Raw genomic sequence first — 115,343 nt, 5'->3', positions numbered from 1 at the left:
TGCAAACTAAACGAATACTTCTTAGTAATGGCAAGAGGGAAATGGTCGCTGATATGCCCTCTAAACCCCTATATATTAACGCTTATTAACGTTGCATAATCATACATAATTCGTACTACTTCACCCGCACGCAATCTGGGCACCATGTAGTAAAGAACTTAACAACTACTGGCTCCTCGCTTGCGATGATGTCTTTAAATTCCTGTTCAGATTTGATTTCTTTCATGTTAGTTTCTCCTTTTTCACTATCAATATTTTTGGTTATTTAGTTGGTGTATTTGCTGTGAAAGGAAAACTTATAACGAGAACCTTTCTTTTCGGAAAATTCGTTAGCAAATTGATCCACCGCAGTTTCTTGAAGTCCTGGTACATATGAGTAGATATCCAGTGTGATTCTACTTCTTATGTCCTAGTCTTATATGCATCTTAAATCTAGAAATGAATATTAGGAACCTCACTTTTCTTTATAAGCTTTTTCGTGAGCTGTGTCAAACTTCTGAAATTGTAAGGCTACTATTTATTAATAAGGTAAATTGTATTCATGATAGCCATTGCTATAAAGTTCTTTTCCACATATATTTTTATGAGGTGTTGTGAGAGAAGAGATTAAGTGGCGTTAGCGGAGTTCCAGCAACAATTACACCTAAATAAAGTAATGCAGGTAAAAGAAGCAAGGCTAACAAGAAGGGAAATTGCGGCACTGTATAGAGTGAAAGAAAAACATGATATGGAGCGAGAAAGGAATCGTAAGAACATGTTAGGAAGTATTTAGCGGTAGAAGTCAGGGGGAATGTAGATGTGATAGAAAGACAGTATTACATTATTTTTTCAAAGGGGGTAACTAGGATGTTGAAATGGGTAAAGAAATTAATTTTTTAAAATGCCCACCCTGCATTGTTTGTGAGAAACAAGAAGGTGAGCTTCCATTAAACGAAATGAATGTAGTTTGTGAAAAATGTTCCTAAATTACGCATGAACAAGACATATAAAGAGATTCCTACACCCTTTATATCTTATTCCATAAATAACAAAGCTGGTGAGCTTCTGATTCAAGAGCTATTACATGATCATTATTAATAGAGTTATTCGTATACATTTTGTTCTTTTGAATATTAAGGACCGTATAATTCACATTGTTATGTTCATTCGAAAATGTTGATTCGTTTAATAATGTTAATGTTGAGTTGATGTTATATTTATCAATTCGCTCTTTTTTTCCTTTGAAAAACAGTTTAATAAGATGTGGCTCATCATTAATGAGCAAACCAAGTTCAGGTGATGAGCGGACGATTAAATTATGTGATAACCAATGTGATTTACCTGGATCAAACCAAGAGACGTCTTTGTTTTTAATAAATTTTTTATACTGCTTTATAACATCAATGTAGTTTTGCTTTTTCTTCTGGTCAACAGTTTGTACTAATGTTTCAAAACAGTCAAAAGCTAGTTTGTTTTTATGAAATTTAATAACAGTTTCTCGTAATTGTTTCCAGTAATCAAAAACTGGGTGATATTCAGGTTGAGATTTAAAATTCTTTACAAAATTTGTTTTAGCTGCACTACTTTTCAGTGTAAAGTCTAAAAATTGTGTAAGTCCTACCTTAATTTCCGCCATGTTACACCCCCTTTCCGAACATTACTAATTCGATAGTGGAAAGGGAAATCCTGCATTTTGAAGGCGGTGAACGAGATGCTAGATGATGAAGAGTTGACGGAACAAGAACGGCTCTTTTGTTTGTATTATGTGAAATACTTTAAAGGGAAACAAGCTGTACGGAAAGTTAGGTATGTAAAGAGAAGCACGCATAGTACGAGTAGTCGATTACTTAGAAGAGAACGTATAGCATTTCAGGTCAGAGAGCTTAAAGCAAAAATGGTTGAAACTATATTTTGGGAAGTAATGAGTGGGTTAAATGAGTAAATCAAGATTGCTTTTACTAATACGAAAAAAGGTCCTGTTGTTTCCAACAGGACCTTTCCTAAAATGGCAAAGAGTAACTCTTACCTTACTCTTCTCGTATATAATACATGAAAAAGATAGATGTGTATACAACAAGAAATTCCAATATAATTATTCGGATATAGTGTTTAAAAATAAAAGGGGGGAATTTCAAATAAGGAATTAAATTACAAACGCTGATTTATCAGGTGATACAAATGAATTTCTATCAAATTGTAGTTAATAAAGTGATATTGAGATAATAAGATATGTAATTTTGCATACCGGATTGTAAAAGCGAACAAGGGTATAAATGATCTAAATAATACGGAAGTTGAGGGAGAGTAATACTAAAATTTTATTTGTGTTTTTACTGTAATAAATTCATTTGAATAGAAGTGAAAAATAGAGGTTTGCCTTAGTCATTTATGAAAGTCAAGAATATTTATAACCATAGGAGTAAATACACAGGTCCGATTTTTGTAATGATGGAGGGAATTGTTGTGGACATAACTCAAAGTATGGCACGAATAGTGGTTAATGGGAAAGATCTTCCGTTTCGTTCAGTTAGTACTTCTGTATGGAATCAAGGGCCTGTAAATGATTTAATTGTTTCAACAAACGAAAGAGTCGAGGATTTTTATCAATTTATGTGGTCGCAAGTACCAGTAATGCTTGCGATGTATTTTCTTCAAGGGGCAGACTTAATGAGGTTTGCTAGAATTACTGGGATTAATCAAAATGTAACGGGAGAATATATTTATCATTTCTCTTGGGGATAAAATGAATGTAAAGTAGCGTAACAGCTACTTTTTTAATTTGTAAAGGAATTTAATGAGGTTAAGAAAATAAGATTAGAGCGTGATATAGATAATTTGTGACTGTTTTTAAACTCATAAATATAATTAGTTGCTTCTTTTAACACAAGGGAGCGATTGATAGACTAGCTTAAAAAATAAGATTGTAACTATCTTTTAAAATAATAAATGTTAATTTTTACTTTTTTGGATGAACTATTTTTATATAAAAATCATATAATATGTTGCGGGACAAGCAAACAGCTTATAAACTATTGAATACTCAATGAGATTACCTTTTGTATATCTTCGTATTTACTGATCCAGATGTTCTTTTTTATCGAACAAAACGCCCATTATGATAGGAGGTTAATAATGGGGATGACATTAGAGGAATTAGAAAAGTGTTATATTAAAGCCTTAATTGAGGGAGCAGAGTACGTAGCTGTTCAGATTGAAATAGATGGATTTCATAGTGAGGAAGTAATTATTAACGACAAATATAATATAGATTCTGAATTAAAGTATTATAAGAAAACATACAATGAAAATTTAGAACATAGATGGACCCCAGGGATTCGTATTATAGGTTTTGCATATGGCTATTCGTTCTCAGAAATTCTACATGAATTAGGGTTGCTAGTGAAGTAATGATAAAACAAATCACAATTATTGTACGTGATGCCGTGATTTTAATGGCGTCTTTTTTTGTTGTGAAGGAAAGGTAAAAATAAAAAAGAGGGCTTAAGCCCTCTTTTTATAAATGCCTAACTTTTATGCACAGATTGGAATTCCTAATGCTATTAAAGTCAATGCTACTTGAAGAGAAAGTTCTAATCTAGCAATTTCGATTCCAGCAACTGATACCACTAAAAGAGGTTGTCCATTAACGAACAAAACACAACTTTCCATATTTACACCTCCCTTCTAGTAATCTACTACAATATATGAATTAAATTTAAATAACGTTATAGTTAAATTAATGAATTTTATAAAATTGATAAATTAATCTATCATATAAAATGAATTTTTATTGGTCTAACAACTGCTTCTTTATCACCTTATATAAAGGGTATGAATATATTAGTAGTATATAAAAGCATAGGAGTGATAGATATGTTTTTTGCAAAGCTACGTGGTAGAAATGAAGTTCCACCAGTAGAAACAGACGCTCGAGGGGAGGCTTTCTTTAAATTAAGCCAGGACGAGCTTAGCCTAAAATTTAAGTTGGATTTATTTGATATAGAGGATGTAGTAGTTGCCCATCTGCATATTGGAGCAAAAGGAACTAATGGTCCTGTTGTAGCTTTTTTATTTGGACCTATAACAAATCCGGTTTCAATAGAGTGTGCAACGCTTACGGGAATAATTACTCAAGAAGATTTGGTTGGGCCGTTAGCGGGTCAAACATTAGCTACTCTTGTAAATGAAATCATATCTGGAAACATTTATATTAATGTTCATACAGTACAACATCCTAATGGTGAAATTCGTGGACAATTGAATTATTGCTAAGAAATTATAGTAGTGAAAAATAAAGCATCCGTTTAGGGTGCTTTTATTTTGTGGAGGATGTATAGATAGATAATTTACCTTTAATAATCTTAAAAATTCATTTGTATAGTTTTGAAGGTAATCGAATGGAATTAGAAATAGTGAATTTTTTACCTTTTTAGTTTGTAAAATAATTATCGAAAACTTGTAAATGAAATGCCCCTCCGAAAATTAAATTAGTATTAGGAGATAAACTTTGTAAATGAAATATGAAAGGGTAAGAGAGAATAGAAATTTTTAAACCTAATCAAAGCTAATAGACTAACTTTCAGCACCCACTGAAATAAAGAATCATAACATAATTTGTAATAACTTATATGAAAGTGAGCTGAAAAAAATGTTTTATTCGTATTTTTATTCTCAAGCGGGTATGCGACCAGCATATGGTACATCAATAACGTTTAGCGGAGCACAAAGTACAGTTCAAGCTGTTCAACAAGCGTTACAAATGCAACAACAAATGCAAATGCAACAACAAGGTATCCAGCCGTATTATTCATCCATGGAGTATTTTTATCCAGTGCATCAAATCACACCGTATGGAAGTTCTTTTCTTACGATTCCATATGGAACTGTCTTCAATCTATAAGCTGAAAATTTTATGAATAGGAGCAGGAATCCCAAACCGATTATTAACCTAACCATTACCAATTGGATATATACGGGAAACCCAGCTCCCACCTACCTTTATCACAGATGCCGAATTTTGAGGTATCCGCAAATAGCGGAAATAATTGAGGGGGGTGAGTGTATATGTAAGCGTCAAATAGTTCCATCTACAATTTGTAAATAGCTGATGAGATAATCTTTGTACATACTCTACAAGTTGTTTTTGGGTAAGAAAATATCGTCGATCGAAGAAAGAATGAGAATTATCTTATCATGAAAAATGATGGATAGCGGCACTATATGAAAAGATACATGAACATTTACTAACGCGAACCAGGACGAGAGGTAGCAACGAAATCCTATCTGTGGTTATATCGTACAGGAAGATTGTCCTATGACTATCAATTTACAAGAGCAGGAGAACATCCGGACCGTTTTTCCCCATTTTGAAGTATATTTATAGCCATAACATCTTATGTTTTGTTTATAATTGTAAATAGTTATTGAAATGTATGAATATTTTTTATGAATAAAAAGGAAAAATAATGCAACTTTTTAATTTGTTTATTCGTGTTATATATGAAAGGAGGAGGGGGATGGAGATTGAAGAAATATATAAAGTTTATATAAACGATGTGTACCGGTATTTATTTTCCCTTTCTCGTAGCCATCATGTAGCGGAGGACTTGATGCAGGAGACTTTTTATCGGGCGTTTCTTTATCTAGAAGACTATGAAAACCAAAAGGTGAAATCATGGCTTTTTAAAGTGGCATATCATACCTTTATTGATTTTGTTAGGAAAGAGAAAAAAGTAGCTTTTGTAGGAACGGAGGAATTAGAAACAATTCAAGCAGGTGAATCTACAGAAGAGTATGTAGTCGCAAAAAATAGTTATGAAAAATTAATTCAGATTATTCATACTTTACCAGTGGTAGAGGCGCAAGCTATTTTATTATGTGACGTACATCAATTAACGTACGAAGAGGGTGCTTCTGTATTAGATTTAAAGTTAAACACGTATAAAAGTCACATGTTTCGCGGGAGAAAGAGATTAAAAGAATTGTTAAAGGAGGAAAAGAGTCAAAATGACAAATGATAAACCTCATTCTGAACAAGATGATTATAAAGAATTGTTACAAGAAGCTCTTCATCAAAGGCCGGATGCACTTTCTAATGGAAAACAGGAGCAAGTGATGAAAATAGGGAAAAAAAGAGCGCGTATTACGAATGTTTTAATTGTATTTACTTTTTTATTACTTATTCAACCTATATTATATATATCTACTCTCGCATACTATGTATTTGCACCTACAAACGCAATGGAGATACGGAATGTAGTAAATCAAACATTAAGTGTAACAGAACCAAATGTATTTTTGAAAGATAGGGACATGGAGCAAACATTGTTACCGCTTAGTTTACAATTGCATTTTGAGTTGTATAAAAGGGTAGGGAAGAAAGATATTCGAATAGGGGAAGAGAAAACAGATTATATATTTAGTAGAGCAACGAAAGTTAGCCGTGAATATACAACAGATGAAAAAATTCCGGAAGTCCCATATATAGATAACGAGGTATTGTCTCATCCTAATAATTATAATTCATCCTATAATAGTAGTGAAGAAGCGCAAGTATTAAAGGGTCTTCCGCAAGAATCTGTTGTAGAAGCATTTATATCTTTTAGAGAATTGTTGAGTGTACAAGAGGTAACGAATATGTTTCCCACTATTGATATCGTCTGGTATGCCGTTAATACAGGGTTAGAGGAGAAGCAAACGAATGACGAGGGTATGTATGTTGCTCCGATTGGCTTTCCAGCAGATATGATTTCAAGACCAAGTGGTGCTTTTGTGAGTGATTCACCTCATGAGGAACAATTTATTGATGTGTTAAAGTCATTACAAAAGCATGAAAATTTAGCAGTGAAGCTATCTAGAGCGAAAGTATTAGAGTTGTCAAAGCGTATTTCTTTCCTTGAAAAAAATGGGGTAAAAACATATGGGGCAGTTGTAACAGGACCTAAAGCAGAAGTTGAAAAATTAATGAGCCACGAAAAAGTTAGAAAATTGAAAGTAGGTGAAGTGAGGTTATGGAATTGGCATTCTTAAAAAAAAGAAAGAATCATATTTATATACAGGAAACGTGGATGGGGACTATTTCATTAATTATTGCCTTTCTGGCGTTATTATATTTGAACATTATATTGCTTATACAAGAAACATTTATAGGTAAAGGTTTTCTGCAAATAGTTGGTATTGGATTGGTATGCTCAGTCATAGGAATGATCACAAAAAGAAAAAGTCGGAAATATGCATTGTGGGCATGTAGTTTATATCTTTTTATGCTATTGTTTTCTATATTTGGATTTATGTTAGGTTGGATGATAAGCTTTGGACCATAAAAATGTGTGAAAGGACGAATGTAAGTTCGTTCTTTTTTATGCATAAAAAGTAAAATAGAAAGGAAAGGGATTTATCAAATTTGAATAGAGATCACTATACTACTAGGTTGTTTTGTTATTGAAATGTCTTCCGCTTACGTGTATATAAATAGGCGACAAGTATAGGGGGAAAACAATAGTTCGTCCAAACATTGTGAATCTCTTTTACATAATATGGAGTAATAAGCATGAAAGGGGAACGAGTATGTCTTGCTATTACTACTGTAAGTATTGTAAAGAATATAAAAAGAAACAGCATAACTGTTGTAAGAACAATAGTAAGTGTAATGACAACAGGGATAGTCTTGTTAGGGCATCAGCATTTAGAGCTAGAAATACTGTGGATCAAAATGTTCCTGCTAATACTTTTGTGAAAGTGTTATTCCAAAATGAACAATTTGATTTAGCGAATGAGTATAATCCAGAAACATCTATTTTTATACCGAAGACTAAAGGAGTATATTCTTTTATTGGAACGATTGGTTTCTTTCCTAACGATCCAAGTTTAAATTATAGAGCACGGGTAGAAATTCGTGTGAATGGCAATGCAGCAATTGCTATAGATAATGACTTTTTTGGTCCAATAGGTTTTGGAAATGTAGTAAGTGTTTCGACGATTATTCAATTGCATGAAGGAGATCGAGTTGAGGTTTATGCACAAAGTAGCATAGACGGAGTTTTAAGTACTTCGGAAGACGGCTCACATTTTGAAGCAGCAAGATTCCCTTCTCCAATTAAATAACGAAGAGAATAAAATACTTTTCAGTAGGTCTAGTTAATCCCCTGTACCGAATGGTGGGGGATTATTATTGTTTATTTAAAATATACAAGTGAATCGATTAAATATAGTTTGTTTCATGAAAATTTCACATGCTAAAGATGTAATGATGAAAGGTGAATTTTAAAAATTATTTTTTACAGTTTTGATGTTGAAAGGGCTATCTTATTTTAAGTATTAAATCTTCTGCAGGTAATAAAAAGAGTAAGTAACAAGGTTTTAAAAGTTCTTTGGCGTTACATTTGCTAGTTGCCTAACGGTATAAAAAGACATCTTAATTTATGTCTGTATAATTAAAGGCTTTTTCATTACTATATAGAAATTACATATTTAACATCGGTTTGTGCAGGTATTACTATTGTATGGAAAGGAATAACATGAAGGCAAGTACACTATATAAAAATAAAATAAATCTTAAGATGAGTAGTATGGGATGCAACTTGAACATATTTGACCTCCTTGAGTATATAAAGAATTTTAATACATCTTTGGTGAATTTAGAAGGAAAATATATTAGATGAATGGTGCTTGAATGGATATACGAATTTAATAGAGTAGTGAATGTCTAATAAATAAAGAAGTATTATGGGGGACACCTTGACTAGATTATTTATAAAGGGCAGGTCGATTTACCCGACGTGAAATATAAAAGTGATTAGATTTATATGTACAGAATAAGGGATAAATAAAAAAAGAGCATACATAAAAAGTACGCTCTAAAGAAAGATAGGTTTTATGAGTGGATAATCTCCATACGATAATATATGTTCGGTCGATGTAAATGTGTGAAAAATCAATAAATTGTCAATGAAATATCATGAAATGAGTAATTTTAGTCTATTAATAAGGTTTTGTAGTTAACCAAATTGTAAGGATTTTGTATAGAATGGATTAACAACTCGATAATAATCGTACTTCAGTTTCATATTTCGTATAGTTTGGATATTGTGTAATAGTTTGACATTTAGGTGTGGAAAGTTGATTAATTATAGAAATATTTGTAATTACTTCGTTACAAGGACCGAAAAATGTAACTTTTAATTTTGAATTTGGTGGGACTTTGAAAACAATAGGTTTTTTCTCCATGAAATCAGCTCCTATGATGCAGTATTATCGTATACTGCGTTTTTTGTTTAGATTATAAAGGCATATTAGTATAATATGAATCTTTAGTTGATAATGATATAAAGTTCACTACTATGCAGAGCCTGAATGTATAAATTATTAAGGGAATATTAATGAATCAAAATTTTTACATGTGTGGGCAGAGCGAAAAATGCGGTACATATTGGATAAAATAATTGGATACTAGAAGAGCATGTAACTATAGGTAGTTACATGTGTTATGAATACGTAAAGAGTCCCTTTACTGATACATAGTTTATTCAAATGAAATGAATTACATCTAGAAAACACATTGTATACACAACAACACTGTATAGTTATTCTTATATAATAATAAAAGTGAGGTATTTTGAATTGAAAAAGAAAAAGCTATTTTTAGGAACAATTATTTCATGCGTAGTACTGGCATTATCCGCATGTGGCTCCTCAGACAACGTAGTAACATCAAAAGTAGGAAATGTTACAGAGAAAGAGTTAAGTAAAGAATTAAGACAAAAATATGGGGAAAGTACTTTATACCAAATGGTGTTAAGTAAGGCGTTGCTCGATAAATATAAAGTTTCAGATAAGGAAGCAAAAAAGAAAGTAGAAGAAGCAAAAGATAAAATGGGTGAGAACTTTAAAGCGACTTTAGAACAACTTGGATTGAAAAATGAAGATGAATTAAAAGAAAAAATGAAGCCAGAAATTGCATTTGAGAAAGCGATTAAAGCGACTGTTACAGAAAAAGATGTAAAAGATAACTATAAACCAGAAATGAAGGTAAGTCACATTTTAGTAAAAGATGAAAAGACTGCTAAAGAAGTGAAAGAGAAAGTAAATAACGGAGAAGATTTTGCGGCTTTAGCGAAGCAATACTCAGAGGATACTGGTTCAAAAGAACAGGGCGGGGAAATAACTGGTTTTGCTCCAGGGCAAACAGTAAAAGAATTTGAGGAAGCTGCATATAAATTAGATGCAGGACAAGTAAGTGAACCAGTAAAAACAACTTACGGTTACCATATTATTAAAGTGACAGATAAAAAAGAATTAAAGCCATTTGATGAAGTAAAAGATTCAATTCGTAAAGATATAGAACAGCAAAGACTACAAGACACGACAGGTAAATGGAAACAACAAGTAGTCAATGAATTATTGAAAGATGCTGATATTAAGGTGAATGATAAAGAGTTTAAAAATACATTTGAATTTCTAGAAAAGAAATAATGACTGTAATTAGAAAAGGGAACCTTTAAAGGTTCCCTTTTCTAGTTAGTGTGTGAGTTATAAATAGATAGTAAGACAATACAATATTACATATAAATATTAAGAATTACAATGGAAATTTATGTAATTATTTTGAAGTAGGTTAATCATCACTTCATAGAATGTTGATATTATAATGTTTTGTTTCATCTCATTAAATATAAAACGAATTAATTAATTTTAGCCCATTATTTGTAGGCAGTAAGATTTGCGTAAGCTAATTATTAGTCAGGAATGAACAAAGCTTGAGTGGATTAAAGTTTCACTTTATAGAAGTGGATAAACATAATTTGCAGAATGAAACATACAATAAGATTGAAATATATTGACGTTAAATGAAGTGAAAAGCAGAGCATTCTATTAAGATGGATGTTCTTTTTCGTATGAAATTTTAAGGTGAAGAATGAATTATTGGATAGATAAATAAATGATGTAGGGGGAGAAAATGTGAAAGTAATTTTTCAAAGAGAAGACGGAGGGGAAATTTTTGAATCGTATGATGAAGATATAAATAACTTATTAGCAATTTTAAAAGAAACGAAAGGGATTAAGATCGGGATGGTTGACTATGAAGTATTAAAATACGAATTAGAGTATTTTCGGAACCCCAAAAAAGCAGTAACAGAGAGGGAATTACATATAATAGTACAACCAAAATATATTTAGTAATTAGAGTGAATTATTAATGAATAGTTTTATGTAGTATGTACGAAAAGAGAGTGTTTAAATTGCTCTCTTTTCATAGAAATTCATAAGGAACGAGTTTTGATTCTTTATAAATCTCATAGATTTTTTGAATTTAGGCAGGGATTTTATATTTGGGTAGATAAATGTTCATATAAGTTATTTTTATGTGAATATTGGAGGAGTAAAGATGAGTTTAGCAAGTTATATAGGGTGTAATGTAGAAATTCCATTAACGGATCCAGATTCTAATGATGTAATTGTTTTTGCGCCATGTTTTTCAGATGAAAGTATGCTTGAAATTGTACAAGAGTTTCAATTTCAAACAAGTTATACATATGAAGTTTCAACGAGTTGGGGCATTGAACTTGTTGAGTGGCAAACTGAAAGGGAGAAGAAAAAAGCTAATAGCTTTATGCACGATTATGGAAGGTTATTTAAATGATGGGGACTATTTTGAATTATTCAGTTGTTGGGTTGGTAATGAAGATAAGGAACGATTGGGAGAATTAAAATTAAAAATAAATCATTTTAATATAGATGAGATTCGTATTCCAGAAAGAACACTTGTCAGGATAGAAAAATAAATATAGAAATATAGGTGATTAGAAAAAACGACTTCTCTTTAAGTGAAGTCGTTTTTTAGTTGATACGTGAACTTCCTATTAAATGGGAAAAAGGATCATTTGATGAAGAAAAAATAAATTCCTTCTCGAAAGAACGTAGGTTCGTGTATAATTAGAACGAATGTTCTTGTATGTGTAGATAGTATACGATTTAGAAATAAAGTGAAAATGTAATTAGTGGGTGTTCATCATCCACTAATTACATTTTCACCAATCGGCTGTTTACGGGAAGTTGATCTTCGACTTACTTTCCTTGTATGTCTTGAGTTTTGAGGTGGGAGATTTCTTACCTGTTCATGCGGGGGAAATATGAGCCGAGCAATTATTAAAGAATAATCGAAGCGCAATATGTTTGAAATAGAATGGATAAATAATCGAGGAGATAGAGAAATGAATGATGTAAAGATGCAAAGAGCAAAAAGAGAATGGGTTCCATTTACAGTAATGTCGGAACAGTTATTAAGTATGCGAAAGGTTATTGGGGAGAAATTTAAAGTACAAAAACCATTTTTAACAAAAGAAGCAAAAGAGGGAATTTCTGATAAATTATTAATGTCATTATTGTCTGAGAAAGAAATATTGGTGACATATTTTGAAGATGGATACATACTTACAAGCTACATGACAGTTGTACATATAAATCCGCTAAAGCGCATTGTAATGTGTACTGACGCGTTTTATAAAACTTACGTATTTAATACCACGGATATTATTGAAATAGCGTAAAGTAAGCTATGTTAGATGTGAAACAGAAAAAATGAAACGGAAAAGCAGCTAGCTTCATACTAGCTGCTAAGCCCCAGGGAAAGGGAGAAAAAGATAGGGTACTCCAAAAATCAACAATAGCTGTATAACAGCCTGATTATAGTATGGACAAATTAAAAATTCTTAAACAGAACGATGAAAAAATAGGGTTAAGCTGTACCGACTTGGTTTTGATCCGCAAGGTCAGAATCAAACGTATTAGTCGCACTCACACCATTAAAAGTATTAACAACAAAACCAACGTTGGAAGCACCAGATCCATTATAAGCCTTCGTGTTTTCTTTTGGAGAAACGTTATAGAAATCACCTAAATTAAATGAACCGTTACTATTTTGTACAACTAAATTCCCTACAACTGAGGGCATAGTTCTCACCCACTTTACAATCATTTGTTAACACTACTATATGGTCTTATAGTCCAAAGGGTTCATCTAACGAAAATTGCGGAATAATAAAAGGTTTGAAGTGTAGCTTAATCCTATAATAAAAGTGTGTTACACTGAATGTAAGGTTACGTAATTAAAAATGGAAATTGTATAATTATCATATATGAAAACAAAGGAGGCAAAATGTAATGAATAATGTTATAAAAAAAGTAGATTTAACAGATGCAAAGTCAAGTAATCTTGTTGCACTTATTTATAGCAATGAAGTTATATTGGTGGAAGAAGCATTTTGTCCAAAGGAAATAAAATTAAAGTTTAATGAAATTGCAATTTTATCGGCTATTAAAACAGCGCATATAATGAAAGTATCCATTAGAAAAGAGCTTGACGCGTTTTTTCATGACACGGGTGTTTTATTGGTGAAGCATAGTGCTGAGTATGGAAACAGTCAATCTATCACTATGCATTTTGAACAATTTAAAAAGTTACAACATGAGATTGAGTATTTAAGTAAAAGTATGTAATAAGGCAAGAGGAAGATTCTTTCATAGAGGTGAACAGTTCTATGTTGAAAAAATGGTTTGAAAAATTTTTAGACGAATCTCACTGTAAACATAAATATAGTTTTATTAAGATGTAGGATATGGTAGAACAGTTATTAGTGGGTAATAAAAATATCGGAAATGTAAAAGTTACTGGTTTTTATAGTGTATGGAGAGAGAAAAATACAAAACAAGGAGTTTTCAAGAGATGATGTATTTGTTGGCAATTCTTCTTCCACCTGTAGCCGTATTATTTTGCGGAAAACCATTTCAAGCAGTAATTAATTTCATATTAACATTAATATTTTGGGTTCCAGGTGTTATTCATGCGATATTAGTTGTACATGATAAAAAAGCAGATCGGCGTTTAAAAAAACAAATTCAAGCATATGATGAAATAAATAAAAAGAACAGAAGATAGCTGAGTTGTGAAATGATTTAAAAAAGAAAGGGGGACTACCTCCTTTCTTTTTTCATTCTAGTTAAGTTTAAATTTTAGTGTAGCGGTAAGAATTTTTAATATAAGTATTGTGATAATTCGTTTTAGAGTGTGCGTTTAATAAACCGGTGTAAATGTTTTCAGGAACGTTAAAGAAATCATACATTCCATTCTTTAATTGAATGCGTAAAATCATAGAAAAAGGATTATATCCAACAGCAACTATAGTTTTGGAAATCACGGGAGATAACTCCATCATTACGCAACTCCTCACTTTTCATTTTTAATAATATCTTATAGATGTTGAGGTTGTGATGTTGAAATCTTTATAATTAAAGAGGTATTATACTTATATGCAATATATTAAATGTTCGTTATACGTAATTATAAGGAAGTTCACACGAAGTACATATCGTTGTGCTATTTTTATTTCACCTTTGATTTATAAATAAGAAAATATTGACCATTTGAAAAAAAGGTATATTATTTATACGAGGTATTAAAAATTCACTTTTTACATTCTATGCTTAAAGGGGCAGCATTATTAGAAAAATAGAAGTGAAAATACTTTGTGTAACAAGCATTCTAAAATTTATAATCTGTGAATTAGGAAAATATTGAATGCTCCAGGTCGATATACTTTCTTAATTTAATTCATTTTAGAAAGTGACCTCAATATTTTTAAGTAAATCAACGGGAGAATTGAAAGGCAGGAGAAAGTAACATGTCAGAAAATTATCGTTCTCGAGAGGAGCGACGACAAGTTAAAAAGAAAAAACAGCCAGCTTCTAAAACACAAAAACCAAAAGGTAAAACATCGTTCTTTCGCAAGTTTTTAATTACTTGTTTATTACTTGGTATTGTTGGTTTAGTGGGGGGAGTTGCTACCTTTTTTGTAATGATTAAGGATGCACCAAAACTTGAGAAAGCAAAACTTGTTAATCCGTTATCCTCAAAAATTTATGATAAAAATGGCGATTTGGTATATGAATACGGGAAAGAAAAGCGGACGAATGTTACGTATGATCAAATTCCTAAATTAGTAGAAAATGCATTTTTAGCAACAGAGGATGCACGTTTTTACGAGCATAGCGGAGTAGACTTTAAAGGTACTGCCCGTGCTGTTTTGGTGAGTCTTAAAGGAGATTACGGTTCACAAGGTGGAAGTACAATAACGCAACAGGTTATTAAAAATTACTTCTTATCGATGGAAAAAACATCAAAACGTAAAGTTCAGGAAATATATTTAGCGTATAAACTAGAACAACAATATTCAAAACATGAAATTTTAGAAATGTATTTAAATAAAATTAACTTAGGTAATCGTTCATATGGTATCGCAACAGCAGCACAAAACTATTATGGTAAAGAATTGAAGGAGTTAACATTACCAGAAGTTGCGATGCTTGCAGGTTTACCGAAAGCACCGAATAACTATGATCCAACGAAAAAAGAAAATGTTCAAAGGGCAACAGAAAGAAGAAATGTTGTACTAAAATTAATGAATCGACATGGATATATAACAAAACAGGAAATGGAAGAAGCATCAAAAGTTGACGTAGAAAAGGGACTCAAGCCTGCAACTCAACTTCAAGCAATGCCATACCCTGCATTTATGGATGCAGTTGTGAAAGAAGTAGAAAAAGAATTGCCCGATGCTAATATTGGCTCTGATGGTTTAGAAATTCATACAACTTTGGATCCAAAAGCACAGAAATTAGCTGACAATATTTTAAATACAAATATTATTAATTATCCAAATGATAAATTCCAAGGTGCTTTCACATTTATGGATACGAAAACAGGAGAAGTTCGTGCTATAGGTAGTGGGCGCGGTGAAAATAAAGCCGTATTTAAAGGGCATAATATGGCCATTGAATTAGATCGTGCAGCTGGTTCGACGATGAAGCCAATCTTTGATTACGGTCCTGCAATTGAATACTTAAAATGGGCTACGTATCATCAAATTGATGATTCTCCATTTAAATATTCAACTGGACAAGAACTTCGAAATGCAGACAGAAGTCATTTAGGTCCAATTACTATGCGTGAGGCGTTAAAAATGTCACGTAACGTTCCAGCAGTTAAAACTGCAAAAGAAGTAGGACTTAATAAATCAAAGGAATTCTCTGAGAAATTAGGTATTACATTTAAAAAAGCGCCAACAGAATCTACAGCTATTGGTACAAACGAAGTATCACCAACTGAAATAGCGGGTGCTTATGCGACATTTGGTAATGGTGGTAAGTATGCAAAACCGCATTTTGTTACGAAAGTAGTTTATCCAGACGGAAAGTCACAAAGTTTTGGACAAAAACCAAAACAAGTTATAGCTGACTCTACAGCATATATGATTACTGATATGCTGCGCTCAGTAGTGATATCAGGTACTGGTACAGCGGCAAATATTAGTTCTTTAGATGTTGCTGGTAAAACGGGTACAACAAACTATGATTCAAAACAATTAGCGAAATTTAACATTCCAGAAAGTGCAACTCGTGATAGTTGGTTTGCAGGTTATACACCGCAGTATACGATGGCAGTATGGACTGGATATATGAAAGATGGTAAAGACGAGTATATTAGTAGTAAAAATACGAAAATTGCACAACTGATCTTTAAAGAAATGATGAGTGAAATGGCTACGGATAAATCACGCTTTAAAATGCCAAGTAGTGTAATTCAAGAAGGCAGTGAGTTACGTATAAAAGGTGAAAAACGTGATTCTTCTCCAAATACGAGCGTACCGGATACAACGGAAAAACCAAAACAAGATCAACAGCAAAAAACTGAAGAAGAGAAAAAGCAAGAAGAATTAAAAAAACAAGAAGAACTTAAAAAACAAGAAGAAGAAAAGAAACAAGAGGAACTGAAGAAGCAGGAAGAACAAAAGAAACTAGAAGAGCAAAAGAAACAAGAAGAAGAAAAGAAACAAAATGAACAAAATAATGGGAATGGTCAAGGAACGACCCCTCCAGCAAATAACGGGGGAGGCCAAGGAAATACAACCCCTCCAGCAAATAACGGAGGAGGTCAAGGAAATACAACCCCTCCAGCAAATAACGGAGGAGGTCAAGGAAATACAACCCCTCCAGCAAATAATGGAGGAGGCCAAGGAAATACAACTCCACCAGCGACCACACAACCAGAAACTGGCGGTAATGCAGGAGAGGCCCCTGCTAATAATGGACAATAAGAAAATTTTATGAAAATTATTAAAAAGCACTTAAGATTTGTAGACATTACAATCTTAAGTGCTTTTTTCTTTTAAATGCAGTAGCTATGAGACAATGTATTTTAAATATTAAAAGTACCATAGAAATTTTGAAAATAAATTGAAGGAAAATGATAAAAAACTTGAGATTGAGGTAACGGAGGATAACTGTGGTTTTGAAAGGTGGTACTACTTGGATGTGCGCCATGATGCCAAAATGAGGGGGTAATTTGACCGGGAATTTGATAGTGTTGCCAAGTTGCGGGAAGTTCAATACCGACATCGGAACTAGCTGTATGAACGGCGGGAACGTGTATCCCAGGAGTCGAAGGAACTACGGCAGTTACTCTTGATGATACCCACATAAAAATATTCACTCCTAAGTTGCAATAATAAAGTAGTATATTCTTTTCACACATATAAAGGTACAGTTAGATAGGACTTTAGGCTAAAACATACGTATAAAGTTGTAAGACCAATTTAAAATGATGATGGACCATTTATTATAAAAAGATACGTCTATTTACGGAAGGCAAAGGCACGAAGAAAATGTAAAATGGAGGTGTTAATTGCAATAACATACGTGTTTATGGAGGAATTTTAATGGAACGATTATGGACGAAATCATTTATTCAAATGACTTTCGCAATGTTATTTTTATTTACAGCATTTTATTTACTTGTTCCAACACTCCCGCTCTTTATTAAAGAGATAGGTGGCAATGAATCACAAGTTGGACTCATGATGGGAATGTTTACAATAGCGGCAGTTGTAATACGACCGATTATTGGAGGGATGTTGGATCAATATGGTAGAAGATCCTTCATTATTTTCGGACTCATCTTTTTTGGGTTAACGATGTACTCTTATCATTTAGCGACGACTATTGTCCTTTTGGCTGTTTTACGTGTTATTCACGGAGTAACATGGGCTGTTTCTACAACAGCTGTTGGAACAGCGATAACTGATATTATTCCAGATTCTCGACGTGGTGAAGGTATGGGGTGGTATGGAATGGCTATGACGATTGCAATGGCAATCGGTCCAATGATTGGATTATCGGTTGTACAAAATTATTCATTTCACGGCCTATTCTTGTTAGCAACTCTTTTATCCTTTATGGCAGTCCTATTATCGTTAATGGCGAAAATGCCATTCACACCACAAAAAGAAAAAGGGAAAATGCAACTGTTTGAAAAATCTGTTCTATCCATTACGATAGTTGTATTCTTTTTATCATTTGCATATGGAGGGATTACGACGTTTTTACCGCTATTTGCATCGTCAATTGATGTGAATCCTGGGACATTCTTTCTTGTATATGCAATTGCTTTAACGATTGTAAGGCCAATTTCAGGAAAACTATTAGATAAGTATGGAGAAGTATTTATCATACTTCCGGCACTATGCATTACTATTATTGCAATAGTTGTATTAACGATTTCAAATGATTTAATAGGTGTAGTTATCGCAGCTACATTATATGGTGTTGGATTCGGTTCAGCACAGCCAGCATTGCAAGCGGCAATGCTTACAATTGTCGATCCGAGTAAAAGAGGAGTTGCGAACGCTTCATTTTTTACAGCGTTTGATTTAGGAATCGGGTTAGGTGCTATTTTACTTGGAGTTGTTTCACAAATGTTTGGTTATCGTATTTTATTTTCAGGGAGTGCAATTTCAGCATTAATAGCCTTAATTATTTTCGTCTTCTTTGTAAAACAACGATTAGGAAAAAAGAGTTTGCATAAACTGGGGGGGAATAAAGATGAGAATTTCAATTGATCGTAAAGCTCTACAATGGTTCGAGGAAGAATTACGTATAAAGCACGGTGAATCTGTACGTTTTACTGTAAGGTACGGAGGGAATAGTTCAATTCAGCCTGGTTATTCTTTAGGGATTGTTGCAGAGAAACCAGATGGGAAAATCGTGTCAGTTGAGAAAGAAGGCATTTTATTTTTTGTAGATGTTGATGATCTTTGGTACTTTCAAAATTATGATTTAGTTGTAAGTTATCATGAGGAAATAGAAGAAATTCAATTTAATTACGTAAAATAATAACTTTATTAAAAATAAATAAATTTTATATGGAAATTATATTTAGAGAATAGTGAAATAAATATAATGCAAAAAACGGGCTGTATATGAATACAGCTCGTTTTTTTATTTAGTAAAAGAAATTGTAAAGTAGGTATATATTTAACTGGATTATATGAATTAACTTTATATTTTGTTTTAAAGATAAATAAGGAGAAGTCTGTCCTTTCTTTATAAAATATGAAAATTATTTTTAAAAAATTGTATTGTTACATCGGTAAAAGTGTAGGAAACTTATCATTATAAAATAAATTGAAATCTTCTAAAAACTCTGATACATTGAAATAGAAATGTAGTTTCGCAATATTGTAAAGGCTTACAGTTATGTGCACGAAGATCTATTAGGATTGGAGGAAATAATGATGAAAGCTGAAGAAAAATTTTCCCCGGGATTAGATGGTGTAGTGGCAGCGGAGACGAAGATTTCGTTTCTTGACACAGTGAAAGGTGAAATTGTAATTCAAGGGTATGATTTAATCGAACTCTCAAAAACAAAAGAGTACTTAGACATTGTGCACCTTTTATTGGAAGAACATCTACCGAATGCAGATGAAAAAGCAACACTTGAAAAGAAATTAAAAGAAGAATACGCGGTACCAGAAGGTGTATTCAACGTACTGAAGGCATTACCGAAAGAAACGCACCCTATGGATGGATTGCGTACAGGTGTGTCCGCATTAGCTGGTTACGATAATGATATTGAAAACCGCTCGTTAGAAGTAAACAAAAGCCGCGGATACAAATTATTGAGTAAAGTACCAAACATAGTAGCGAATAGCTATCATATTTTAAATAATGAAGAGCCAATTGAGCCACTTAAGGAATTATCATATAGCGCGAATTTCTTCTATATGTTAACAGGTAAAAAACCAACTGAACTTGAGGAGAAGATCTTTGATCGTTCCCTTGTTTTATATAGTGAACATGAAATGCCAAACTCTACATTTACAGCGCGCGTTATTGCATCTACGCAATCCGACTTATATGGTGCTTTAACAGGTGCGGTTGCATCTTTAAAAGGTAGCTTACATGGCGGTGCGAACGAAGCGGTTATGTACATGCTTTTAGAAGCTGGTAATGTTGAAAAGTTTGAAGAGTTATTACAGAAGAAACTATATAACAAAGAAAAAATTATGGGCTTTGGACACCGTGTATATATGAAGAAGATGGACCCAAGAGCACTGATGATGAAGGAAGCTTTAAAACAGTTATGTGATGTAAAAAGTGATTATACACTATATGAAATGTGTGAAGCTGGAGAGAAGATTATGGAGAAGGAAAAAGGAATTTATCCAAACCTTGATTATTATGCAGCTCCAGTATATTGGATGCTTGGTATTCCAATTCAACTATACACGCCAATCTTCTTTAGCTCTAGAACAGTAGGACTATGTGCGCACGTTATTGAGCAACATGCGAACAATCGTTTGTTCCGTCCACGTGTAAATTATATTGGCGAGCGACATGTGCTTAGTAAATAAGAACAACTGGGGAGTTGTTAGCACCGCCCGCCAGATGGGTGTTTGACCGACACCCATCATTAATAATAACGAATTTTCGACAGAAAGGGAAGGATAGCATGATTAAAACAAATGAAATTAAACAAAAAGATGCATTATTAGAAGAGATTACGGATTATGTATTAAATAAAGAGGTAACAAGTGCAGAAGCATTCAGTACTGCTCGTTACGTATTACTTGATACACTTGGATGCGGAATTTTAGCATTACAATATCCAGAATGTACGAAATTATTAGGACCAGTTGTACCAGGAACAATCGTGCCAAATGGTACACGTGTACCAGGTACGTCATATGTACTTGATCCAGTGAAAGGTGCATTTAATATCGGCTGTATGATCCGTTGGTTAGACTATAACGATACTTGGCTTGCAGCAGAGTGGGGACATCCATCTGATAACTTAGGCGGAATTTTAGCTGTGGCAGATTATATTAGCCGTGTTCGTATTTCAGAAGGAAAAGAACCGTTAAAAGTACGTGAAGTATTAGAAATGATGATTAAAGCACATGAAATTCAAGGTGTACTTGCTTTAGAAAACAGCTTAAACCGCGTTGGCCTTGACCACGTATTATATGTAAAAGTAGCAACAACTGCTGTAGTTGCGAAAATGCTTGGCGGAACACGTGAAGAAATCTTTAATGCATTATCACATGCATGGATTGATAATTCTAGTCTTCGTACATATCGTCATGCTCCAAATACGGGATCACGTAAATCATGGGCAGCAGGTGATGCAACGAGCCGCGGTGTTCATCTTGCAATGACTGCTCTAAAAGGTGAAATGGGTTACCCTACAGCATTATCTGCACCAGGATGGGGATTCCAAGATGTATTATTCAATAAACAAGAATTAAAATTAGCAAGACCATTAGATTCTTATGTAATGGAAAATGTATTATTTAAAGTTTCATATCCAGCAGAATTCCATGCACAAACAGCTGCAGAATGTGCTGTGAAATTACATCCAGAAATTAAAGGGAAATTAGATGAGATTGACCGTATTACAATTACAACGCACGAATCAGCAATTCGTATTATTGATAAAGAAGGTCCATTAAATAACCCAGCGGATCGTGATCATTGCTTACAATACATTACGGCAATTGGTTTATTAAAAGGGGATATCGTTGCGGATGATTATGAGGATGCAGTAGCAAATGATCCACGTGTAGATGAATTACGTAATAAGATGGTTGTTGTTGAAAATAAACAGTACAGTTTAGATTACCTTGACCCGAACAAGCGCTCAATCGCCAACGCTGTTCAAGTTCATTTCAAAGATGGAACTGTAACAGAAAATGTGGAATGTGAATATCCACTTGGTCACCGTTTCCGTAGAGACGAAGCAATTCCAAAAGTTGTTCAAAAATTCACTGCAAATATGGCAGGTCATTATTCTAGTAAGCAACAAGAACAAATTCATGAAGCTTGTTTAAATGAAGAGAAACTAGAAAATATGAATGTAAATGAATTTGTAGATCTATTCTTAATTTAATAATAGGGGGAATCTAGAATGGCTTGGGTTGTGGATAAACAGTCAACACAAGAAGAGCTTGCGAATCGCTTCCGAGCTTTAGTAGAAGCAAATGAAATTTTACAGATTCCAGGTGCTCATGATGCAATGGCAGCTCTTGTTGCGAAAAATACAGGTTTTTCAGCTCTTTATTTATCGGGAGCTGCTTATACTGCAAGTAAAGGGCTACCGGATTTAGGAATCGTAACGTCTACTGAAGTAGCAGAGAGAGCAAGAGATTTAGTAAGAGCTACAAATTTACCTGTTCTTGTTGACATTGATACAGGGTTTGGTGGTGTATTAAATGTAGCGAGAACTGCTGTAGAAATGGTGGAAGCGAAAGTAGCAGCTGTCCAAATTGAAGATCAGCAATTACCAAAGAAATGTGGCCATTTAAATGGTAAGAAACTCGTTACGACAGAAGAATTAGTTCAAAAAATTAAAGCGATTAAAGAAGTTGCACCGAGCTTATATATTGTAGCGCGCACAGATGCTCGTGGTGTAGAAGGATTAGATGAAGCAATTGAAAGAGCGAATGCATATGTAAAAGCAGGTGCAGACGCAATTTTCCCAGAAGCGCTACAATCAGAAGAGGAATTCCGTCTATTTAATAGCAAGGTAAATGCACCTTTATTAGCGAATATGACTGAATTCGGAAAAACACCGTATTATAGTGCAGAGGAATTTGCGAATATGGGCTTCCAAATGGTTATTTATCCTGTAACTTCACTTCGCGTAGCAGCGAAAGCGTATGAGAATGTGTTTACTTTAATTAAGGAAACTGGTTCTCAAAAAGATGCACTTTCTAATATGCAAACGAGAAGTGAGTTATATGAAACAATTTCATATCATGACTTTGAAGAACTAGATACTGGAATTGCAAAAACAGTATTATCAGAGGATCAATAGATAAAACAACTAAGGCGATGAGAATACATCTTTAGCAAGACAAACTGCTTGATGTGAAAATTCATCGCCTTCTGTTTTCAAAAATAAGATATTCCACTCATCGTAGACGAGCATATGTAGTAGCAAGTAAGGCCGAAATGATAGGGGGATTCAGATGGAGAAAACGAAGTTACCGTGGGATGAATTTTTTTCACTTAATAAAGATGTGAATCATGCTTTCTTTACGCCAGAAGATTTTTCAGGAGACGAAGATTTAATCGCAAAAACGACTGAACAATTCGTTAAACAAGAAATTGTTCCACAAATGGAGAATATTGAACAACATAACTATAAAGTTTCTCGTCAATTGTTTGAGAAAGCTGGAGAACTTGGATTATTAAGTATCGAGGTTCCAGATGAATATGGCGGATTTGAATTAGGAAAGGCAGTTTCAGGGCTTGTAGCAGAAAAAATGGGATACGCTGGTGCATTTAGCGTTTCATTTAATATACACGCAGGTGTAGGTACATTGCCTTACATATATTACGGAACGAAAGAACAAAAAGAAAAATATTTGCCGAAAATTGCATCAGGAGAATGGATTGGGGCTTATGCTTTAACTGAACCAAATGCTGGTTCTGATGCTTTAAGTGCAAAAACGAGTGCAGTATTAAATGAAGATGGTACTGCTTGGAAGTTAAATGGTGAGAAGCAATGGATTACAAATGCTCATATGGCAGATGTATACGTTGTTTTTGCGAAGACAAATAAAGGAATGACAGCGTTTATTGTCGAAAGAACATGTGAAGGGGTATCTATTGGGCTAGAAGAAAAGAAAATGGGGATTAAAGGTTCTTCAACGGCTACCCTTATTTTAGAAGATGTTGTCATACCTGCTGAAAATGTTTTAGGGGAAGTTGGGAAAGGGCATCACGTAGCTCTTAATATTCTTAACTTTGCTAGATTAAAACTTGCCTTTGGAAATATTGGAACAGCAAAGCAAGCAATTGGATTGTCCGTTCAATACGGAAAAGAACGTAAACAGTTTCAAACGGAATTAGTAGACTTTACGATGATTCAAGAGAAAATTGCAAATATGATCATTGCTACATATGGAGCAGAAAGTGCAGCGTATCGTACAGCAGGTGTAATTGATGAAGCAATTCATGAGAGCGATGAAGATCTTATGAAGAAAATGTCTCAATTTGCAATTGAATGTGCACTGAATAAAGTAAATGCTTCTGAAACACTTGGTCATATCGTAGATGAAGCTGTACAAATTCATGGTGGTTACGGTTATATGCAAGAGTATGAAGTAGAACGATTATACCGTGATGCTAGAATTAGTCGTATTTTTGAAGGGACGAACGAAATTAATAGATTAACAGTTGCCAAAATGTTAATGAAGCAAATGGAACAAATTGAAGATACTGAAATAGAGATTGATGTAGAAAATGTCGAAAGAAACCATCGTTACATTTTATTAGCGAAAAAATTGTTGAAACAATCTTTGAAAACGCTCTCTAAAACTCCAGGTTTAAAAATTGATCAAGAGCAAGAATATTCACGTGTATTATCAAATATGTTAACGGACGTGTACGTCATGGAATCAGCATTTTTACGTACGAGTAAAGCAATTAGTAAAAATGGTGCAGAAAAAGAGCGTACGAAACAAATGATAACTGACGTTATTTGTGAAGAAGGCTATCGCAAAGTAGAAGAATCAGCGATTTCTATACTTTCCGCGGCTATTACAGAAGAACAAGATAGACACGTGATTTTAACTGAAATTCGTCAATTATTAGTGCCTTTATACACGAACGTATTTACAAAAAAGAGAGAAATTGCGAAAGCTATTATAAATCGCGGAAAGTATATTGTGTAAATAGGAGGAAAGCGATATGAAAAAGATTGGTTTTATCGGTTTAGGTAACATGGGTCTTCCGATGTCTAAAAATTTAGTTAAATCAAGTTACACAGTATATGGTGTGGATTTAAATAAAAATGCTGAAGCTTCTTTTGAAAAAGAAGGCGGAATTATCGGCTTATCAATTTCAAAACTAGCAGAAACATGCGATGTAATTTTTACAAGTTTACCTTCACCTCGCGCTGTTGAAGCGGTATATTTTGGCGAAGAAGGATTATTTGAAAATAGTCACTCGAATGTAGTTTTAATTGATACAAGTACTGTATCTCCACAGTTAAACAAACAGTTAGAGGAAGCTGCAAAGGAAAAGAAAGTAGACTTTTTAGCAGCACCTGTTAGTGGTGGGGTAATTGGAGCTGAAAACCGTACATTAACATTTATGGTTGGTGGATCAAAAAAGGTATATGAAAAGACGGAATCTATCATGGGTGTATTAGGTGCGAACATTTTCCATGTTAGTGAGCAAATTGATAGTGGGACAACAGTTAAATTAATTAATAACCTATTAATTGGTTTTTATACAGCTGGTGTGAGTGAAGCTTTAACATTAGCGAAAAAGAACAATATGGATTTAGATAAAATGTTTGATATTTTAAATGTAAGCTATGGTCAAAGTAGAATTTATGAGCGCAATTATAAAAGTTTTATTGCATCAGAAAACTACGAGCCAGGTTTTACTGTAAATTTATTAAAGAAAGATTTAGGGTTTGCAGTAGATTTAGCGAAAGAAAGTGAGCTTCACTTACCAGTAAGCGAAATGCTATTAAACGTATATGAAGAAGCAAGTGAAGCTGGGTATGGTGAAAACGATATGGCTGCTTTATATAAGAAAGTTAGTGAACAATTAATTTCTAATCAAAAATAATAGACTTATAAACATCATAAAAAAGGAGAGAATATAATGATTACAACTGAAATTAAACGAGTAAAAAATCATATTAATGGTGAGTGGGTAGAATCTACTGGTACAGAAGTAGAAGCAGTTCCAAATCCGGCGACTGGAAAAATTATCGCTTACGTTCCGCTATCTCCGAAAGAAGATGTTGAAAAAGCTGTTGAAGCGGCAAAAGCAGCATACGAAACATGGTCTAAAGTACCAGTTCCGAATCGTTCAAGACAATTGTATAAATATTTACAGCTTTTACAAGAAAACAAAGAAGAACTTGCAAAAATCATTACGCTAGAAAATGGTAAAACATTAACGGATGCAACTGGTGAAGTACAACGTGGTATTGAAGCAGTAGAACTTGCAACATCTACTCCAAATTTAATGATGGGACAAGCACTTCCGAATATTGCAAGCGGCATTGATGGATCAATTTGGCGCTACCCAATTGGAGTTGTTGCTGGAATTACGCCGTTTAACTTCCCGATGATGATTCCATTATGGATGTTCCCGCTTGCAATTGCTTGTGGTAATACATTCGTATTAAAAACATCTGAAAGAACGCCACTTTTAGCAGAGCGACTTGTAGAGTTATTCTATGAAGCTGGCTTCCCGAAAGGCGTATTAAATTTAGTGCAAGGCGGAAAAGATGTTGTAAATAGCATTTTAGAAAATAAAGATATTCAAGCTGTTTCGTTCGTTGGATCTGAGCCGGTAGCTCGTTACGTATATGAAACAGGTACGAAACATGGGAAACGTGTACAAGCGTTAGCTGGTGCGAAAAACCATGCGATTGTTATGCCAGATTGCAATCTTGAGAAAACGGTACAAGGTGTAATTGGATCTGCATTTGCAAGTAGTGGAGAGCGCTGCATGGCATGTTCAGTAGTAGCAGTAGTTGATGAAATTGCAGATGAGTTCATCGACGTACTAGTAGCAGAGACGAAGAAGTTAAAAGTAGGTGACGGTTTCCACGAAGATAATTATGTTGGACCATTAATTCGTGAGTCTCATAAAGAACGCGTATTGGGCTATATTAACAGCGGTGTAGCAGATGGAGCTACTTTATTAGTAGATGGCCGTAAAATTAAGGAAGAAGTTGGAGAAGGTTACTTTGTAGGTGCGACAATCTTTGACGGTGTAAATCAAGAAATGAAAATTTGGCAAGATGAGATTTTTGCTCCAGTATTAAGCATTGTACGTGTTAAAGATTTAGAAGAAGGTATTAAACTAACAAATCAATCTAAATTTGCAAATGGTGCGGTTATTTATACATCAAGCGGTAAACATGCACAAACGTTCCGTGATAACATCGATGCGGGCATGATCGGTGTAAACGTAAACGTTCCAGCACCAATGGCATTCTTCGCATTCGCAGGAAATAAAGCTTCATTCTTTGGTGATTTAGGTACAAATGGTACAGATGGCGTTCAATTCTATACACGTAAAAAAGTTGTAACTGAGCGCTGGTTTTAATATAAAGTAGACAGCCAAATCAGTTGTTAAAAGAAAACCACCACTATTCATAGTGGTGGTTTTCTTCTTGTTAATTGCTTTTTTCAAAAGCGAGTTTAATACCAAAACCAATTAAGACAATTCCCGTTAACCCTTGAATATAACGTTGTGTCTTCGGTTTTTTCATAAAAGCACTAATTTTATCAATTAAAAATATATAAAAAGCGAACCAAATAACTGTTAAAACTAGGTAAGTAAGGCCCATTATAAGAAGTTGGATAAACGTATTATGATTTGGATTTAAAAATTGCGGTAAAAATGTTAAAAAGAAGACTGCGATTTTAGGGTTTAATAAATTTGTAAGAAACCCTTGGCGAAAGCAAGAAGTATTCTCGTTTGCGTTATTCAAAGATATATCGTTCGTATTGACGCCTTCTTTATTTCTTACTGCTAAAAGGGCTTTAATACCAATATAAATTAAATATAGAGCTCCAACGTACTTGAAAATAGAAAATAAAAGAGCTGACTTTACAATAAGTGCGGAAAGTCCGATTACTGCTGCTAAAGTATGAATCAATAGTGCAACACATGTACCGAACACTGTTTTCACCCCGCCTACCTTACCAGCAACTAATGTGTTTTTCGTAGCCATTGCAGTATCAGGACCAGGTAAAATAATAAGACAAATAGACATAATGATGAAAAGAAAATAATTTTCAATCATAGTCGCTCCTCCTTCTTTTATTTTTAGAATATTTAATTAAAAATAGTGTAGCACATAATTCGGTTTAATAAAATTAAATTTTATTAAAATTTATTAAATAGGAAAAAGGCTATATAGGCGTGTAATTATACGACTATATAGCCCCAATTTAATCCCGTATGAAAGGGCGATTGCTTCTACTAATAATAAGAGGGAGATAAACCCTACTTATTAAATTCTCACTTTACGCATTAAGTAAGTTAAAGAACCGGTTTACATCTTCTTCTGAAACATCACTTAACTGCTTATATTTATAATTTGGATTTTGGTCTTTATCAACGACAACAGATCGTACTCCTTCAAAGAAATCTTCATGTCTCATGAAGTTTTTAGCAAGTACAAGGTCAGTAGCGAAACATTCTTCAACGGACTTATTTTGTCCATCAATAAACTGTTTTAATGTTACTTTTAGTGAAATAGGAGATTTTGATAATAACGTTTCTTTCGCTTTTAAAGCAAAGGAACTTTGATCTTTCCCTAATGAATGAATAATTTCTTCAATTGTATCGAATGCAAAATGTGAATTAATTTCTTCTAATGAAGGAGCAAGCTCGCTTTCTAATGTTGGAGCAGTTGCGAATGTACGAATGACTTCTTTTAAATGAGTATGTACATCATCTTCTTTAGACCAATTTACACTTTCCAGTTCAGTAAGGAAATTTGGTAATGAATCAGATGCAATAAAATAATCAGCAGCGTTTATAAATAATACGTCAGAAGCTTTTAAAATAGATGCTGTTAAAGCGACATAGCGGCCGGCATACCCTGGAGCTTTATTTAAGAAATAAGCAGCACCGACGTCTGGGAAGAAGCCAATATTCATCTCTGGCATTGCCCATTTCGTACGCTCAGTTACAATTCTGTATTTCGCACCATTTGTAAGACCGACACCACCACCCATTACAATTCCATCTAAACAAGCGATAATCGGTTTTTTATATTGATAAATATATGTATCAATTTCATACTCTTCTTCAAAGAAACGTTCCGCATGCTGCAATGCAGCTTCATTTGAACGTGCTTCATAAAGAGTTTTAATGTCGCCACCTGCACAAAAACCTTTTGTGCCAGCTCCTTTTAATACGATAAGCGCAATTCGCTCATCATGTTCCCACTCTTTCAGTTTTTGCCCAATTGGTTGCAACATGTCATAAGATAAAGAATTAAGTGCTTTTGGGCGGTTTAAAGTAATTGATGCAACGCCGTTTTCGCTAACAGAAAATAAAACGTGTTCAGTCATAATTCATCCTCCCTTACATATCTTCTTATTCTTAATTCTTTATACGTACTGAAATGTCCTTTATAAATTTTGTCTAAAGTTGGCGGTATATGTTAATTTATCCACTGCATATTTTGACGAGTTATATTTGCAGGATTTTGGAGGTTGAAAATGAATATTACAACATTACTGTAATTGTAATTATTTGAAGTTACCATGATAAACACGCTATTATATATGTGTAAATTGTACATAATCACTTCGAAAAGAGTATTTGAAGTGATTATAATGAAAGAAAAATTGCTTTTCATTAGAAATAGAGAAAGGAGAAATCGGAATGCCAGTACCTTTACTATTGTCGGTGATTATTTTGTCTTCTTTAATGATAGGGATAACGCAATATTTTCATCATACAGATACGACAGAGGAAGTGAAGGATAAAGTACGACTTGTATTTCCGATTTTTATCATATCTATTTCTTTTTGCATTTTATTAAATAAAGATGGGTACATTGTTGCAGTATTTTCATTTTTTGTAGCGATTGTTTTCATTACAGTTTTATATTATGTAATGAAAGAATTTATCCAAAAATAAAGATGTCATATGAGACATTTTTATTTTTGGAAAGAATAAAATTTCACATACCGTATTATATGTGAAATTAAAAAAACATATCGCAATAGAAAAGTATGTACTTTACCGTGTATTTACTTGTCAATCTTGCATAGCCAATATACTATTAATAGTGTAGAGATTAGAAAAAGGGGTTGTATCTATCATGAAATTTGAGATGCACACAAAAATTATTTCAAATGAAAAAGAAGTAAGATTACATATAGAAGAAAACATATTTCAATTAAAATTGGATGGTTATCACTTATTTACAGTTCAAGAAATATTACCTTTATATAAATCAAATGAAGAAAGAATCGGTAGTGCAATGATACAAAAGTTAGAATGGGAGAACGGAAAAACTACAATAAACTATCAACTTGTATCACTAAATTCAGTAAATTAAAAGGAGCAGGAAACCATGAAGTTATTTCATACAGCCGATTGGCATTTAGGAAAGCTTGTTCATGGCGTGTATATGACTGAAGATCAAAAGATTGTATTAGATCAGTTTGTACAAGCTGTTGAAGAAGAAAAACCAGATGCCGTAATTATTGCAGGGGATTTATATGACCGAGCAATTCCACCTACGGAAGCAGTAGACTTATTAAATGATGTGCTGCAAAAAATAGTGATTGATTTACAAACACCAGTTATTGCAGTCGCAGGAAACCATGATAGTCCAGATCGTATTCATTTTGGAAGTAGTTTAATGAAGAAACAAGGATTATTTATTGTGGGGCAATTTCAATTTCCATATGAGCCAATTATATTAAATGATGAATATGGGGAGGTTCACTTCCATCTCATTCCTTATGCGGATCCAAGCATAGTGAGACATGTATTGAAAAACGAAGACGTACGTTCTCATGATGATGCGATGCGTATTTTTATGAATGAGCTTTCTGAAACGATGGATAAAGAAGCTAGACATGTATTTGTTGGTCATGCATTTGTAACTTCTGCGGGCGAAGCGGAAGAGAATACAAGTGATGCTGAACGACCGCTTTCAATTGGTGGTGCTGAATACGTGAATAGTCATTATTTTGATAAGTTTCATTACACAGCGCTTGGACATTTACATCAAGCGCATTTTGTACGTAATGAGACAATTCGATATTCAGGTTCTCCACTTGCATATTCTATTTCTGAAGAAAAACATAAAAAAGGATATTATATTGTGGAATTGGACGAGCAAGGTGAAGTAACAATTGAAAAAAGGTTACTTACACCACGCCGTAAAATGCGAACAGTAGAAGCGAAAATAGATGAATTGTTACAACATCCAGTAAGTGAAGATTACGTGTTTGTAAAATTATTAGATGAAAATCCTGTCTTGCAGCCAATGGAAAAAATACGCTCTGTTTATCCAAATGCAATGCATGTTGAAAGAGCCATTCAAAGACGAGAGTTCACTGAGTCAAATGAAGTAACTGTTTCAAGACATAAAATGGATGATTTATCATTATTAAAGGCTTTTTATAAAGAAATGAAAGGCTTAGATTTATCAGAAGAGAAAGAACGTCTATTTGTAGAAGTATTACAAACAGTGCAAGAACGGGAAGGTGAACGAGGATGAGACCGATTCAGCTTATTATGACGGCATTTGGCCCATATAAACAGAAAGAAGTAATTGATTTTGACGATTTGGGAGAGCATCGTATTTTCGCCATTTCTGGAAACACGGGCGCCGGAAAGACAACGATTTTTGATGCGATTTGTTATGTTTTATATGGTGAGGCAAGCGGAGAAGAACGAAGTGATACGAGCATGCTCCGCAGTCAATTTGCTGATGATAATGTGTATACAAGCGTAGAATTAACCTTTCAGTTAAAAGGGAAACGTTATGAAATAAAACGACAACTGGGACATAAAAAACAAGGGAACAAGACGATTACGGGACATGCAGTAGAATTATATGAAGTAATTGATGAAGAGAAGATTCCGGCTGTTGATCGTTTCCATGTAACGGATGTAAATAAAAAAGTAGAAGATTTAATTGGTTTAAGTAAACATCAATTTAGCCAAATTGTTATGTTACCGCAAGGGGAATTCCGAAAACTATTAACATCTGAGACAGAAAACAAAGAAGAGATTTTGCGTCGTATTTTTAAAACAGATCGTTATAAGTTAATGCGTGAGTTACTTGACCAAAAACGAAAACAATGGAAAGACGTCTTACAAGAAAAACAGAAAGAGCGAGAGTTATATTTCCGTAATGTTTTTAAATTACCAATTCGTGATGGAGCATTATTAGAGACATTAGTGGAACAAGACCATGTAAATACGCATCAAGTAGTAGAGGCATTAGAACAAGAGACAGCTGCGTATAAGGCAGAGGTGGAGCAATTACAAGTAGAACAAGATATTCAAACGAAGCAATTAAAGGATGCTGAAACACGTTTTCATGCAGCGAAGTCTGTAAATGAGAAATTTATAGATTTACAACAAAAGAATGAGAAATATAATACTTTACAAGAAAAACGTTCAGTAATTGAAATGAAAGAAATATCTTTTAAGCTTGCGGAACAAACGAAGCGCTTATTACCATTTGAACAGTGGTACGAAGAAGCAATGCAAAATGAGCAGAAAGCTGAAAGTTTGTTAAAACAAATTATCGCTAAAAAAGAAAATATAATGAATAATTTTGAACTTGCTCAGGAGAAATATGAAGCAGTAAAGAATAAAGAACCTGAGAGAGAAAATGCAAAAAAACTTGTTCAAAGATTAGAAGAGTTACAACCGATTATTGCATCATTAGCTGAGAAACAGTTGAATTTACAAAATGCAGAAATTCAACTAGGAAAATTAAAAGAAAGTATGCAAAACTTAGATCGACAATTAGAAGAGAATACAAATCAAAAACAGCTAATGTCTGGTGAATTACAGCAATTAGAGCGAGCGCTTGAACGATATGTAGATAAAGTAGAAGAACTAACGAATATGCGAGAAGATGCAAAAGTTTTAAAGCAAGCATATGACGTATGGCAAGAAAAACAAAAATTCGAGCAAGAAAAAGAAACTGCATTTATTAAGATGCAAGAGAAAGTTCGTGCATATGAGAATATGGAACGTCGCTGGTTAAGTGAACAAGCTGGTATATTAGCTCTTCATCTACATGATGGTGAATCTTGTCCAGTATGTGGCAGCACGAACCATCCGAAAAAAGCTTCAGAGCAAAGTGATGCCATCAATGAAAAAGAGTTAAATGATTTAAGAGAGAAGAAGAACATTGCTGAAAAATTACATGTGCAAGTAGAGGAGAAATGGAATTTCTATCATCTTCAATATGAACAAGTAATAGAAGAGGTTAAGAAGCGAGGTTATCGCTCAGAAGAATTAGCTGAAACATATAGTGCGCTTGTTCAAAAAGGAAAACAATTAGCAACTGAAGTGAATACGTTAAAAGCAAGTGAAGAAACGCGTAAGCAAACAGCTGTGAAAATAAAAAGCATAGAAGAAAAAGTAGATGCACTTCAGAAACAAAAACATGAGGTAGAAACAGAACAGCACCGTATAGAAATGGATTGTATGCAGCTTCGTACGTCATATGAACATGATAAGAAAAACATTCCTGAAAACTTACAAACAGTCCAAGCTTGGAAAGTCCAGTTTGACCAAGCTATGCATGAGCTCAAATTAATGGAGGACGAATGGAAGAAAGTGCAGGAGGCGTATCAACATTGGCAAAATGAAAATATACGTATTCAAGCAGAACAGGAAGGTGCTTCTAATCAATTTGAAAGTGCAAAATCGAAGAAAGAAGAGACTTTCACGCGCTTTATGAAAGAGCTTGAACAGAGTGGATTTACAGATCAAATTACGTATAAAGAAGCGAAATTAAGTGATGCCGAGATGGATATGTTACAAAAAGAAATTCAAAGCTATTATTCATCTCTTGAAGTACTTGCAAAACAAATTGAAGAGTTACAGGGTGAATTAAAAGATAAAGAGTATATGGATATTACAGCGTTAGGTGAACATATAAAAGATCTAGAAATTAACCTTGATATCATTAAAGAAAAACGTCAACGTGCGCAAAATGCGGTAACATATATTTCTGATTTACATGAAAATATTAGACGTATTGATGAGCAAATTCATGAGGAAGAAAAAGCTTTCCAAGAACTTGTTGACTTATATGAAGTAATGAAAGGTGATAACGAAAGCCGTATATCATTTGAACGTTACATCTTAATTGAGTATTTAGAACAAATTGTTCAAATTGCAAACGAACGATTACGTAAATTATCAAATGGACAATTTTATTTAAAACGAAGTGAACGAGTTGAAAAGAGAAATCGTCAAAGTGGATTAGGGTTAGATGTATACGACGCATATACTGGCCAAACACGCGATGTAAAAACATTATCTGGCGGCGAGAAATTCAATGCCTCACTTTGCTTAGCGCTCGGCATGGCAGACGTCATTCAAGCGTATGAAGGCGGTATTTCAATCGAAACGATGTTTATCGACGAAGGATTCGGTTCATTAGATGAGGAGTCATTAACGAAAGCAGTAGATGCATTAATTGACTTACAAAAATCAGGCCGATTTATCGGTGTCATTTCACATGTTCAAGAGCTGAAAAACGCAATGCCAGCTGTATTAGAAGTAACGAAGCAGAAGGATGGGTGTAGTCAGACACGGTTTGTGGTGAAGTAAGTTCAATTGTAATTCATATTATTTGCGATTCTTTAGTATAGAACTTTTGATAAAATAAAGGGGCTGTCTCATAAGTCTCTTTCGAAGTAAGATCACATGAAATCGAAAAGGCAGAAATGTTATAAAATCAACATTTCTGCCTTTCACTTTTTATACGATTTTGGCTAAAAAGCATCTTTTGGGACAGCCTCTTTATTTGTTATTCAAAATTAGATAATTCACCTATGAGTTATCTGTAGAAGACGGCGTATTTTCCAAACGATTATAAGCTTTAAAAGCCGAAATTGCCGAGATAACACCGCCTACTAAAAATAAAGCCGATCCACCGACCAAAATGATACGACTGACATATGTTTCGCGCGCTTCTTCAACTTCTTCTTGTAACATTGTAGGCATTTGAATTCCCCCTAAATAACATTTATTTTGTAGATAGTATATACAAACGCCTAAAATATGTTAAAATCACTGGATAGTGTTAGGAGGAAATATGTAGTTAGATGTGAATTATTTGAAAAATCTTCATTACAAATTTATGCGAACTTCACATAGAGCACATATTAACATTGTATTATGTATATGTACCAAATAAATAAAGTGAATGTAAGTTCTGTTTTCAAAAATTTAAAATCCTTTTATTTCTATATGAAAGTTTTAATCGAGGGTTTTAAAAATTTTGGAAATAGATCTTATAAAAATGGAATTCATATAAAAGGGGAATGTCTTATGACAACATATACGAGTGAAATGAAAAAAACTTTAGTTTCAGAAGAAGATGTAGATATTTTAAAAATTATGGCGCATCCAATCCGACTGCAAATTGTAAATGAATTAAGTACAAGAAAAACTTGTAATGTAACACAATTAACAGAGTTACTGAACATCCCGCAATCTACTGTTTCACAACATTTATCAAAAATGAAGGGTAAAGTGTTACGAGCAGAGAGAAGAGGTTTAGAAATTTATTATCATATTAACAATTTAAAAGCGAGTAAGATTGTTAATGTTTTAGGGTATATAAACTAGTGAAATATTTTTATATAAAATAGCCCCTGCTGTTTAGCAGGGGCTATTTTGGGTTGTTTTATGTATTTGCATTTAAAACTTTATAGTTTTTATGATTTACAATTGTTCGATCAAATTCAAAAGTACCACCGCTTACATTTGTAATTTCAACTAAGACCGATTCAGTATAAAGTTTTAATACAGATCCTGTAATCTTTAAATTGTTTCGTTGAAAAAGTATAGTATCCCCTACGTTTGCTTTCATAGTACCTCCTCATTAAAGACAGAAATATTTTTTATTATATATATTAAACCACGTATAAGTATATTAGTGAATATTTAGTTTTATTTATCAAAAAAATATTTGTAGTCTATGTGTGCAGAATTAAAAGAAGTTTTAACAAGACGTATTAAAAATGCTTTCATTATGATGGAATTTGTAGAGCCAATTATTACATTTGAAGAAACAATTATAAATGTATAAAGAAAGTCAGGCTTATGAATTAATTTAATAAAACCGTCTCTTTAATGTTTATTAAAGAGACGGTTTTATTGTTTTACTATTGAAAAAAGGATTCAAAAACATATGTAAATTTAACTTATACAAAACAATATGAACAACTATTACGTATTTAAAAAACATTTTTTTGTATTTCATCCTTCGTTTTCTGTAACTGATTCCATGTTTTTGACGCCCTGCCTTGTAAGTGCTTACATAACTGAAAACATCTTATACAATGAAGGTGTTAAATCAAAAGAGATGACCAAAATGAACATAAAAAAACAAGACTTAGCGAAAAGCATTGAAATAGAAAGAGGAGGCGGAAAGGTATGAAAAAATCAAAGGTTAATCCATGGCTTGTTGTCCTTGGTACAGTAATAGTTCAAATGGGACTTGGAACGATATATACATGGAGTTTATTCAATCAGCCTTTAGTTAGTAAATACGGTTGGAGTCTTAACGCGGTTGCGATAACTTTCTCAATTACTAGTCTTTCCTTAGCATTTTCAACTTTATTTGCAAGTAAATTGCAAGAAAAATGGGGACTTCGTAAACTTATTATGATAGCTGGACTAGCATTAGGACTAGGATTAGTACTTAGTTCACAAGCTTCTTCGTTAATATTGCTTTATATACTAGCAGGAGTTGTTGTAGGTTACGCAGATGGTACAGCTTATATTACTTCACTATCTAATTTAATTAAGTGGTTCCCTGAACGTAAAGGTTTAATCTCTGGTATATCTGTAGCTGCATATGGTACAGGTAGCTTAATTTTCAAATATATAAATGCAAAGTTAATCGATTCCGTTGGTGTATCGCAAGCGTTTATATATTGGGGTTTAATTGTTACAGCTATGATTGTCCTTGGAGCTTGTTTAATCCATCAAGCTGCTGATCAAGGTGCAGTTCAGGAAACAAACACTCATGAATATACAATGAAAGAAATGTTAGGCACAAAACAAGTATACTTATTATTCATCATGTTATTTACATCATGTATGAGTGGCTTATACTTAATTGGTATGGTAAAAGACATTGGTGTTCAACTTGTAGGGCTTAGTGCAGCGACAGCAGCTAATGCGGTGGCTATGGTTGCAATATTTAACACATTAGGTCGTATTATTCTAGGACCGTTATCAGATAAAATTGGTCGTTTAAAAATCGTTACGGGTACTTTTGTGGTTATGGCGAGTTCGGTATTAGTTCTAAGTTTCGTAGATTTGAATTACGGTATCTACTTCGTATGTGTAGCAAGTGTAGCGTTTTGTTTTGGTGGAAATATTACTATTTTCCCAGCTATTGTTGGTGATTTCTTCGGTATGAAAAACCATAGTAAGAATTACGGAATTGTGTATCAAGGATTTGGATTTGGAGCGCTTGCAGGTTCCTTTATCGGTGCACTTCTAGGTGGATTCAAACCAACCTTTATGGTGATTGGCGTACTATGTGTCGTGTCATTCATTATCGCAATTTTAATTCGAGCACCTAAACAGAAAAAAGAACAAGAAGAAGCGTATCGCAGCGTAGCATAAGTATATAAATCTTCTATAACACTATAGTTACGAAAAAGCATCCTGTTAAATAGGGTGCTTTTTTGAGTTATTTTAACAAGGTTAAATTACTTTTTATTTTTTTTGATATAAAAGTGAGTGAAATATCCGTTTGGATTATATTGGAATATAATAAATCGATGCATCGTATTCGAAATATGTATTAAATCTTAAATAATAAAGAAAATATGAATTGATGTTTGCAAGATATATTTTCAGACAAATATTGAGAAAATAAATGCTCGACTTTTTGTTAAGGCTTTGTAACTGAAGAGACCTTCAGTTTATCATCTTCAATTTTTACAAAGAGGAGTAAGAATTAAAGTATTAATGTAAGTGTTTATTAATACTTTTAGATGTAATTGTATTGAAAAGCACTAAAGTTTTTATCTGAAAAATAAAAATAGGTTGACAAGTTTATTGAGAAAGATTATCATTTCGGTGTAAGAACATTAAATGAAAAACATTATCAATGAATAATATTTTAATGAAAAGTACACTTGACCAATTAGTTTAGTAAGTGTATTATTTTTTACATCAATAATGATAATCATTATCATTATTTATTTAATTAGATTGATTTTTAAATGAAAGGATAGAGGAAATGAACTTAGGGGAATTTGATGGGAAAACTGTTTTAGTAACAGGTGCAGCTCAAGGTATAGGTAGTGTTGTTGCTAAAATGTTTTTAGAAAGAGGAGCTACAGTTATTGCGGTTGATCAAAATGAAGAGGGATTAAACGAACTCTTAAATGAAATACATTTGAAAACGTTTTGCTTAGATGTGAGTGATAGTACCGCAGTTGAACAGATGGTAAATGATATTGAAAATGAAATAGCTCCAATAGATATATTAGTAAATGTTGCAGGGGTTTTACGTATGGGAGCGATTCACTCGTTAAGTGATGAAGATTGGAATAAAACGTTTTCTGTAAATTCTACAGGAGTTTTCTATATGTCCCGAGCAGTAAGTAAACATATGATGCAAAGAAAGTCAGGGGCAATTGTTACAGTTGGTTCAAATGCAGCAAATACGCCGAGAATGGAGATGGCTGCATATGCTGCATCAAAAGCTGCTACGACGATGTTTATGAAATGTTTAGGATTAGAACTTGCAGCGTATAACATTCGCTGTAACGTAGTTTCTCCAGGTTCTACTGAAACTGAAATGCAAAGGTTACTATGGGCTGATGAGAATGGAGAAAAAAATATAATTGCTGGTTCTCAAAGTACATATAGACTCGGTATACCGTTACAAAAAATTGCACAGCCTTCAGAAATTGCTGAAGCAGTATTGTTTTTAGCTTCAGATAAAGCTAGTCATATTACAATGCATAATTTATGTGTTGATGGCGGAGCTACATTAGGCGTTTAATAAAAAATTCAGGGGGTTACTATACAATGAAGGAATTTACGGCTGTAAAGGAACTGTCAGAAAAATTACTAGAAGATTATAAGACTGAATCTTCATTCTTTTTCGCTTCACCAACTCGAACGATATTAGCAGAAGGAGAGTTTACTACAGTAAAGCATCATGAAATTGAAAGTTTCCCAGAACTTGTACAAGCAGTATTATGTAATGCAAAACAAGCCGGAAATCTGAATCCTATCGTTGTCGGTGCTTTGCCATTTGATCGTAGAAAAGAAGTCCAACTTATCGTACCAGAATATAGTAGGACTTCTGAACGATTACAATTGGATACAACAAATCAGCTTGAAACAAATGAGAACTTAACATTCGAAATGACGCCAATGCCAGCGCCTGAAGTGTATATGAATGGTGTGAAGCAAGGAATTGCAAAAATAAAGGGCGGGGATTTAAAAAAAATCGTTCTATCCAGATCGTTAGATGTTAATTCTTCCGAAAAGATTGATAAGCAAAAACTTCTTCGAGAATTAGCAGCGCATAATAAGCATGGATATACATTTGCTGTGAATGTATCGAAAGATGAAAATGAGAGTAGTAAGACGTTAATTGGAGCGAGCCCTGAATTACTCGTCTCACGTAATGGTATGCAAGTTATTTCTAATCCGTTAGCTGGTTCAAGGCCACGTAGTGAGGATTCAGCTGAAGATAAGAGAAGAGCAGAGGAATTACTTTCTTCTCCAAAAGATTTACATGAACATGCGGTAGTAGTAGAAGCAGTTGCTGCAGCGCTTCGTCCGTACTGTCATACATTACATGTTCCGGAAAAGCCATCCGTTATTCATAGTGAAGCGATGTGGCATTTATCTACTGAAGTGAAAGGTGAACTAAAGGATCCGAATACTACTTCTTTGGAATTAGCAATTGCTCTTCATCCGACGCCAGCAGTTTGCGGCACACCGATGGAAGAAGCGAGAGAGGCGATTCAAAAAATTGAGCCATTTGACCGTGAATTCTTTACAGGAATGCTAGGGTGGAGTGATTTAAATGGAGACGGTGAATGGATTGTTACAATTCGTTGTGCTGAAGTACAAGAAAATACACTCCGTTTATATGCAGGAGCGGGCGTTGTTGCTGAGTCAAAACCAGAAGATGAATTAGCAGAAACATCAGCTAAGTTCCAAACAATGTTGAAAGCATTAGGATTAAATGATAGTTCACTTAATGAAAAGTAGGGGGCAGAAAGAATGCTAACAGGTTATACAAAATGGCCAAAAGAATTTGCTGATCGTTATCGAGAGGAAGGGTGTTGGCTTGGGGAAACATTTGGCGGGATGTTAAGAGAGCGAGCTGAAAAATATGGCGATCAAATTGCAGTTGTAAGTGGTAATACGCATATTACGTATAGTGAGTTTGATAAAAAAGTAGATCGATTAGCTTCAGGGCTACTGAATTTAGGAATAAAGCAAGAGGATCGAGTTGTAATCCAGCTACCTAACGTTATTGAGTTTTTCGAAGTATGTTTTGCGCTATTTCGAATTGGGGCACTTCCTGTTTTTGCATTACCTTCACATCGAAGCAGTGAAATTAGTTATTTTTGTGAGTTTGGTGAGGCGAGTGCTTACGTTATTTCAGATAAAGCTCTCGGTTTTGATTATCGAAAACTAGCAAGAGAAGTGAAAGAGAAAGTGCCAACTTTACAACATGTAATTGTAGTGGGAGAAGAAGAAGAATTTGTGAACATAAGTGATTTATATATAGATCCCGTTCCATTACCAGAAGTTCAGCCAAGTGATGTTGCGTTTCTCCAATTATCAGGGGGGACAACAGGACTTTCTAAATTAATTCCTCGAACGCATGATGATTATATTTATAGTTTACGTGTTAGCGCTGAAATTTGTAATTTAAGTGCAAAGAGTGTCTATATGGCCGTTCTTCCAGTAGCACATAATTACCCGATGAGCTCTCCTGGTACATTTGGAACTTTCTATGCGGGTGGAAAAGTAGTGCTGGCAACTGGAGGTAGTCCAGATGAGGCATTTGCACTTATTGAAAAAGAAAAAGTTACGATTACTGCTCTCGTACCACCATTAGCAATGATATGGCTTGATGCTGCATCTTCACGTAATAACGATTTATCGAGTCTAGAAGTGATTCAAGTAGGTGGCGCGAAATTTAGTGCTGAAGTTGCAAAACGTATACGCCCTACATTTGGATGTACATTACAGCAAGTATTCGGTATGGCGGAAGGATTAGTGAACTATACAAGATTAGATGATCCGGAAGAAATTATTATTCATACACAAGGTAGACCAATGTCTGCAATCGATGAAGTACGAGTTGTTGATGAAAATGACAACGATGTAAAACCTGGCGAAGTAGGTAGTTTATTAACAAGAGGGCCATATACAATTCGTGGTTATTATAAAGCAGAAGAGCATAATGCACAATCGTTTACAAAGGATGGATTTTATCGCACAGGAGATCTTGTGAAAGTAAATGAACAAGGTTACATCATTGTAGAAGGAAGAGATAAAGATCAAATTAATCGTGGTGGTGAAAAAGTTGCCGCGGAAGAAGTTGAAAATCATCTATTAGCACATGTTGCAGTACATGATGTAGCGATTGTATCTATGCCTGACGATTATTTAGGAGAACGTACTTGTGCATTTGTTATAGCTCGCGGACAAGCTCCGGCAGTAAGTGAATTAAAAAAATTTTTAAGAGAGCGTGGTATAGCAGCTTATAAGATTCCAGATCGAATTGAATTTATTGAATCATTCCCGCAAACAGGCGTTGGAAAGGTAAGCAAAAAAGAACTACGTAAAGTCATTGCTGAAAAACTTATTACAGTAAAACAATAATAAAAACCGGAAGGAAGTGATTAGATGGCTATCCCATCTATTTCAGTATATAAAATGCCAATTGAATCAGAACTACCAAAAAATAAAGTGGATTGGAAACCAGATCCGAAACGTGCGGTTCTTCTAATCCATGACATGCAAGAATATTTTCTTGATGCATATAGCGATAAAGAGTCACCGAAAGTAGAACTCATTTCAAATATTAAGGTGATAAGAGAAAAATGTAAGGAACTTGGTATACCAGTTGTTTATACAGCGCAACCGGGTGGACAAACACTAGAACAACGAGGGTTATTACAAGATTTTTGGGGGGACGGTATTCCTGCTGGACCAGATAAAAAGAAAATTGTCGATGAACTTACTCCTGATGAGGATGATATATTCTTAACAAAATGGAGATATAGTGCATTTAAAAAGACAAATCTATTAGAAATTTTAAACGAACAAGGAAGAGATCAACTCATTATTTGCGGTATTTATGCGCATATTGGCTGCCTTTTAACAGCTTGTGAAGCATTTATGGATGGAATTCAGCCGTTCTTTGTAGCGGATGCAGTTGCTGATTTTTCACTAGAACATCATAAACAAGCGTTGGAGTATGCGTCAAATAGATGTGCAGTAACGACATCAACTAACAGTTTGTTAACAGAGTTACAAGGTTTAAAAGATGATGATGAAATCACTTTACAAAAAGTACATGAACTAGTTGCACAATTACTTCGTGAACCAGTAGAGAGTGTTGGGACTGATGAAGATTTATTAAATAGAGGACTTGATTCGGTCAGAATTATGAGTTTAGTAGAGAAGTGGCGTCGCGAAGGAAAGGAGATTACTTTTGCGGATTTAGCAGAGAACCCAACGGTTGTTGATTGGCATCGCTTATTATCTCTGCAAACAGAACGTGTACTTTAATATAGACTACATAATAAAGGGGTAGTGAAGAATGCCTAATAGTCAAAAGGTTCGTCATTCGTTATCATCTGCGCAGTCTGGTATGTGGTTTGCGCAAAAATTAGATCCACTTAATCCAATTTATAATACTGGGGAATATGTAGAAATAAACGGAAATATTCATCAAGACATTTTTGAATTAGCTGTACGTAAAGTTGTAATGGAAGCAGAAGCACTTCATGTTCGCTTCGAAGAGGATGAAATTGGCCCATGGCAAGTTATTGAAGAATCACAGTTTCATATGCATTTTATTGACGTTCGTAAAGAAGAAAATCCTGAAGAGGCTGCTAAAGCATGGATGAAAAATGATTTATCTATGCCAGTCGATTTGAAAAAAGATACTTTATTTACTGAAGCACTTATTCAAGTTGAAAATAATCGTTTCTTTTGGTATCAGCGCATCCATCACATTGTGATGGATGGCTATGGATTTTCACTTCTTAGCCAAAAGGTAGCGAATGAGTATACATCACTTATAGAAGAAAAAAACAAGAATGAAAAGCCATTTGGTTCTCTTGCAAAAGTTGTGCAAGAAGATATGGAGTATCGTGAGTCTAAACAATTTCAGGAAGATCGTGCTTTTTGGTTAGAAAAATTTGCGGATGAACCAGAAGTTGTAAGTTTGGCAGAACGAGCACCGAGAACATCGAATGGATTTTTACGTGAAACAGCTTATTTATCTAGTTCTAGTACGAAAACTTTACTAGAAAATATCAATATTTCGTTAACAAGTTGGCCGGAATTCATTGTCGCTGTAACAAGTATTTATATGCATAAATTAACAGGTGAAAATGATATTGTTTTAGGTTTACCGATGATGGGGCGTCTAGGTTCTGCATCTATTCATACACCGAGTATGGTAATGAATTTAGTACCACTTCGTCTTACTGTAACCCCAAATATAACTCTCGTAGAATTATTACAGCAAGTTTCTAAAGAAATCCGAGACGTACGTCGCCATCATAAATACCGTCATGAGGAATTAAGAAGAGACTTAAAGTTATTAGGTGAAAATCAAAGGTTATTTGGACCGTTAGTGAATGTTATGCCTTTTGATTACGGGCTTAACTTTGGTGGGAATCGTGGTATTACACATAATTTATCAGCAGGACCTGTCGATGATTTATCAATAAATGTATATAAACGTTTTGATCAAAATGAGCTAATGATTCATTTTGATGCGAATCCGGAAGTATATAATGGTGCGGAGCTAGCATTGCATAAAGAAAGATTTATGCAATTATTAGAATTAATGATAAATGCTTATCAAAAAGACGAGTCGATTGGAAAAATAAATATTACTCTTCCTGAAGAAAATCATAAAGTTTTATTGGAATGGAATGAAACGAAGGAAGACGATGAGTTAATCAGTCTACCTATATCATTTGAAAAACAAGTGCAAAAAACTCCAAATAAACTAGCGATTACTTGTGATGGTGTAAACTTTACGTATAAAGAGCTAAATGAACGAGCGAATGAACTAGCACATTATTTAGTAGAAGAAGGAATAAGACCAAATCAGTTTGTAGCTTTAGTATTTCCAAGATCAATAGAAATGGTAACTAGTATGCTAGCAGTTTTAAAGGCTGGTGCAGCGTATTTACCAATAGATCCAGAATACCCAGCTGAGCGAATAAATTATATAGTAAATGATGCAAAACCAGTTTGTATCATAACACATTCATCTGTTTCATCTAAGTTAGTTATAGAAAATGATATGAAAAAAATTGTATTAGATGACGAAGAAACGAAACTAGCATTACATACATATTCTCGTATGAATATAGAATGTAAGAATGATGTATCACTTTTAAACCCAGCCTATACAATATATACTTCAGGCTCAACGGGTAACCCAAAAGGTGTAATTGTTCCTATGAAAGCTTTAAGTAACTTTTTATTGGCCATGGACGATATGTTGTCATTACATGAAAATGATCATTTATTAGCAGTTACAACATTTGCGTTTGATATTTCTGCTCTAGAAATTTATTTACCTCTTATTAGTGGTGCAAGTTTAACAATTGCGCAAAAGGAAGACATTCAAGAGCCTTCTGCATTAACGACACTTTTACAGGAAGAAAGAGTGACCATTATGCAGGCTACACCGACGCTTTGGCAGGCGTTAGTAACTGATTATCCAGAGAAGCTACAAGGGCTAAACATACTAGTTGGTGGTGAAGCTCTTCCAGCGCATTTAGCAAATAAATTAAAAGAATTAGGTTGTTCATTAACTAATTTATATGGACCAACTGAAACGACTATTTGGTCTACTGTCATGAACATCGATGAAAGGGAAAGTGGTATACCTCCTATTGGAAAGCCAATTTGGAATACAGACGTGTATGTATTAGATGCAGGTTTACAACCAGTACCACCTGGAGTAATTGGTGAATTGTATATTGCAGGGGAAGGGCTTGCAAGCGGATATTTAGGAAAACCGGAGTTAACAGCTGAACGGTTTGTTGCAAATCCTTATGGAAAACCAGGGCAGCGCATGTACCGTACAGGTGATCTAGTAAAATGGCGCAGTGATGGTGTTTTAGAGTACATGAACCGCGCAGATCATCAAATTAAAATTCGTGGTTTCCGAATTGAATTAGCTGAAATTGAAATGGTATTACAACGCCATGAAAATATTAAGCAAGCAGTGGTTATGGTACAAGAAGATCGTCCAAATGATAAACGAATCATTGCGTATATTGTTGCCGAAGAGAAGGAAACGATTCATCTTTCAGAAATTCGTTCTTATGTTTCAGAAAGTTTAGCGAATTATATGGTGCCATCAGCATTTGTATTGCTAGAAGAATTACCATTAACGCCAAATGGAAAGGTTGATAGAAAGAAATTACCTGCTCCTGATTTTAATGGCATGAACAATGAGAGAGTTGCTAGAAATCCGAAAGAAGAAATATTATGTCATTTATTTGCAGAAGTACTTGGTGTTTCTCGCATTAGCATTGATGATAATTTCTTTGAAATGGGTGGACATTCGCTTCTTGCATCGCGTTTAATGGCAAGAATTCGTGAAACGTTAAGTGTCGAATTAGGAATTGGAAAACTATTTGAATCGCCAACTGTTGCTGAATTAGTGAAACAATTGGATCGAGCAAAAACTGCAAGACCAGCGATTAAGAAAGTAAGTAGGCCAAATGAAGTTCCACTTTCATTTGCACAGCGTAGATTATGGTTCTTACATTGTTTAGAAGGTCCAAGTCCTACTTATAATATTCCGTTAGTCATTCGTTTGTCTGGAAAGTTGAACGAGGGAGCATTACAACGTGCCTTTTATGATGTAGTCGAGAAACATGAAACACTTAGAACAATTTTCCCTAACGTATTAGGTAGTTCCTACCAGGAAATTTTACATATGGAAAACTTAAATCTTGAAATGATTATAACAAATACATGTAAAAATGAATTAGAAAGTGTACTTGCGGAGGCTGTAAGATATAGCTTTAACCTCGATGTTGAACCAGCAGTTCGTTTGCAACTATTTACAGTGAATGAAAACGAACATGTATTACTAATTCTATTGCATCATATTGTAGGGGATGGCTGGTCGTTACAACCGTTGACGAGAGATTTTACAGCGGCGTATAAAGCGCGATGTCAAGGGAACAAAGTACAGCTGGAGACACTTCCAGTTCAATACGCAGATTATGCACTTTGGCAACAGCAATTGTTAGGGGATGAAACTACACAAGAAAGTCTCATTTCAACACAATTAGATTTTTGGAAGAAAGAGTTAAAGGGATTACCAGATCAATTGGAGTTACCTACAGATTATCAGCGTCCAATGGAAACGAGTTACAGAGGAGAAACAATTCATTTTCATATAGATGCAGGTATGCATAGTAGGTTAGTAGAGCTCGCACGGAAAAACGGAGTTAGTTTGTTTATGGTATTACAAGCAGGACTAAGTGCGCTATTTACAAGATTAGGTGCAGGCACTGATATACCAATTGGAAGTCCGATTGCTGGAAGAAATGATGATGTACTTTCAGATATTGTTGGTTTATTTGTAAATACATTAGTGTTACGTACAAATACTTCAGGAGATCCAAGTTTTAAAGAATTATTAAATAGAGTGAAGCAGGCAAATCTTGCAGCTTATGAAAATCAAGATGTTCCATTTGAACGACTCGTTGAAGTGTTAAACCCGGTGCGTACTCGAAATAGTCATCCGCTATTTCAAGTTATGTTAGCTTTCCAAAATACGCCAGAAGCAATCTTTGATGTCCCGGATATAGAAACGAGCCTTGAAATTCAAAGTGTTGGCTCTGCGAAGTTTGATTTAACATTTGAAATTAGTGAGAGTCACGGGGTTGATGGTACTCCGGACGGTTTACATGGTTTACTAGAGTTTAGTACCGATTTATATAAACATGAAACGGTTCAAAAACTAATAGAACGATTCATTTTGTTATTAGATGATGCGGCGACAAATCCAGATCAATCCATTGGCAGATTAGAAATATTAACTTTAGCAGAGAAAAATACAGTGTTAGAAAAGTGGAATGGTGGTTTTCAAATTGCACCAGAAATGACATTGCCACAATTATTTGAAAAGCAGGTTCATATTAATCCAAATGCTATTGCTGTCGTCTTTGAAAATAAGAAATTAACTTATGAAGAGTTAAATAGAAAAGCAAATAAAATAGCTCGATTCCTAATAGCAAAAGGAATTGGTCCTGATCAACTCGTTGCTTTAGCGATGCCAAGATCATTAAACATGGTTGTAAGCTTATTAGCTGTTCTTAAAGCTGGTGCTGGATACCTTCCGTTAGATCCAGATTACCCAGCAGACCGTATTTCTTTTATGCTACACGATGCGAAACCATCATGTGTTTTAACGAATTCAGAAGTGGAAATTGAATGTAATGAGGCACTAAAAGTTTTAGTTGATAATGTAAAAGTAATAGAAGAAATTGAGAAACATAGTGAAGACAATATTGATGAAATGGAGCGCGTGAAGCCATTAACTCCATCACATATTGCTTACGTTATTTATACATCAGGTTCAACAGGTAGACCGAAAGGCGTTATGATACCTCATCAAAATGTAGTAAGACTTTTAGGAGCAACTGATCATTGGTTCCAGTTTGATGGAAACGATGTGTGGACGATGTTCCATTCATATGCTTTTGATTTCTCGGTTTGGGAAATTTGGGGACCTTTATTATACGGAGGGCGCTTAGTTGTAGTTCCACATACTGTAAGTCGCTCGCCGAAAGAATTTTTACAGCTTCTTGTTAAAGAAAAGGTAACTGTTTTAAACCAAACTCCATCAGCGTTCTATCAATTGATGCAAGCAGATCGTGAAAATAAAGAGATTGGCCAACAATTATCTTTACGATATGTTGTTTTTGGAGGTGAAGCACTTGAGCTAAGTCGATTAGAAGATTGGTATAGTCGACATCCTCATAACGCGCCGAAGCTTATTAATATGTACGGTATTACTGAGACGACAGTACATGTTAGTTATATTGAGCTAGATGAGAGTACCGTTTCTTTACGAGCAAATAGTTTAATTGGGTGCAGTATACCTGATCTTAAAGTATACGTATTAGATCATTATTTACAACCAGTGCCACCTGGAGTAGTTGGAGAAATGTATGTTGCAGGTGCAGGGCTTGCTCGTGGATATTTAGGAAGGGCAGGTTTAACTGCAGAACGTTTTATTGCAGATCCATTTGGCAAGCCAGGTACAAGAATGTATCGTACTGGAGACTTAGCACGTTGGCGTCAAGATGGGACGCTAGATTATATAGGACGTGCAGATCATCAAATAAAAATTCGTGGATTCCGAATTGAATTAGGAGAAATAGAAGCGGTCATAATGAAACATCCTACAGTTGAGCAAGTAGCAGTTATTGTACGGGAAGATCAACCAGGGGATAAACGATTAGTTTCTTATATCGTCGCATCAAATAATGAAGCGATTGATACGAATGAAATGCGTCAGTTTGCTAGTGGTAGTTTACCAGATTATATGGTTCCATACGCTTTTGTAGTAGTAAATGAGTTCCCTTTAACTCCGAACGGTAAGTTAGATAGAAAGGCATTGCCAGCTCCAGAATTTATCGTATCATCTTCTAGTCGTGGACCAAGAACACCGCAAGAAGAAATGTTATGTGACTTGTTTACAGAAGTGCTAAGTGTACCTCAAATTGGAATTGATGACGGATTCTTTGATTTAGGTGGTCATTCACTCCTTGCAGTGCAGCTTATGAGCCGTATTAAAGAAGCACTTGGGATCGAATTAAATATCGGAACTTTATTTGCAGCACCTACTGTCGCAGGCCTTGCTGAAAGACTTGAAGTGGGAAATGGACAAAGTGCACTCGATGTGTTGCTTCCGTTACGAGCAAGTGGAAACCAATTGCCACTATTTTGTGTACACCCAGCAGGTGGATTAAGTTGGTGCTATGCAGGACTTATGAAATCTTTAGGAACAGATTATCCAATCTACGGTGTACAAGCACGTGGTATCGCTAAAAATGAAGAACTTCCAAAAAGTTTAGAGGAAATGGCAGCGGATTATTTAAAACACGTCCGTGAAGTACAGCCTCACGGACCATATCGTTTACTCGGTTGGTCGCTCGGAGGAAATGTTGTGCATGCAATGGCAGCGCAACTACAAAATGAAGGGGAAGAAGTAGAATTACTCGTTATGCTAGATTCTTATCCTGGTCACTTCCTACCGAATACGGAAGCGCCTACTGAAGAGGAAGCGTTAATCGCATTACTTGCTTTAGGCGGATATGACCCAGATAACATGGATGGTAAACCACTTACGATGGAAAGTGCAGTTGAAATCCTTCGTACAGATGGAAGTGCATTAGCAAGTCTTGAAGAAGAGACTATATTGAACTTGAAAGAAACATATGTAAATTCGGTAGGATTATTAGGGAGATACGTACCGAAAGTTTATAATGGAGATATTTTATTATTTAGATCTACTGTTATACCAGACTGGTTTGATCCTATTTCTCCAAATACATGGCTAAATTATTTAGATGGGAAAATTGTGCAGCATGATATTGACTGTAGACATAAAGATCTATGTCAGCCAGGTCCACTTACGGAAATTGGACAAGTATTAGCGAAATATTTGCAGAATAAGAAAGGGGTAAGGAGAGTATGACGAATCCATTTGAAAATGATAATTACACATATAAAGTATTAATAAATGAGGAGGGCCAGTATTCTCTCTGGCCTGTCTTTCTTGATGTACCTATTGGGTGGAATGTCGTACATGAAGAAGCTAGCAGGCACGATTGCTTACAATATGTTGAAAATATCTGGACAGATTTGAATCCAAAAAGTAATCAAGCTGGTGAAAAAATAGTAGTAGGAAAACGATAATGAAAGCAAAAATAAATCCAAAAGTAGTTGTAAGCATCGTATATATAACAGCGATGTTTATGGCTGCCATGGACGCAACGATTGTAAATGTAGCACTGCAAACGATAAGTAAGGAACTGCAAGTGCCACCATCTGCGATGGGGACAGTTAATGTTGGATATTTAGTTAGCTTAGCTGTTTTCCTTCCGATTTCTGGTTGGTTAGGAGATCGATTCGGTACGAAAAGAGTATTTCTAGCTGCTCTTTTCGTATTTACAACCGCATCTGCGTTATGTGGGATAGCGAACGATATTACATCCTTGAATATTTTTCGTATTATTCAAGGTGCTGGTGGGGGGCTTTTAACACCAGTTGGGATGGCGATGTTATTCCGAACATTTTCACCAGAGGAAAGGCCGAAAATTTCTCGGTTTATTGTGTTGCCAATTGCTGTCGCACCGGCAGTAGGACCAATTATTGGTGGCTTTTTTGTAGATCAAATGTCTTGGCGCTGGGCATTTTATATTAATCTACCATTTGGAATTGTTGCATTGCTATTTGGACTTCTATTTTTAGCAGAGCATGTTGAAAAATCAGCTGGTCGCTTTGATTCTCTCGGCTTTATTTTATCAGCACCAGGATTTGCGATGCTCATATATGCACTCAGCCAGGGACCGTCAAAAGGGTGGATTTCTCCAGAAATTATGAGTACTGGGATAGCTGGGGTTGTATTCATTACATTGTTTATAATCGTAGAACTGAAAGTAAAGCAACCGATGTTAGATTTACGCTTATTAAAAGAACCAGTCTTTAGAAAGATGAGCCTTATTTCATTATTTTCATCAGCTGGTTTACTAGGAATGTTATTTGTTTTTCCGCTTATGTATCAAAATGTAATAGGAGCATCCGCACTGGAATCAGGTCTTACTACATTCCCAGAGGCCATTGGATTAATGATATCGTCACAGATTGTGCCATGGTCATATAAGAAATTAGGAGCTCGTAAGGTAATTTCTATAGGGGTAATTTGTACGGCGATTATCTTTATTTTATTAAGTTTTGTAAATCACGATACGAACCCTTGGCAAATACGGGTATTATTGTTTGGCATAGGTATTTTCTTAGGCCAATCAGTTGGAGCAGTTCAATTTTCTGCATTTAACAATATAACGCCGCCTTCTATGGGGAGAGCAACTACTATATTTAATGTGCAAAATCGATTAGGTTCAGCGATAGGAGTTGCTGTTTTAGCTAGTATACTAGCCGGTTTTGGAAATAGCAGTGTACAACATAATACTCATTCAGATTTATTGCCATATCAAGCAGCATTAATTGGATCAGCAATATTTTTACTCGTAGCATTACTATTTTCTTTACGTATTTCTGATAAAGAGGTAATGTCAAAAAAGAAGAAAAAACCGTTACCTGTATTACAAAAAGAGAAAGAAGTTGTAAATGAATAAGTTTGAAAATGGTCTTTTGAAATAAAATGATATTGGTATTTAGAAGGAGAGAGTTTACATGATAGAAAGTAAAGTTGTAGATTCTATACCGATTTTGAATGAGAATGATTGTCAAATATGGTGGGGAAGAATTTCGGATTTACAATCATGGCATTACAATTTACTAAATGATGTTGAACGAGAGAAAGCAAATTCATATCATCATTCGGCAGATCGTGCTCGTTTTATAATCGGTTGTGTAATTAGTAGATTAGTTCTAGGTAAAATACTTTCTATGTCACCAGTTCAAGTGCCAATTGATAGGCTGTGCCCAGTATGTAAGTTACAACATGGTAGACCACAATTACCAGAGGGGATGCCGCAGTTATCGGTTTCACATTCGGGTGAGTGGGTTGTAGTTGCATTTACAAAGTCTGCACCTGTAGGCGTTGATGTTGAACAAATGAATCCAGATGTTGATGTTATGAAAATGGTAGAAGGCGTATTAACCGACATTGAAATAGCGCAAGTTATGAAGTTGCCTAATGAACAAAAAATAGAAGGTTTTTTAACATATTGGACTAGAAAGGAAGCTGTGCTCAAAGCGACAGGTGAAGGTCTAATGATTCCACCAGTGGATATTACTATATCAGCTCCAAATGATCCTCCAAACTTGTTAGTTTTTCAGGATAGACAAGAGTTAGTAGAAAATACAGTGATGAGAGATTTAAGGCCAAGTATAGATTATATAGCTTCAATTGCAATATGTAGTAAAGAAGTCACCGAAATCATACAGCTGGATGCAGTAGCGCTTTTAAATTATAAATAAGTTTAATAAAATATTTTATAGAAGAGGTGTTCCTCATGCTAGTAGCGAAAAATAGAACAAATGAATCCACTTATAATGTACAAGCAATTAAAAATATTTTATTTTCTGGAGATACATCATCTATTCATGCTTTAGAAAAGTTATTGAATGATACAGTTCAGTTTGATGTTCTAGAACAAGAGGTGCTGGATAGACAGTATATCCCGAAAGAAGCAAAGAGTTTCTTTGATAAAAACGGAACATTTCTTTACCGTGTATCCAATATTAGTTATAAAGGGAAAGTATTATCTGAAAATCTCATTTTTGCGGATACCTCGTTTTTACCAAATACAATAAAGAGGGAGCTAGAGAGTGGAAACATTCCAGTTGAAAAACTTATAGAAAAGATGGAAGTAAGAAGGAACGTATTATATGAAGGATATCAGCCTTCTGGGAATATTATTGAATTATTTGATGGATGCTCTGTTTCGGCGCATGTGTATCCAACAAGAAAATATCAAATTGTAAGTAACTGCAGATGCATATTTTATATTTGCGAGGTGTATCATGCAGAAAATATAAAGCAATTACTAAATTAAAACAAGAAACCAGCCTATAAAATGGCTGGTTTCTTGTTTATTTCACAGCTTCTTTTAACTCTTTACCTGCTTTAAATGCAGGAACTTTACCAGCAGCGATTTGAATTTCTTCGCCGGTTTGTGGATTACGTCCTGTACGAGCAGATCTTTCACGCACTTCAAAAGTTCCAAAGCCGATTAATTGAACTTTATCGCCAGACTGTAATGCAGTAGCAATTGTGTCAAATACAGATTGTACAGCTGCAGAAGCATCCTTTTGAGAAATATCAGCTGATTGTGCGACATTTTTAATTAATTCTGTTTTGTTCATGTTTTCACCTCATAAAAAAATTTTTTGGAATGAATGATTTAGTATAATAGATAGTAAAGATAAAGCTATTTATATTGTTAGAAAGAATGCTATATAGTTATGTTAATTTCGTTGCAGGAAACTGAATCCCTGCTAATAATTAGGGATTAATTAAGAAATGATGCATAGAAAACGCTATAATATGAGGATGAGGGGGAGTATACGGATGATTTTTCGTGAAAAGGATGAGAAAGAAAGTACATTAATTCGTCAACATGATCATGGTTTTTTAGCTGGAGAGATTGCAAAGCATATAAAAGAAGATTTTTTTGAAGATGACACATATTTAAAAGAGACAATTGATGCAATATATGAGCATGATAGAGGATGGATAGAACTTGATAAAGTACCAATTTTAAATGATGCTAAAAATATCCCATATACATTTATGGATTGTCCAAGTTCATTACGTTTTGTCTTTTATACGATTGGTTTGAATGAAATTGAAGATTCCAATCCATACGGAGCATTACTTTGTAGTAAGCATTTTTTATCATTTCCATTAAATGAGGAAGATGAAGAGATGATGTCATTTTATACAGGGGAACTGGAACGACAAAAAAGAATATTGACGACGCTAACAAAAGAACAATTTGCGATGTTCGATAAACATTATAGATTATTAAAGTTTTGCGATGAACTTTCTTTATATGTCTGTATGAATAAACCGGGTGTAGAAAAGGAAGAGGAAATTGATTTGTTTAAAGATGGTTTTGAAGGAACAGAAATGTTTAATAGTAAGGAGGAGAAACCTATACAAGCTGAATGGGTGGACAAGGAAACAATTCGGATTACACCGTTTCCATTTCAAACGGAATTTCATACGTATGTAAAATATAAAACTATAAATAAACAAGAAATTGAAGAAAAAGGAATTGCAAAAGCTGATAGAGAATCAGAAATAAAGAAACAAACTATTCGTTTCATACAATAAGGAGGCGATTTCGATTGAAAGAGTACATGTTAAAACAAGTGGATTACCATGCTTGGGCTAATCTACGATTATTCAATCGACTAAAAGAATTACCAAACTATGAGACGATTTTTACTGAACAGATGCAGAGTGTATTTCCATCAATCAAGGATACGTTTGCCCATATTTATATTACAGATCAAGTGTGGTTACACATATTGCATGGTAAAAGTATGAATGAAGCAATACAAGGCCGAGAAGATTTACGAAAACAAATGGAAAACAAATCGTTACATGAATTAGAAAAAATGTTTGAAAATATGGCAGATCAATATAAAGACTTTTTAAGTACAATACAAGATGTGAATGCTGTATTTGTTATCGAGAATCCGTATGTAGGAAAATTAGAAACTTCAATTTTAGAGTTAGTACAACATGTTGTAAATCATGGTACATATCATAGAGGAAATATAACAGCGATGATTCGTCAACTTGGTCATTCGTCGACAATGATGGATTTTGTTCTGTATTTACATATGGTTAAAAAGCAGGGAGAGTAATATAGTTTATAAGAAGGAGAGGCTTTAGTTGTAGAAGTCTCTCCTTCTATTTTATTCCGCATGAATGGTAGATCAACTGATTAAAGTTTTACTTTATTTCTTAAGAAGCTTTATTTTCTTGTAATTGCTTCGCATATTGTACAGCTTTATATGCATTGACTCTACCGTTTTTCCAGTACGTACCTGTACCAGTAATTTTATCAGAAGTTGACTCAATAATTTGGCGAATTTGTGTATTGCTATATCCTTGATTTGCTAAAAGAGCAGCAACTCCTGCGACATGAGGTGTTGCCATAGATGTACCACTTAATGATTGATACGTGCTTCCTTTATAAGTAGAATATATATTTGAACCTGGTGCTGCAACATCAACCCAGCTACCATAAGTAGAAAATGAAGATTTCTTATCTAATTGGTCTGTAGAAGCAACTGCAATTACTTCGCTGTAATAAGCAGGGTAATTAGCTTTTGTATTTCCAGCATTTCCAGCAGCTGCAACTATAACAGAGCCTTTATTCCATGCATATTGAACGGCCTGTTGTAATGCAGTACCACCATTTGGAGCTCCTAAACTTAAACTAATTACTTTTGCACCCGAATCAGCAGCTTCTCGAATACCTTGCGCTACAGCATCGAGAGTACCACTTCCTTGATTATCTAATACGCGAACAGCATAAATGGAAGTTTGTGGGGCAACACCAGCAATTCCGACGCTGTTATTCGTAAGTGCTCCAGTAATTCCAGCGCAATGTGTACCATGACCATTCCCATCATCAGATGTATTGTCGTTATCAACATAATCATGCCCGTAAATTACTTTCGAAGCCAAATCAGGGTGTGAGCCTTGAACTCCTGTATCAATAATGGCTACTTTTACACCAGGATCACTTCGTTGGCTATCCCAAGCTTGTGGAGCTTGAATTTTTTGTAATCCATATTGATTTTTAAAATATGGGTCGTTTGGAGTCCAAAAGGCGTGAACGTAATAATTCGGTTCTGCATATTCCACATCTGGATTATTTTTATAACTCTTTATTTTTTCTTTTACAGTACCTTTTGAAAATTGAACGACTTCAAAACCTAACTTATCATCTTTAGATAAGACATTAGCTCCGACAGATTTATGAAAAGATTGCACATTACTTAAAGATGCATTTTGCTTGAACTTAACGATTAATTGGTTAGGAACGTAATCAGTAGATGATGTTTCAGCGCTTGAAGTATTCGTGTTAAAGAAGAAACCACCAATAATAAAAGACAAAACAGATAGGAAAACAATGATTTTGTTTTTCAAAAGATTTTTCCTCCCTTTTCTTGGATGAGTTTTTCAGCGACACTTTAATGTCGCATTCCTTTTCAACTATATAGTTAGACCATACGATTTATGACATTTATGTGAAAAACTTTTGGAGGAATAAAAAGGAGTAAACATTGATATAAATATATTTTTAATGATAGTAATAAAGTAAAAGAGGGGATGAAAAAAGGAATGCTCATCATGTATGAGTCATTCCTTTTTTCATAGATTAACTTGCCTGTTTTTTATTATTTTCTTTCAATTTCTCTGCTTGTAAAAAGCGATTCGTTTCAGCAACAACAATACCACTTAACCCAATAAGACCAATTAAGTTTGGAATCGCCATAAGTCCATTTGCAATATCCGCAAATGTCCATACGATGCCTAATTTTAAATTCGCACCAATAGCAATCATGACAATAAAGATTGCTTTATAATATTTAACAGCACTTTCTCCAAATAAATAAGCCACGCATTTCTCACCGTAATACGACCAGCCTAAAATAGTAGAGTAGGCGAATAAAATAATTGCGATACCAAGAATCATACTACCAGCAGTACCGAATACAGATTGAAACGCAAGTGTTGTAGCTTCAACCCCAGTTTTACCAGACTTCCATGCACCTGTAGTAATTAATACTAGCCCTGTAATTGTACATACAATAAATGTATCTAGAAAAGTACCAGTCATTGAAACTAAAGCTTGCTTTGCAGGGGAATCAGTTTTTGCAGCCGCCGCGGCAATAGGGGCACTCCCTAAACCAGCTTCGTTCGCAAATACGCCGCGCGCCATTCCAATTTGAATAGCTGATGCAACTGTTGCACCGATAAAACCACCAGCAGCTGCAGTACCATTAAACGCACCAGAAAAAATAAGTGAAAATGCTTCAGGAATTTGATCGTAGTGATAGAAAATAATGATAAGACCAGCAATGATATAAAAGAAAGCTTTAATAGGAACAACATATCCTGTTACTTTCCCGATTTTTTTTACACCGCCTAAAATAACGATAGCGATTAAAAATGACATTACTATACCAGTTAAAGCAGGAGGGAAAGAGAAATTAATTCGCATTGCCTCTGCAACTGAATTAGATTGCACCATATTACCGATACCGAAAGAAGCAGTTGTACCGAATATAGCAAATAAAACTGCAAGCCATTTCTTACCTAAACCACGTTCTAAATAGTACATTGGCCCACCCGAATATTCACCATTTTCATTACTAACACGGTACTTCACCGCAAGAATTGCTTCGGCATATTTTGTTGCCATACCGAATAAAGCAGTAATCCACATCCAAAAGATTGCACCAGGCCCACCAATCGTCACAGCGGTTGCAACACCAGCTATATTTCCCATACCAATCGTTGCCGCCATAGCTGTCATAAGTGCTTGGAAGTGGCTAATATCTCCAGAGGAAGATGTATCTTCTGATTTTTTAAAAGCTAGTTTGTGAGCGTATAATAGTTTACTAAACTGTAAACCTTTTAAACGCACTGTGAGAATAATACCAGTACCAACGAGTAACAACAACGTTGGTAATCCCCACACATAGTGATTGATTTGTTCTAATACTTTACTTACTGTCTCCATCTTTATTCTCCTTTTTTAGAAAAAATAAAAACCACTTCAAGTAAATGAAATGGTCTCTGGAGAAACAAGGGATAGAAAAATAAACCGATACAAATCGGCATTTTCTTTCGCTTGTCTCTGTCCTTTTACCTGAGAGATTATCCGCTATAGTAGCGGATTTGCTCCTTCGGTGCTCGTTTTCCTCCGCGCTATTTAAAGCGGGAGGGAGTCTCTCCAGAGATTCGTCCCCATGCAGTTCTACTTGTAAACAAGACCTGAGAGTTTCAAAGTCGGTTAACAACTTTTTGCCCCGTCGGTAGATCAATAGACCTTCTCCTGAATGGTTCATCCGAATTATAAAATTAATAACCTATACGAATTGAATGTGTATAGAATCAATAAAAACATTATAGATATACAATTAATGAAATGCAATCATTTTTTATTTTAAAATAGTAAAGAATTCTATTTTTTCGAAAGTCCTAATTTCTCTTCAACTTCAGTTAAAGTAGATAAAGCGATGACAATATGTTGATCTGCAAGCCCTAAAGCATGTTTCGTATTTTCAATTGTTGCACTGTTTGGAGTAGAGTTACTATCTCCGTCTATAATTAAATCTGCTGCGTTTTTCATAAATTTAGAAGCAGCTTTAAACTCAGTTGTGAAATAAACTAGTTGTTCTTGTATTTGTACTTCCGATATATTTTCTTTAATTTTCAAAGTGTCTATTTCATTCATAATGTTTTCATATTGTTTGGAAACAGCATTCATTGTAACTAATAGTTTATTTCGATCTACTGAATCTCCAGTCGTATTAATCTCTTCCCAGGCAGGCAACCAATCTTTTTCGATGATGTCATTATAATTAGTAGTCAATTCATCGATTTTAGGTTGTAATTTAGTTTTGAAAATTTTTGTATCCACTGTTTCTACAGTTGCTTTTTCATTGTTATTTTTCACATTAGTAACATAGAAAATCGTACCGAAAATGATGAAAATAGAAATAATAACTGACAATTTAGTAAAAAGTAATTTCTGCAATATGTAACGCCTCCAAAATTTAAAAACTTATAATTATAATATATAACAATAATGTTGTTTAAAGTAGAGAAAATTAAGTTGGAAAGTATATAAATTATTTATTTTATATACGTAAATAATTAAAGTTGGTAAAATAATGAAAGTTATATACGAGAAAAGAGGGTTTTTAGTGAAAATGAATAGAAGAAAACTAGTTTCAAGTATTTCAATGGCTATGTTATTAGTTGGTTTAATTGCATTCATATTTATGAATAAAGAATCTAAAATTAAAGGTTTTCCAGTACCAATGTCAGCAATTCATATTAACGATGATAATGAAGAGGACTATCAATATATAAGTGTAATGCCTATTACAAAGGCAAATGGATGGGAGAACTTAGGAGAAAACGGGCATACTGTTAGTTTTAAAAAAGGTGAGCGGAAAGTAACAGTATTACATTATCCGGGAGAACTTACGTATTATATATTTGAGCAAAAGATGAATAGGGGAGATAAGCTAAAATTGTAATTCGTTAAGGATTACATATTCTTTTATTCTGAATGATTTGAAATGAAATCAAATAAATGTTTTGATGGATTTAGTGATAAATATAATTAGTTCTATATATGTATAAAGAGTAATTAGATGATTATAAAAATATTATGTAAACAAATGGTTGTAAGAGTAAGATAAATTATATCATAAGGGGGAATTAAAAATGTTACTAAAAACAATCTACTGTAAGGTGGAAGAAGAGAAAAAGGAATTGTTTTCAAAAGCACAAGAACAATGGCGTGATATACAGCATCTAGATGGTTTTCATGGACAATTTGGTGGATGGCATGAAGATGAGGCATGCGTATTTACTTTATGGGAAGATAGAAGTGCATATCAAACATTTATGAATGGTGCTCACGATAAAATTTATATAAATAGTAATCAAGAAGATACGTTTCTTTCATGTGAAATTGAACTATTTCAAACGTTGTATGATATAGCAGAAGTGCCTTTGAAAGACGTTGTTACAGAAGGATCCTTCGTAAGGGTAGCTGTATGTGATGTAAAGGAAGAAAAAGAAAAGCAATTTTTACATAAACAAGAAACAATTTGGAATAAAGGAATGAAAAATATAAAAGGGATGCTAGGTGGGGTAGTTGGGAAGTCTTTACAAAATGAAAATCGTTACATCGTGTTAACTTATTGGAAAGATGGAATGGCGCATCAAAATTATGTAGAAGAGATTTTCCCTGAGTTGTATAAACTAGCTAATATTCATGAAGATATAGAAGATATAAGAGGTAAACAAGCTATATGTAAGGAAGAATGGCTTGTATATTAAGCACAGAAAAAGTGCATAAATGAATGTATAATAAAGATAATTTCTTATAAACAAGAAATTAATAGAAGACGTTATATACCCTTTCATGTTAATATATTTAAGTTATAATAGGAGGCTTACCCTTTTGTATTGTACGGTAGAAGCAGTGTGAGCTTGAAATTTTTTTAGAAAAGGATGTGCCTAATTTGCGTATCAATAAATTTATTAGTGAAGCTGGAAAAGCGTCTCGACGCGGAGCAGATAAATTAATTAATGAGAGAAGAGTAATTATTAACGGTAAGGTTGCAAAAATTGGTGACCAAGTGAATCCAGGTGATGATGTACGCGTAAATGGAGAGCAACTTCGTATTGCTCGAGATCATGTATATATCGCTTTAAATAAACCAGTAGGTATTACATGTACGAGTGAAAAATCAGTAAAAGGTAATATTATCGATTTAGTGAATCACCCTTTACGAATTAGCCATATTGGACGTCTTGATAAAGACTCAGATGGTTTAATTTTGTTAACGAATGATGGTGATATTGTTAATGAAATTTTACGTGCTGAAAACAAACATGAGAAAGAATATATCGTTTCAGTAGATAAGCCAATTACACCTGATTTCTTAGAAAAAATGGCAGCGGGTGTTAAAATTCTAGGTACAAAAACACTTCCTTGTGAGATCACACAGTTATCAAAATATGAGTTCAAAATTATTTTAACGCAAGGGTTGAATCGTCAAATTCGTCGTATGTGTGAAGCTTTAGGTTATCAAGTATACACGTTAAAACGTACGAGAATTATGAATATTGAATTAAATAATTTACCAGTTGGACAGTGGAGAGATTTAACGAAGAAAGAGAAACGCCGTCTATTTGCAGACTTAAATTACGAACCACAAGAGTGGTAAAATTGAGAAGGAGAAACCAAAAACATTTTTTGGTTTCTTTTTTTATTAAATAAAAAATCTTTTCCAAACACTTGCAAAAATAAAATGAATAAGATATAGTAAATAACAATTAATGGATGTATTAAAAAAAGCAAAGAAAAGGACACGAGTTATTTTCCCCGGTTATACAGAGAAGGAAGGAAAGCTGAGAACTTCCTAACGCAGAAAAATAACTTACCACCTTAGAGCTGCACTAGGGAAACGAAGTATCTAGTGCCGTGTAAGCGACGTTATCGCAAAAGAAGCCATTATGTTTTTTGTGATGGGAATCTGGGTGGAACCACGGATATAAGCATATTCGTCCCTATTTTAGGGATGAATATGCTTTTTTGCATTCAATTTCATAATAAGCGAAGAAAAGGACACGAGTTATTTTCCCCGGTTATACAGAGAAGGAAGGAAAGCTGAGAACTTCCTAACGCAGAAAAATAACTTACCACCTTAGAGCTGCACTGGGGAAATGAAGTATCTAGTGCCGTGTAAACGACGTTACCGTAAATGAAGCCATTATGTTTTTTATGATGGGAATCTGGGTGAAACCACGGGTATAAGCACGCTCGTCCCTATTGTAGGGATGAGTGTGCTTTTTATTATGAAATGGAGAGATGAAAAATGAAAGAACAAATGATTGAAATTAAATTTCCAGATGGTAGTGTGAAAGAATTTGTAAAAGGAATTACTTTAGAAGAAATTGCTGGATCTATTAGCAGTAGTTTAAAAAAGAAAGCAGTCGCAGGGAAAGTAAATGATGGGTTATATGATTTACGCCGTAATATTGAAGAAAATGCGGAAGTAGAAATCGTTACTATAGATTCAGATGAAGGTGTAGAAATTGCAAGACACTCTGCGGCACATATTTTAGCGCAAGCTATAAAAAGAATTTATGGTAATGTAAACCTTGGTGTAGGACCGGTAATTGAAAATGGATTTTATTATGATATGGACCTTCCAAGTAGTGTAAACGTAGAAGATTTACGGGAAATTGAAAAAGAAATGAAAAAGATCATAAATGAAAATATAAAGATAGAACGAGTTGAGGTTTCTCGAGAAGAAGCAGCTAAACTGTTTCAAGAAATGAACGATCGCTTGAAATTAGAACTTTTAGAAGCAATTCCTAGTGAGGAAAGTGTAACACTATATAAGCAAGGTGAATTTGTAGATTTATGTAGAGGACCACATTTACCATCTACAGGTTATTTGAAAGCCTTTCAATTAACTCACGTTTCCGGTGCATATTGGCGAGGAGATAGTAACAATCAAGTGCTTCAGCGCATATATGGTGTTGCATTCTCTTCCCAGAAAGAATTAGAAGAGTATTTACATTTCGTTGAAGAAGCAGCAAAAAGAAATCATCGTAAATTAGGGAGTGAGCTTGAGTTATTTATGTTTTCTGAAGAGGCTCCGGGAATGCCGTTTTATTTACCGAAAGGTCAAATTATTCGTAATGAATTAGAAGCTTTTTTAAGAGAAATTCAAAAAGAATATAATTATCAAGAAGTACGCACTCCATTCATGATGAACCAAGAAGTATGGGAAAGATCAGGGCACTGGGGACATTATAAAGATAATATGTATTTCTCAGAAGTGGATAATAAAAGTTTTGCATTAAAACCGATGAACTGCCCAGGTCATATGTTAATGTTCAAAAATAAATTGCATTCTTATCGCGAATTACCGATTCGTATGTGTGAGTTTGGTCAAGTACATCGCCATGAATTTAGTGGGGCGTTAAACGGATTATTAAGAGTACGTACTTTCTGCCAAGATGATGCACATTTATTTGTAACTCCAGAACAAATTGAAGATGAAATCAAATCTGTAATGGCGCAAATCGATTATGTATATAAAACTTTTGGATTTGAATATGAAGTAGAACTTTCTACTCGTCCAGAAGATTCAATGGGTGATGATAAGTTGTGGGAACAAGCAGAAGCGGCGTTAGCAAATGTATTACATTCATTGAATTGTAAATATAGACTAAATGAAGGTGACGGTGCATTTTACGGACCGAAAATTGACTTCCATATTAAAGATGCTTTAAATAGAAGTCATCAGTGCGGAACAATCCAGCTAGATTTCCAAATGCCCGAAAAGTTTGACTTAAATTATATAGATGAGAAGAATGAAAAGAGAAGACCAGTTGTCATTCATAGAGCAGTATTAGGATCTTTAGACCGATTTTTAGCAATATTAATTGAGCACTTTGGTGGTGCATTCCCGGCATGGGTGGCACCAGTTCAAGTGAAAGTCATTCCAGTTTCGAATGCAGTCCATGTACAATACGCAGATGAGATTGCGGATAAATTAGCACAAGCTGGTGTTCGTGTCGAACGAGATGTACGAGATGAAAAATTAGGATATAAAATTAGAGAAGCACAAATGCAAAAAATTCCTTATGTACTTGTTATTGGGGATAAGGAAATGGAGAACGGAGCTGTAAATGTACGTAAATATGGGGAAGAAAAATCAGAAGTTGTTGAACTAAATGGATTTGTGGAAAGTATGAAAGAGGAAATAAATAATCGGAAATAGAGTTTAAAGAGAAAACACACCAATTCATAATGGTGTGTTTTCTTTTTTACCTTACAAAAATGTAAGGTAAATGTAAGCGAAATCGAAGGAACGAGTTGTAGAAAGATGAGAATATGAAGTAGGAAATAGGTTCATGTTATCTGTATAACCTTTTTAGTTTGAAGAATTAAAAAATTCTTAAGAATTTACATGAGAAAAAGATAAGAAATGTGTGAGAAATTAAATTTATACAAAAGGGATGGAGTGAAAGAGATGTCAACAAATGTAGTTACTGTAGAAAGTGTAGAAAAAACGTATGGGAAAAGAAATGAGAATCAGTCAAAAGCATTAAGGGGTGTGTCATTAAGTATTAAAGAAGGGGAATTTGTAGGGATTATGGGTCCTTCTGGATCTGGAAAGACGACTTTACTGAATGTGATTAGTACATTGGATCAAGCGACAGGTGGCAGTGTGACAATAGCTGGTACAAATATTACTTCTATGAAGGGGAATGCATTATCAGATTTTCGATCTCAAAAATTAGGGTTCATCTTTCAAGATTTTAACTTACTAGAAAACTTATCAATTTATGAAAATATTGCTTTACCACTTTCTCTGCAAGGTGTACCTTCAAGTGAGATTACTGGAAAGGTAAATGAGGTGGCGAAGAAATTAGGAATTACTGAAATTTTAACAAAATATCCAACTGCTGTTTCTGGTGGACAAAAGCAAAGAACAGCGGCAGCACGAGCTTTAGTACATAATCCAGCAATCGTATTAGCAGATGAACCGACAGGAGCGCTTGATAGTAAAAATGCAAAAAGCTTATTAGAAGCGATGCAAGATTTACATGAAAATCACAATGTAAGTATTTTGATGGTGACACACGATGCATTTAGTGCCAGTTATTGTGAACGTATTTTATTTATTCAAGATGGTCTTTTATATAAAGAATTAAAGCGTCAAGGAACGCGAGAAAGTTTCTATCAAGACATTTTAGGTGTGCTCGCTCATATGGGCTCAGCTGCTGAGTCTAAGTAGGGGGGAGAGACTATGTTATTCAAATTATCACGTCATAGTATGAAAAAAATGTTAAAAGATTATATGGTTTTACTTATCGGTCTCGTTATTAGTATTAGTATTTTTTACATGTTCCAAACGATGGCGATGAATAGTGAATTTACGAAAGATAATAGTCTTATTAGTAGTATAAGACTCGTATTCTGGGTAGGTGCAATACTATTATCTTTCATTACAGTATTTTATATTATATATGCCAATTCTTTCTTACTCACATTAAGAAGAAAAGAACTCGGTATGTACATGATGCTCGGAGCGAAAAAGAAAAAAGTAGCACAATTATTATTTATTGAAACATTCGGTATGGGTATTGTTAGTATTATTATCGGGATTTTAGTAGGGATGTTACTTGCAAGTGTAGCAGGAAATTTTTTAATGAATGGTATGGAAATTTCAGCAAAGGGTAGTTATTCATCTGTATATACACCAGCAATCATAGTTACAGCTATATTCTTCTTAATATTATTTTTTATTACTGGTTTAATGAATAGCATCCGTTTATTACGTAAAACAGAATTAGAATTAATACGTGAAGATGAAACACTAGATGAAGTGAAGAAAAGTAAAACTCGCATTATTATAATGACTGTACTTGGTGTATTACTAGTAAGTACAGGGTACTATTTTATGATTAACGTAAAAATATATGCTGAATTTGGTTTTATAATAGCGACAATCGTTACAACGCTTGGAACATATTTTATCTTTAGTTCATTGCTCCCATTTTTTGTGATGAAAATTAAAGGAAATAAAAAGCGAAATGAAACGGGCTTAAATAGTTTTACATATGCACAGCTACGCTTTCGAGTAAATAGTTTATCAAGAGTATTAGGTACTGTAGCAATGTTAATTGCATTAGGAGCAGGTGCGATGACAGCAGGTATGGCGTTCCAAAAAAATGTAGGTATTATGACAGACTTCTCACGTGTGTATGATGTCGTAATTCATGATCCGAATGAACAAGATACAGCTGCATTAAAAGAAATGGAAATTGTTGAAGAAAGCCAGTATAAGTATAAAGTAGATGGAGAAGCGGTTTATTACTTACGTAACGATTTAACTGCGAAACCGCCACTTGTTTCAGACCACTTTGATACAAAAACTTTAAAAGAGCCTGTTCGTAAACGTGTGACTGAACTTTTAACTGAACCTGTATATTCTGCTTTAGAGGCTCCTGAATTAGCAAAATTCCCTCGTATGCCGAGAGATTGGGAAGATGCAATTGTAAGAGAAATACAAATTACACATAATCAATTTAACGGAAAACCTGTAAGAATTGCAGATGAAGCACATTATAAAGGAATTCAAGGAACAGAACACACTGTAACATTAGCAAAAGTAGATGATATGAAAAAGTATAAACCGTTGTTGATCGAAATAGATAAGAGACAAAAAGAACAAATTGAAAAAACAACAGGTGCAAAAGTAGACTTATTTACGAAAATGACAATTTATCAATTTATGAACAGTTTCATGAGCGGAACAATGTTTATGGGATTTTTCCTCGGAATTGCCTTTTTAGCAATGATGGCAAGTTCCCTTATGTTCAAAATATTAACAGGTGCTTCTCGTGATGTACGCCGTTATGAAATGTTACGAAAAATCGGTGTGAGACGTAGTATGTTAACGAAAAGTATATATAAAGAAATTTCATATTTATTTATCTTCCCAGCAATCATTGGTATTTCTCACGTGTTAGTAGGGCTTAACTTATTTAGTTTTATATTAGTTGACCCGTTTGTAAAAGTGTGGGTGCCAATTGGGATTTTCTTAGTCATTTATTTCATCTATTACTGGATAACTGTTCAATTGTATAAAGGAATGGTAATGCCGAAAGAAGAAGTAGCTAAATAGTTTATGAAAAGAGTCCTTGTTTGAAAACAAGGGCTTTTTTCTATATTTGTAATACCTGTGATTAAGTTTTTCTACGATTAATGTATTGAAAATTAAGAAAATATTAAGAGTTTATATAGCGGAATGTTAAGAAGTGTATGGGATATTATTAATGTAGTTTTATAGAATTAAATTGTTATTTTTACAAATTTATAAGAAAGGATATATCCTATGAAGAAGATAAAAAAATTAATAACATTTATTGGAGTCATAACTACACTAACATTAATCGTAGCACTAGTATTTCCTACATGGACTTCGCAAATAAAAGGAAAAAACAGTATAAGTACATTAGAACAAATAGAGATAAATGGAAGTAGTCATGAAATTATGATACGCGGCAAAGATAAGAACAATCCAGTTATTATTTTTGTACATGGTGGACCTGGTTCTTCAGAAATACCATATGCTCAAAAGTATCAAAAATTATTGGAAGAGAAATTCACCGTAGTTAATTATGATCAAAGAGGAAGTGGGAAATCGTATCATTTCTTTGAGGACTATTCAAATCTTACATCAGATCTTCTTGTAGAGGATGTATTAGCTATGACAGAGTATATTTCAAAACGTATGGGAAAAGAAAAGGTAATATTAATTGGTCATTCTTACGGTACATATATTGGAATGCAAGCTGCTAATAAAGCACCTGAAAAATACGAAGCGTATGTTGGGATAGGGCAGATGAGTGATACAGTAGAAAGTGAAATGGATAGTTTAAACTATGTAATTGAACAGGCACAAAATGCTGGGAATACAGATGAGGTTTCCTATTTAAATGGATTGACTGAAAAAATTAAAAATGGCGATACATACACTCCGCGAAATTATGTTGCGAAATATGGTGGAACATCAAGACTCATTGAAAATCCAAATGGTGATAACATCGGGATGTTACTTAGTAATGAATATAACTTGTTTGACGTAATTCGTTATAACGTTGGATTATCACACTCTCAGACTGTCTTATTAGAAAAAGATTTAAAGAATCCATTACCTACTAAGGTGAAGAAACTGAAGTTACCGTTTTATTTCCTTATGGGGAAATATGACTATAATACTTCATTTCATGCGGCAAAAACATATTTTGATACGATTGAAGCAGAGAAAAAAGAATTTATTACTTTTGAAAAATCCGCGCATTATCCGCAATTTGAAGAGAAGGAAAAGTTTTATGAGTGGATGTCCGATACATTTGTAAAATAAATAAAGTGTATCCAAACTATAGAGAATTAAAAAGTTAGCGAGATATATCATTACATGAAGCGAAGTTAAATAAAAAAGACTCTTGTATAGATAACAAGAGTTTTTTTATTGTTCTTTATATAGAAGGAAAAGATTGGATAATGGTCGAAAAATATAATATAACTTCCGAGAAATGACTAAAATAATACTATTTTGTCGAGAGAAAGGATACGAAATATGAAAGAAATGCTACAGTTATTTCGCAACAAAGTGTATGCACGATTTTTTCTAGCGAATATTTTAGAACGACTCGGTTCTATGATTGCTGGAATTTCTTTAATGTTTTACTTGTTAGATCAATACGGAAAACAACCAGTTTACGCAACAATGACGCAAATTATGATTGCGTTACCTGCATTAATCTTTTTTCTATTAGTAGGGACAGTAGTGGATCGTTTTGATAGACAACGTATTTGTACGATAAGTAATATATGTTGTTCGCTCTGTAATATTGGAATCCTAATTTCGCTTTATTACGGGATGATTATACTTGTCTTTATATTTTTGTTTTTGGAAAATGCATGTATACAATTTTTCTCTCCATCAGAACAGTCGATGATACAGGGAGTGGTTGAATCAGACCAATACGGTGCAGCAGCGGGTATGAATCAAATGGTAAATAGTTTGTATGCTTTGTTTGGTGTAGGAATTGCAACGATGGTGTACTGGACTTTTGGAATTTACGGGAGCATTTTAGTAAATACGCTCACTTTTATTATGAGTGGTATTTTGATTCAAACGATCTCCATTCCAGAAAAAGTTCGTTTACCAAATGGGAGAACAAAATGGAAAGAAGTTAATTTGAAGATGTTAATAACAGAGTTTAAAGAAGGGATCAAGTATATATACCAAAATGAAACTTTAAAAAAATTACTTTTAGGATTTATCGTGTTTGGTTTATTAAATGGTATTTTAAGCGTATCTACTACTTACATATTAAAATACAAATTGGCACCAGCAACGTATGAAAGTTTAGCAATGGTGGGCGGTGTAGTTGGAGGGATTTCATTATTAATTGGAAGTATAGTAGCAACGAGTATAGGTAAGAAATATGCTCCTAAACCTATTATTGTATTTGGTATGGCAGGTTCAGGGATTTTCTTCGGTATGTGTTACTTTGTAAATCACGTATGGTCTTTTTATGTATGTATCGCTTTTGCGACTTTCTTTTTACCGTTTATTAATGTTGCAATATCGGGCTGGATGTATGAAATTGTAGAAGAGTCATTCATGGGGCGTGTACAAAGCTTGCTTAGTCCATTAACGACAGGATTCCAGCTTTTATCTCTCGGTGCGATAGCGATGTTATTCCCAAAATGGATTCTTGCAGATACATTGTATATTATTTTATTTGGTTTATTATTGTTTGTTACATGTTTATATCAAGCTATTTTACCAAGTGGGCAAAAGCAAGTACATACAGTAGCTAAAGAGATGTGATATATTTAGTTTTTTATTTCTGAATATTCTATCGTATGGTAAGGGGAAATTGTTATGTTGATGCGAATGGTTAAGTGGTGTGGGATTACTTGTTTACAACTAGTAGCTGCAATTTTATGTATAATCTGCCTAGGAGCGCTACCACGTTTATTTAAGGGATTACAAATTGATTTAATCGTTTTTTGGAATACGATTGTATTTCTTGGAGGGAAGTTACTTCAACCGGGTGAAATTACATATGGATTTCGGGATTCAAGAAAATTATTTCCGCAAATATGGATTCATTATATTGAAACGATGATTGTATTTCTTTCAGCTTTTTTACTCTCTTTGCTTATAGCGTATATACTTGTCATTTGGGTATTACAGCGTTCTCATATGAAACAGAAAATGTGGAACGGGATTTTTCTTACGCTTGAGAGTATACCAGATATATTACTTATTTTATTATCGCAACTTCTTGTCGTAATTATGTTTCAAAAAACAGGAGTTATGCCGATCAAACTGGCTGGATTAGGGGAAGAAAGGATACGTTTGTTACCAATTATATGTCTTACAATACCAACAACATTATTGTTTATTAAACTGTTGTTATTACGGTTTAAAGAAGAATTAGAGAAAGATTATAGTTTATTTGCTAAAAGTAAAGGGCTTAGTTTAAGACATATTTTAACACATCATATTTCAAGAAATGTTTTGTTAACAACGATCTATTATGCAAAAACAAATATTTTATTTATGTTATCAAATTTATATATTATTGAATGGATATTTAATACGTACGGTATGTTTGTTTTTGTAAAAGAAAATTCGAAATTAGAAATATTTACAGTGAGTCTAGTAATATTATACGTACCGCTTTTTATACTGTTTCGTTTATTACATACGTTCTTACAAAATGTTATAAAGGAGCGTGTGTAACATGTGGCAAGTTGTAAAAAGAGATGTGAGATTTTGGATAGGTATTACTTTTTTGAGTGTACTAATGATTGTTAGTATTGGATATACGTTGTTTTTTGATGGGAATATTCGTGAACTTACGATGATGTATAACGAAAAAGGGGAACTAGAGGCAGCTCCATTTGCACCATCAAGTAAATTTTGGTTTGGAAGTGATGTGAAAGGTCGTGACCTTGTTCAATTAATAATAGAAGGTGCAAAATGGACAGTTGGTGCAAGTATAATTATAGCGATTTTACGAGTTATAGTTGGAGGGGGAATTGGTTTACTTCTTGGTATGTATGGTAAACGTTCTTTTCCAGTTATTTCATCCTTTTTTGATCCTTTTAGTATTGTACCGATGGTTATGATTTCTTATTTTATGTTAAATGAAGTATTAACGTTTGATAGTGGAGCAGAAGTTGTGCCGTTATATTTGCGTGTGGCATTTCAAATTATAGTTCTTGTATGTCTCGCTGTACCCACAGTGATGTTGTATGTAGCGCAAGAAGTAAAACGTATTAAGAAAGAAGAATTTATGTTGGCAGCCACTGTGCTCGGCGGTAGTAAGTGGCAGAGGTTGAAGCGCCATATATGGCCTCATATGTTACCACCATTTCTTTTATTAGTAGCACAACAATTTGTAAGTACGTTATTACTTCTTTTACATCTTGGTTTGTTACAATTATTTTTTGGCGGAACAATAACCTTCAGTGGAATGGATCCAGATAGTGTAACAAAAGAATGGACTGGCCTAATTGGTCAAAACTTCCGCCATTTAACTACACATACATGGATTGTACTTATACCGATTGCTTTTTATAGTATGACAATTCTCGCAGGAAATCTAGTTAGTAATAGTATGCAAGATGCGATTAAGTTAGGAAATACGAGAAGGCCAGAGCGGAAAGGTAGAGAAGTGCAAGCAGAGAAACAAGTACAACCAACTACGAATGACTTTTCTTTTTATAGAGAGATACAAAAATAAAAAGATAGCTGAAAGCAACTTGTTTTCAGCTATCTTTTTCTGTTTATAGTGGTGGTAAATCAATCTTACCTTCTTCAAATAATTCTTTTATCATATGCTTCGTATAACCAGCAGCTTGACCAAATGTGATTTTTGCTGGCATTGGTGCTTCGTTAGCATCTACAACTACATCGATAATACATGGTTTGTTTTGTTTTACTGCGTTTTCAAAAGCTGGGAGTAATTCATCTATATGTTCAACGCGGTATCCGATACCTCCACACGCCTCTGCATATTTTGCAAAATCAGGGTTCGTTAAGTCTGTTTCGAATTCGATATTACCCATGACTTCTTGCTCGAATTTAATCATCGCAATTTTATTATTGTTTAATACGACGACAACAATTGGTAGTTTATATTTAACAGCTGTTACGAAGTCGTTCATTGTCATTCCAAAACCACCGTCACCACAAACTGCAAATACTTGTTTATCCGGGAATGCAATTTTTCCAGCAAGAGCACCAGGTAAACCGCAACCAAGTGTTGCGAGCCAGCTAGAAATGATAAATTGTTGATTTGTCATACGGAAGTGCCTTGCTGTCCATACTGTTACATTTCCGACATCGACTGATAGAATTGCGTCATCATGTGCTACTTGCTGCAGAGCATGCATAACGCGTTGTGGTTTAATTGGAATGGAAGAGTCTTCTTCTTGATCGTGTAATTTTTCTTCCCACTTTTTCATCATGTCTTGGTAATGTTCTAAGAAGGAATGGTCTGTGTGTTCTTCAACATTTTCAATTAACCATCGTAAAGTTTTTTCAGCATCACCAGCTAAACCAATATCTGTCGCATAACGTTTCCCAATTTGGGCAGGATCTGTATCGATATGAATTGTCTTAGCTTTTTCAGGTAAGAAACCGGTGAACGGATAAGAAGTACCAACCATAATTAAAGTATCTGCATGCTTCATTGCTTCATAAGAAGGTTTCGTTCCGATTAATCCTAATCCACCAATACAAAGAGGGTGTTCATCTGGAATAACGCCTTTAGCTGGTAATGTAAGTACGATTGGAGCACCAATATGTTCTGCAAATGCAAGTAAAGATTCTCTCGCATGTTTTGCTCCTTTACCAGCTAAAATAACAGGTTTTGTCGCTGCATTTATTGCGAGTTTTGCTGCATCTAAATCTTCTTTTTGTGGAAACAACTCAGGCAAAGTAAAAGAAGTATTTGTAATACGAGCACCATTTTTTACTTCGAATTTCGGGACATCATCTGGAATTGTAAGAACGGATACACCTTTTTTCGTATAAGCCATTCGAATTGCTTGATTCACTACGGCAGGTAGTTGCTCTGCTGACATAATACGCTGGTTATAAACCGCGACATCATCAAACATTCTTTCTAAATTTACTTCTTGGAAAAAATCCGTTCCGAGTAAATCGGTTTCTACTTGACCTGAAATTGCTAGAACAGGGGCTTTATCGAGTTTCGCATCATATAAACCATTTAATAAATGAATAGCACCAGGTCCTGCAATTGCCATACAAACGCCAAGTTTTCCTGTTAATTTCGCATAGGCAGCCGCTGCTAATGCACCAGCTTCTTCGTGGCGAACTTGAATGAATTTAATTTTATCTTGTTTTTTTCTTAAAGCTTCAATGATAGAATTGATGGAATCTCCAGGCATACCGTATATGTGTTCTACGCCCCAGTCAATTAATAAATCAACTAATGCTTCACCGGCTGTTTTTCCAAACATAATTGTTCCTCCTTATAATTAGGTAGATACTATTATGTTTTGGAGAAAAAGGAAAAATATACAAATGATAATATTATTATCTTTAATGATGACCAGCGAATAGTGTAAATACTGTTATTAGTAAAAATCCACTAGATGCCCATGTTAAAAATGAAAGGAAAGAGAGCTGCTTCTTTGCTTTCCAAAGCATTTCATGAATTGTGACATAGCCAAGTGAACCGATAGCACTTCCCATAATGAGTCCTTGTAAATGAAGCGCTTTTCCTTCCATTAAAATGCCAAAAACTGTACCGGTACCGAGAATAAGAGATAGTAATAAAGTTGTTAATAAAAAGGAAATATATTTATGTTTTGTAAATAGAAAGGGGATAATTAATGCTAAGCCTTCAGGAATATGGTGAACGACGATTGCTATTAAAAAAGGTATGGCAGAGTCAGCATGATTAATAAAAGCAGTACCTAAAGCAAATCCACTCGGCAAATTATGAATAAATATAGCGAAAGAGAGAAAAAGGAAAGTTTGCCATGCTTGTTGATCTTTTGTATGTATCATTGGATGGTGACAATAGTTATCTAATAAGCTCATAATTAAAATACCGATAGCCATACCAAGTATAGGTCCAATCATTTCATAACTTGAAAATGTTTCAGGAATAATTTCAAGTAGTAAGAGTCCAAGTAAAATTCCGCCACATAATGCATATAAACGATGCATTTTTTCTTCAATTAGCTGGCGCGTAGCAATGCCAACAGCACCGCCTAATAATAAGCCACCAAATGAAAAAAATGTAACTATCATAGGAATCCATAATCGTTCCATCGTATCACACTCCGATTCTTCCACCTTATTTTTAGCTTACGAAAAGGAAAGTTAGATTAGTCCAAGTAATTGTGTTTGATTATAGAGAAAAAAGTAGTGATTCGTTATAATTTATATATTAAATTTAAGTGTAAATATGAAATGAGGAATAATTTTGCAAACAAAATGGAGTTTATCTGAATACGAAAATCCAAAACGATATGATATAGAAAATAAAAGTTTATCAGATTTTCCGTTTTTACTATCATGGGCACAAAAACTACATATACAAAATGAATGGATTCTAGATCTTGCCTGTGGTACAGGAAGGGTTACAATTCCATTTATAGAAAATGGATATCAAATGATTGGTGTAGATATACATGAAGGCATGCTTACTGAAGCAAAGATAAAAACTACGGATTGTAAGAAGGTAAAATGGTTACAACAAGACTGCTTACAATTGAACATTGAAGATACCATTTCGCTAGCATTTATGGTGGGGCATGGATTCCAGCATTTCCTTACAAATATTCATCAAAATCAATTATTAACATCTATTCATCATGTGTTAGCTGAGAATGGTATATTCATATTCGATACACGTTTCCCTTCAAAAGAAGAATTAATACAACCATCTATAGAAGAATATTGGACAACTGTTAATGATGAAAAGGGAAGAAAATGTGATTTATATACTGAAATGACATACGATTCAATTCAACAAATACAGCACTACATAACAACAAGAAGGTTTTATGAGGGGGATACGCTAGTAGAGGAAATAAAAACAACGATAGATCTTCGTTATACGTACCCGCAGGAGTTAGAAAGATTATTAGTAGCGAATGGTTTTGAATTATTACATATATATAATGATTGGGAAGGCAATGAGTTGGGAGAAGATTGCTATTCTATGGTAGTAGTCTGCCGGAAGAAAAAATAGTATTATTTTAAAAATATGAATGTGAAAAGCCTTTAAGGAGAGGAAAAAATGACTTGGTACTTAGATAATGTTTATGAATTAAATAAAGAAGCGCCCTATACATTCTACCTTCCTAGCTCAGAAGTTTTGGAGAAATTAAAGGTTGGGGATTTGGTAAAGCTAATTTTTGTATCTAAAAATGAGGAAGAAGATGGATTTAATGGTGAAAGAATGTGGGTTGAAATCATTGAAAGGAATGAGAAGAAGTTTGTAGGGGAACTGAGCAATGAACCATATCGCTTAGATTTAAAAATAGGTGATAAAATTTCATTTGGGATTGAAAATATATGTGATACGGAATATGACGATCCATCTTCAAAAGATTGGGATTTTTATTTTGATACGAAGGTAATTGTTAGTAATGATGTACTTGAAAAAAGAGAATTTAACTTTATGCTTAAAGAGGATTCAAGAGAAAAAGGTGACTCTGGTTGGTCAATACTGAGTGGTTATGAAAGTGATGACTATGTCAATAATCCTAAAAACTTTCAAATTATTTCAATTGGAGTCATTTTGAATATAGATGATTCTATTTTAAAATTTCTTGAGGAACCACCTTTATGTGCATATGAAAGAAATGATGAAGGTAGATTCTATAAAATTGAAGACTACGATTGGGATGCATATTTAAATGGATAGAAAAAGTTATTACGTTTTAAAGAAAGCAATATAATTTCACCCTATGTGCTTGATAAAGGTTCTACAGATAATAATTCAAGAGAGTAATAGTAAATGGAGGAACAAATGATGCAACAAATTAAAAAAATAGGAAACTCATTTTGGTATATGACACCCGTTTCCGAAACAGATAGACCTATATTAGGAATGGTCATTGGAAAAGAAAAAACGTTAATGATCGATGCAGGGAATTCAGAGGAACATGCACAATTATTTTTAGAAATGTTAAAAGAAAAAAATGTATCGAATCCTGAATTTGTAGCACTAACGCATTGGCATTGGGATCATATTTTTGGATTATCTGTATTACAGAATGCATTAACTATTTCACACGCTGAAACGAAAAAAGAAATGCAGGCAATAGTATCTTATGAATGGACAGATGAAGCGTTGGACGCACGCGTAAAAGAGGGTACGGAAATTGCATTTTGTGCGGATTGCATCAAAAAAGAGTTTGAAGAAAAAGCGAGAAATATTAAAATTATTCTTCCAACCTTAACGTTCCAGGATCAAATTGAATTAGACCTTGGTGAGGTGACCTGCGTGTTAAAACATGTGGGCGGAGATCATGCACATGATTCAGTTGTTATGTACATAAAAGAAGAAAAGATATTGTTTTTAGGAGACTGTATATATGCAGATATTTTTTCTTCGAAGTGGAACTATACGACGAAAAGAACGTTTGCATTAATAGATGAATTAGAAAAATTTGATGCTGAGACATATATTCTCTCTCATGGGGAAGCGATAAATCGAGAGGAGTTTTTACAAGAGATTCGTATGTTAAAAACAGTAGGAACTTATACTGAAATACATAAAGGCGATGAAGGGAAGATAAAGGAAGCGTATAAACGAGACATAGATAGAGAATTAAATGAAGATGAATTAGAAACAATAACGTTTTTTGTAAATGGTTATGAAATGAATAATCAATAAGACACGACATGAATCCAATATAATTAAATTGCACAAAAAGAGTATTGAAATTTAATTCAATACTCTTTTCAATACTTAAATATGTAGTTTCAACCAAATTCTAAATGGGGAATCATTGTCTGGAGGGGTGTCATTCTATGTGTTTTTCGTATAGATAGTGGTTCAAGTAGAAGCCTTCCTTGCTAATTCAGTTATATATTTGAAAAATCCATTGTGGTTTACATCATATACTACATTTACAGGTCGCCCACCATCAAATTCCACTGTACGCCCCTGGCTTGGTCCGTATGTATGAACGATACTATTAATCGTTTGAGTTTTTGCGAGGTTAGTGTTTCCGACAAGCGCAGTTGTTAGTACATCCCACAAGTAGTAAGTAGAGTTCGTTGAAAAGTGAACGAGGGGAGGAACCATCGCATAGCATTGGCCAAGGAAATCTACACCAATATAATTTCGTTCTTTTGCCCAACGTTCACGTATGTCTATAGTTAATGGAACTTGGTTTGTACTTTCTAGTGTCACTAAGTCGATTTCAATTTTTGATTCCCATACACGAGCCACTGCTTCAGGGTCCCAAAATGAATTCCACTCAGCTGTTCCGTCATGCTCTGGTTCATGTACATTGCCTGCGGTAAGAAATGTACCACCCATCCAAACGAGACGTTCAATTTTATCTTCGACTATGGGAGCTTCATATAATGCACGAGCAAGGTCAGTTAGGGGTCCCGTAAATAATAAAGTTGTTTTTCCTTCCGTTTGTAGAAGCGTTTCTATTAAGTGATGATGTGCAGACTTTGCTACTACAGGTGTTATAACTTTTCCAGCCTCATTTAAAATTGGTAAAGCATCTACATAAAATGCATGCATCCGCCAGTCTTTTGGAAATGGATTTTTCGCACGGGAATTTGATGCGGCTACTTCAATATATTCTTTGCTGAAGCGATCAATAATTTTGCGACTTGCAGATATTGCTGGTTCCAAATAGCAATCAGCAGGAATAACTGAAACACCTGTAAGTTTGACATTATCCATCTGAAGTAATAAAAATAGTGAAATTAAATCATCTACACCACCATCATGATTGAAGTACACTTTTTTCATCATTGTAATCTCCATCCTATTTGATTTAGTTAGAAATTAAACATGCATTGAGGAAAAGTCATCAATAATTTCGACTACTTCAATTTCGCCATTAATGAGTAGCTCAGGGAGTTCGTTATTCACATTTCCTTTCCAATATTCTCTAGCTTGTTCCATTTTTTGAGAAAAAGGAATAGCATCTTCTTTCGGTAAAAGATTCCCGTCACCTTCAAAAGAACTTCCGATTACTCGTAGTTTAACAATCTGCAAAACTTCTCGATTGTAAGAATCAAATAATGCTTTCCATTTTAAAGCATCTTCATAGCTTTTAGCAGCATATAAACAAGACAATCTTGATGGATAATCAGGATATTCTTGCAGCCTAACCATTTCCACAATCGTTTCTCTAATGGCTCTAATTGTTTGATCCATGTAATTCATAACGACTGTAGCATTTTCATTCTTTATATGTAATTCTTCATTTGTATAATGTTCTTTTAAAATTTGTATAGAATCTTTACCATTAGAATTTAAATGTTTTCTTTCAAAAAAGAAGTGGAATAGCGTATTAGTTTGATTTTTATTAAATTGAATGCTTTGTCCAATCTTCATTTTTTTCCTTGTTACGATATGATATACGAAAAATCCTTGTTCATTCATGGTTCTCCTCCTAGTAGTAATGTTTCAATTTAGTAATTCAACATTGAAATATATAAAACCTTTATAAGTAAAAGTGAGAATTTGAGTTGAAAGCAAAGAAAATATATGAAAACGTTTTAAATTTGTTCACAAAATGTTCACTTACGAAGAGGTTTCCAATATCGATATAATGACAAAGACTCAAAGAGAAAGGATGATGAATTTTGCCAACAACAAGAAAGGAAAACCTCCAATTTGGTATGATGATGTGCCTTGGGATGGTTATCGTAATGACGTTTTACAATTTACTAACGAATGGATCAGGAGGGCCAATTCATATTAAGGAGATCGCATTAGAACTACTAATTGGATTTATTATTGCGCTATTAATTGAAATATGTATCGTTGGACCTAGTGCGAAAAAAATTGTATTCATGTTGCCATTTGATAAATCGAAAAAAGTAAATATTATTATTGCGATGGCGACAGCTATGGTTATTGGAATGGTTTTCTTCATGTCGTTTTATGGAATGGCAATGATGTATTTTCATAATGGATTACATGGTGAATCTTTTGTTTCAATGTATTTCTCGATTTTTATTAAAAACTTCATTATGGCGTATCCATTACAATTAATTATTATGGGGCCGCTTGTGCGTTTCTTATTTGGAAAGTTTGTTTTGAAGAATAAACCTGTTAATGTAGCGTAATTATAATTATTAAAATTATATATAGTAATAAAAATATAAAAACGCATCTCAATTATTTTGAGGTGTGTTTTTTTATGGTCATTCGCAGTTATTTTCATACTGATGTGACATTTGTCCTTTTGTTTATATAGGATTATAGCTTTTAATTAAGTCAGAAATAAAAGATGAGGAGATGATTTTTTGAAAGGCATTGTATTTGCTGTATTTGCTGGCATATTTATTACACTTCAAGGCACATTTAATGCGAAACTTAGTTCACATATTGGTATATGGTCGACAAGTATTATTACGCATTTAATTGGATTCATTATTGCAACAACTGTATTTTTGTTAAAGAAAGAAGAGAAAGTAACAGATTTAAAGAGTGTGAAAAAAGTATATTTAGCAGCGGGTGCATTTGGTGGATTCATTATTTGTGCAGAAACTATGGCGATATATGCATTAGGAGTTACATTGACAGCCGGCACACTAATGGTTGCTCAATTGTTAACGGCAACAGTTATTGAAATGAAAGGACTGTTTCATATAAAAAAGATACAGATGGAGAGATATCATATTGTGGGAACAATAGTAATGATTATAGGTATTGTTGTATTTAATATGTAAATGAAAGGGGAAATGAATATGGAGGATAGATCAGGTTTAATTACGCATTATTTGAAAACCAATAAAACGCTCGAGATTTTTTCAGAAATAGATACAGCATATTTTCAATTAAATCACTTTGAAAAAGGCGAGCTTATTTGCAATATAGATGACGAAATGCATCGTTTATATTTTGTTGTTAAAGGTAAAGTAAAAGTTTATACGATTACACTTGAAGGGAAGAAACTAATTCTTCGCTTTATCAATCCATTGGCCATTGTTGGTGATATTGAATTAATTCAAAATAGCAAAGCACATAATGTCGTTGAAGCTTGTTCAGATGTTGTAGCAATCTCTATTTCTAATACGGTTATTAGAAACAAGTTATTACATGATCCTATATTTATGAAGTTCTTGCTTGAAAACATTGCGAACACATTAAAAATATCGACTCGTTTTACTGCTCTTAATTTACTTTATCCTGTAGAAGTACGTGTAGCTAGTTATTTACTTTCAATTTCAACAGATAGTAACGGGAATATGTATAAAGGGGATTTGGATGCAACTTCGGTAACGAGTATCGCGGATTTTATAGGGGGAAGTTATAGGCACGTAATACGGGTATTACAAAAATTTTATAATGAAAAATTAATTGAAAAGAGTAATGGAGTTATTGTAATTAAAGATTTTTCTCGAATGAAGGAAGTCGCTAAAGATAATATATATGAGCAATGAAGGGGAGAGGAAGATTTTGATTGGATTTAGTTTAGCTATATTAGCAGGAATATTAATTAGCTTACAATCTGTTTTTAATGCAAAAGTAAATGAAAATGTAGGACAGTGGTTAACGACTACATGTGTCCTTGGAATAGGTCTCATTAGCTCTATTCTATTTTATATCATTACAGAAAACAGTATTAACATTAAAGTGTATACTACAAATTATTTGTTTTATGTAAGTGGACTGTTTGGCATCGGGTTAATTATTTGTATAATGGGTGCAATAAAGAGCTTAGGTCCAGCATATACGGTGCTAATTAGTCTTATTACTCAATTGGTCGTTGCATTATCCATTGATACATTTGGATTGTTCGGAATGGAGATCGTCCCATTACAAATAAATAAGTTAGTTGGTATAGGCTTATTAATTTTTGGAGTAGGAATTTTTAAAAATATCTTTTCGAATAAGAGAGCTATTAGAATAACTGAGGATGAGATTTAAAGGTTATAAGGATGTTAATAATCAGATTATAGATGTTTATGTAGTGGGGAAGGCATTTCATATATGTCTCTGTTAGTGAAGGGTTTATATATATTCGATAAAAAAACGTGAATTAGCTATTAGTGTAGTTGAAAAGAAGATGTCAATAAGTTGAGGTCTTCTTATGTATTGTTCTGAGGTTATCTGAACTTAAGTATAAGGGGATGAGAAGTGGTTTAAGTTAAGAAGAATATGACCGAAAATAAAATATTACTAAACATATATAACTAATGAATACAATGTCTTTTTCAGTTATTAAGTTGTAAATCATTTTATGATAAAATCTTTTACATAATTTAATAAAGGGGTAGTATTCAATGGGTTATTTCTCAAATGGTTTATTAGTTTTGTTTGTGCTAATCGTATGCAGTTGTATATTTTTTGGTTGATAATATAATGAGAGTCTTACATAAAAGAAGTTATCTCAAGTGAGATAACTTCTTTTTATTTTATGTTGAGAAGGAATTCTATCTTTCTTATTGAAGTTTGTTCTAGTTATTTTCACGTCAATCGCAATTTTCATAAGGGGAATTTTATGAAACATTAACAAACTATAGAATAGGGAGTATTTACATGAAAAATAGTATACACTACACAAGTGAACATCCTACAAAATTTAATGAATTATTAGCTTTATATGAATCTTTAGGATGGAATTCTCTTAAATTAACAGTGAATGAATTAGAACAAATGTGTAAACAAAGTTGGTATGCAATATACGCATTTAAAGAGCAACAATTAATTGGTATGGGGCGTGTTATATCAGATGGTGTAATAACAGGTGTTATTTGCGGTGTATGTGTAATGCCGGAGTATCAGTATATTGGTATTGGAAAAGACATAGTGAAACGATTAATCCATCACTGCGAACAAAACAAGGTTATTCCGCAACTTATGTGTGTGGGAAAATTGCAATCTTATTATGAATCTATAGGGTTTGAAGCATTCTCTATTGGGATGACAAAACATATTATGAGATAGCGGTGCTTTATATTTTCAGTTTACTCGTACATATTTTCAAACTTCAGTTATAAAGGAGAATTGCTGTATGGAGATTGCTAAAGGGGTAGAAATGTTACAACTTAAATTTCAAGAATTTATCATTCACCCAATTCTTTTATGGAATGATGAAATGGCAGTTTTAATAGATACTGGTTTTCCTGGACAATTCGAAGATATACAAGTAGAGATGGAGAGAGTTGGGGTATCTGTTGATAAGCTAAAAGTTGTGATTTTGACACACCAGGATATAGATCATATAGGTAGCCTTCCTGATGTATTTGAGAATGGTGTAAGCGATATTAAAGTATATGCGCACGAGTTAGATAAGCCATATATTGAGGGAGATTTACCTTTATTGAAAGATGTACATGTAGAGAATCCACCAAAAGGAAAAGTGAGTGACACTGTGATTGACGGGCAAGAACTTCCGTATTGCGGTGGAATACGAATTCTCCATACTCCAGGGCATACTCCGGGGCATATTAGTTTATATTTGAAACGAAGCAAAATTCTTGTCGCTGGAGACTCGATGTATAGTGTGAATGGAGTGTTAGGAGGAGTTCATGCTCCAACAACTTTAAATATTATGGAAGCATGGCAGTCTTTGAAGAAGTATTTAAATCTAGATATTGAATCTGTAGTTTGTTACCACGGGGGATTAAGTAAGGGGAATATAAAGATTCAACTTCAAAATTTGTAAAAGTCGAAGATAATAATTTTTTAATAATGGATGCTAAAGTGTAGTCTAATTGTTGGTATATAAATAAAACACTTAAATGATAAAAAAGCATGTTTGAAGAAATACAAACATGCTTTTTTATTAAAGGAAACCCATGTAATTTTAACGTCCTAATCCGTTCCAATAAAAAGAAACGATTTCTTGTGCTAATTCATCTATATTTGTAAGAATAGGATTGTCATTTTCATCTTTAAAATTCCCAATTGATAATAAAGATACGAATGCATGAGCGGCAAATTTAGGGTTTCCTTTTTGGATTTCTCCAAATTGCATCGCTTTAGCGAGTGCTTTTTCTAACACTTCATACATGCTATCTTCAGCTTTTTTTAATTCCTTCAATTGTTCTTCAGATAACGACAGTTTTGCATCTTTCATAAAGTTTTTCATATCGATATCCATTGTGGCATGTAAGTAAACTTTAGCAAAGTTTAATAATCTCTCTTCTAAAGTATTGTTTGTAGAGAGTATTTGCGACATATTCTCACGTATACGTACCATCATTTGAATCATAGTAGCGGTAAATAAATCTGCTTTTGTTGAATAGTAATAGTAGACGGTTGCTTTCGTAACACCACAAACTTTTGCTACTTCCTCCATAGAAACGACTTGATAATTTTGAGTAAGAAATAACCGAGTTGCAACTTCTAAAATGGTTGCTTTTGTAGATTTTGTATTTTTATTTTGACGAGGCCTTCCAAGAGGGCGTTGTTTTTGTTCCAAATCCATTCGCTCCTGACATGTATTGTTTAGATAATTATAACATAATTTTTATTCATTCTTGATTAATTAACCGACCAGTATATATAATTAATAGTGGAGGAAAAAAGGAAGGTGGGTTTTTTTATGAAAAAGCACCCGTTACATATGTTAGGGAGGCTTGTAGCAGGTAAAAATACGCAATGGATCACTTTATCGGTATGGATTCTTATTACATTATTACTTTCATTTACGTTACCACAAGTAAATAGTACGAAAGAACCGAACCCGAAAAATTTACCCGAAACAGCTATGTCGCAGCAAGCGGAAGCACTTATGAAAAAAGAGTTTCCGAATAATGCGGGGAATCCGTTGTTAGTAGTATGGTATAGAGATGGTGGATTACAGTCACAAGATTATAAACTCATACAAGACGTTTATAAAGAGTTAAAAGCTAGTCCTTTAAAGGAACAATCAACGTTACCACCATTTGATACAATCCCGGAACAAGTATTATCAAAAAGTGCTTCAAAAGACGGTACATCATTTGTTACACCGGTATTTTTTAACAAGTCGGCTGGAACAGATATATTAAAAGGAAATCTTGAAGATTTAAGAAACATAGTGAATAGTAAAGTCGATGAAGATCCATTCAAACGAAAAATTAGTGACGCTGGTTTACATGTTCGATTATCTGGACCTGTAGGCATTCAAACGGATGCAGTTAGCTTATTTAGTCAAGCAGATGTGAAATTGTTAGTTGCTACTGTATTACTTGTATTGGTTTTATTAATCTTATTGTACCGCTCACCAATATTAGCGATTTTACCTTTACTTGTTGTTGGCTTTGCATACGGTATTATTAGTCCTACACTTGGTTTTTTAGCTGATTACGGATGGATTAAAGTCGATGCCCAAGCGATATCAATCATGACAGTGCTATTGTTTGGTGCTGGAACGGACTATTGCTTATTTTTAATTTCGAGATATCGGGAGTACTTGTTAGAAGAAGAAAGCAAATATAAGGCGCTGCAACTTGCAATTAAAGCTTCTGGTGGTGCAATAATAATGAGTGCGTTAACTGTTGTACTTGGATTAGGAACATTATTGCTTGCTCATTATGGTGCCTTCCATCGATTTGCAGTACCATTTAGTGTTGCTGTATTTATTATGGGAATCGCTGCTTTAACAATTTTACCAGCGTTATTATTAATTTTCGGTAGAGCTGCATTCTTCCCGTTTGTACCGAGAACAACTTCGATGAATGAGGAATTAGCAAGAAGGAAAAAGAAAGTAGTAAAAGTTAAAAAATCAAAAGGTGCCTTTAGTAAAAAACTTGGAGATGTAGTAGTACGAAGACCGTGGACAATCATTATGCTTACTGTATTTGTACTAGGTGGATTGGCTTCATTTGTACCACGTATTCAATACACATATGACCTATTAGAATCATTTCCAAAGGATATGCCTTCACGCGAAGGGTTTACGTTAATTAGTGATCATTTTTCAGCTGGTGAACTAGCGCCAGCAAAAGTTGTTGTTGATACGAAAGGAAAAGAGCTTCCTATTAAACAAGAACTAGAAAAATTCTCTTTCGTAAAAACAGTGAAAGAACCAAAAGAGGGGAAAGAAAATAAGCAAATTAAAATGTATGAGATTTCTTTAGCTGAAAATCCATACTCAATTGAAGCATTAGATCAAATCCCTAAATTGAAAACTCGTGTAGAAAAAGTATTAAAAGATGCTGGGGTTAGTAATGCAGAAGATCGACTATGGATTGGCGGAGAAACGGCTTCATTATATGATACAAAGCAAATTACAGAACGTGATGAAGCGGTTATTATTCCAGTAATGATTAGTATTATAGCTTTATTATTACTTGTTTACTTACGATCAATTGTCGCGATGATTTATTTAATTGTAACTGTTGTTTTATCATTTTTCTCTGCATTAGGAGCAGGATGGATATTACTTCACTTCGGTATGGGAGCACCAGCCATTCAAGGCGCAATACCGTTATATGCATTCGTATTTTTAGTTGCTTTAGGTGAAGATTATAATATCTTTATGGTTTCAGAAATATGGAAAAACAGAAAGACACAAAATCATTTGGATGCAGTAAAAAATGGCGTTATACAAACCGGTAGTGTCATTACATCTGCAGGTTTAATTTTAGCTGGAACTTTTGCTGTATTAGGAACACTTCCAATTCAAGTGCTCGTTCAATTTGGTATTGTAACAGCAATTGGTGTATTACTAGATACGTTTATTGTAAGACCACTACTTGTACCGGCAATCACAGTCGTTTTAGGTCGCTTTGCTTTTTGGCCAGGAAAACTTTCAAGGAAGAGTGAAGAGATACAAAAAGTGGATGCGTAGTTGAAAAAGCCAAGGATATTTTCCTTGGCTTTTTTCAATGTAATTAATTTTTTGAAGTCAAATCATCAGATGCAGCATGATCAGCATCTTCAATATCGGTTTCTGGCATTCCATATAAGCCGTTCATTGCTTGTTCTTCGATAGTAAGATTGGCAGTATTATTATTTTGAATAGGTGTAGCGTTTTCGATAACATTTTCTTTTTTATTTATATTTTTGTTATTCATGTATGAATCCTCCAAATTTTATTTGATTTATTTATAGTATGTGGATGGATTTCCAGAAATATGTGAATTGATTCTTATAGATGTAATATAATTAAATAAACAATTAGGGTGAAATGTAAACTGTTAGGAGTGAACAATTATGGTGAAAGCAAGGAAATTAGCCTCCTAAAATAAAAAGAAAATTTTAGGAGGCTATTAAAATGAAGTTTCATGTAATTGATAGAGAAAATTGGAATAGAGAGCAGTATTTTGAGCATTATTTAAAGTTGAAATGTACATTTAGTATGACTGTTAATGTTGATATCACGATGTTATTAGAGGAAGTATATCAAAAGGGAGTAAAATTTTATCCCGTTTTTATATATTTAATTTCTAAAGTAGTAAATAATCATAAAGAATTTCGAACATCTTTTAATGATGAAGGAGCTTTAGGCTATTGGGAGGAAATGATCCCGAGTTATACAATCTTTCATAAAGATGATAAGTCTTATTCAAGTATATGGACGGATTATTCAAGTGATTTCCGAACTTTCTATAAAAATTATGAAGACGATATGAGATACTATGCTAGTGTCCATGGTCTTTTCACGAAAGAAAATACTCCGCCTAATGTATTTCCGATTTCTAGCATACCTTGGACTAGTTTTACTGGATTTAATCTTAATATTAGTAATGATGCTGATTATCTATTACCTATTATAACTTGTGGGAAATATTTTAATGAAAAAAATAAGGTTATGCTACCAGTTTCATTGCAAGTACATCATTCGGTTTGTGATGGATATCATGCAAGTCGATTTATAGAGGATTTACAGGAGTTAAGTAATAGTTGTAACGAGTGGCTGAAATAAAAACTAATTTTAAATTATATACAAGTGAAAATAAATAATAGAAGAGATCATGTTTATATTGCATGGTCTCTTTTTTATTCATCTAAAGAACAGTGGAAAATATAGGTTGATTTGTAGTTTAATAATAAGTAGAGTGATTAATTTTAATTTTCTTTATTTTATAACTGTATTGTTTACAAAAATATTATCTTGTAATAATAAAGGGGAAAACAAAAATGGCAATAATATCTATAGAAAAAGCTACAATTTTAGATGCTGAAAAATTAACAGAAATAATGACAAGAACATTTGATGAAGAAGCAGAACGATGGTTATGTGGTCAAGGTGATGTTATTGACTATAACATCCAACCACCAGGGTATTCTTCAGTAGAAATGATGAGATATTCAATCGAAGAATTGGATTCTTATAAAGTAATAATGGATGAAAAAATAATCGGGGGAATTATAGTTACGATCTCAGGTAAGTCATATGGCCGGATTGATCGTATTTTTGTAGAGCCTGTTTATCAAGGGAAAGGAATTGGATCAAATGTTATTAAATTAATAGAAGCGGAATATCCAAGCATAAGGATTTGGGATCTCGAAACATCGAGTAGACAAATTAATAATCACCATTTTTATAAAAAGATGGGTTACCAAACAATTTTTGAATCAGAAGATGAGTATTGTTACGTGAAAAGAATAGGGACGAGCTCAAACAAAGAAAGTGTATTTAAAAATGAAGACATGAAAAATAGCCAATACGAAAACTGCAACTTGGAAAATACAGAGTATTATCAAGTAAATTTAAAAAATAGTTCATTTGTTGGCAGCAATATAAGGAATATGAATATGAGCAATTGTAATGTAAGTCAATCCAAGTTTAGAAATATTAATTTTAGAAGTTCTTCATATGCAGATTTAAATCTTTCTGGCAGTAAATTTAGTTTGGTGATTTTAGGTGGAGTTCAATTTAAAGATACAAGTCTTGGAGAAAATAAATATCCTATTTCATTTAATAGATGTGATTTAGAAGGGAGTACGATAAGTAGTAGTAATCTAAAAAATATGGAAATAGAAAATTGTGATATAGCCGGTATGAAAGTAAATGGTATTCCAATGGAAAAGCTGCTTGCGTTATATAATAAAGTAAAAAGTTAACCGGTTAATGTAGATAAGTTTGTTCGTAAAGCTAATATTATGCTGAAATAATTATATAAAAATAACATAAAGAAATAAAGGAGAGAAGGGGTTTCATGCGGGAGGCTAGAATGAATATATGTATTGTTAAGAATATGGAGGGAAGAAAATATGACGATCAAAGTAAGAGCAGTAGAAATACAAGATGCCAGAGCGATTCACCGTATATGCATACAAGATGACGTTTTACCTTATATGATTTTCTTACCTAGCATGCGTGTAGATGCGATGGAAAATAGAATTCGAAATTTAGCACCAAATCAATTTGAATTTGTCGCAGAGTATGATGGGGAAGTTGTAGGATTTGTTGGGTTAACCCAAAGTCCTGGACGTAGATCTCATTCGGGTGATTTGTTTATCGGGGTAGATAGTGAATATCATAATAAAGGCATTGGAAAAGCTCTTCTTACAAAAATGCTTGATTTGGCTGATAATTGGTTAATGTTAGAGAGAGTAGAACTAGGTGTTTTAGAAACGAATCCTAAAGCGAAAACTCTATATGAAAAATTCGGATTTGTAGAAGAGGGAGTAAAGATAGGAAATTTGAAAGCTCACGGAAAGTTTATTAATGAAATTATGATGAGTCGTTTTAGACCTGATGGTTTAATTGTACATAATGGATAGTGAAAGCATGACAGTATAATGTCATGCTTTTTTATTAGAATTTGGTTGTAATAAAAATAATGCAAGACCAATAAAAATAACTGTAATGCCTAGTCCTTGTTGTAAAGAAATAGTCTCATTTAATATAAAGTACGCTAGTATACAAGTCCCAATTGTTTCTCCTAAAATGCTCATGGAGATTACAGTAGCACTCATCCATTTTAATAACCAATTAAAAATCGTTTGCCCTAAAATCGTAGCAATAAACGCCAAACCAATAAAGCATAGCCAAGTTTGTGTAGAGTAATGGATAAGAGATTCGTGTTTCATATAAGCAAATATACCAAGAAAACAGGCGCTACTTCCATAACTAATGAGCGAATACGGTATAAGTGACAAATCTTTACGAACATATTGGCTAATGAAAAAGTATGCGGTAATAATTCCTGCCGCAATAAATGCTAAAATATCTCCGTATAAGGCTTCCACGCTAATTTGGAAATCTTGCCAGCCAATGATGATACTTCCTGAAATAGCAATGAGACAACCGATAATCGCGCCTCTCGTAAACCTTTCCTTGAATAAAAAATAACCACCAATCATTGAGAATAAAGGTTGTAACGTTACGATAACAGTAGAGCTTGCTACAGAAGTATATTGTAACGATTCAAACCATAGTACATAATGTGCAGCTAAAAATAGCCCAGAAATGAATCCGAATCCCCATTGTCTTCTTGTTATTGTTTTTAGTTCGTTTCGATTGTTTCGATTAAAAAGTAATAATGGCAACAGAATTAATGCAGCGAAAAATAATCGATAAAAAGCAATGATAGTTGCAGGAGCATCTGCCAATTTTACAAAAATCGCTGAAGTTGATAAGGCGAATACACCGAAAAATAAGATGCAATATGAAAGAATAGGTGATTTCAAAGTTTGTCCCTCCGATAGATTGTCTATTATAATGAACTAAATACGATAAAATGTACAAAGGTAAGTATATAAGTCTCGGAGACGATAGAAAAGGATTATTTGCCTTTGTTTAGTAAGTCAACACAAAAGCGATGAAATATATATTATGATGGACGAAGGAAGGATTTACTATGATACATGATAGGCTTGGACAAACTGTATTAAGTTATCGTAAGAAAAATAAGATGACAATTCGCGAATTTGCGGATTATGCAGGAATTAGTACTTCATTAATTAGTCAAATTGAACGAGGACATGCGAATCCCTCGTTAAGTGTATTGGAATTAATAGCGAAAGCGTTAAATGTACCGCTATTTACACTATTTATTAATGAGATTGATACAGATTCACTCATTTCTAAGAAGAAAGATAGAAAGAAAGTATATCGAGAAAATAGCGATCACATAGTTTACGATGTATTAACACCAGATTTTATGAAAGCGCGTATTGAAATGTTAATGATGGACCTAAATAAACAAGCAAATACAACGGAAAATCACTATTCACATGAAGATAAAGAAGAAATTGCTGTTGTTATGAAAGGAGAAGTTTATGTGGAGTTAGAAGGCAAAGAGTACTTCTTAGAAGAAGGAGATGTTGTACGTATCCCGCCAAATGTGAAACATCGTTTTTTGAATAAGAGTGATGAATCCAATCATATTTTATTTGTATTGACGCCATCTTTAGGATGAGTATAAAGTGATTTTTTTACGGGGGATAGAAAGATGGAAAATAAAACTGTTTTAAAAGGTGGCTTGTCAATTGATTGGGATTTTGGACATGTTTTTAAATTCTCATATAGTTACTTTGATCATATTAGGAGGGCTCCAAAATATAAAGATATAACTTTAGAGAAATTCCGATTTGTTATGAATACGTAATGAAGCCTAATGGTCTGTATTAAGGTACAAAAATATAAATTTATTTGTTGTTAGTATATTATTTTAAAATATGTAAGATTTTACATGAGTATTTTACTTTTACTAATTATGTAAATAGGCTATACTAAAATACATACATTTTAGTATTGGAGAGAGAAGTAAAACGACATGGAATTAGTGAAATTGGAAAAAGTAATTGAAATAAAGAAAGAAGAACTTTTATATTTAGTATCAGATTACGGAATTCAACATGAAAAAGTATTGGCATTAAGTCAAGAAATAGACAAACTGATTAATTACTTTATGTTTTTAAAATAGGAAGAACTATGACATGATGTGAAAATGTTATAGTTCTTTTTTATTTGGAAATTCAGATGTATATTCTATATACTAATAATAGATGGAATATTCTGTTTTAGAGGAGGCGGATACATGATATTACATACGTACATTTCAGGAGAAGGGGAACCAATCGTACTTTTACATTCTGGTGGTATGACAGGTTTAGTAGAATATGAAGAGCAGGTAGCATTTTTTCGAGAACAAAATTATCAAGTCATTCGCCCTGATTTAAGAGGGCATGGAAAATCAGGGGGGACATTGGAGAATTATTTCCTACGTTCTGCAAAGGATTTATATGATACGTTAGAGCATCTACAAATTGATAGATGTCATATAGCGGGTGTTTCACTAGGGGGATTAATCGCTTTATTATTTGCAAAAAAGTATCCAGAGAAAGTGAGAACATTAACTTTTTCAGGAATCTTTCCGGTTAAGAGGGATAATTGGGAAGAGTCTCTGGAGTATGAAGCGAAGTGTCACGAGCAATTGATGAAAAATGAAGAAGTTATAACGTATATGAATCAAATTCATGAAAAAAGTGATTGGAAAGCATTGCTTGAATCGTGGCAAGTTAAAGATTGGTATCCTTTCGATGAAACTGGTGATGTAGCGAATCTTCAAATACCTACACTCTGTATTGCTGGGGGAGATTCAGAAGATGAAGTTACAGCTGTTACAACGTTCAAACAATTAAACGGAAATATTCATATTGCCGTTATTCCGTTTGCCGGTCATTTAGTACATAATGATCAACCAAAAATTTATTCGGATATATTGTCTAATTTCTTACAGAATGCGCAAGTTGCTAGTCGAATATAAGGACTTTTGGGTATAATAATAAAGGAATTATTAATTGTATCGGTTAGGAGCGCAATACATATGAAAACAGTTGTTGTCATCGGTGGAGGTATAACGGGACTTTCTACTATGTTTTATTTAGAAAAATTAAAAAAGGATTATAATATAGATTTAAATTTAATCCTTGTAGAAAAAGAAGAGTACTTAGGTGGGAAAATCCATAGTGTAGAAGAAAAGGATTTTATTATGGAATCCGGAGCAGATTCTATCGTTGCTCGTAATGAACATGTCATGCCGCTTATAAAAGATTTAAATTTAGAAGAAGAAATGGTATATAATGAAACGGGTATTTCTTACATATATTCTGATAATATTTTACATCCAATTCCTTCTGACACTATATTTGGGATACCGATGAGTGCCCGATCGTTGTTTAGCAGTACGCTAGTATCAACGAAGGGGAAAATTGTTGCTTTAAAAGATTTCATAACGAAAAATAAAGAGTTTACAAAAGATACTTCTCTTGCTGTATTTTTAGAAAGCTTTTTAGGAAAAGAGTTAGTAGAAAGACAAATTGCTCCGGTGCTTTCAGGTGTATATTCTGGTAAATTGAATGAGCTTACTATGGCGTCTACACTACCGTATTTACTGGATTATAAAAATAAATATGGAAGTATTATTAAAGGTTTTGAAGAGAATAAAAAGCAGTTTCAATCAGCAGGAAACAAAAAGTTCGTATCATTTAAAGGTGGATTATCTACGATTATTGATCGTTTAGAAGAAGTGCTGACTGAGACGGTTGTTAAGAAGGGTGTTGTAACGACAGCTGTAAGTAAACAAGGTAATCGCTATGAAGTCTCCTTTGCAAATCACGAATCAATCCAAGCTGATTATGTTGTTTTAGCGACTCCGCATGATATCGCAGAAAGTTTATTACAGTCTAATGAGTTAAACGAGCAGTTTCATACATTTAAAAATTCATCACTTATAAGTATTTACTTAGGATTTGACATACTAGATGAACAATTACCAGCGGACGGCACAGGATTTATCGTAACAGAAAACAGTGATTTACATTGTGATGCTTGTACATGGACAAGCCGGAAGTGGAAACATACATCTGGAAACCAAAAGCTATTAGTGAGAATGTTTTATAAGAGTACGAATCCGGTATATGAAACGATTAAAAATTATAATGAAGAAGAACTAGTACGAGTCGCTTTATATGATATTGAAAAGAGTCTCGGAATTAAAGGTGAACCAGAAGTAGTTGAAGTGACAAAATGGAAAGATTTAATGCCGAAATATCATTTAGAACATAATCAAGCAGTTCAAACATTACAAGAAAAAATGACGGATCTATATCCTAATGTATACTTAGCAGGTGCCTCATATTACGGTGTCGGTATTGGTGCGTGTATTGGAAATGGAAAGAACACTGCAAATAAGATAATTGCAACATTAAATGAACCGACAAATTAATATAGCATACATATATAAATAAAATGTCCCTCCAATATAACGGAGGGACATTTTATTTATTTTACTTGAATTGAGATCTTTTTATTCGTTGTATGATTCTCAGTAATCGTTAATGTTATATTACCGGATTCTTTAAATGAATATGATGAGAGTTGATAAAGCTCTTTTATACCATGTTTCTCTTTTAATTTATTGGCAGGAAGTAATGTTATGTTCGGTTTCCATGTTTCCTGTTTACCTGAAGGATAGTTTACTATTATTTCTGGATTATTTAATTGCATTGGTTTCCAAGAGGCAAAATGTAGCTTAACTTCTGTATCTTTTTTTAATAATTCTTCTGAGAAATATCCAAGCTCTCCAACGTTACCGAAAACAGTAAAGTTTTGATTTTGTAATGTGATATCTAAATGTTTAGGTTGATATGTTGCTGCGTGATAGATTCCATATGAAAGAGAAAGAGTAGCGGCGATTAAAATGCTGATTGAAAATGTCTTAAAGCTATTGCCTTTAAAACTAGTCATCATGAATGAGTTTGGAGTGAACTTTTTTGCGAATAAAAATATGAGTAATATGAGTAAGAGGGATAAGCTGATGAATATATACAAAGGAAATTTACACCTCCACAATAAAATAATGTATTGACTATATTTTACCATAAATGTATGGGGTAGGGTGTTGTTTTAGAAGGGAAAAGTGAGTATGGAATAAAGAGATGATCAATGTACTATGATCATCTCTTTATTTTTCGCATCATGTAAATGCAAGAAGGGTTACTCTTAGTTCGTATTGAATTAAGAGGGTAGGCTACTCTTGAAATATTTGATTAATGGGACATTGAGGACTTTCCTAATTATAAATATGTTTTCTGCTATAATGAATAAGTAGAAAGAAAGGAGTGATCCTATGGCATTTCCTATATTAGAAACAGAACGTTTGCGTTTAGTTGAAATAGAACAATCTTATTGTCAAAAAATATATGAAATCTTTTCATTGGATGAGGTAACGTGTTATTACGGTATGAATTCTTTTACAGAATTTGGACAAGCTTCACGTATGATTGAATCTTTTTCAAAAAATTACTTTGAGAAAAAGGCAATACGATGGGGGATTGTATTAAAAGAAACAAATACTTTAATAGGTACAATTGGATTAAATAATTTACAATTATGGAGTAAACGATCTGAAATTGGATATGACTTACATCCTCGTTATTGGGGGAATGGTTATGCGTCAGAAGCAGCCAGGGAAATTATTCGTTATGGATTTCAAGATTTAGGCTTATTTAGAATTGGTGCTATTACATACCCTGAAAATGTTACTTCTTGTAAAATGTTATGTAAAATAGGTTTTCATAAAGAAGGATTATTACGTGGATATATTCATCAAGGAAATAAGCAACATGATGCATTATTGTATTCTATAGTTCGAACGGATGTTGAAGATTTAAATTTATAATAAAAAACCCCTCTTAAATAAGAGGGGTTAAGTAAAAATTAACCTAACTTAGGTAATAAACGTTCTCCGCTTTTCATGCTACTTTTACATAAAGGGCATTTAGGCTCTTCTTCAAATGAAAAGTTCTTTCTCATCCATCCTAAACAATCCTCTGCTTCACATTCCCAGACAGGGGTTTGTTCTGGTGGTACTTCTGCTACATCGTTCTTTCGATTGCGATACATGTAACCACTCCTTTTATGTAAAAAATTTTAGTTATATATTAAAAAGGTTGTTAACCGTGCTGGTAACAACCTTTTTATTGTTTGAATTATAGCTTTACAACGTTTTTAGCTTGAGGTCCACGGTTACCGTCTTCAACTTCGAAGCTAACTTCTTGACCTTCGTCAAGAGATTTGAAGCCGTCGCCAGTGATAGCTGAGAAGTGAACGAATACGTCGTTGCCACCTTCAACTTCGATGAAACCGAAACCTTTTTCGCTGTTAAACCATTTTACTTTACCTGTTAATGTCATGGTAATGCCTCCTAAAAATTAAAAAGATTACAATATGTTCGGCCTTATTTGAATGAAAAATAAAATTTCACATATTATCAAAAACCCATAAGGAATATAAAATGTTCCTGATTGATACTTGATAATATGCAAAGAAAATATACTGTTAAATTGACCTTAATTACTATCTTACAACAAATGGTGGGAAATAGCAAGTGCTGGTAATACCAGTGTGAAATCGGATGGTAAAAGACACAAAAACATCTCTTTTATTTATATATTATTCCTAATTTTGGTTTATGCAAAATCATGTAAAAAATGGAGTGAAATATTATTAATAGGTCACTTGTGGTAAAATATGGTTGTTAACTGGTGGGAATTAAATATTAATAAAGGAAAAGGAGGAAAGAGAGTGAAAAATAATTCATTTAAAATAATTGAAGCAGCAAAAACAGGGAGAAAAAAAGTCCATCCAATCTTTGCTGTAATATTAGCCATTATATTTTTGACTTTAGGTGAACTATTTATGTTGTTTATGTTATTTTTACCGAAAGTTGAAACAACATTCATGAAAGGGATTTATGATAATATTAGAATGCTGTTAACATTTGGAGGAGCTATACTCATTTTATTTATATGGATTCGTTTTGTAGAAAAAAGGCCATTTTCATCCATTGGTTTTTGGAAAGAGAAATGGATGAGAAAGTATTTAAAAGGTGCATTAATAGGATTTGTATTTATTTCAATACCAGTTATTTTGCTGTTACTAATGGGAAGTGTAAAATTACAAGTACAACATATTACCTCAACAGTAATAGTAGGTATATTAGGATCCTTAGTTGCATTTTTAATACAAGGGGCAACTGAAGAAATTATTGTACGAGGTTGGTTATTCCCGGTTCTTTCTACTAGAGGTCGTATATGGGTTGGAATAATTGTTACTTCTTTTTTATTTGGATTTCTTCATCTCCTTAATCCGGGAATTACAATATTATCTATATCGAATATAATATTAGTTGGAGTATACGCAGCTTTATACGTATTGAAAGAAGATGGTCTATGGGGAATATGTGCATGGCACTCAATTTGGAATTGGGCGCAATATAATGTATATGGTTTCGCCGTTAGTGGTACAAATGTGTATTCCACTCCGATTTTTAAGTCTATAACAAATGGACCAGAAATATTGCATGGAGGCACATTTGGTATTGAAGGCAGTATCATTACAACAATAATGCTCTCCATCGCTTCAATTGTTTTATGGAAACAGTTATGGGGGAGAAAAGCGAAACAAAGAGATTTTAGTTAATGAAAGAGGGAGAAACTATGGGGATTATAGCGTTTGAGGGAGCAAGTGCGGTTGGTAAGAGCACAACGTGTCGTGAGTTAGAAAAGAATTATGGTGCTTATATTATACCTGAAGTGAATTTATTATTTGAAAGACCAAAAAATGAACATAGAACATGGTATTTTGAAAAACAAGTAGAGCGCTGGAAAATAGCAATGCAGAAGTCAGAGCAATATAAATTAGTAATACTTGATGGAGACATTTATCAGCCGCTTAGTTATAATTGGTGTTTCCATTTTGAAATATTTGATCAGCCATTATCTTTAATAGAAAACTTTTATAAAGAAAAGCTGATACATAGGGAAATTGGTTTTCCTGATCAATATTTTTATTTATATACGAATGATGAAGAACTTAGAAAACGGAAAGAATTTGACGAGACAAAAAGAAGAAGAAACTTTGAAAAACATTTACATATATCAAAATCGTTTCAACGTTATTATGAAAATTTAAATGCCATTACAGACGGGTACTGCAAAATAATTGAAGCGAAAAGTGTAAAAACGAATGAACTAGAAATTGTAAATAACTTAAACAGTTTACATGTGTGTGAAGAGAGTCGTTTTGATGTTTCGAGATTAGATGCGATTACGAAGTGGTTAAAAGAAAATCGCGCATAAAAAGAACGAGTACCTTATAAGGTACTCGTTCTTTTTATGCATATTGAATATGTAAGTTCGTTTCATAAATTGTTTTTAAAATTTGTAAGTTTGCTTGTTCATTTTTATGAATAGCATTTTTATATTTAGGTAAGAAAAGTTGAGAAGGATAAACTGGGAGTTCACCACAAATATCAATACCATAAATAGATTTATTCATAATTAGAGAATGAATAAATTGTAAAAGTCTAGATAATTTCATGTGCCCTTGATCCCAATTGGTAATAGTAACTTTTGGATCTAAAACATCTTTATCAATGCTTACATATATTGTTTCTGTATGAATATGTGAAAGTATTGTATGTATGGATACTTCATGTGATATATCAATTGGAAAAATTTCTACGTATGGACAATCATTAGAATGAATTGTAAGAGAAGAAGGCCCAATAATGATTACCTTCTTTAAATTATCATTATTTCGAAGAGAAAATGATACCCAAGATCCACAGGAAATAAGAGTCTGTTCATTCGCTCCCTGTAAGTTCATATCAGTATGATGATCAAATAGTATAAGGGTAAAAGGCTTGTTTATTTCTTCTAATAATAAATGAGATACATAATGATAATTTCCAGAACCTATAAAAGTAATTCCTTTATTCTTTCTGCGATTTAATGCTCTTTTTATATGCATTAAAGAAGTGTTTTCGCAATATAGATTTGCGTGTTCTAAATGAGTAAAATCAATATCTTCATGTGAATAAGAATGTAGTTTATTTTGTAATAAATACGTATCATCAAAGTTTAAAAAAGTTAAACCGTTATGCAATAAACTCATATTTATTCATCTCCTTTAAATATAAGGCTATCATTTATTTTTATAAAATTAAAATGAAATGCTTTGAGTGGAATTAGTATTTAGAAAAGATAGTGTTTTTGACAGAATAATCTTTCAATTTTTAAAGAAAAGAAATACAATATAAGGAAATATGTATGTACTTCAGGAAATAAAAAATATATAACAAATGGAAATGATATTTGGAATTAAATTGAGAAAAAAAGAAAGTTGAGATTAACTATCCGCAGCAGCTCTGGTGATCCAAAAAATAACCAATATTTCGAATTATTATTTGTGAAAGGAGAATAAAGATAAGTATGAAAAAGATTATTATTTCAGACCTTGATGGGACTTTATTAAGAAGTGATAAAACAATTTCAGAGAAATCTATTAATATTCTAAGGGAATGTAAAAATAATGGAGACGAATGGATTTTTGCTACAGCAAGGCCGCCAAGAGCTATAAAACAGTATATTCCCGACGTGTTAAAGAGTGAGATTATCATTTGTTATAACGGGGCTCTAGTTCTTAAAGGGAATGATATTTTATATGAAATGAAGATTTCTAAAAATAACATTTTAGAAATCATAGAAATAGCAAACAAGTATAATCTTCATGAGATTTGCCTTGAAATAGGTGATAAGTTGTATTCAAATTTTGATGTTACTTATTATTTTGGTAATATACCATGTGAAATTATGGATGTAAGAGGTTTAGAATTTGAAAAAGCTTCTAAAGCGATTATTTGTACTAAAGGCTCAATAAACCAGAAATTTATTAAAGAATTGCCTGATGAATGCAAGGCAGTCATTACAGATGACGGGACATTGTGTCAAATTATGCATGCAGAAGTTTCAAAATGGAATAGTATTCAATATGTTCTACAACACTTAAATCGAGACGTATCTGAAGTTATTGCCTTTGGAGATGACTACAATGATATGGAAATGATAGAGAAGTGTGGGGTTGGTGTAGCGATGAGTAACGCTGTTGAGGAATTAAAAGCAGTCGCTAAATTTATTGCTAAAAGTAACGATGAGGATGGAGTTGCTACATTTCTAGAAAGTAAAAGTTATGTTTATGTTGACTAGTATGAAAAAATTGTAGTAAGCAGCGAAAAAAGAGATGCTGCATCTGTTTTTGATAAATAGATATTATGAATGAGATATGCGGGAGGAAACGAGCAAGATGAAAACATTCTTTAAAATAATTGGAATTATAGCTGGCATGGCGGTAATCGGAGTAGGTTTAACATATGGTATGCTGTATTATTTGAATAATAGTAAACCAGCTGCGAAAAAGGCATCACCCGCTGCTCCGGCAGCAGAAGTGCTGGCTGATAGTAATGTAAAAGCTGAAGATGCAAAGGTTTTAGAAAATGGCAATCATTCATTACCAAATAGCGGCTTTAATAAAAATTTTAAATGGACAGATGAGAAAATACAGACAGCGTTACATGAAATGGCACATCAAAAAACGAAAGCTGATCAAAAGTGGGGCTATATTTTTATTACACAAGAACGTATTGAAAGTTTACTTGATATTGTAAAGAACAATGATCTAGTACAAGGAAAAATATATGCAGATATTTTAGAGAGATGGAAACAAGGAAAATATGAAAAAATGGATGCGGATCACAATCAGATTTGGAAATTACAAAGCGGGAATTTAGGCGAAGGAACAGGAGTAATGTCAGAAGCGGAACAAAAAGAGTTGATTAATCAGGTGTTTATGCAAAAAGGTACATATTCAGGTAGTAAATTAATTGCAGGTGGGGGACAGACTAATAAATAAGAGATATGTTGAAACACCTTTGTCATCATAATTACAAAGGTGTTTTTGTTGACACAAGAAATAAATGGGAATATGATTCATATATGAAATAAAATAGAGGGGCTTACATATGAATAACAGAGAGCTTTACGGTAATATTCGTGATGTTTATCATTTACTCCAAAAAAATCTAGATAAGGCAATTGAACAATATGATATAAGTTATGTACAATTTGGAGTGATTCAAGTACTCGCAAAATCTGGGAAAGTATCTATGTCAAAGTTAATTGAAAACATGGGATGTGTTCCAAGTAATATGACAACAATGATTCAACGGATGAAGCGAGATGGTTACGTAATGACAGAGAAGAACCCGAATGACCAACGTGAAACGCTCGTTTATTTAACTAAAAAAGGTGAAGAGACGAAAAAGCAAGTAGATGTGCAATATAGTGATTTTTTAAAAGAGAATTGTGGTTGTTTTACGAAAGAAGAAGAAGGACTTTTAGAGGCTTTATTATTAAAGTGGAAGAAGCACTTGAATTAAATATAGTAAAAATGTAACATTCTGTTACATTTTTATTTATATAAATACTTCATATGTGAAATAAAAACTAGTACAGTGAAAATTAAAGAAGGGATAATAATAAATAATTATTTCATATGTGAAATAAAGGGGAGTTATATATGGAGTTAAAGTCAATGATACGTATTTTGGCAATTGTAGCTTTTTTTGTTGGATTAGATTCATTATTAGTGGCACCTTTATTACCAGTAATTACAGAAACAATTAGTATCCCTGATGGGAGTGGAGGGTTATTAATTACTATTTATGCACTTTGTTAAGGAATAACTGCACCCGTATTTGGAATGATGTCTGATAGAGTTGGAAGGAAACGTATGATCATAATAGGGTTTATTATTTTTTCTATTTCTACATTTTGTACGGGATTAGCGAAGAATTTTGAAATTCTTTTATTATTTCGCGGTCTAACAGGTTTATCTGGTGCAATGATTATGCCAAGTATTTTTGCATTAGTAGGAGATAAAGTTACATATGAGTCAAGAGGAAAAGCGATGGGAACAATTATGGGAGCAATGATAGGTTCAACAGTCATTGGAGTACCTATAGGCGCATTTTTATCTGAAATAGGAAATTGGCAATGGACATTTTATAGTATAGGACTTTTAACTTTATTTCTGACATTACTAATTAATCACATATTAAGAAATGAAAAAGAGAGAGAGGATGTACATGTTTCTTTAACGGAAACGGTGGATGCACCATTGAAAATGACTGTAGTAAATATATCAGTTTTATTTGCATTATTAGCAACGTTTCTATGGACAATTGGATTACATGGCATGTTTTCATACATAGGTGTTTATTATGAGAATAATTTTGGAATTTCTGTTGGTAAAATAGGTATAGTAATTTTTTTGGCAGGAGTTGGTAGTGTAGCTGGTAATATTTTAGGTGGAAAATTAGCTGATAAAATAGGAAAGAAGAGTGTTATAGTCATTGCGAGCATTGTATCCTCAATTAGTGTAATGTTATTCTCGCTTTCCACAGAAAATCTAGTAATTGCAATTATTGTACATATTATTTGGAGTTTATTTATTGGATTTGGACAAGCATCATTAACGGCACTAATTTCAGAATTAAAACCAGCTGTGCGAGGGACTGTAATGGCATTAAATAGCTCTGCCATGTATATTGGGATGACTATTGCTTCTGGCGTAGCGTCACTTGCCATAAGTAATGGATTTCCGTTTTTTTCTTTAGGAACAATCTGTGCAATTGCTAGTTTACTTGTCCTTCCAATCATATTTGTTCTAGTTAAAGAAAAAACATCACCTAATAAAAAGAAGATGACTATATAAGTGGTAGTAAAGAAAACGTGGGTTGATATTCTTTAAAGGATTTCAACTCATGTTTTCTTTCATATTATTTTATACTTTCATAACCTTTAATAGTGAAAGAAACGACTGTACTACAGGGGAAATCCATCTAGATTTATGATAGATTACATGGCTTTGAATAACTGTTGGAGTTTCAATAGGCTGAAAACAGAGTTGCTCTTTTTGACAACTTTCTTGTACAACGATGTAAGGAAGAATTGAAATTCCTAATTCACACATGACGGATTGTTTAATGACTTCAACGTTGGAAGTTTCAAATGTTTTAGCTGGAATATTCCCGCTTTGACGTAAAAAACGATCTACCATCGGTCTATAGCCGCAGCTTTGTTCCGTAAAGATAAACTGGGTATCGTTTAGTAAATAAAATGGATTAGAGTGTGTACAGTAATGGGGTGGTAAAATCCATCCAAATGTTTCATTACTAAAAGTACACGTAATAAAATCATTATGTTCTATACTTTCTCCAATTATGAAGACAACGTCTGTTTCTCCTTCATGTAATTTTTGTAATGCTTGTTCATTTGTGTTTGTTTCAAGTACGATATTTACTTTCGGATTTTTCTGTTTGTAAGTACGTAATAATTGTGGTAAACGATATACTGCTAATGATTCGTTTGATGTAATACTCAATGTACCTTCTAATTGATCGGTATTTTGAGGGATTTCTTGCGCTTTTTCATAAATTGCAAGTAATTCTAAAGCATAAGGATGAAATTGATGACCTGCTTTTGTAAGAAGTACTTTTTTTCCTAACCGATCGAAAAGAGGAATATGTAAATCGTTCTCTAATGCTTTCATATGCGCTGTAACTGTAGATTGCACATAACCTAATGCATGAGCAGCTTTAGAAAAACCACCATACTTAACAATCGCACAAAATGTTTTAACGTGTCTCATTTCCATAAACAATCCCTCTTTTATTATCATGATTTGTGAATGATTATATCACGTATTTCAATTTTCCAAATGATTAAATTCCTTATAAAATGAAATTGTAGAAATATTTATTCATTTAACATTGGAGGAGAAAAGATGAGTGAAAAGGGCTATCATGTAGCTGTTGTTGGGGCTACGGGTGCAGTAGGTCAGAAAATTATTGAACTGTTAGAAAAAGAAACAAAGTTTAATATAACTGAAGTTACGTTACTTTCGTCAAAAAGATCGGCTGGTAAGACAGTACAATTTAAAGGGCGAGAGATCATTATACAAGAAGCAAAAATAAATAGCTTTGAAGGGGTAGATATTGCCTTTTTTAGCGCTGGAGGAGAAGTTTCTAGACAATTTGTAAATCAAGCTGTCTCTAGCGGTGCCATCGTAATTGACAACACAAGTGAATATCGAATGGCACGTGATGTACCTCTTGTTGTTCCGGAAGTAAATGCGCACACTTTAAAGGAACATAAAGGGATAATAGCAGTTCCGAATTGTTCAGCATTACAGATGGTAACAGCTCTTCAGCCAATACGAAAAGTATTCGGATTAGAACGAATTATCGTTTCCACTTATCAGGCTGTATCGGGTTCTGGTATTCATGCAATTCAAGAATTAAAAGAACAGGCTAAGTCAATACTTGCAGGTGAAGAAGTGGAGAGTACTATATTACCAGCGAAAAAAGATAAAAAACATTATCCAATTGCATTTAATGTACTTCCTCAAGTAGATATATTCACGGATAATGATTTCACCTTTGAAGAAGTAAAGATGATACAAGAAACGAAGAAAATTTTAGAAGACCCAAACTTGAAAATGGCAGCTACTTGTGTGCGTGTTCCAGTTATATCAGGTCACTCAGAATCGGTTTATATAGAGCTTGAAAAAGAAGCAACTGTTGCAGAAATTAAAGAAGTATTGTTTGATGCACCAGGTGTTATTTTGCAGGATAACCCTAGTGAACAGCTGTATCCAATGCCATTATACGCAGAAGGGAAAATAGATACATTTGTCGGTAGAATTAGAAAAGATCCTGATACACCAAACGGATTCCATCTTTGGATCGTTTCCGATAATTTATTAAAAGGTGCGGCGTGGAACTCGGTGCAAATTGCAGAAACGATGGTGGAAGAGGGAATCATTTAGTATGAAGGAAACTAGGGAACTGTTAAAGATTACAGTTTCCTAGTTTTTATTTTATAACTGTTCGCTTTATTCCAGCCGTATTTGATTTGAAAGACAGTAAAAAACATCAAGAATGAATACAATTTATTTGGTACGATATGGATAAATTCAATAAGGGGGAATTAGATGTATCAAGTAAAGGGGTATTTTTCATCGCTAAAAGGAAGTCATTATGAAATCGGTAAGCAACAAGGGGAATTTGTAAAACAACATCCTTACCTTATTCCGCAATTTATACAGAAAGAAAATTTAATATCGCATCAGCATTGGACAGAATCTAGGAACATATTACATAATTATTGTCCAGGAATTAATGAAGAGATTGAAGGGTTTTGTGAAGTATTAAAAATTTCATCTGAAAATATGATGTATTATTATCAAACACTATTAAAAGCAGGTTGTAGCCATTGTGCTGTTTTACCTAAAAAGACAGATTTAAAGCATACTTATGTATTAAGAAACTATGATTTGTCACCAGTAATAGATGATATGCGTTTTTGTTCGACTCATGTTGAAGGTGCATATGCACATAGTGGCTTTTCTACTCAATATTTTGGCCGAACGGAAGGAGTTAACGAGCATGGATTATCTGTTACATTTTCAGCATGTGGTCAACCGGTTGGAAATATTGCGGGTTTAAGAAAGCCAGCGGTAAGTGGTTTACAATGTTTTGCGGTCATTAGAGTATTATTGGAGAAATGCAAAAATGTGCAGGAGGCTAAGTCACTAATAGAAGAAATACCAATTGCTAGTAATATGAATCTAATAGTAGCCGACCCTGTAGATGCAGTATGTATTGAAATATTTGATGGATATAAATCAATAATCACAATTGTTGAGGAAAGCCAAGATTTTATCGTATCAACAAACCACGCAATTAGTTTACCTATTCAAAAACTGAATAGTAGAAGATTAGAACAATCTACAAACCGATATCACACATTGTATGAACATTTAAATCGAAATGAACAAATGAGTATAGAGTCTTTAAAAGGATTAGTACAAAAAGAATATCCTGCCGGGCTGACGGTGCATAATTATGAAGAATGGTTTGGAACTTTACATTCCGTATTATTTGATTTGCATGAATGCACAATGAATATTTGTTTCGGGTCTCCACTTTTAAATGACTGGTACTCGTTGGAGGTTGGAGGGAGTCTTCCTTTTTCTGAGGTGAATGTGAACTTTGAAAATAAAACTTATACTGATTTTTGGAGAGAAGAGAATAATAAATTGATTCCAAAAGGGTAAATGGGGTAATATGGTAGCACCGAAGGAGGTTATTTATACTGGAGGGATTACCGATGCTAAACATTTTATTAATGTTTGTTTTTATCATTTTTTTAGCCGTTTCCATGTATATTGCGTATCAAAAAAGAAAAAAAGCAGAAATAAAAGGATTGAAGAGTGCATTAACTTCAATTTGTTTCTTTTCACTTGCAATTTTTAATTTGTTCGCATATTGGTTTCAGTTCGGCGGTATGTTGACAGTGCTATTTTCAATCGTATTATTGTTAGTTGGGGCTTATTTTACAAAATATATTCCAATTTCCAAAAAGGTACACTAAAATTTATAGTTAATACTTTATTTCATTATGAAAAGAGATTATTCTACTAGGTCGTTATGAAATGACTTCATAGGATAATCTCTTTTGTTCGTTTAATTTTGTAAAGAATGTACGGTTAGTTTCAATTGTTTAATAAATTCTCGAGTTGCAGCACACATATATTTATCTTTTCTATAAATAAGCCCTATTTCTATTATTGGAGTAGGATTTTCTATTTTAATAGCTTGAATGTTTTTATTTTGTAAAAAGTCTATATACGGTTTTGGTAAAACTGTAATCCCCATGCCTTTTGAAACCATTTGGATTAAAGATTCCATTGTACTAATTTCTAAAATTGGTTTTGGTTTAAAGTTGAATTTTTGACAATGGGATGTAATTAATTCGGTTAAAAAGAAATTTTTAGGTAAAAGAATTAAAGGGTAATTCTGCAATTCAGCAATAGATACATGATTATGTTCAGCTAATTGATGACCAGTTGGTACGACTATTATAAGTTCACTTTTGTAGAGAGGGATAGAAATAATTTCTTTATCGTGCACTGGTAGAAATGTAATGCCAATATTTAGTTCGTTTTGTAATAATTTTTCACGAATATCTCCTGTGCGAAGTCCTAATACAGAAAGTTCTATATTGGGATATAAATTATTAAAATTTAAAATAGCTGGTGGTAGTAAGTAATTTACGACGGTTAATAATGATCCAATTGTTAAGGAACCTTGTTGTAATCCGTTTAAATCTTGAATAGCAGAACGGGCTTGTTCAACTTCATGAAAAATTGTTTTACTATGTAATAATAAAATCCTCCCAGCTTCGGTTAAAGATATTTTTTTACCAATTCGATCGAAAAGGGGCATTCCAACTTCATGCTCTAATGCACGTATTTGTTGACTTAGTGAAGGCTGTGAAATATTTAATTTCTCAGCTGCTTTTGTGAAATGTAATTCTTTTGAAACAGCTAAAAAGTATTCAAGTTGTCGTAATTCGATTGGAATCACCTCAAGTATAATAATAGGATATACCTATCATTATTATATAAATAATTGAATTGAACAATGATTTTAGAGGTTTTATAATCATCTTTATATAACAGAGAGGGTTATAAAAATTAACCGAGAGAAAATACATGTAACACCTTTAAAGGAGGCAATAGAATGGCTAATGAATATCAATTATTATCTTTAAATATAGGATTACCAAAAGAGGTTACATACGGCGGAAAAGTAATTCATACAGGCATAAATAAGAAACAAGTAAAGGAACCGGTATATTTATCTTTTGTAAAATTTAATGGGGATGGACAAGCTGACTTAGTTCATCATGGAGGAGTAGATAAAGCAGTTTGTGTTTATACTGGTGATCACTATCCATACTGGGAAAAAGAGTTGAATCAAGATCTTGTATATGGGGCTTTCGGAGAAAATATAACAGTTAGTGATATGCGCGAAGAGGATGTTTGTATTGGTGATACATTTCAAATTGGAGAAGCAGTTGTACAAGTAACGCAGCCAAGGCAACCTTGTTTTAAATTAGCTAAGAAATACAATATCCCGAAGTTACCACTATATTTTCAAGAAACAGGATATACAGGGTTTTATTTTCGCGTATTAAAAGAAGGATGGGTATCATCAGTCGATACTTTAAAAAGACTACAGTCTGATCCAAAGGGTGTTTCAGTAGCGTTTGCTAACCGTATCATGCACAAGGAAAAGCAAAATATTGAAGGGATAAAAAGGATATTAGAAGTAAATGCACTTTCAAGTAGTTGGAGAAAGTCTTTTGAAAAGCGTATAAGTGGAGAAGAAATTAATACGAAGGAAAGACTTGAAGGGATAAAAGAATAAAAATCTTTTATTATAAATAGTGTATTTCTATTATTAAAAACGAATTAGAAAGCGCTATTTTTATATAATAAACTCATTAATATCCAAAAATCCTAATATTGTTTTATTCGACTTGTTTTCGAATAGTCGAAACATAAAATTAATTAGACTTTTTTTTTATATTTTATGATAGTATATTGATTGGTAAGACCTATTACTTTAAGAGCAGGTTCTACAACTATATCTAATTTGATGGAATTAACATATGGAGGGACAACATGGGGAATGTTGAAAGTTTTGAAAAACTTCTTTTAGAAGAACCGAAAAGAGAGCAGTTATTTCCTTTATTTGAAGAAGTGTTTGGGATTCCAAGTCAAACATTGCATGATTTTTCAGAGAGAGGTTATTGGGATGATACATATAAAGCTTTATCATTTTTACAAGAAGATAAAGCGATTGCAAACGTTGCGGTATTCTCGTTACCATTGCTAGTGAATGGTGAAAGAATAAATGCAGCAGGCATTCAATCGGTAATGACACACCCTAATTTTCGAAGACAAGGACTCATGACGCAATTAATGAGTAAAATGATAGAAGAAATCGATAAGAAATGTGAATGCACATTATTGTTTACGGAAAAACCTGAACTATATACATCATATGGTTTTAAAGTTGTGCAGGAGTATTTGATGACTATTCCATATGATAAAAAGAATAATAATGATTCCTTACTTAGAGAGCTAGATTATTATATGGAAGAGGATAGAAAATTAATACATGAAACTATAGATAGTAGCCAAAGACTTTCAAATAATTTTTCAACATTAAACTTCCATCCTTCGTTTTATTTGAATATGTACAATTCGGAATGGAATGAGAAATTGTATTATTCAGAGAAACTAGATGCTCTAATTGTGTATGAAGTAGATAATGAAAAGTTGAAATTATATGGAGTGTTTGCACCAGTAATTCCAGTTTTAGATGAAATATGTGGGGAGATCGCTGAAAGATTTACAGAAATCGAATTTTACTTCTCTCCAGATCAATTAGGGGTTGAGGATGTACAGTTTACAGAATTACAATCAAGTAAGTATTTAATGGTTCGAAGTAATAGAGAGTTGGATTTGAAAGGTTATAAATTCCCAGTATTAGTAGAATTTTAAATGTGTATATAGATGCTTTATTAAGGAGGAACTATGAAAATATCACATATACCAGAACATATTGAGCAACTTACTATAATGAATGTACCTGAATATTATAAGCTTAATAACAATCATGCGCTTATTGTCCGCTCGAAAGCCGAAACAGATTTTTGGCTTAAAACACATTATGGATTCGAAGTAATGAATGGTCATGTATTTTATACAGAGACGATGACAGACTTTCAAGCTGAAGTTCAATTGCGTATGAATCCAAATTCAAAATTCGATCAAGCTGGTCTTTTTGTTATGGTTTCGGAAAAGTGTTGGCTGAAAACTTCATTAGAATATATTCCAGATGGTCCATCTCATTTAGGAGCTGTCGTAACGAATAATGGATATTCCGATTGGTCCACGCAAGACTTTCCGACAGAATTAGCTAACGAGCAACTGCGTTTTCGAATTGTTCGTGAACGTGGTGATTATACAATATATGTGAAGAAGATCCACCAATGGGAACAAATAAGAATCGCTCATTTGATGGAGGATATAGGAAATAAGCCTATTAAAATAGGTTTTTACACGTGTAGTCCGTCTAAAAATAATGGATTTGAGACTGAGTTTTTAGAGTTTACAACTGAAAAAATATAGATGAAAAACCGTATTCTTTTCATTAGGAATGCGGTTTTTATATGTATATAATAAAAAGCACATTTATTGACCGTAAAGTCATTAATGCTTATCATTTAATAATGTTAAATATTAATTTACATAATATAATAGGAATAAGAAAGAAATTACAAACTACAGCGCTTAAATAAGGAGGGATATGAGTTATTAGGGGGTAATTTCATGGGAAAAGGAGATTATGTATGAAATCATTTCGTAAATTATTACAGTATTTAAAACCATACATGTTCTTCGCTATTATTGGACCACTATTTATGGTACTTGAGGTTGCGATGGACTTAATTCAACCGACTATTATGCAACATATTATTGATGTTGGGATAGCAAATCGGGATATGAATTATGTAATAAAAATGGGACTTCTTATGATAGGAGCTGCAGCACTCGGTTTAGTTGGAGGGCTTGGGTGTATGATGTATTCTACAAAAGCAGCTGTTAATTTCGCTACTGACATACGAAAAAATGTGTTTACGAAAATAGAAACATTTTCTAGTGAAAATCGTGATTCGTTTGGAACTGGAAAGTTATTAACGATAGTGACAAATGATATTACATCTATTCAATCGGCGATGACGATGACATTACGTGTTCTCGTTCGTGGTCCTTTGTTATTTATCGGAAGTATCATAATTGTTTTTGTGACAGCACGCGAGTTATTTCCTATATTACTCGTAGTCGTTCCAATTTTATTACTTGCCATTATATTCATTGCGAGTAAAGCGAGCGGGACGTTCAAAAAGGTGCAAGAAGCATTAGATAAAGTGAATACAAAGTTACAAGAAAATTTATCTGGAGTACGTGTTATTAAAGCGTATGTAAGACAAAAATATGAAATTAATCAGTTTGGAAATGTTAATACAAATTTAACGAAGATAAATATTCGAGCGGTGCAGCTTATTTCCTTAATAATGCCAATCATAATGTTAGTTGTAAGCGGAGGGATTGTCGCAACATTATGGATTGGTGGAGAAAAAGTATTTAACGGGACTCTTCAAGTAGGAGCTATATTAGCGTTTATAAATTATTTGAATATCATTTTAATGTCACTTATGTCTATCAGTATGGTATTTATGCAAATCGCGCGAGCATTTCCGTCTGCGGATCGAGTACAGCAAGTTTTAAATACTGAGGTTGATATTACGAGCGAAACAAATGCGCTTGTACCTAAGGAAATTGAGGGGAATATTGATTTTAAAAATGTTAGTTATAGTTATACGAAAAATAATGAATATGTTTTAAAAGATATTTCATTTCGCATATGTAAAGGTGAAAAAGTAGGGGTTATCGGTTCTACAGGAAGTGGTAAATCTACTTTAGCAAAATTGTTACCACGCTTATACGATGTTGATCAAGGTGAAATATGTATTGATGGAATAAATGTTAAGGCATACGATTTACAAAAACTTCGTGGTTCAATCGGGTTTGTACCTCAAAAGGCATTGTTGTTTTCAGGTAGTATAGAAGAGAATTTACGTTATGGAAAAGAAGATGCAACGAAGGAAGAGCTGGAAGTGGCGGCTTCATCAGCTTGTGCGACTGAGTTTATTAACAAACTGGAAGATTCTTATCAATATCATGTAACACAAGGTGCGACGAATTTATCAGGTGGACAAAAACAACGTGTATCCATTGCAAGGGCGCTTGTGAGAAAGCCATCTATTCTTGTATTAGATGATTCTACATCAGCAGTTGATGCTAAATCAGAATCTAACATTCAATCAGCATTAAGGAGAGAATATAAAGGAACAACAACATTATTAATTGCTTCTAAAATCTCATCAATAATAGATGCTGATAAAATTCTCGTGTTAGATAATGGTGAATTAGTTGGTGATGGTACACATAAAGAACTGTTAGAACAATGCGAGGTTTATCAAGAAATCTATCTTTCCCAAGGTGGCAATTTGTATAAGGAAGGTGGGAAAGAACATGCGTAATTTTCAAGGGCAATTTGCTAATAAAGGTGGACGTAACGCGCCTAAGTTAGGGAAAGCTAAAAATACGACAGGAACTGTAATGCGAGTATGGAACTATATGGGGTATCAAAAAGTTGCTCTTACGTTCGTTATATTTTTAGTATTTGCTACAACGTTACTTGGATTATTAGGTCCTTATTTAATGGGAGTAATTATAGATCAATATATTGTACCGAAAGATTTAAATGGCACAGCAAGAATGTGCATGTTACTTATCGCAATTTATGGTATTACAGTGTTTTTAACTTGGTTACAAACATTTGTCATGGTTAACGTTGCATTAAAAACGATACAAAAAATAAGACAAGATATTTTTGAGAAAATCCAAACGCTTTCTTTACGGTTCTTTGATGTACGTTCTCAAGGGGATTTAATGAGTCGTGTAACAAATGATATAGATAATTTGAATCAAGCGTTGACACAAAGTGTTGTACAAATTATTTCATCAGCGCTAACTTTTATAGGTGTGACGATTGCGATGTTCGCATTAGATTGGATTTTAGCGATTGTTACTTTAATTACAGTACCTATTATGTTTTTCGTTACAAAAAAACTAGTTGCTTATAGTGGTAAAAACTTTGCAAAGCGTCAAAAAGATTTAGGAGAATTAAATGGATTTATTGAGGAAGCTATAACAGGTGCGGATGTTACAACGTTATATGGGAAAGAAAAAGAAACCGTACAAAATTTCAATAAAATTAATGAACAGCTAAGAGTTTCTGCAACGAAGGCGGATACATTTTCAGCTTTTATTTTTCCGAGTATGAACTTTATTAACAACTTAGGTATGGGACTTGTAATTGGGACTGGGTCAGTAATGGCTTTAAATGGAATGACAACAGTAGGTGTCATTGCAGCTTTTATTAATTATTCTCGTCAATTCTCAAGACCACTCAGTCAATTCGCAACTTTAATGAATACGATTCAAGCGGCAGTGGCTGGTGGGGAACGTGTCTTTGAAATTATGGATGAAGTACCGGAAATCAAAAATAAAAAAGATGCATTCGTTGTACAAAATTTACAAGGACATGTTGCACTCGAGAATGTTTCATTTGGGTATGAGGAAAATAAAACGATTTTAAAAGAAGTGAGTCTTAAAGCGCGGCCAGGGGAGACAATTGCTTTAGTAGGTCCAACTGGATCGGGCAAAACAACAATCATTAATTTGCTAACGCGCTTTTACGATATACAGCAAGGACAAATTCATATTGATGGAAAAAACATAAAAGAATATGATATGAATTCGTTGCGAAGTAAAATAGGAGTAGTTTTACAAGATACGTATTTATTTGCTGGGACGATTATGGATAATATACGTTATGGGCGATTAGATGCGAGTGATGAAGAAGTAATCAATGCAGCTAAGGCAGCATCTGCACATTCTTTTATAAAACATTTACCGAATCAATATGAAACAAAAATAGCTTCAGAAGGATCGAATTTAAGTCAAGGGCAGAAACAACTTCTTGCGATTGCAAGGGCAATTTTAGCAGATGCAGATATATTAATTCTCGACGAAGCAACATCTAATATTGATACGAGAACAGAATTACAAATACAAGAAGGACTAAACAATTTAATGAGAGGTCGAACAAGTTTCGTAATCGCTCATCGACTGAAAACGATTGAAAAAGCAGATCAAATCCTTGTTATAAAAGATGGAAGTATTTTGGAAAAAGGGAACCATGAATCTCTCATGGAAGATAGAGGATTTTACTTTGATCTGTATACGAGTCAGTTTAAAATTTAAGAAGAATTTTTGATAGGGTGCGGTTTCTCTAGAAAGGAGAAACCGCATTTTTATATTTATAAAGATAATTAGAAATATAGACTTGAAATTTTTTAGATACACGAATTGTTAGCAAATACTAGAAACTTCAGTGCCAGACGGGAACAATAATTTACGAGGTATTGTAATAATCTCAAGAGCCATCTGGGCTGAATGGAGAAGTATTGGAGTTAACTCTAAAGCGTGTGTTAATAATAATATAAAGCTTGTTAGAATTGCAAAGCTTCCCCAAAAGAAACTTTTTGAAGTGTTACGGAAATCTTTTATTAAGGAAAAGAAAGAAAAAAATGCTGTAACAACAAGAATTAAAAATTTATACTTATCAGCCATTAAACCCCTCCTAAAGAACAATAACTTATATTATAGCGTATTTTTCTGTATTATTATAAAGAGATTTTAAAATGAATGATAAAAAGTAGAGGCCGCAACTTAAAGGAATGACGGATTACCTTGAGCGTAGAGGCTGGTGGTATGAAGTTAAGTAAAGATTTTATTTTAGTGAAACAGAAAAATCACTCGGCCTCAAAAAGAGGATACTTTTATTGAGTAATCCTCTTTTTTAATAAAGGAAATTTAATTGGTTATAATGGAAAGCGCACTGAAAACTAATAAAACGGCCATAATGATGTTAAATGATTTAGTATGCTTCAACAAAAGTTTTTGAAACATGGAACCGAATAATGTCCAACTAAATGTGCTCATTAATCCAACTACACCTAGAAATAATGAAAAAAGTAGATAACTTGAATATGAATTGTAGTAAGGAAGAATAAAAGTTGATACTACAGTTAGTCCGAATAGTATTCCTTTAGGGTTAATAAACTGAAGGAAAATCCCAACTGTAAATAAATTTTTATTATATTTTTCATTGGGATTTATGCTAGTTTTACTTGTGAGTATTTTAAGAGCTAAATATAGCATATATGCTACACCTAAGATTTTTAAAGGGAATTCGATTATAGGTAGGATTTTAATTAATACAATATTAAAGAAACTACATAAGGAAGTGAGGATGAAAAAACCGAAAGCTACTCCGAAGCAAAATTGCATACTCCTTTTTAAACCATGTTGATTAGCGTATGTCATAGCTAAAAAATTGTTGGGTCCGGGTGTGAAGCTACTTATAAAAACAAATAACAAAAAAGAAAATATAGGCATTTCAAAACCCCCTAAGTATTTTGTATGTTATAATGACTGAAAAGAACTATATAACGTGTGCTTTTTATTATACATAACGGTCGTTATATTGTATATAGTGTAGGGGTGTTTCTTATGGAAGAAATTCAACTTATTCTGGCGAAAAATTTAAAAACAATTCGAGAAAAAGAAAAATTAAGTTTAGAAAAGGTTTCCCAATTAACAGGTGTGAGTAAAACGATGATTGGACAAATTGAACGTGGAGAGTCAAGTCCAACATTAACAACGATATGGAAAATTGCGAATGGTTTGAAAGTGTCTTTTACTTCTTTAATCAATAATCCGCAACCGGATACGAAAGTTGTTTTACGAAATGATGTTCAAGTATTATCAGAAGACAATGGAAGATATAAAGTGTATCCTTCTTTTCCTTTCCAAGATGATAGGAACTTTGAAATCTATACGGTTGAAATTGAAACAGAAGGAAAGTTAAATTCGGAAGGTCATAAAGAAGGGACTGAAGAATTTATAACGGTGTTTGAAGGGGAATTGACAATTGAAATAAATGATTGTCAGTATAAATTAAATAGCGGGGATTCAATTCGCTTTAAGGCGGATAGACCGCATTCCTATCGTAATTTTGGAAGAACGCAAACCCGGTTAAATATGACTATTTATTATTCAACTTCATAAATTTACAGCTACCTTGAAAAACAAAGAAAGGCGTAATGATAAAACCATCTATAAGAGATGGTTTTTATTTTTTATAATCCACAAAAAAAGACACTCATTTGAGTGTCAACATAGTGTTGCTCTCGCGTATAGGATTGGGGTATGTTTCTCAAATATGTTTTGAGATGGTTCGCATTTGAGAAACTATCTTCATGTTCAATGTAACATTAGCAGTGAGGAGTGTAAATTGATAATGTATATACGGAAAATTTAGTATAGATACTTTGTACTATGAATATAGTACAAAGTATTTCTTATTGCATAATCACTTACGTGAAGTTATTAAAATATAAACTAAAGGAATGACCTAGTAGTTACTATTTTAGCATTTAAGAATGATTATTATAAAAAGAATGAATCATTTTTTAATCGATTCGTATAATTGTTAAAGAGGCGCCTGTTGAACCACCTCCAACTAAATTAACTATGGATAATACGCCGAATAGTTGAAGTGAAATTGTATTACCAGCAGTTAAATTGATTATTAAATTATTATTATAATTTGAAGTTGATAATGCGGGAGAAAAAATAGATCCGGAAAGTGGAGTCGAAGAGTTTAATAGTAGCGATTTAGTATTTTGGAATGGAACTATCATTTTGTTATATTAATACTACTAGTTATAGTAACGGTAAAAAGTTTACTTTATGTAAAATCATTTGAGTATGAAAAAGTAGTTATGGAATTTTTCTAAAATGATAGAGGTTTTATTTTGTTAATTAGTAAACAAAATGTGAAATGAGGTAGAAAATTGAACAGCGATGAAAAATTATCTTTGAATAAAGGTATGGTAAGACCAGAAAATATTGGACCTACTTTTCCGGTTCTTCCGCCAATTTATATTCCAACAGGGTCAACGGGAGCAACGGGAGCAACAGGATCAACAGGGTCAACGGGAGCAACAGGGTCAACGGGAGCAACGGGAGCAACAGGAGTAATGGGAGCAACAGGAGTAACGGGAGCAACAGGAGCAACGGGAACAACGGGAGCAACAGGAGCAACAGGAGTAACGGGAGCAACAGGAGTAACGGGAGCAACAGGAGCAACGGGAACAACAGGATCAGCGGGAACAACGGGAGCAACAGGGTCAACAGGAGCAACGGGAGCAACAGGAACAACAGGAGCAACAGGAGCAACAGGAGCAACAGGAACAACAGGAGCAACAGGAGCAACAGGAA

At 33.5% G+C, this 115,343-nt stretch carries 116 protein-coding genes, 5 pseudogenes, 1 riboswitch and 1 other annotated feature; of the genes and pseudogenes, 89 read left to right on the top strand and 32 right to left on the bottom strand.

Annotated elements, in window-relative coordinates; genetic code table 11:
- Positions 1-121: 121 nt before the first annotated feature.
- Positions 122-226 (bottom strand): annotated as a pseudogene (locus BAQ46_RS17555) (thioredoxin domain-containing protein); the annotation flags it as partial.
- A gap of 39 nt (positions 227-265) precedes the next feature.
- Positions 266-501: pseudogene (locus BAQ46_RS31560) on the bottom strand (hypothetical protein); the annotation flags it as partial.
- 109 nt (positions 502-610) lie between these two features.
- Between BAQ46_RS31560 and BAQ46_RS30725 the strand changes: the two are divergent.
- The gene (locus BAQ46_RS30725) at positions 611-772 is read left to right on the top strand and encodes a hypothetical protein (protein WP_001972344.1); all 162 of its coding nucleotides are present in this window, start codon (positions 611-613) and stop codon (positions 770-772) included.
- Between the two features lie 234 nt (positions 773-1,006).
- On the opposite strand, the gene BAQ46_RS17550 is transcribed toward BAQ46_RS30725, so the two are convergent.
- On the bottom strand, positions 1,007-1,615 hold the full coding sequence (locus BAQ46_RS17550; protein WP_071742242.1) for a hypothetical protein: 609 nt from the start codon (positions 1,613-1,615) through the stop codon (positions 1,007-1,009).
- 75 nt (positions 1,616-1,690) lie between these two features.
- Here BAQ46_RS17550 and BAQ46_RS17545 point away from each other — a divergent pair, with 75 nt between their 5' ends.
- The 3 genes from BAQ46_RS17545 (at position 1,691) to BAQ46_RS17530 (ending at position 3,387) form a co-directional block, all read left to right on the top strand.
- A complete protein-coding gene (locus BAQ46_RS17545) occupies positions 1,691-1,921 on the top strand; it encodes a terminase small subunit (protein WP_071742241.1) in 231 nt (76 codons plus the stop codon).
- 446 nt (positions 1,922-2,367) lie between these two features.
- The gene (locus BAQ46_RS17535) at positions 2,368-2,721 is read left to right on the top strand and encodes a hypothetical protein (protein ID WP_076868193.1); all 354 of its coding nucleotides are present in this window, start codon (positions 2,368-2,370) and stop codon (positions 2,719-2,721) included.
- A gap of 390 nt (positions 2,722-3,111) precedes the next feature.
- Entirely contained in the window at positions 3,112-3,387 is a 276-nt protein-coding gene (locus BAQ46_RS17530; RefSeq protein WP_000525900.1) for a hypothetical protein, read from the top strand.
- Positions 3,388-3,510: 123 nt separating this feature from the next.
- Here BAQ46_RS17530 and BAQ46_RS17525 read toward each other — a convergent pair whose 3' ends face one another.
- Positions 3,511-3,648 carry a DUF3956 family protein gene (locus tag BAQ46_RS17525; RefSeq protein WP_000443219.1) on the bottom strand — a complete coding sequence of 46 codons (138 nt, stop codon included), beginning with the start codon at positions 3,646-3,648 and terminating at the stop codon, positions 3,511-3,513.
- 204 nt (positions 3,649-3,852) lie between these two features.
- Between BAQ46_RS17525 and BAQ46_RS17520 the strand changes: the two genes are divergently transcribed.
- The 6 genes from BAQ46_RS17520 to BAQ46_RS17490 all read left to right on the top strand — a co-directional run bounded on the left by BAQ46_RS17520 (position 3,853) and on the right by BAQ46_RS17490 (position 8,082).
- The gene (locus BAQ46_RS17520) at positions 3,853-4,251 is read left to right on the top strand and encodes a CHRD domain-containing protein (protein ID WP_000464534.1); all 399 of its coding nucleotides are present in this window, start codon (positions 3,853-3,855) and stop codon (positions 4,249-4,251) included.
- A 376-nt stretch (positions 4,252-4,627) separates the two neighbouring features.
- A complete protein-coding gene (locus BAQ46_RS17515; protein ID WP_000500111.1) occupies positions 4,628-4,879 on the top strand; it encodes a DUF3947 family protein in 252 nt (83 codons plus the stop codon).
- Positions 4,880-5,495: 616 nt separating this feature from the next.
- A complete protein-coding gene (locus BAQ46_RS17510; RefSeq protein WP_071742240.1) occupies positions 5,496-5,996 on the top strand; it encodes a sigma-70 family RNA polymerase sigma factor in 501 nt (166 codons plus the stop codon).
- Positions 5,986-7,008 (top strand): anti-sigma factor, encoded by a 1,023-nt coding sequence (locus tag BAQ46_RS17505; RefSeq protein ID WP_071742239.1) that lies wholly within the window; start codon positions 5,986-5,988, stop codon positions 7,006-7,008. Before BAQ46_RS17510 ends, BAQ46_RS17505 begins: the two co-directional genes overlap by 11 nt.
- Positions 6,990-7,301 (top strand): hypothetical protein, encoded by a 312-nt coding sequence (locus BAQ46_RS17500; protein WP_071742238.1) that lies wholly within the window; start codon positions 6,990-6,992, stop codon positions 7,299-7,301. Before BAQ46_RS17505 ends, BAQ46_RS17500 begins: the two co-directional genes overlap by 19 nt.
- A 244-nt stretch (positions 7,302-7,545) precedes the next feature.
- Positions 7,546-8,082 (top strand): C1q-like domain-containing protein, encoded by a 537-nt coding sequence (locus tag BAQ46_RS17490; RefSeq protein WP_071742237.1) that lies wholly within the window; start codon positions 7,546-7,548, stop codon positions 8,080-8,082.
- Positions 8,083-9,009: 927 nt separating this feature from the next.
- Here BAQ46_RS17490 and BAQ46_RS17485 read toward each other — a convergent pair.
- Positions 9,010-9,204, bottom strand: coding sequence for a hypothetical protein (locus tag BAQ46_RS17485; RefSeq protein WP_071742236.1), 195 nt, complete (start codon positions 9,202-9,204; stop codon positions 9,010-9,012).
- 393 nt (positions 9,205-9,597) lie between these two features.
- Between BAQ46_RS17485 and BAQ46_RS17480 the strand changes: the two genes are divergently transcribed.
- The 5 genes from BAQ46_RS17480 to BAQ46_RS17465 all read left to right on the top strand — a co-directional run bounded on the left by BAQ46_RS17480 (position 9,598) and on the right by BAQ46_RS17465 (position 12,524).
- Positions 9,598-10,449 (top strand): peptidylprolyl isomerase PrsA, encoded by an 852-nt coding sequence (locus BAQ46_RS17480; protein ID WP_071742235.1) that lies wholly within the window; start codon positions 9,598-9,600, stop codon positions 10,447-10,449.
- A 486-nt stretch (positions 10,450-10,935) separates the two neighbouring features.
- Complete coding sequence (locus tag BAQ46_RS17475) at positions 10,936-11,154, top strand: hypothetical protein (protein ID WP_071742234.1); 219 nt, start codon at positions 10,936-10,938, stop codon at positions 11,152-11,154.
- Between the two features lie 208 nt (positions 11,155-11,362).
- The gene (locus tag BAQ46_RS17470) at positions 11,363-11,617 is read left to right on the top strand and encodes a hypothetical protein (RefSeq protein WP_046197489.1); all 255 of its coding nucleotides are present in this window, start codon (positions 11,363-11,365) and stop codon (positions 11,615-11,617) included.
- Positions 11,598-11,759, top strand: a complete 162-nt coding sequence (locus tag BAQ46_RS30720) for a hypothetical protein (RefSeq protein WP_169823865.1) — start codon at positions 11,598-11,600, stop codon at positions 11,757-11,759. Before BAQ46_RS17470 ends, BAQ46_RS30720 begins: the two co-directional genes overlap by 20 nt.
- A gap of 429 nt (positions 11,760-12,188) precedes the next feature.
- Positions 12,189-12,524, top strand: a complete 336-nt coding sequence (locus BAQ46_RS17465) for a YolD-like family protein (protein ID WP_001000620.1) — start codon at positions 12,189-12,191, stop codon at positions 12,522-12,524.
- 188 nt (positions 12,525-12,712) lie between these two features.
- Here the strand turns inward: BAQ46_RS17465 and gerPF are convergent, their stop codons facing one another.
- On the bottom strand, positions 12,713-12,928 hold the full coding sequence (gerPF, locus tag BAQ46_RS17460; protein WP_001141565.1) for a spore germination protein GerPF: 216 nt from the start codon (positions 12,926-12,928) through the stop codon (positions 12,713-12,715).
- 209 nt (positions 12,929-13,137) lie between these two features.
- Between gerPF and BAQ46_RS17455 the strand changes: the two genes are divergently transcribed.
- Entirely contained in the window at positions 13,138-13,473 is a 336-nt protein-coding gene (locus BAQ46_RS17455; protein ID WP_001066866.1) for a hypothetical protein, read from the top strand.
- Positions 13,474-13,699: 226 nt separating this feature from the next.
- A complete protein-coding gene (locus BAQ46_RS17450) occupies positions 13,700-13,912 on the top strand; it encodes a YqaE/Pmp3 family membrane protein (RefSeq protein WP_000990231.1) in 213 nt (70 codons plus the stop codon).
- A gap of 67 nt (positions 13,913-13,979) precedes the next feature.
- On the opposite strand, the gene BAQ46_RS17445 is transcribed toward BAQ46_RS17450, so the two are convergent.
- On the bottom strand, positions 13,980-14,189 hold the full coding sequence (locus tag BAQ46_RS17445) for a KTSC domain-containing protein (RefSeq protein ID WP_029438178.1): 210 nt from the start codon (positions 14,187-14,189) through the stop codon (positions 13,980-13,982).
- Between the two features lie 465 nt (positions 14,190-14,654).
- Between BAQ46_RS17445 and BAQ46_RS17440 the strand changes: the two genes are divergently transcribed.
- Positions 14,655-17,126 carry a transglycosylase domain-containing protein gene (locus tag BAQ46_RS17440; protein ID WP_071742233.1) on the top strand — a complete coding sequence of 824 codons (2,472 nt, stop codon included), beginning with the start codon at positions 14,655-14,657 and terminating at the stop codon, positions 17,124-17,126.
- A gap of 101 nt (positions 17,127-17,227) precedes the next feature.
- Here BAQ46_RS17440 and BAQ46_RS17435 read toward each other — a convergent pair whose 3' ends face one another.
- On the bottom strand, positions 17,228-17,509 hold the full coding sequence (locus BAQ46_RS17435; protein WP_061130890.1) for a hypothetical protein: 282 nt from the start codon (positions 17,507-17,509) through the stop codon (positions 17,228-17,230).
- Positions 17,510-17,747: 238 nt separating this feature from the next.
- Between BAQ46_RS17435 and BAQ46_RS17430 the strand changes: the two genes are divergently transcribed.
- The 8 genes from BAQ46_RS17430 (at position 17,748) to BAQ46_RS17395 (ending at position 27,450) form a co-directional block, all read left to right on the top strand.
- Positions 17,748-18,926: an MFS transporter gene (locus BAQ46_RS17430; protein ID WP_061130891.1), complete on the top strand. Its 1,179-nt coding sequence runs from the start codon at positions 17,748-17,750 to the stop codon at positions 18,924-18,926.
- Positions 18,910-19,200 carry a HesB/YadR/YfhF family protein gene (locus BAQ46_RS17425; protein ID WP_071742232.1) on the top strand — a complete coding sequence of 97 codons (291 nt, stop codon included), beginning with the start codon at positions 18,910-18,912 and terminating at the stop codon, positions 19,198-19,200. Before BAQ46_RS17430 ends, BAQ46_RS17425 begins: the two co-directional genes overlap by 17 nt.
- A gap of 398 nt (positions 19,201-19,598) precedes the next feature.
- Positions 19,599-20,720 carry a citrate synthase gene (gene mmgD / locus BAQ46_RS17420; RefSeq protein WP_061130893.1) on the top strand — a complete coding sequence of 374 codons (1,122 nt, stop codon included), beginning with the start codon at positions 19,599-19,601 and terminating at the stop codon, positions 20,718-20,720.
- Positions 20,721-20,818: 98 nt separating this feature from the next.
- Positions 20,819-22,255 (top strand): 2-methylcitrate dehydratase, encoded by a 1,437-nt coding sequence (gene prpD / locus BAQ46_RS17415; protein ID WP_000598131.1) that lies wholly within the window; start codon positions 20,819-20,821, stop codon positions 22,253-22,255.
- A gap of 18 nt (positions 22,256-22,273) precedes the next feature.
- Positions 22,274-23,182: a methylisocitrate lyase gene (prpB, locus tag BAQ46_RS17410; RefSeq protein WP_000312633.1), complete on the top strand. Its 909-nt coding sequence runs from the start codon at positions 22,274-22,276 to the stop codon at positions 23,180-23,182.
- A 154-nt stretch (positions 23,183-23,336) separates the two neighbouring features.
- Entirely contained in the window at positions 23,337-25,046 is a 1,710-nt protein-coding gene (locus BAQ46_RS17405; protein ID WP_071742231.1) for an acyl-CoA dehydrogenase family protein, read from the top strand.
- 16 nt (positions 25,047-25,062) lie between these two features.
- On the top strand, positions 25,063-25,953 hold the full coding sequence (locus BAQ46_RS17400) for an NAD(P)-dependent oxidoreductase (RefSeq protein WP_000719437.1): 891 nt from the start codon (positions 25,063-25,065) through the stop codon (positions 25,951-25,953).
- 36 nt (positions 25,954-25,989) lie between these two features.
- Positions 25,990-27,450 carry a CoA-acylating methylmalonate-semialdehyde dehydrogenase gene (locus BAQ46_RS17395; RefSeq protein ID WP_000633358.1) on the top strand — a complete coding sequence of 487 codons (1,461 nt, stop codon included), beginning with the start codon at positions 25,990-25,992 and terminating at the stop codon, positions 27,448-27,450.
- 70 nt (positions 27,451-27,520) lie between these two features.
- On the opposite strand, the gene BAQ46_RS17390 is transcribed toward BAQ46_RS17395, so the two are convergent.
- Positions 27,521-28,153, bottom strand: a complete 633-nt coding sequence (locus BAQ46_RS17390; RefSeq protein WP_000572339.1) for a LysE family translocator — start codon at positions 28,151-28,153, stop codon at positions 27,521-27,523.
- 223 nt (positions 28,154-28,376) lie between these two features.
- The gene (locus tag BAQ46_RS17385) at positions 28,377-29,432 is read right to left on the bottom strand and encodes an enoyl-CoA hydratase/isomerase family protein (RefSeq protein WP_071742230.1); all 1,056 of its coding nucleotides are present in this window, start codon (positions 29,430-29,432) and stop codon (positions 28,377-28,379) included.
- Between the two features lie 316 nt (positions 29,433-29,748).
- Here BAQ46_RS17385 and BAQ46_RS17380 point away from each other — a divergent pair, with 316 nt between their 5' ends.
- From BAQ46_RS17380 to BAQ46_RS17365, 4 genes are all read left to right on the top strand, one after another.
- Positions 29,749-30,006: a hypothetical protein gene (locus tag BAQ46_RS17380; RefSeq protein ID WP_001145041.1), complete on the top strand. Its 258-nt coding sequence runs from the start codon at positions 29,749-29,751 to the stop codon at positions 30,004-30,006.
- 184 nt (positions 30,007-30,190) lie between these two features.
- The gene (locus BAQ46_RS17375; RefSeq protein WP_000667348.1) at positions 30,191-30,430 is read left to right on the top strand and encodes a DUF2584 domain-containing protein; all 240 of its coding nucleotides are present in this window, start codon (positions 30,191-30,193) and stop codon (positions 30,428-30,430) included.
- Positions 30,431-30,445: 15 nt separating this feature from the next.
- Entirely contained in the window at positions 30,446-31,603 is a 1,158-nt protein-coding gene (locus BAQ46_RS17370; protein WP_000765138.1) for an exonuclease SbcCD subunit D, read from the top strand.
- Positions 31,600-34,689 carry an AAA family ATPase gene (locus BAQ46_RS17365; RefSeq protein WP_071742229.1) on the top strand — a complete coding sequence of 1,030 codons (3,090 nt, stop codon included), beginning with the start codon at positions 31,600-31,602 and terminating at the stop codon, positions 34,687-34,689. The genes BAQ46_RS17370 and BAQ46_RS17365 overlap by 4 nt, the downstream gene beginning before the upstream one ends.
- A 222-nt stretch (positions 34,690-34,911) precedes the next feature.
- Here the strand turns inward: BAQ46_RS17365 and BAQ46_RS30715 are convergent, their stop codons facing one another.
- Complete coding sequence (locus BAQ46_RS30715; RefSeq protein ID WP_001142747.1) at positions 34,912-35,085, bottom strand: hypothetical protein; 174 nt, start codon at positions 35,083-35,085, stop codon at positions 34,912-34,914.
- A 327-nt stretch (positions 35,086-35,412) separates the two neighbouring features.
- On the opposite strand from BAQ46_RS30715, the gene BAQ46_RS17355 reads away from it, so the two are divergent.
- Complete coding sequence (locus BAQ46_RS17355; protein ID WP_000214794.1) at positions 35,413-35,712, top strand: ArsR/SmtB family transcription factor; 300 nt, start codon at positions 35,413-35,415, stop codon at positions 35,710-35,712.
- A 58-nt stretch (positions 35,713-35,770) separates the two neighbouring features.
- Here BAQ46_RS17355 and BAQ46_RS17350 read toward each other — a convergent pair whose 3' ends face one another.
- A complete protein-coding gene (locus BAQ46_RS17350; RefSeq protein ID WP_000646792.1) occupies positions 35,771-35,956 on the bottom strand; it encodes a YkvS family protein in 186 nt (61 codons plus the stop codon).
- Between the two features lie 566 nt (positions 35,957-36,522).
- Here BAQ46_RS17350 and BAQ46_RS17340 point away from each other — a divergent pair.
- The 10 genes from BAQ46_RS17340 (at position 36,523) to BAQ46_RS17295 (ending at position 53,123) form a co-directional block, all read left to right on the top strand.
- Entirely contained in the window at positions 36,523-37,725 is a 1,203-nt protein-coding gene (locus tag BAQ46_RS17340; protein ID WP_000748916.1) for an L-lactate MFS transporter, read from the top strand.
- A 622-nt stretch (positions 37,726-38,347) separates the two neighbouring features.
- Positions 38,348-39,118 carry a 2,3-dihydro-2,3-dihydroxybenzoate dehydrogenase gene (dhbA, locus tag BAQ46_RS17335; protein ID WP_001048422.1) on the top strand — a complete coding sequence of 257 codons (771 nt, stop codon included), beginning with the start codon at positions 38,348-38,350 and terminating at the stop codon, positions 39,116-39,118.
- A 26-nt stretch (positions 39,119-39,144) separates the two neighbouring features.
- A complete protein-coding gene (gene dhbC, locus BAQ46_RS17330) occupies positions 39,145-40,344 on the top strand; it encodes an isochorismate synthase DhbC (RefSeq protein ID WP_071742228.1) in 1,200 nt (399 codons plus the stop codon).
- Positions 40,345-40,356: 12 nt separating this feature from the next.
- Positions 40,357-41,973 carry a (2,3-dihydroxybenzoyl)adenylate synthase gene (locus BAQ46_RS17325; RefSeq protein ID WP_071742227.1) on the top strand — a complete coding sequence of 539 codons (1,617 nt, stop codon included), beginning with the start codon at positions 40,357-40,359 and terminating at the stop codon, positions 41,971-41,973.
- A 24-nt stretch (positions 41,974-41,997) separates the two neighbouring features.
- Entirely contained in the window at positions 41,998-42,885 is an 888-nt protein-coding gene (dhbB, locus tag BAQ46_RS17320) for an isochorismatase (protein ID WP_001007245.1), read from the top strand.
- Between the two features lie 31 nt (positions 42,886-42,916).
- Positions 42,917-50,074 carry an amino acid adenylation domain-containing protein gene (locus tag BAQ46_RS17315; RefSeq protein WP_071742226.1) on the top strand — a complete coding sequence of 2,386 codons (7,158 nt, stop codon included), beginning with the start codon at positions 42,917-42,919 and terminating at the stop codon, positions 50,072-50,074.
- Positions 50,071-50,295: an MbtH family protein gene (locus BAQ46_RS17310; protein ID WP_071742225.1), complete on the top strand. Its 225-nt coding sequence runs from the start codon at positions 50,071-50,073 to the stop codon at positions 50,293-50,295. Before BAQ46_RS17315 ends, BAQ46_RS17310 begins: the two co-directional genes overlap by 4 nt.
- Complete coding sequence (locus BAQ46_RS17305) at positions 50,295-51,737, top strand: MDR family MFS transporter (RefSeq protein ID WP_000644783.1); 1,443 nt, start codon at positions 50,295-50,297, stop codon at positions 51,735-51,737. The genes BAQ46_RS17310 and BAQ46_RS17305 overlap by 1 nt, the downstream gene beginning before the upstream one ends.
- Before the next feature lie 58 nt (positions 51,738-51,795).
- Positions 51,796-52,545, top strand: a complete 750-nt coding sequence (sfp, locus tag BAQ46_RS17300) for a 4'-phosphopantetheinyl transferase Sfp (RefSeq protein ID WP_000572991.1) — start codon at positions 51,796-51,798, stop codon at positions 52,543-52,545.
- A gap of 35 nt (positions 52,546-52,580) precedes the next feature.
- Entirely contained in the window at positions 52,581-53,123 is a 543-nt protein-coding gene (locus BAQ46_RS17295; protein WP_071742224.1) for a cold-shock protein, read from the top strand.
- Positions 53,124-53,160: 37 nt separating this feature from the next.
- Here the strand turns inward: BAQ46_RS17295 and BAQ46_RS17290 are convergent, their stop codons facing one another.
- Positions 53,161-53,433, bottom strand: a complete 273-nt coding sequence (locus BAQ46_RS17290) for an HU family DNA-binding protein (protein WP_001043907.1) — start codon at positions 53,431-53,433, stop codon at positions 53,161-53,163.
- Between the two features lie 205 nt (positions 53,434-53,638).
- Between BAQ46_RS17290 and BAQ46_RS17285 the strand changes: the two genes are divergently transcribed.
- On the top strand, positions 53,639-54,406 hold the full coding sequence (locus BAQ46_RS17285) for a DUF3891 family protein (RefSeq protein WP_000577275.1): 768 nt from the start codon (positions 53,639-53,641) through the stop codon (positions 54,404-54,406).
- Positions 54,407-54,420: 14 nt separating this feature from the next.
- The gene (locus BAQ46_RS17280) at positions 54,421-54,945 is read left to right on the top strand and encodes a DinB family protein (RefSeq protein ID WP_000666447.1); all 525 of its coding nucleotides are present in this window, start codon (positions 54,421-54,423) and stop codon (positions 54,943-54,945) included.
- 100 nt (positions 54,946-55,045) lie between these two features.
- On the opposite strand, the gene BAQ46_RS17275 is transcribed toward BAQ46_RS17280, so the two are convergent.
- The 3 genes from BAQ46_RS17275 to BAQ46_RS17265 all read right to left on the bottom strand — a co-directional run bounded on the left by BAQ46_RS17275 (position 55,046) and on the right by BAQ46_RS17265 (position 58,859).
- Complete coding sequence (locus BAQ46_RS17275; RefSeq protein WP_000790931.1) at positions 55,046-56,239, bottom strand: S8 family peptidase; 1,194 nt, start codon at positions 56,237-56,239, stop codon at positions 55,046-55,048.
- A 232-nt stretch (positions 56,240-56,471) separates the two neighbouring features.
- Complete coding sequence (locus BAQ46_RS17270) at positions 56,472-57,839, bottom strand: alanine/glycine:cation symporter family protein (RefSeq protein ID WP_000451019.1); 1,368 nt, start codon at positions 57,837-57,839, stop codon at positions 56,472-56,474.
- 107 nt (positions 57,840-57,946) lie between these two features.
- A riboswitch (glycine riboswitch) is annotated at positions 57,947-58,066 on the bottom strand.
- Between the two features lie 217 nt (positions 58,067-58,283).
- The gene (locus BAQ46_RS17265; protein ID WP_042990490.1) at positions 58,284-58,859 is read right to left on the bottom strand and encodes a hypothetical protein; all 576 of its coding nucleotides are present in this window, start codon (positions 58,857-58,859) and stop codon (positions 58,284-58,286) included.
- 133 nt (positions 58,860-58,992) lie between these two features.
- Here BAQ46_RS17265 and BAQ46_RS17260 point away from each other — a divergent pair, with 133 nt between their 5' ends.
- The 10 genes from BAQ46_RS17260 (at position 58,993) to BAQ46_RS17215 (ending at position 71,203) form a co-directional block, all read left to right on the top strand.
- Positions 58,993-59,367, top strand: a complete 375-nt coding sequence (locus BAQ46_RS17260) for a hypothetical protein (RefSeq protein WP_116777244.1) — start codon at positions 58,993-58,995, stop codon at positions 59,365-59,367.
- A 190-nt stretch (positions 59,368-59,557) separates the two neighbouring features.
- Positions 59,558-60,178 (top strand): YdbC family protein, encoded by a 621-nt coding sequence (locus BAQ46_RS17255; RefSeq protein ID WP_061130754.1) that lies wholly within the window; start codon positions 59,558-59,560, stop codon positions 60,176-60,178.
- Positions 60,179-60,363: 185 nt separating this feature from the next.
- Complete coding sequence (rluF, locus tag BAQ46_RS17250; protein ID WP_001222168.1) at positions 60,364-61,071, top strand: 23S rRNA pseudouridine(2604) synthase RluF; 708 nt, start codon at positions 60,364-60,366, stop codon at positions 61,069-61,071.
- 124 nt (positions 61,072-61,195) lie between these two features.
- Positions 61,196-61,419: a binding site (T-box leader), on the top strand.
- 303 nt (positions 61,420-61,722) lie between these two features.
- A complete protein-coding gene (thrS, locus tag BAQ46_RS17245) occupies positions 61,723-63,642 on the top strand; it encodes a threonine--tRNA ligase (RefSeq protein ID WP_071742223.1) in 1,920 nt (639 codons plus the stop codon).
- Between the two features lie 252 nt (positions 63,643-63,894).
- Positions 63,895-64,662 carry an ABC transporter ATP-binding protein gene (locus BAQ46_RS17240; protein ID WP_000106430.1) on the top strand — a complete coding sequence of 256 codons (768 nt, stop codon included), beginning with the start codon at positions 63,895-63,897 and terminating at the stop codon, positions 64,660-64,662.
- Positions 64,663-64,674: 12 nt separating this feature from the next.
- Positions 64,675-66,555, top strand: a complete 1,881-nt coding sequence (locus BAQ46_RS17235; RefSeq protein WP_071742222.1) for an FtsX-like permease family protein — start codon at positions 64,675-64,677, stop codon at positions 66,553-66,555.
- Positions 66,556-66,765: 210 nt separating this feature from the next.
- Complete coding sequence (locus tag BAQ46_RS17230) at positions 66,766-67,797, top strand: alpha/beta hydrolase (protein WP_000721363.1); 1,032 nt, start codon at positions 66,766-66,768, stop codon at positions 67,795-67,797.
- 207 nt (positions 67,798-68,004) lie between these two features.
- Positions 68,005-69,276: an MFS transporter gene (locus BAQ46_RS17225; protein WP_255254330.1), complete on the top strand. Its 1,272-nt coding sequence runs from the start codon at positions 68,005-68,007 to the stop codon at positions 69,274-69,276.
- A gap of 54 nt (positions 69,277-69,330) precedes the next feature.
- Positions 69,331-70,197, top strand: a complete 867-nt coding sequence (locus tag BAQ46_RS17220; RefSeq protein ID WP_071742220.1) for an ABC transporter permease subunit — start codon at positions 69,331-69,333, stop codon at positions 70,195-70,197.
- A gap of 1 nt (position 70,198) precedes the next feature.
- Positions 70,199-71,203 (top strand): ABC transporter permease subunit, encoded by a 1,005-nt coding sequence (locus tag BAQ46_RS17215; RefSeq protein ID WP_000267884.1) that lies wholly within the window; start codon positions 70,199-70,201, stop codon positions 71,201-71,203.
- A 43-nt stretch (positions 71,204-71,246) separates the two neighbouring features.
- Here the strand turns inward: BAQ46_RS17215 and BAQ46_RS17210 are convergent, their stop codons facing one another.
- Positions 71,247-72,947, bottom strand: coding sequence for a pyruvate oxidase (locus BAQ46_RS17210; protein WP_000467231.1), 1,701 nt, complete (start codon positions 72,945-72,947; stop codon positions 71,247-71,249).
- An 82-nt stretch (positions 72,948-73,029) separates the two neighbouring features.
- Positions 73,030-73,767: a ZIP family metal transporter gene (locus tag BAQ46_RS17205; protein ID WP_000440593.1), complete on the bottom strand. Its 738-nt coding sequence runs from the start codon at positions 73,765-73,767 to the stop codon at positions 73,030-73,032.
- 154 nt (positions 73,768-73,921) lie between these two features.
- Between BAQ46_RS17205 and BAQ46_RS17200 the strand changes: the two genes are divergently transcribed.
- The 3 genes from BAQ46_RS17200 (at position 73,922) to BAQ46_RS17190 (ending at position 76,345) form a co-directional block, all read left to right on the top strand.
- Positions 73,922-74,692, top strand: coding sequence for a class I SAM-dependent methyltransferase (locus BAQ46_RS17200; RefSeq protein WP_071742219.1), 771 nt, complete (start codon positions 73,922-73,924; stop codon positions 74,690-74,692).
- A gap of 48 nt (positions 74,693-74,740) precedes the next feature.
- On the top strand, positions 74,741-75,370 hold the full coding sequence (locus tag BAQ46_RS17195; RefSeq protein ID WP_000220342.1) for an immunity protein Imm33 domain-containing protein: 630 nt from the start codon (positions 74,741-74,743) through the stop codon (positions 75,368-75,370).
- A 108-nt stretch (positions 75,371-75,478) separates the two neighbouring features.
- Complete coding sequence (locus BAQ46_RS17190) at positions 75,479-76,345, top strand: MBL fold metallo-hydrolase (RefSeq protein ID WP_071742218.1); 867 nt, start codon at positions 75,479-75,481, stop codon at positions 76,343-76,345.
- Positions 76,346-76,507: 162 nt separating this feature from the next.
- Here the strand turns inward: BAQ46_RS17190 and BAQ46_RS17185 are convergent, their stop codons facing one another.
- Positions 76,508-77,449 carry a nucleoside hydrolase gene (locus BAQ46_RS17185; protein WP_071742217.1) on the bottom strand — a complete coding sequence of 314 codons (942 nt, stop codon included), beginning with the start codon at positions 77,447-77,449 and terminating at the stop codon, positions 76,508-76,510.
- 33 nt (positions 77,450-77,482) lie between these two features.
- Positions 77,483-78,085, bottom strand: a complete 603-nt coding sequence (locus BAQ46_RS17180) for a DUF2441 domain-containing protein (protein WP_001005240.1) — start codon at positions 78,083-78,085, stop codon at positions 77,483-77,485.
- Between the two features lie 203 nt (positions 78,086-78,288).
- Between BAQ46_RS17180 and BAQ46_RS17175 the strand changes: the two genes are divergently transcribed.
- The 6 genes from BAQ46_RS17175 (at position 78,289) to BAQ46_RS17150 (ending at position 82,322) form a co-directional block, all read left to right on the top strand.
- Entirely contained in the window at positions 78,289-78,774 is a 486-nt protein-coding gene (locus tag BAQ46_RS17175; RefSeq protein WP_046197441.1) for a DUF2798 domain-containing protein, read from the top strand.
- Positions 78,775-78,954: 180 nt separating this feature from the next.
- Positions 78,955-79,380, top strand: a complete 426-nt coding sequence (locus BAQ46_RS17170; protein ID WP_000676414.1) for a DMT family transporter — start codon at positions 78,955-78,957, stop codon at positions 79,378-79,380.
- 18 nt (positions 79,381-79,398) lie between these two features.
- Entirely contained in the window at positions 79,399-80,094 is a 696-nt protein-coding gene (locus BAQ46_RS17165; RefSeq protein ID WP_071742216.1) for a Crp/Fnr family transcriptional regulator, read from the top strand.
- A gap of 16 nt (positions 80,095-80,110) precedes the next feature.
- Positions 80,111-80,581, top strand: coding sequence for a DMT family transporter (locus BAQ46_RS17160; RefSeq protein ID WP_000579011.1), 471 nt, complete (start codon positions 80,111-80,113; stop codon positions 80,579-80,581).
- A 612-nt stretch (positions 80,582-81,193) separates the two neighbouring features.
- Positions 81,194-81,601, top strand: coding sequence for a GNAT family N-acetyltransferase (locus BAQ46_RS17155; protein WP_000797951.1), 408 nt, complete (start codon positions 81,194-81,196; stop codon positions 81,599-81,601).
- A gap of 67 nt (positions 81,602-81,668) precedes the next feature.
- A complete protein-coding gene (locus tag BAQ46_RS17150) occupies positions 81,669-82,322 on the top strand; it encodes an MBL fold metallo-hydrolase (RefSeq protein ID WP_071742215.1) in 654 nt (217 codons plus the stop codon).
- Positions 82,323-82,463: 141 nt separating this feature from the next.
- Here BAQ46_RS17150 and BAQ46_RS17145 read toward each other — a convergent pair whose 3' ends face one another.
- Complete coding sequence (locus BAQ46_RS17145) at positions 82,464-83,081, bottom strand: TetR/AcrR family transcriptional regulator (protein WP_000435998.1); 618 nt, start codon at positions 83,079-83,081, stop codon at positions 82,464-82,466.
- Between the two features lie 123 nt (positions 83,082-83,204).
- Between BAQ46_RS17145 and BAQ46_RS17140 the strand changes: the two genes are divergently transcribed.
- Positions 83,205-85,436 (top strand): MMPL family transporter, encoded by a 2,232-nt coding sequence (locus tag BAQ46_RS17140; RefSeq protein WP_071742214.1) that lies wholly within the window; start codon positions 83,205-83,207, stop codon positions 85,434-85,436.
- A 43-nt stretch (positions 85,437-85,479) separates the two neighbouring features.
- Here the strand turns inward: BAQ46_RS17140 and BAQ46_RS17135 are convergent, their stop codons facing one another.
- Positions 85,480-85,662 carry a DUF4021 family protein gene (locus BAQ46_RS17135; RefSeq protein ID WP_001060594.1) on the bottom strand — a complete coding sequence of 61 codons (183 nt, stop codon included), beginning with the start codon at positions 85,660-85,662 and terminating at the stop codon, positions 85,480-85,482.
- Positions 85,663-85,862: 200 nt separating this feature from the next.
- Here BAQ46_RS17135 and catA point away from each other — a divergent pair, with 200 nt between their 5' ends.
- The 3 genes from catA (at position 85,863) to BAQ46_RS17120 (ending at position 88,318) form a co-directional block, all read left to right on the top strand.
- Positions 85,863-86,513, top strand: coding sequence for a type A chloramphenicol O-acetyltransferase (catA, locus tag BAQ46_RS17130; protein ID WP_071742213.1), 651 nt, complete (start codon positions 85,863-85,865; stop codon positions 86,511-86,513).
- Positions 86,514-86,728: 215 nt separating this feature from the next.
- Complete coding sequence (locus BAQ46_RS17125) at positions 86,729-87,655, top strand: GNAT family N-acetyltransferase (protein ID WP_000974857.1); 927 nt, start codon at positions 86,729-86,731, stop codon at positions 87,653-87,655.
- 150 nt (positions 87,656-87,805) lie between these two features.
- On the top strand, positions 87,806-88,318 hold the full coding sequence (locus BAQ46_RS17120; protein ID WP_000153560.1) for a GNAT family N-acetyltransferase: 513 nt from the start codon (positions 87,806-87,808) through the stop codon (positions 88,316-88,318).
- Between the two features lie 21 nt (positions 88,319-88,339).
- On the opposite strand, the gene BAQ46_RS17115 is transcribed toward BAQ46_RS17120, so the two are convergent.
- Positions 88,340-89,227, bottom strand: a complete 888-nt coding sequence (locus BAQ46_RS17115; RefSeq protein WP_000841792.1) for a DMT family transporter — start codon at positions 89,225-89,227, stop codon at positions 88,340-88,342.
- A 170-nt stretch (positions 89,228-89,397) separates the two neighbouring features.
- Between BAQ46_RS17115 and BAQ46_RS17110 the strand changes: the two genes are divergently transcribed.
- From BAQ46_RS17110 to BAQ46_RS17095, 5 genes are all read left to right on the top strand, one after another.
- Positions 89,398-89,958: a helix-turn-helix domain-containing protein gene (locus BAQ46_RS17110; protein WP_000581024.1), complete on the top strand. Its 561-nt coding sequence runs from the start codon at positions 89,398-89,400 to the stop codon at positions 89,956-89,958.
- Positions 89,959-89,991: 33 nt separating this feature from the next.
- Positions 89,992-90,147, top strand: a complete 156-nt coding sequence (locus tag BAQ46_RS30710; protein WP_000428945.1) for a hypothetical protein — start codon at positions 89,992-89,994, stop codon at positions 90,145-90,147.
- 168 nt (positions 90,148-90,315) lie between these two features.
- Positions 90,316-90,465, top strand: coding sequence for an aspartyl-phosphate phosphatase Spo0E family protein (locus tag BAQ46_RS17105; protein WP_000424361.1), 150 nt, complete (start codon positions 90,316-90,318; stop codon positions 90,463-90,465).
- A 114-nt stretch (positions 90,466-90,579) separates the two neighbouring features.
- Positions 90,580-91,308 (top strand): alpha/beta fold hydrolase, encoded by a 729-nt coding sequence (locus BAQ46_RS17100; protein WP_000600658.1) that lies wholly within the window; start codon positions 90,580-90,582, stop codon positions 91,306-91,308.
- Positions 91,309-91,368: 60 nt separating this feature from the next.
- Positions 91,369-92,769: a protoporphyrinogen oxidase gene (locus tag BAQ46_RS17095; protein WP_000860368.1), complete on the top strand. Its 1,401-nt coding sequence runs from the start codon at positions 91,369-91,371 to the stop codon at positions 92,767-92,769.
- Positions 92,770-92,825: 56 nt separating this feature from the next.
- Here the strand turns inward: BAQ46_RS17095 and BAQ46_RS17090 are convergent, their stop codons facing one another.
- Complete coding sequence (locus BAQ46_RS17090) at positions 92,826-93,374, bottom strand: hypothetical protein (RefSeq protein WP_000275268.1); 549 nt, start codon at positions 93,372-93,374, stop codon at positions 92,826-92,828.
- 298 nt (positions 93,375-93,672) lie between these two features.
- On the opposite strand from BAQ46_RS17090, the gene BAQ46_RS17085 reads away from it, so the two are divergent.
- Positions 93,673-94,224 carry a GNAT family N-acetyltransferase gene (locus tag BAQ46_RS17085; protein WP_000885380.1) on the top strand — a complete coding sequence of 184 codons (552 nt, stop codon included), beginning with the start codon at positions 93,673-93,675 and terminating at the stop codon, positions 94,222-94,224.
- A gap of 38 nt (positions 94,225-94,262) precedes the next feature.
- Here the strand turns inward: BAQ46_RS17085 and BAQ46_RS17080 are convergent, their stop codons facing one another.
- Complete coding sequence (locus tag BAQ46_RS17080; RefSeq protein ID WP_000286198.1) at positions 94,263-94,448, bottom strand: cold-shock protein; 186 nt, start codon at positions 94,446-94,448, stop codon at positions 94,263-94,265.
- Between the two features lie 86 nt (positions 94,449-94,534).
- Positions 94,535-94,738 carry a cold-shock protein CspD gene (gene cspD / locus BAQ46_RS17075; RefSeq protein ID WP_000176368.1) on the bottom strand — a complete coding sequence of 68 codons (204 nt, stop codon included), beginning with the start codon at positions 94,736-94,738 and terminating at the stop codon, positions 94,535-94,537.
- Positions 94,739-95,129: 391 nt separating this feature from the next.
- Between cspD and BAQ46_RS17070 the strand changes: the two genes are divergently transcribed.
- Together BAQ46_RS17070 and BAQ46_RS17065 are read left to right on the top strand one after the other, a co-directional pair.
- Positions 95,130-96,026: a CPBP family intramembrane glutamic endopeptidase gene (locus BAQ46_RS17070; RefSeq protein WP_000794828.1), complete on the top strand. Its 897-nt coding sequence runs from the start codon at positions 95,130-95,132 to the stop codon at positions 96,024-96,026.
- Entirely contained in the window at positions 96,026-96,685 is a 660-nt protein-coding gene (locus BAQ46_RS17065; RefSeq protein WP_000657887.1) for a nucleoside/nucleotide kinase family protein, read from the top strand. The genes BAQ46_RS17070 and BAQ46_RS17065 overlap by 1 nt, the downstream gene beginning before the upstream one ends.
- 34 nt (positions 96,686-96,719) lie before the next feature.
- On the opposite strand, the gene BAQ46_RS17060 is transcribed toward BAQ46_RS17065, so the two are convergent.
- A complete protein-coding gene (locus tag BAQ46_RS17060) occupies positions 96,720-97,502 on the bottom strand; it encodes an arginase family protein (RefSeq protein WP_000054634.1) in 783 nt (260 codons plus the stop codon).
- A 317-nt stretch (positions 97,503-97,819) separates the two neighbouring features.
- Here BAQ46_RS17060 and BAQ46_RS17055 point away from each other — a divergent pair, with 317 nt between their 5' ends.
- The 4 genes and pseudogenes from BAQ46_RS17055 (at position 97,820) to BAQ46_RS17040 (ending at position 101,159) form a co-directional block, all read left to right on the top strand.
- Positions 97,820-98,593 (top strand): Cof-type HAD-IIB family hydrolase, encoded by a 774-nt coding sequence (locus BAQ46_RS17055; RefSeq protein WP_071742212.1) that lies wholly within the window; start codon positions 97,820-97,822, stop codon positions 98,591-98,593.
- 97 nt (positions 98,594-98,690) lie between these two features.
- On the top strand, positions 98,691-99,296 hold the full coding sequence (locus BAQ46_RS17050; protein WP_000846580.1) for a PRK06770 family protein: 606 nt from the start codon (positions 98,691-98,693) through the stop codon (positions 99,294-99,296).
- A 109-nt stretch (positions 99,297-99,405) separates the two neighbouring features.
- Complete coding sequence (locus BAQ46_RS17045; RefSeq protein WP_001065034.1) at positions 99,406-99,822, top strand: MarR family winged helix-turn-helix transcriptional regulator; 417 nt, start codon at positions 99,406-99,408, stop codon at positions 99,820-99,822.
- A 140-nt stretch (positions 99,823-99,962) separates the two neighbouring features.
- Positions 99,963-101,159, top strand: a pseudogene (locus tag BAQ46_RS17040) (MFS transporter).
- 69 nt (positions 101,160-101,228) lie between these two features.
- Here the strand turns inward: BAQ46_RS17040 and BAQ46_RS17035 are convergent.
- Entirely contained in the window at positions 101,229-102,101 is an 873-nt protein-coding gene (locus tag BAQ46_RS17035; RefSeq protein ID WP_000425885.1) for a LysR family transcriptional regulator, read from the bottom strand.
- A gap of 129 nt (positions 102,102-102,230) precedes the next feature.
- Here BAQ46_RS17035 and BAQ46_RS17030 point away from each other — a divergent pair, with 129 nt between their 5' ends.
- The 3 genes from BAQ46_RS17030 (at position 102,231) to BAQ46_RS17020 (ending at position 104,881) form a co-directional block, all read left to right on the top strand.
- A complete protein-coding gene (locus BAQ46_RS17030) occupies positions 102,231-103,274 on the top strand; it encodes an aspartate-semialdehyde dehydrogenase (protein WP_001290626.1) in 1,044 nt (347 codons plus the stop codon).
- A 165-nt stretch (positions 103,275-103,439) separates the two neighbouring features.
- Complete coding sequence (locus tag BAQ46_RS17025; protein WP_071742211.1) at positions 103,440-104,564, top strand: C45 family autoproteolytic acyltransferase/hydrolase; 1,125 nt, start codon at positions 103,440-103,442, stop codon at positions 104,562-104,564.
- 53 nt (positions 104,565-104,617) lie between these two features.
- Positions 104,618-104,881, top strand: coding sequence for a hypothetical protein (locus tag BAQ46_RS17020; RefSeq protein WP_000932117.1), 264 nt, complete (start codon positions 104,618-104,620; stop codon positions 104,879-104,881).
- Positions 104,882-104,973: 92 nt separating this feature from the next.
- On the opposite strand, the gene BAQ46_RS17015 is transcribed toward BAQ46_RS17020, so the two are convergent.
- On the bottom strand, positions 104,974-105,876 hold the full coding sequence (locus tag BAQ46_RS17015) for a LysR family transcriptional regulator (protein ID WP_000612252.1): 903 nt from the start codon (positions 105,874-105,876) through the stop codon (positions 104,974-104,976).
- A gap of 156 nt (positions 105,877-106,032) precedes the next feature.
- Here BAQ46_RS17015 and BAQ46_RS17010 point away from each other — a divergent pair, with 156 nt between their 5' ends.
- The 5 genes from BAQ46_RS17010 to BAQ46_RS16990 all read left to right on the top strand — a co-directional run bounded on the left by BAQ46_RS17010 (position 106,033) and on the right by BAQ46_RS16990 (position 112,259).
- Complete coding sequence (locus tag BAQ46_RS17010; protein WP_001262994.1) at positions 106,033-106,722, top strand: MOSC domain-containing protein; 690 nt, start codon at positions 106,033-106,035, stop codon at positions 106,720-106,722.
- A gap of 257 nt (positions 106,723-106,979) precedes the next feature.
- On the top strand, positions 106,980-107,864 hold the full coding sequence (locus BAQ46_RS17005; RefSeq protein ID WP_000528697.1) for a GNAT family N-acetyltransferase: 885 nt from the start codon (positions 106,980-106,982) through the stop codon (positions 107,862-107,864).
- A gap of 33 nt (positions 107,865-107,897) precedes the next feature.
- Positions 107,898-108,494, top strand: coding sequence for a DUF1349 domain-containing protein (locus BAQ46_RS17000; RefSeq protein ID WP_071742210.1), 597 nt, complete (start codon positions 107,898-107,900; stop codon positions 108,492-108,494).
- A gap of 221 nt (positions 108,495-108,715) precedes the next feature.
- Entirely contained in the window at positions 108,716-110,470 is a 1,755-nt protein-coding gene (locus tag BAQ46_RS16995) for an ABC transporter ATP-binding protein (RefSeq protein WP_071742209.1), read from the top strand.
- The gene (locus BAQ46_RS16990) at positions 110,463-112,259 is read left to right on the top strand and encodes an ABC transporter ATP-binding protein (RefSeq protein WP_071742208.1); all 1,797 of its coding nucleotides are present in this window, start codon (positions 110,463-110,465) and stop codon (positions 112,257-112,259) included. The genes BAQ46_RS16995 and BAQ46_RS16990 overlap by 8 nt, the downstream gene beginning before the upstream one ends.
- A 108-nt stretch (positions 112,260-112,367) precedes the next feature.
- On the opposite strand, the gene BAQ46_RS16985 is transcribed toward BAQ46_RS16990, so the two are convergent.
- On the bottom strand, positions 112,368-112,628 hold the full coding sequence (locus tag BAQ46_RS16985) for a hypothetical protein (RefSeq protein ID WP_046197421.1): 261 nt from the start codon (positions 112,626-112,628) through the stop codon (positions 112,368-112,370).
- Positions 112,629-112,723: 95 nt separating this feature from the next.
- Between BAQ46_RS16985 and BAQ46_RS31700 the strand changes: the two are divergent.
- Positions 112,724-112,783: pseudogene (locus BAQ46_RS31700) on the top strand (N-acetylmuramoyl-L-alanine amidase C-terminal domain-containing protein); the annotation flags it as partial.
- An 88-nt stretch (positions 112,784-112,871) separates the two neighbouring features.
- Here BAQ46_RS31700 and BAQ46_RS16980 read toward each other — a convergent pair.
- Entirely contained in the window at positions 112,872-113,456 is a 585-nt protein-coding gene (locus BAQ46_RS16980) for a LysE family translocator (protein ID WP_071742207.1), read from the bottom strand.
- Between the two features lie 57 nt (positions 113,457-113,513).
- Here BAQ46_RS16980 and BAQ46_RS16975 point away from each other — a divergent pair, with 57 nt between their 5' ends.
- Positions 113,514-114,128: a helix-turn-helix domain-containing protein gene (locus tag BAQ46_RS16975; protein ID WP_116777243.1), complete on the top strand. Its 615-nt coding sequence runs from the start codon at positions 113,514-113,516 to the stop codon at positions 114,126-114,128.
- A 404-nt stretch (positions 114,129-114,532) separates the two neighbouring features.
- Here BAQ46_RS16975 and BAQ46_RS16970 read toward each other — a convergent pair.
- A pseudogene (locus tag BAQ46_RS16970) lies at positions 114,533-114,733 on the bottom strand (BclA C-terminal domain-containing protein); the annotation flags it as partial.
- Between the two features lie 183 nt (positions 114,734-114,916).
- Between BAQ46_RS16970 and BAQ46_RS16965 the strand changes: the two are divergent.
- A partial coding sequence (locus BAQ46_RS16965; RefSeq protein ID WP_116777242.1) for an exosporium leader peptide-containing protein occupies positions 114,917-115,343 on the top strand: 427 nt, incomplete at its 3' end.

The organism is Bacillus paranthracis (assembly GCF_001883995.1).
Lineage (GTDB): Bacteria > Bacillota > Bacilli > Bacillales > Bacillaceae_G > Bacillus_A > Bacillus_A paranthracis.
Note: the sequence above shows the minus strand (reverse complement) of the source record. Positions and strands in the feature narration are given on the sequence as shown.

Coding starts and splice junctions, on each gene's coding strand:
- BAQ46_RS17365 (WP_071742229.1), top strand. CDS start 31,600: ATGAGACCGATTCAGCTTATTATGACGGCATTTGGCCCATATAAACAG.
- BAQ46_RS17120 (WP_000153560.1), top strand. CDS start 87,806: ATGACGATCAAAGTAAGAGCAGTAGAAATACAAGATGCCAGAGCGATT.
- BAQ46_RS17390 (WP_000572339.1), bottom strand. CDS start 28,153: ATGATTGAAAATTATTTTCTTTTCATCATTATGTCTATTTGTCTTATT.
- BAQ46_RS17180 (WP_001005240.1), bottom strand. CDS start 78,085: ATGAATGAACAAGGATTTTTCGTATATCATATCGTAACAAGGAAAAAA.
- BAQ46_RS17400 (WP_000719437.1), top strand. CDS start 25,063: ATGAAAAAGATTGGTTTTATCGGTTTAGGTAACATGGGTCTTCCGATG.
- BAQ46_RS17020 (WP_000932117.1), top strand. CDS start 104,618: ATGCTAAACATTTTATTAATGTTTGTTTTTATCATTTTTTTAGCCGTT.
- BAQ46_RS17185 (WP_071742217.1), bottom strand. CDS start 77,449: ATGATGAAAAAAGTGTACTTCAATCATGATGGTGGTGTAGATGATTTA.
- BAQ46_RS17470 (WP_046197489.1), top strand. CDS start 11,363: ATGAGTTTAGCAAGTTATATAGGGTGTAATGTAGAAATTCCATTAACG.
- BAQ46_RS17505 (WP_071742239.1), top strand. CDS start 5,986: ATGACAAATGATAAACCTCATTCTGAACAAGATGATTATAAAGAATTG.
- BAQ46_RS17110 (WP_000581024.1), top strand. CDS start 89,398: ATGATACATGATAGGCTTGGACAAACTGTATTAAGTTATCGTAAGAAA.
- BAQ46_RS17440 (WP_071742233.1), top strand. CDS start 14,655: ATGTCAGAAAATTATCGTTCTCGAGAGGAGCGACGACAAGTTAAAAAG.
- mmgD (WP_061130893.1), top strand. CDS start 19,599: ATGATGAAAGCTGAAGAAAAATTTTCCCCGGGATTAGATGGTGTAGTG.
- BAQ46_RS17490 (WP_071742237.1), top strand. CDS start 7,546: ATGTCTTGCTATTACTACTGTAAGTATTGTAAAGAATATAAAAAGAAA.
- BAQ46_RS17485 (WP_071742236.1), bottom strand. CDS start 9,204: ATGGAGAAAAAACCTATTGTTTTCAAAGTCCCACCAAATTCAAAATTA.
- BAQ46_RS17010 (WP_001262994.1), top strand. CDS start 106,033: ATGGCTAATGAATATCAATTATTATCTTTAAATATAGGATTACCAAAA.
- BAQ46_RS17425 (WP_071742232.1), top strand. CDS start 18,910: ATGAGAATTTCAATTGATCGTAAAGCTCTACAATGGTTCGAGGAAGAA.
- BAQ46_RS17050 (WP_000846580.1), top strand. CDS start 98,691: ATGAAAACATTCTTTAAAATAATTGGAATTATAGCTGGCATGGCGGTA.
- thrS (WP_071742223.1), top strand. CDS start 61,723: ATGAAAGAACAAATGATTGAAATTAAATTTCCAGATGGTAGTGTGAAA.
- BAQ46_RS17435 (WP_061130890.1), bottom strand. CDS start 17,509: ATGTGGGTATCATCAAGAGTAACTGCCGTAGTTCCTTCGACTCCTGGG.
- BAQ46_RS17005 (WP_000528697.1), top strand. CDS start 106,980: ATGGGGAATGTTGAAAGTTTTGAAAAACTTCTTTTAGAAGAACCGAAA.
- BAQ46_RS17310 (WP_071742225.1), top strand. CDS start 50,071: ATGACGAATCCATTTGAAAATGATAATTACACATATAAAGTATTAATA.
- BAQ46_RS17135 (WP_001060594.1), bottom strand. CDS start 85,662: ATGAATAACAAAAATATAAATAAAAAAGAAAATGTTATCGAAAACGCT.
- BAQ46_RS17340 (WP_000748916.1), top strand. CDS start 36,523: ATGAAAAAATCAAAGGTTAATCCATGGCTTGTTGTCCTTGGTACAGTA.
- BAQ46_RS16990 (WP_071742208.1), top strand. CDS start 110,463: ATGCGTAATTTTCAAGGGCAATTTGCTAATAAAGGTGGACGTAACGCG.
- BAQ46_RS17165 (WP_071742216.1), top strand. CDS start 79,399: ATGGAGGATAGATCAGGTTTAATTACGCATTATTTGAAAACCAATAAA.
- BAQ46_RS17155 (WP_000797951.1), top strand. CDS start 81,194: ATGAAAAATAGTATACACTACACAAGTGAACATCCTACAAAATTTAAT.
- BAQ46_RS17325 (WP_071742227.1), top strand. CDS start 40,357: ATGCTAACAGGTTATACAAAATGGCCAAAAGAATTTGCTGATCGTTAT.
- dhbC (WP_071742228.1), top strand. CDS start 39,145: ATGAAGGAATTTACGGCTGTAAAGGAACTGTCAGAAAAATTACTAGAA.
- BAQ46_RS17085 (WP_000885380.1), top strand. CDS start 93,673: ATGGCATTTCCTATATTAGAAACAGAACGTTTGCGTTTAGTTGAAATA.
- BAQ46_RS17520 (WP_000464534.1), top strand. CDS start 3,853: ATGTTTTTTGCAAAGCTACGTGGTAGAAATGAAGTTCCACCAGTAGAA.
- BAQ46_RS17370 (WP_000765138.1), top strand. CDS start 30,446: ATGAAGTTATTTCATACAGCCGATTGGCATTTAGGAAAGCTTGTTCAT.
- BAQ46_RS17035 (WP_000425885.1), bottom strand. CDS start 102,101: ATGGAAATGAGACACGTTAAAACATTTTGTGCGATTGTTAAGTATGGT.
- BAQ46_RS17350 (WP_000646792.1), bottom strand. CDS start 35,956: ATGAAAGCAAACGTAGGGGATACTATACTTTTTCAACGAAACAATTTA.
- BAQ46_RS17550 (WP_071742242.1), bottom strand. CDS start 1,615: ATGGCGGAAATTAAGGTAGGACTTACACAATTTTTAGACTTTACACTG.
- prpD (WP_000598131.1), top strand. CDS start 20,819: ATGATTAAAACAAATGAAATTAAACAAAAAGATGCATTATTAGAAGAG.
- BAQ46_RS30720 (WP_169823865.1), top strand. CDS start 11,598: ATGGAAGGTTATTTAAATGATGGGGACTATTTTGAATTATTCAGTTGT.
- BAQ46_RS17315 (WP_071742226.1), top strand. CDS start 42,917: ATGCCTAATAGTCAAAAGGTTCGTCATTCGTTATCATCTGCGCAGTCT.
- BAQ46_RS17100 (WP_000600658.1), top strand. CDS start 90,580: ATGATATTACATACGTACATTTCAGGAGAAGGGGAACCAATCGTACTT.
- BAQ46_RS17515 (WP_000500111.1), top strand. CDS start 4,628: ATGTTTTATTCGTATTTTTATTCTCAAGCGGGTATGCGACCAGCATAT.
- BAQ46_RS17380 (WP_001145041.1), top strand. CDS start 29,749: ATGCCAGTACCTTTACTATTGTCGGTGATTATTTTGTCTTCTTTAATG.
- dhbB (WP_001007245.1), top strand. CDS start 41,998: ATGGCTATCCCATCTATTTCAGTATATAAAATGCCAATTGAATCAGAA.
- BAQ46_RS17080 (WP_000286198.1), bottom strand. CDS start 94,448: ATGTATCGCAATCGAAAGAACGATGTAGCAGAAGTACCACCAGAACAA.
- BAQ46_RS17465 (WP_001000620.1), top strand. CDS start 12,189: ATGAATGATGTAAAGATGCAAAGAGCAAAAAGAGAATGGGTTCCATTT.
- BAQ46_RS16980 (WP_071742207.1), bottom strand. CDS start 113,456: ATGCCTATATTTTCTTTTTTGTTATTTGTTTTTATAAGTAGCTTCACA.
- BAQ46_RS17445 (WP_029438178.1), bottom strand. CDS start 14,189: ATGATGGAGTTATCTCCCGTGATTTCCAAAACTATAGTTGCTGTTGGA.
- BAQ46_RS30710 (WP_000428945.1), top strand. CDS start 89,992: ATGGAAAATAAAACTGTTTTAAAAGGTGGCTTGTCAATTGATTGGGAT.
- BAQ46_RS17065 (WP_000657887.1), top strand. CDS start 96,026: ATGAAAGAGGGAGAAACTATGGGGATTATAGCGTTTGAGGGAGCAAGT.
- BAQ46_RS17395 (WP_000633358.1), top strand. CDS start 25,990: ATGATTACAACTGAAATTAAACGAGTAAAAAATCATATTAATGGTGAG.
- BAQ46_RS17375 (WP_000667348.1), top strand. CDS start 30,191: ATGAAATTTGAGATGCACACAAAAATTATTTCAAATGAAAAAGAAGTA.
- BAQ46_RS17190 (WP_071742218.1), top strand. CDS start 75,479: ATGCAACAAATTAAAAAAATAGGAAACTCATTTTGGTATATGACACCC.
- BAQ46_RS17545 (WP_071742241.1), top strand. CDS start 1,691: ATGCTAGATGATGAAGAGTTGACGGAACAAGAACGGCTCTTTTGTTTG.
- BAQ46_RS17055 (WP_071742212.1), top strand. CDS start 97,820: ATGAAAAAGATTATTATTTCAGACCTTGATGGGACTTTATTAAGAAGT.
- BAQ46_RS17285 (WP_000577275.1), top strand. CDS start 53,639: ATGATTTTTCGTGAAAAGGATGAGAAAGAAAGTACATTAATTCGTCAA.
- BAQ46_RS17210 (WP_000467231.1), bottom strand. CDS start 72,947: ATGTTTGGAAAAACAGCCGGTGAAGCATTAGTTGATTTATTAATTGAC.
- BAQ46_RS17000 (WP_071742210.1), top strand. CDS start 107,898: ATGAAAATATCACATATACCAGAACATATTGAGCAACTTACTATAATG.
- BAQ46_RS17240 (WP_000106430.1), top strand. CDS start 63,895: ATGTCAACAAATGTAGTTACTGTAGAAAGTGTAGAAAAAACGTATGGG.
- BAQ46_RS17455 (WP_001066866.1), top strand. CDS start 13,138: ATGAATAATGTTATAAAAAAAGTAGATTTAACAGATGCAAAGTCAAGT.
- BAQ46_RS17045 (WP_001065034.1), top strand. CDS start 99,406: ATGAATAACAGAGAGCTTTACGGTAATATTCGTGATGTTTATCATTTA.
- BAQ46_RS16995 (WP_071742209.1), top strand. CDS start 108,716: ATGAAATCATTTCGTAAATTATTACAGTATTTAAAACCATACATGTTC.
- BAQ46_RS17105 (WP_000424361.1), top strand. CDS start 90,316: ATGGAATTAGTGAAATTGGAAAAAGTAATTGAAATAAAGAAAGAAGAA.
- BAQ46_RS17220 (WP_071742220.1), top strand. CDS start 69,331: ATGTTGATGCGAATGGTTAAGTGGTGTGGGATTACTTGTTTACAACTA.
- catA (WP_071742213.1), top strand. CDS start 85,863: ATGAAGTTTCATGTAATTGATAGAGAAAATTGGAATAGAGAGCAGTAT.
- BAQ46_RS17500 (WP_071742238.1), top strand. CDS start 6,990: ATGGAATTGGCATTCTTAAAAAAAAGAAAGAATCATATTTATATACAG.
- BAQ46_RS17385 (WP_071742230.1), bottom strand. CDS start 29,432: ATGACTGAACACGTTTTATTTTCTGTTAGCGAAAACGGCGTTGCATCA.
- BAQ46_RS17025 (WP_071742211.1), top strand. CDS start 103,440: ATGTATCAAGTAAAGGGGTATTTTTCATCGCTAAAAGGAAGTCATTAT.
- BAQ46_RS17235 (WP_071742222.1), top strand. CDS start 64,675: ATGTTATTCAAATTATCACGTCATAGTATGAAAAAAATGTTAAAAGAT.
- BAQ46_RS17525 (WP_000443219.1), bottom strand. CDS start 3,648: ATGGAAAGTTGTGTTTTGTTCGTTAATGGACAACCTCTTTTAGTGGTA.
- sfp (WP_000572991.1), top strand. CDS start 51,796: ATGATAGAAAGTAAAGTTGTAGATTCTATACCGATTTTGAATGAGAAT.
- BAQ46_RS17095 (WP_000860368.1), top strand. CDS start 91,369: ATGAAAACAGTTGTTGTCATCGGTGGAGGTATAACGGGACTTTCTACT.
- BAQ46_RS17450 (WP_000990231.1), top strand. CDS start 13,700: ATGATGTATTTGTTGGCAATTCTTCTTCCACCTGTAGCCGTATTATTT.
- BAQ46_RS17305 (WP_000644783.1), top strand. CDS start 50,295: ATGAAAGCAAAAATAAATCCAAAAGTAGTTGTAAGCATCGTATATATA.
- gerPF (WP_001141565.1), bottom strand. CDS start 12,928: ATGCCCTCAGTTGTAGGGAATTTAGTTGTACAAAATAGTAACGGTTCA.
- BAQ46_RS17535 (WP_076868193.1), top strand. CDS start 2,368: ATGAAAGTCAAGAATATTTATAACCATAGGAGTAAATACACAGGTCCG.
- prpB (WP_000312633.1), top strand. CDS start 22,274: ATGGCTTGGGTTGTGGATAAACAGTCAACACAAGAAGAGCTTGCGAAT.
- BAQ46_RS17230 (WP_000721363.1), top strand. CDS start 66,766: ATGAAGAAGATAAAAAAATTAATAACATTTATTGGAGTCATAACTACA.
- BAQ46_RS17150 (WP_071742215.1), top strand. CDS start 81,669: ATGGAGATTGCTAAAGGGGTAGAAATGTTACAACTTAAATTTCAAGAA.
- BAQ46_RS17215 (WP_000267884.1), top strand. CDS start 70,199: ATGTGGCAAGTTGTAAAAAGAGATGTGAGATTTTGGATAGGTATTACT.
- BAQ46_RS17195 (WP_000220342.1), top strand. CDS start 74,741: ATGACTTGGTACTTAGATAATGTTTATGAATTAAATAAAGAAGCGCCC.
- BAQ46_RS16985 (WP_046197421.1), bottom strand. CDS start 112,628: ATGGCTGATAAGTATAAATTTTTAATTCTTGTTGTTACAGCATTTTTT.
- BAQ46_RS17290 (WP_001043907.1), bottom strand. CDS start 53,433: ATGAACAAAACAGAATTAATTAAAAATGTCGCACAATCAGCTGATATT.
- BAQ46_RS17510 (WP_071742240.1), top strand. CDS start 5,496: ATGGAGATTGAAGAAATATATAAAGTTTATATAAACGATGTGTACCGG.
- BAQ46_RS17295 (WP_071742224.1), top strand. CDS start 52,581: ATGCTAGTAGCGAAAAATAGAACAAATGAATCCACTTATAATGTACAA.
- BAQ46_RS17205 (WP_000440593.1), bottom strand. CDS start 73,767: ATGGAACGATTATGGATTCCTATGATAGTTACATTTTTTTCATTTGGT.
- BAQ46_RS17430 (WP_061130891.1), top strand. CDS start 17,748: ATGGAACGATTATGGACGAAATCATTTATTCAAATGACTTTCGCAATG.
- BAQ46_RS17355 (WP_000214794.1), top strand. CDS start 35,413: ATGACAACATATACGAGTGAAATGAAAAAAACTTTAGTTTCAGAAGAA.
- BAQ46_RS17255 (WP_061130754.1), top strand. CDS start 59,558: ATGTTACTAAAAACAATCTACTGTAAGGTGGAAGAAGAGAAAAAGGAA.
- BAQ46_RS17030 (WP_001290626.1), top strand. CDS start 102,231: ATGAGTGAAAAGGGCTATCATGTAGCTGTTGTTGGGGCTACGGGTGCA.
- BAQ46_RS17270 (WP_000451019.1), bottom strand. CDS start 57,839: ATGGAGACAGTAAGTAAAGTATTAGAACAAATCAATCACTATGTGTGG.
- BAQ46_RS17405 (WP_071742231.1), top strand. CDS start 23,337: ATGGAGAAAACGAAGTTACCGTGGGATGAATTTTTTTCACTTAATAAA.
- BAQ46_RS17060 (WP_000054634.1), bottom strand. CDS start 97,502: ATGAGTTTATTGCATAACGGTTTAACTTTTTTAAACTTTGATGATACG.
- cspD (WP_000176368.1), bottom strand. CDS start 94,738: ATGACATTAACAGGTAAAGTAAAATGGTTTAACAGCGAAAAAGGTTTC.
- BAQ46_RS17530 (WP_000525900.1), top strand. CDS start 3,112: ATGGGGATGACATTAGAGGAATTAGAAAAGTGTTATATTAAAGCCTTA.
- BAQ46_RS17140 (WP_071742214.1), top strand. CDS start 83,205: ATGAAAAAGCACCCGTTACATATGTTAGGGAGGCTTGTAGCAGGTAAA.
- BAQ46_RS17125 (WP_000974857.1), top strand. CDS start 86,729: ATGGCAATAATATCTATAGAAAAAGCTACAATTTTAGATGCTGAAAAA.
- dhbA (WP_001048422.1), top strand. CDS start 38,348: ATGAACTTAGGGGAATTTGATGGGAAAACTGTTTTAGTAACAGGTGCA.
- BAQ46_RS30715 (WP_001142747.1), bottom strand. CDS start 35,085: ATGCCTACAATGTTACAAGAAGAAGTTGAAGAAGCGCGCGAAACATAT.